Source organism: Leptospira stimsonii (genome assembly GCF_003545885.1).
Classification (GTDB): domain Bacteria; phylum Spirochaetota; class Leptospiria; order Leptospirales; family Leptospiraceae; genus Leptospira; species Leptospira stimsonii.
In genome coordinates this window covers 57672-173014 of the sequence record NZ_QHCT01000006.1, presented here as the reverse complement: position 1 = coordinate 173014, position 115343 = coordinate 57672, and the positions used below count along the sequence as shown (strand labels likewise).

111 protein-coding genes, 2 tRNA genes and 2 pseudogenes (1 of these 115 only partly in view) are annotated in these 115343 nt (G+C 42.6%); 63 read left to right on the top strand and 52 right to left on the bottom strand.

Going from position 1 to position 115343, the window contains the following annotated elements; genetic code table 11:
• The 9 genes from thiM to DLM75_RS19060 all read left to right on the top strand — a co-directional run.
• Positions 1–213: the final stretch of a hydroxyethylthiazole kinase gene (thiM, locus tag DLM75_RS19100; protein WP_118970091.1), read on the top strand. The gene continues 564 nt to the left of window position 1, outside the view; the window shows 213 of its 777 coding nt (coding positions 565–777); its start codon lies beyond the left edge, outside the window; it ends in the stop codon at positions 211–213.
• 570 nt (positions 214–783) lie between these two features.
• Positions 784–1920: a sensor histidine kinase gene (locus DLM75_RS19095; RefSeq protein WP_118970090.1), complete on the top strand. Its 1137-nt coding sequence runs from the start codon at positions 784–786 to the stop codon at positions 1918–1920.
• Between the two features lie 269 nt (positions 1921–2189).
• Positions 2190–2774, top strand: coding sequence for a TetR/AcrR family transcriptional regulator (locus DLM75_RS19090; RefSeq protein ID WP_118970089.1), 585 nt, complete (start codon positions 2190–2192; stop codon positions 2772–2774).
• Positions 2771–3727 (top strand): MBL fold metallo-hydrolase, encoded by a 957-nt coding sequence (locus tag DLM75_RS19085; RefSeq protein ID WP_118970088.1) that lies wholly within the window; start codon positions 2771–2773, stop codon positions 3725–3727. The genes DLM75_RS19090 and DLM75_RS19085 overlap by 4 nt, the downstream gene beginning before the upstream one ends.
• Positions 3728–3847: 120 nt before the next feature.
• Positions 3848–4141 carry a hypothetical protein gene (locus tag DLM75_RS19080; RefSeq protein ID WP_147456664.1) on the top strand — a complete coding sequence of 98 codons (294 nt, stop codon included), beginning with the start codon at positions 3848–3850 and terminating at the stop codon, positions 4139–4141.
• A gap of 15 nt (positions 4142–4156) precedes the next feature.
• Entirely contained in the window at positions 4157–5050 is an 894-nt protein-coding gene (locus tag DLM75_RS19075; protein WP_118970086.1) for a fatty acid desaturase, read from the top strand.
• A gap of 236 nt (positions 5051–5286) precedes the next feature.
• Complete coding sequence (locus DLM75_RS19070; protein ID WP_118970085.1) at positions 5287–5877, top strand: CDP-alcohol phosphatidyltransferase family protein; 591 nt, start codon at positions 5287–5289, stop codon at positions 5875–5877.
• Positions 5844–6731: a diacylglycerol/lipid kinase family protein gene (locus DLM75_RS19065; RefSeq protein WP_118970084.1), complete on the top strand. Its 888-nt coding sequence runs from the start codon at positions 5844–5846 to the stop codon at positions 6729–6731. Before DLM75_RS19070 ends, DLM75_RS19065 begins: the two co-directional genes overlap by 34 nt.
• A gap of 4 nt (positions 6732–6735) precedes the next feature.
• Positions 6736–7467: a phosphatidate cytidylyltransferase gene (locus DLM75_RS19060; RefSeq protein WP_158586491.1), complete on the top strand. Its 732-nt coding sequence runs from the start codon at positions 6736–6738 to the stop codon at positions 7465–7467.
• Positions 7468–7503: 36 nt separating this feature from the next.
• On the opposite strand, the gene DLM75_RS24485 is transcribed toward DLM75_RS19060, so the two are convergent.
• The 10 genes from DLM75_RS24485 to DLM75_RS19010 all read right to left on the bottom strand — a co-directional run bounded on the left by DLM75_RS24485 (position 7504) and on the right by DLM75_RS19010 (position 15116).
• On the bottom strand, positions 7504–7932 hold the full coding sequence (locus DLM75_RS24485; RefSeq protein WP_118970082.1) for a cupin domain-containing protein: 429 nt from the start codon (positions 7930–7932) through the stop codon (positions 7504–7506).
• Between the two features lie 77 nt (positions 7933–8009).
• Positions 8010–8231: a hypothetical protein gene (locus DLM75_RS24480; protein ID WP_118970081.1), complete on the bottom strand. Its 222-nt coding sequence runs from the start codon at positions 8229–8231 to the stop codon at positions 8010–8012.
• A gap of 16 nt (positions 8232–8247) precedes the next feature.
• Positions 8248–8526 carry a hypothetical protein gene (locus DLM75_RS19045; protein WP_118970080.1) on the bottom strand — a complete coding sequence of 93 codons (279 nt, stop codon included), beginning with the start codon at positions 8524–8526 and terminating at the stop codon, positions 8248–8250.
• Position 8527: 1 nt separating this feature from the next.
• Positions 8528–8761, bottom strand: a complete 234-nt coding sequence (locus DLM75_RS24475) for a hypothetical protein (protein ID WP_118970079.1) — start codon at positions 8759–8761, stop codon at positions 8528–8530.
• 168 nt (positions 8762–8929) lie between these two features.
• Positions 8930–11212 carry an NAD(P)-binding domain-containing protein gene (locus DLM75_RS19035; protein WP_118970078.1) on the bottom strand — a complete coding sequence of 761 codons (2283 nt, stop codon included), beginning with the start codon at positions 11210–11212 and terminating at the stop codon, positions 8930–8932.
• Positions 11213–11718: 506 nt separating this feature from the next.
• Positions 11719–11791: transfer RNA gene (locus DLM75_RS19030), tRNA-Ala, on the bottom strand.
• A 15-nt stretch (positions 11792–11806) separates the two neighbouring features.
• Positions 11807–11880: transfer RNA gene (locus DLM75_RS19025), tRNA-Ile, on the bottom strand.
• A gap of 74 nt (positions 11881–11954) precedes the next feature.
• Positions 11955–13310: a YncE family protein gene (locus DLM75_RS19020; protein ID WP_118970077.1), complete on the bottom strand. Its 1356-nt coding sequence runs from the start codon at positions 13308–13310 to the stop codon at positions 11955–11957.
• Positions 13294–14505 (bottom strand): acyltransferase family protein, encoded by a 1212-nt coding sequence (locus DLM75_RS19015; RefSeq protein ID WP_118970076.1) that lies wholly within the window; start codon positions 14503–14505, stop codon positions 13294–13296. The genes DLM75_RS19020 and DLM75_RS19015 overlap by 17 nt, the downstream gene beginning before the upstream one ends.
• The gene (locus DLM75_RS19010; protein WP_167731788.1) at positions 14502–15116 is read right to left on the bottom strand and encodes a Crp/Fnr family transcriptional regulator; all 615 of its coding nucleotides are present in this window, start codon (positions 15114–15116) and stop codon (positions 14502–14504) included. The genes DLM75_RS19015 and DLM75_RS19010 overlap by 4 nt, the downstream gene beginning before the upstream one ends.
• Before the next feature lie 305 nt (positions 15117–15421).
• On the opposite strand from DLM75_RS19010, the gene DLM75_RS19005 reads away from it, so the two are divergent.
• The 7 genes from DLM75_RS19005 (at position 15422) to DLM75_RS18975 (ending at position 22502) form a co-directional block, all read left to right on the top strand.
• The gene (locus DLM75_RS19005; RefSeq protein ID WP_118970145.1) at positions 15422–16495 is read left to right on the top strand and encodes an SMP-30/gluconolactonase/LRE family protein; all 1074 of its coding nucleotides are present in this window, start codon (positions 15422–15424) and stop codon (positions 16493–16495) included.
• 40 nt (positions 16496–16535) lie between these two features.
• Positions 16536–16835, top strand: coding sequence for an ArsR/SmtB family transcription factor (locus DLM75_RS19000; RefSeq protein WP_118970074.1), 300 nt, complete (start codon positions 16536–16538; stop codon positions 16833–16835).
• A 70-nt stretch (positions 16836–16905) separates the two neighbouring features.
• Complete coding sequence (locus DLM75_RS18995) at positions 16906–18081, top strand: acyl-CoA dehydrogenase family protein (protein WP_118970073.1); 1176 nt, start codon at positions 16906–16908, stop codon at positions 18079–18081.
• A gap of 22 nt (positions 18082–18103) precedes the next feature.
• Complete coding sequence (locus DLM75_RS18990) at positions 18104–19144, top strand: phosphotransferase family protein (protein ID WP_118970072.1); 1041 nt, start codon at positions 18104–18106, stop codon at positions 19142–19144.
• On the top strand, positions 19134–19529 hold the full coding sequence (locus DLM75_RS18985; RefSeq protein WP_118970071.1) for a DUF6285 domain-containing protein: 396 nt from the start codon (positions 19134–19136) through the stop codon (positions 19527–19529). Before DLM75_RS18990 ends, DLM75_RS18985 begins: the two co-directional genes overlap by 11 nt.
• A 10-nt stretch (positions 19530–19539) precedes the next feature.
• Complete coding sequence (locus DLM75_RS18980) at positions 19540–20274, top strand: histidine phosphatase family protein (protein ID WP_118970070.1); 735 nt, start codon at positions 19540–19542, stop codon at positions 20272–20274.
• Between the two features lie 116 nt (positions 20275–20390).
• Positions 20391–22502, top strand: coding sequence for a sensor histidine kinase (locus DLM75_RS18975; protein ID WP_118970069.1), 2112 nt, complete (start codon positions 20391–20393; stop codon positions 22500–22502).
• Between the two features lie 4 nt (positions 22503–22506).
• Here DLM75_RS18975 and DLM75_RS18970 read toward each other — a convergent pair whose 3' ends face one another.
• Positions 22507–23181 carry a glutathione S-transferase family protein gene (locus DLM75_RS18970; RefSeq protein WP_118970068.1) on the bottom strand — a complete coding sequence of 225 codons (675 nt, stop codon included), beginning with the start codon at positions 23179–23181 and terminating at the stop codon, positions 22507–22509.
• Between the two features lie 185 nt (positions 23182–23366).
• Between DLM75_RS18970 and DLM75_RS18965 the strand changes: the two genes are divergently transcribed.
• Positions 23367–23690 (top strand): DMT family transporter, encoded by a 324-nt coding sequence (locus tag DLM75_RS18965; RefSeq protein ID WP_118970067.1) that lies wholly within the window; start codon positions 23367–23369, stop codon positions 23688–23690.
• 229 nt (positions 23691–23919) lie between these two features.
• On the opposite strand, the gene DLM75_RS18960 is transcribed toward DLM75_RS18965, so the two are convergent.
• Complete coding sequence (locus DLM75_RS18960) at positions 23920–24510, bottom strand: PaaI family thioesterase (protein ID WP_118970066.1); 591 nt, start codon at positions 24508–24510, stop codon at positions 23920–23922.
• 249 nt (positions 24511–24759) lie between these two features.
• Between DLM75_RS18960 and DLM75_RS18955 the strand changes: the two genes are divergently transcribed.
• Complete coding sequence (locus tag DLM75_RS18955; protein ID WP_118970144.1) at positions 24760–25794, top strand: zinc-binding dehydrogenase; 1035 nt, start codon at positions 24760–24762, stop codon at positions 25792–25794.
• A 119-nt stretch (positions 25795–25913) separates the two neighbouring features.
• Here the strand turns inward: DLM75_RS18955 and DLM75_RS18950 are convergent, their stop codons facing one another.
• A complete protein-coding gene (locus tag DLM75_RS18950) occupies positions 25914–26498 on the bottom strand; it encodes a beta-class carbonic anhydrase (protein ID WP_118970065.1) in 585 nt (194 codons plus the stop codon).
• Positions 26499–26812: 314 nt separating this feature from the next.
• On the opposite strand from DLM75_RS18950, the gene DLM75_RS18945 reads away from it, so the two are divergent.
• From DLM75_RS18945 to DLM75_RS18935, 3 genes are all read left to right on the top strand, one after another.
• Positions 26813–28285, top strand: a complete 1473-nt coding sequence (locus tag DLM75_RS18945) for a hypothetical protein (RefSeq protein WP_241547986.1) — start codon at positions 26813–26815, stop codon at positions 28283–28285.
• 285 nt (positions 28286–28570) lie between these two features.
• Entirely contained in the window at positions 28571–29176 is a 606-nt protein-coding gene (locus tag DLM75_RS18940) for a putative Ig domain-containing protein (RefSeq protein ID WP_118970064.1), read from the top strand.
• A 266-nt stretch (positions 29177–29442) separates the two neighbouring features.
• Positions 29443–30036, top strand: a complete 594-nt coding sequence (locus tag DLM75_RS18935) for a hypothetical protein (protein WP_118970063.1) — start codon at positions 29443–29445, stop codon at positions 30034–30036.
• Between the two features lie 68 nt (positions 30037–30104).
• Here DLM75_RS18935 and DLM75_RS18930 read toward each other — a convergent pair whose 3' ends face one another.
• From DLM75_RS18930 to DLM75_RS24850, 3 genes are all read right to left on the bottom strand, one after another.
• On the bottom strand, positions 30105–31553 hold the full coding sequence (locus DLM75_RS18930; protein ID WP_118970142.1) for a pectin acetylesterase-family hydrolase: 1449 nt from the start codon (positions 31551–31553) through the stop codon (positions 30105–30107).
• Positions 31554–31886: 333 nt separating this feature from the next.
• Positions 31887–32399: a VOC family protein gene (locus DLM75_RS18920; protein WP_118970061.1), complete on the bottom strand. Its 513-nt coding sequence runs from the start codon at positions 32397–32399 to the stop codon at positions 31887–31889.
• A gap of 27 nt (positions 32400–32426) precedes the next feature.
• A complete protein-coding gene (locus DLM75_RS24850) occupies positions 32427–32558 on the bottom strand; it encodes a hypothetical protein (RefSeq protein ID WP_277738624.1) in 132 nt (43 codons plus the stop codon).
• A gap of 742 nt (positions 32559–33300) precedes the next feature.
• Here DLM75_RS24850 and lon point away from each other — a divergent pair.
• The 5 genes from lon (at position 33301) to DLM75_RS18890 (ending at position 40823) form a co-directional block, all read left to right on the top strand.
• Positions 33301–35802 carry an endopeptidase La gene (gene lon, locus DLM75_RS18910; RefSeq protein WP_118970059.1) on the top strand — a complete coding sequence of 834 codons (2502 nt, stop codon included), beginning with the start codon at positions 33301–33303 and terminating at the stop codon, positions 35800–35802.
• A gap of 46 nt (positions 35803–35848) precedes the next feature.
• Positions 35849–36973, top strand: a complete 1125-nt coding sequence (locus tag DLM75_RS18905) for a DegT/DnrJ/EryC1/StrS aminotransferase family protein (RefSeq protein WP_118970058.1) — start codon at positions 35849–35851, stop codon at positions 36971–36973.
• A 182-nt stretch (positions 36974–37155) separates the two neighbouring features.
• Complete coding sequence (locus tag DLM75_RS18900) at positions 37156–37629, top strand: Dps family protein (RefSeq protein ID WP_118970057.1); 474 nt, start codon at positions 37156–37158, stop codon at positions 37627–37629.
• Positions 37630–37905: 276 nt separating this feature from the next.
• Positions 37906–39999 (top strand): methyl-accepting chemotaxis protein, encoded by a 2094-nt coding sequence (locus DLM75_RS18895; RefSeq protein ID WP_118970056.1) that lies wholly within the window; start codon positions 37906–37908, stop codon positions 39997–39999.
• Positions 40000–40040: 41 nt separating this feature from the next.
• Entirely contained in the window at positions 40041–40823 is a 783-nt protein-coding gene (locus DLM75_RS18890) for a phytanoyl-CoA dioxygenase family protein (RefSeq protein WP_241547985.1), read from the top strand.
• A 593-nt stretch (positions 40824–41416) separates the two neighbouring features.
• On the opposite strand, the gene DLM75_RS18880 is transcribed toward DLM75_RS18890, so the two are convergent.
• The 4 genes from DLM75_RS18880 to DLM75_RS18865 all read right to left on the bottom strand — a co-directional run bounded on the left by DLM75_RS18880 (position 41417) and on the right by DLM75_RS18865 (position 46881).
• Positions 41417–42013, bottom strand: a complete 597-nt coding sequence (locus DLM75_RS18880; protein WP_206610865.1) for an HD domain-containing protein — start codon at positions 42011–42013, stop codon at positions 41417–41419.
• A gap of 93 nt (positions 42014–42106) precedes the next feature.
• A complete protein-coding gene (amt, locus tag DLM75_RS18875; protein ID WP_118970140.1) occupies positions 42107–44464 on the bottom strand; it encodes an ammonium transporter in 2358 nt (785 codons plus the stop codon).
• Between the two features lie 495 nt (positions 44465–44959).
• Positions 44960–46297 (bottom strand): peptidoglycan recognition protein family protein, encoded by a 1338-nt coding sequence (locus DLM75_RS18870; RefSeq protein WP_118970053.1) that lies wholly within the window; start codon positions 46295–46297, stop codon positions 44960–44962.
• Complete coding sequence (locus DLM75_RS18865) at positions 46294–46881, bottom strand: hypothetical protein (protein WP_118970052.1); 588 nt, start codon at positions 46879–46881, stop codon at positions 46294–46296. Before DLM75_RS18865 ends, DLM75_RS18870 begins: the two co-directional genes overlap by 4 nt.
• Positions 46882–46993: 112 nt before the next feature.
• Between DLM75_RS18865 and DLM75_RS24470 the strand changes: the two genes are divergently transcribed.
• Positions 46994–47155, top strand: coding sequence for a hypothetical protein (locus DLM75_RS24470; RefSeq protein ID WP_167731786.1), 162 nt, complete (start codon positions 46994–46996; stop codon positions 47153–47155).
• Here the strand turns inward: DLM75_RS24470 and DLM75_RS18860 are convergent.
• Both DLM75_RS18860 and DLM75_RS18855 read right to left on the bottom strand, forming a co-directional pair.
• Positions 47152–47700, bottom strand: a complete 549-nt coding sequence (locus DLM75_RS18860) for an LA_3696 family protein (RefSeq protein WP_118970051.1) — start codon at positions 47698–47700, stop codon at positions 47152–47154. The two genes, DLM75_RS24470 and DLM75_RS18860, sit on opposite strands and share 4 nt — an antisense overlap.
• A 332-nt stretch (positions 47701–48032) precedes the next feature.
• Positions 48033–48845, bottom strand: a complete 813-nt coding sequence (locus DLM75_RS18855) for a tetratricopeptide repeat protein (RefSeq protein ID WP_118970050.1) — start codon at positions 48843–48845, stop codon at positions 48033–48035.
• Positions 48846–48879: 34 nt separating this feature from the next.
• Here DLM75_RS18855 and ribH point away from each other — a divergent pair, with 34 nt between their 5' ends.
• From ribH to DLM75_RS18835, 4 genes are read left to right on the top strand one after another with little or no spacing between them, the layout of a single operon-like run.
• Entirely contained in the window at positions 48880–49341 is a 462-nt protein-coding gene (ribH, locus tag DLM75_RS18850) for a 6,7-dimethyl-8-ribityllumazine synthase (protein ID WP_118970049.1), read from the top strand.
• Positions 49342–49758: a transcription antitermination factor NusB gene (gene nusB, locus DLM75_RS18845; RefSeq protein WP_118970048.1), complete on the top strand. Its 417-nt coding sequence runs from the start codon at positions 49342–49344 to the stop codon at positions 49756–49758. It abuts the gene before it with no gap.
• On the top strand, positions 49751–51820 hold the full coding sequence (locus tag DLM75_RS18840) for a tetratricopeptide repeat protein (protein WP_118970047.1): 2070 nt from the start codon (positions 49751–49753) through the stop codon (positions 51818–51820). Before nusB ends, DLM75_RS18840 begins: the two co-directional genes overlap by 8 nt.
• Positions 51821–51867: 47 nt before the next feature.
• Positions 51868–53157, top strand: coding sequence for a HEAT repeat domain-containing protein (locus DLM75_RS18835; protein ID WP_429945498.1), 1290 nt, complete (start codon positions 51868–51870; stop codon positions 53155–53157).
• Positions 53158–53590: 433 nt separating this feature from the next.
• Here DLM75_RS18835 and DLM75_RS18830 read toward each other — a convergent pair whose 3' ends face one another.
• Positions 53591–54361 (bottom strand): hypothetical protein, encoded by a 771-nt coding sequence (locus tag DLM75_RS18830; RefSeq protein WP_118970045.1) that lies wholly within the window; start codon positions 54359–54361, stop codon positions 53591–53593.
• 93 nt (positions 54362–54454) lie between these two features.
• Here DLM75_RS18830 and DLM75_RS18825 point away from each other — a divergent pair, with 93 nt between their 5' ends.
• On the top strand, positions 54455–55540 hold the full coding sequence (locus tag DLM75_RS18825) for an AraC family transcriptional regulator (protein ID WP_118970044.1): 1086 nt from the start codon (positions 54455–54457) through the stop codon (positions 55538–55540).
• Positions 55541–55784: 244 nt separating this feature from the next.
• Complete coding sequence (locus DLM75_RS18820; RefSeq protein ID WP_118970043.1) at positions 55785–56240, top strand: PaaI family thioesterase; 456 nt, start codon at positions 55785–55787, stop codon at positions 56238–56240.
• Positions 56241–56338: 98 nt separating this feature from the next.
• Here the strand turns inward: DLM75_RS18820 and DLM75_RS18815 are convergent, their stop codons facing one another.
• From DLM75_RS18815 to DLM75_RS24465, 3 genes are all read right to left on the bottom strand, one after another.
• The gene (locus DLM75_RS18815) at positions 56339–57529 is read right to left on the bottom strand and encodes an Lcl C-terminal domain-containing protein (protein ID WP_118970042.1); all 1191 of its coding nucleotides are present in this window, start codon (positions 57527–57529) and stop codon (positions 56339–56341) included.
• 385 nt (positions 57530–57914) lie between these two features.
• Positions 57915–59111: a helix-turn-helix domain-containing protein gene (locus DLM75_RS18810; RefSeq protein ID WP_118970041.1), complete on the bottom strand. Its 1197-nt coding sequence runs from the start codon at positions 59109–59111 to the stop codon at positions 57915–57917.
• A gap of 993 nt (positions 59112–60104) precedes the next feature.
• Positions 60105–60308: a hypothetical protein gene (locus DLM75_RS24465; protein WP_167731783.1), complete on the bottom strand. Its 204-nt coding sequence runs from the start codon at positions 60306–60308 to the stop codon at positions 60105–60107.
• Positions 60309–60385: 77 nt separating this feature from the next.
• On the opposite strand from DLM75_RS24465, the gene DLM75_RS18795 reads away from it, so the two are divergent.
• The 3 genes from DLM75_RS18795 (at position 60386) to DLM75_RS18775 (ending at position 63956) form a co-directional block, all read left to right on the top strand.
• Positions 60386–60829, top strand: a complete 444-nt coding sequence (locus DLM75_RS18795; protein WP_118970038.1) for a host attachment protein — start codon at positions 60386–60388, stop codon at positions 60827–60829.
• A 327-nt stretch (positions 60830–61156) separates the two neighbouring features.
• A complete protein-coding gene (locus DLM75_RS18790; protein ID WP_118970037.1) occupies positions 61157–62704 on the top strand; it encodes a glycerol kinase 5 in 1548 nt (515 codons plus the stop codon).
• Positions 62705–63596: 892 nt separating this feature from the next.
• Positions 63597–63956, top strand: coding sequence for a hypothetical protein (locus DLM75_RS18775; RefSeq protein WP_118970034.1), 360 nt, complete (start codon positions 63597–63599; stop codon positions 63954–63956).
• Positions 63957–63959: 3 nt separating this feature from the next.
• On the opposite strand, the pseudogene DLM75_RS18770 reads toward DLM75_RS18775, so the two are convergent.
• A pseudogene (locus tag DLM75_RS18770) lies at positions 63960–64477 on the bottom strand (hypothetical protein).
• 12 nt (positions 64478–64489) lie between these two features.
• On the opposite strand from DLM75_RS18770, the gene DLM75_RS18765 reads away from it, so the two are divergent.
• The 5 genes from DLM75_RS18765 to DLM75_RS18740 all read left to right on the top strand — a co-directional run bounded on the left by DLM75_RS18765 (position 64490) and on the right by DLM75_RS18740 (position 71097).
• Positions 64490–65737, top strand: a complete 1248-nt coding sequence (locus tag DLM75_RS18765; RefSeq protein WP_118970032.1) for an alpha/beta hydrolase — start codon at positions 64490–64492, stop codon at positions 65735–65737.
• Between the two features lie 198 nt (positions 65738–65935).
• On the top strand, positions 65936–67801 hold the full coding sequence (locus tag DLM75_RS18760; RefSeq protein ID WP_118970139.1) for a SpoIIE family protein phosphatase: 1866 nt from the start codon (positions 65936–65938) through the stop codon (positions 67799–67801).
• Between the two features lie 39 nt (positions 67802–67840).
• The gene (locus DLM75_RS18755; protein WP_118970031.1) at positions 67841–69220 is read left to right on the top strand and encodes an ammonium transporter; all 1380 of its coding nucleotides are present in this window, start codon (positions 67841–67843) and stop codon (positions 69218–69220) included.
• A 328-nt stretch (positions 69221–69548) separates the two neighbouring features.
• Positions 69549–70220: an LIC11874 family lipoprotein gene (locus DLM75_RS18750; protein ID WP_118970030.1), complete on the top strand. Its 672-nt coding sequence runs from the start codon at positions 69549–69551 to the stop codon at positions 70218–70220.
• A 301-nt stretch (positions 70221–70521) separates the two neighbouring features.
• The gene (locus tag DLM75_RS18740; protein WP_241547984.1) at positions 70522–71097 is read left to right on the top strand and encodes a hypothetical protein; all 576 of its coding nucleotides are present in this window, start codon (positions 70522–70524) and stop codon (positions 71095–71097) included.
• Between the two features lie 209 nt (positions 71098–71306).
• Here DLM75_RS18740 and DLM75_RS18735 read toward each other — a convergent pair whose 3' ends face one another.
• From DLM75_RS18735 to DLM75_RS18725, 3 genes are all read right to left on the bottom strand, one after another.
• Positions 71307–71756, bottom strand: a complete 450-nt coding sequence (locus DLM75_RS18735; RefSeq protein ID WP_118970028.1) for an acyl-CoA thioesterase — start codon at positions 71754–71756, stop codon at positions 71307–71309.
• A 100-nt stretch (positions 71757–71856) separates the two neighbouring features.
• A complete protein-coding gene (locus tag DLM75_RS18730) occupies positions 71857–72606 on the bottom strand; it encodes a menaquinone biosynthetic enzyme MqnA/MqnD family protein (protein ID WP_118970027.1) in 750 nt (249 codons plus the stop codon).
• Entirely contained in the window at positions 72603–72854 is a 252-nt protein-coding gene (locus DLM75_RS18725; RefSeq protein ID WP_118970026.1) for a putative signal transducing protein, read from the bottom strand. Before DLM75_RS18725 ends, DLM75_RS18730 begins: the two co-directional genes overlap by 4 nt.
• A 57-nt stretch (positions 72855–72911) precedes the next feature.
• On the opposite strand from DLM75_RS18725, the gene DLM75_RS18720 reads away from it, so the two are divergent.
• Together DLM75_RS18720 and DLM75_RS18715 are read left to right on the top strand one after the other, a co-directional pair.
• Positions 72912–73199, top strand: coding sequence for an STAS domain-containing protein (locus tag DLM75_RS18720; protein WP_118970025.1), 288 nt, complete (start codon positions 72912–72914; stop codon positions 73197–73199).
• Positions 73200–73211: 12 nt separating this feature from the next.
• Positions 73212–74084, top strand: coding sequence for a CheR family methyltransferase (locus DLM75_RS18715; RefSeq protein ID WP_118970024.1), 873 nt, complete (start codon positions 73212–73214; stop codon positions 74082–74084).
• A 16-nt stretch (positions 74085–74100) separates the two neighbouring features.
• Here DLM75_RS18715 and DLM75_RS18710 read toward each other — a convergent pair whose 3' ends face one another.
• Entirely contained in the window at positions 74101–74622 is a 522-nt protein-coding gene (locus tag DLM75_RS18710; protein WP_118970023.1) for an HIT family protein, read from the bottom strand.
• 286 nt (positions 74623–74908) lie between these two features.
• Between DLM75_RS18710 and DLM75_RS18705 the strand changes: the two genes are divergently transcribed.
• The 8 genes from DLM75_RS18705 to murC are packed head-to-tail and all read left to right on the top strand — an operon-like array spanning position 74909 to position 82906.
• Positions 74909–75283 carry a rhodanese-like domain-containing protein gene (locus DLM75_RS18705; protein WP_158586490.1) on the top strand — a complete coding sequence of 125 codons (375 nt, stop codon included), beginning with the start codon at positions 74909–74911 and terminating at the stop codon, positions 75281–75283.
• Between the two features lie 44 nt (positions 75284–75327).
• The gene (rsmH, locus tag DLM75_RS18700; protein ID WP_118970021.1) at positions 75328–76293 is read left to right on the top strand and encodes a 16S rRNA (cytosine(1402)-N(4))-methyltransferase RsmH; all 966 of its coding nucleotides are present in this window, start codon (positions 75328–75330) and stop codon (positions 76291–76293) included.
• The gene (locus DLM75_RS18695) at positions 76286–76648 is read left to right on the top strand and encodes a hypothetical protein (RefSeq protein ID WP_118970020.1); all 363 of its coding nucleotides are present in this window, start codon (positions 76286–76288) and stop codon (positions 76646–76648) included. The genes rsmH and DLM75_RS18695 overlap by 8 nt, the downstream gene beginning before the upstream one ends.
• Positions 76623–78116: a UDP-N-acetylmuramoyl-L-alanyl-D-glutamate--2,6-diaminopimelate ligase gene (locus DLM75_RS18690; protein ID WP_118970019.1), complete on the top strand. Its 1494-nt coding sequence runs from the start codon at positions 76623–76625 to the stop codon at positions 78114–78116. The genes DLM75_RS18695 and DLM75_RS18690 overlap by 26 nt, the downstream gene beginning before the upstream one ends.
• Before the next feature lie 54 nt (positions 78117–78170).
• Positions 78171–79283, top strand: a complete 1113-nt coding sequence (gene mraY, locus DLM75_RS18685) for a phospho-N-acetylmuramoyl-pentapeptide-transferase (protein WP_118970018.1) — start codon at positions 78171–78173, stop codon at positions 79281–79283.
• Positions 79280–80434 (top strand): FtsW/RodA/SpoVE family cell cycle protein, encoded by a 1155-nt coding sequence (locus DLM75_RS18680; RefSeq protein WP_118970017.1) that lies wholly within the window; start codon positions 79280–79282, stop codon positions 80432–80434. Before mraY ends, DLM75_RS18680 begins: the two co-directional genes overlap by 4 nt.
• Positions 80431–81507 (top strand): UDP-N-acetylglucosamine--N-acetylmuramyl-(pentapeptide) pyrophosphoryl-undecaprenol N-acetylglucosamine transferase, encoded by a 1077-nt coding sequence (locus DLM75_RS18675; RefSeq protein ID WP_118970016.1) that lies wholly within the window; start codon positions 80431–80433, stop codon positions 81505–81507. Before DLM75_RS18680 ends, DLM75_RS18675 begins: the two co-directional genes overlap by 4 nt.
• Position 81508: 1 nt before the next feature.
• The gene (gene murC, locus DLM75_RS18670; protein WP_118970015.1) at positions 81509–82906 is read left to right on the top strand and encodes a UDP-N-acetylmuramate--L-alanine ligase; all 1398 of its coding nucleotides are present in this window, start codon (positions 81509–81511) and stop codon (positions 82904–82906) included.
• 6 nt (positions 82907–82912) lie between these two features.
• Here murC and DLM75_RS18665 read toward each other — a convergent pair.
• Positions 82913–83680 (bottom strand): annotated as a pseudogene (locus DLM75_RS18665) (thioredoxin fold domain-containing protein); the annotation flags it as partial.
• 186 nt (positions 83681–83866) lie between these two features.
• Between DLM75_RS18665 and hisE the strand changes: the two are divergent.
• On the top strand, positions 83867–84145 hold the full coding sequence (gene hisE / locus DLM75_RS18660) for a phosphoribosyl-ATP diphosphatase (RefSeq protein WP_100787140.1): 279 nt from the start codon (positions 83867–83869) through the stop codon (positions 84143–84145).
• A gap of 3 nt (positions 84146–84148) precedes the next feature.
• The gene (locus tag DLM75_RS18655; protein WP_118970013.1) at positions 84149–86011 is read left to right on the top strand and encodes a hypothetical protein; all 1863 of its coding nucleotides are present in this window, start codon (positions 84149–84151) and stop codon (positions 86009–86011) included.
• 360 nt (positions 86012–86371) lie between these two features.
• Here the strand turns inward: DLM75_RS18655 and DLM75_RS18645 are convergent, their stop codons facing one another.
• The 10 genes from DLM75_RS18645 to DLM75_RS25050 all read right to left on the bottom strand — a co-directional run bounded on the left by DLM75_RS18645 (position 86372) and on the right by DLM75_RS25050 (position 95294).
• On the bottom strand, positions 86372–86998 hold the full coding sequence (locus tag DLM75_RS18645; protein WP_174715097.1) for a hypothetical protein: 627 nt from the start codon (positions 86996–86998) through the stop codon (positions 86372–86374).
• Between the two features lie 29 nt (positions 86999–87027).
• Entirely contained in the window at positions 87028–87438 is a 411-nt protein-coding gene (locus tag DLM75_RS18640) for a zinc ribbon domain-containing protein (RefSeq protein ID WP_118970011.1), read from the bottom strand.
• The gene (locus tag DLM75_RS18635; protein ID WP_118970010.1) at positions 87438–88022 is read right to left on the bottom strand and encodes a cytochrome c-type biogenesis protein; all 585 of its coding nucleotides are present in this window, start codon (positions 88020–88022) and stop codon (positions 87438–87440) included. The genes DLM75_RS18640 and DLM75_RS18635 overlap by 1 nt, the downstream gene beginning before the upstream one ends.
• Complete coding sequence (locus DLM75_RS18630; protein WP_118970009.1) at positions 88019–90208, bottom strand: heme lyase CcmF/NrfE family subunit; 2190 nt, start codon at positions 90206–90208, stop codon at positions 88019–88021. The genes DLM75_RS18635 and DLM75_RS18630 overlap by 4 nt, the downstream gene beginning before the upstream one ends.
• 42 nt (positions 90209–90250) lie before the next feature.
• Positions 90251–90646 carry a cytochrome c maturation protein CcmE domain-containing protein gene (locus DLM75_RS18625; protein WP_118970008.1) on the bottom strand — a complete coding sequence of 132 codons (396 nt, stop codon included), beginning with the start codon at positions 90644–90646 and terminating at the stop codon, positions 90251–90253.
• Between the two features lie 102 nt (positions 90647–90748).
• Positions 90749–91519, bottom strand: a complete 771-nt coding sequence (locus DLM75_RS18620) for a YdcF family protein (protein ID WP_118970007.1) — start codon at positions 91517–91519, stop codon at positions 90749–90751.
• 129 nt (positions 91520–91648) lie between these two features.
• Entirely contained in the window at positions 91649–91828 is a 180-nt protein-coding gene (locus DLM75_RS18615; RefSeq protein WP_069606430.1) for a tautomerase family protein, read from the bottom strand.
• 311 nt (positions 91829–92139) lie between these two features.
• Positions 92140–92565 (bottom strand): hypothetical protein, encoded by a 426-nt coding sequence (locus DLM75_RS18610; protein WP_118970006.1) that lies wholly within the window; start codon positions 92563–92565, stop codon positions 92140–92142.
• Positions 92566–92576: 11 nt separating this feature from the next.
• The gene (locus DLM75_RS18605) at positions 92577–94910 is read right to left on the bottom strand and encodes a TonB-dependent receptor (RefSeq protein WP_118970005.1); all 2334 of its coding nucleotides are present in this window, start codon (positions 94908–94910) and stop codon (positions 92577–92579) included.
• Positions 94911–94958: 48 nt separating this feature from the next.
• Positions 94959–95294, bottom strand: a complete 336-nt coding sequence (locus tag DLM75_RS25050; protein WP_429945494.1) for an LIC10965 family protein — start codon at positions 95292–95294, stop codon at positions 94959–94961.
• Positions 95295–95443: 149 nt separating this feature from the next.
• Between DLM75_RS25050 and DLM75_RS18595 the strand changes: the two genes are divergently transcribed.
• Positions 95444–95662, top strand: coding sequence for a hypothetical protein (locus tag DLM75_RS18595; protein WP_118970003.1), 219 nt, complete (start codon positions 95444–95446; stop codon positions 95660–95662).
• 107 nt (positions 95663–95769) lie between these two features.
• Positions 95770–96078: a DUF1272 domain-containing protein gene (locus tag DLM75_RS18590; protein ID WP_118970002.1), complete on the top strand. Its 309-nt coding sequence runs from the start codon at positions 95770–95772 to the stop codon at positions 96076–96078.
• A gap of 357 nt (positions 96079–96435) precedes the next feature.
• On the opposite strand, the gene rsx is transcribed toward DLM75_RS18590, so the two are convergent.
• Together rsx and DLM75_RS18575 are read right to left on the bottom strand one after the other, a co-directional pair.
• Positions 96436–97491: an LIMLP_03685 family anti-sigma factor gene (rsx, locus tag DLM75_RS18580; protein WP_118970000.1), complete on the bottom strand. Its 1056-nt coding sequence runs from the start codon at positions 97489–97491 to the stop codon at positions 96436–96438.
• Complete coding sequence (locus DLM75_RS18575; protein ID WP_118969999.1) at positions 97488–98036, bottom strand: RNA polymerase sigma factor; 549 nt, start codon at positions 98034–98036, stop codon at positions 97488–97490. The genes rsx and DLM75_RS18575 overlap by 4 nt, the downstream gene beginning before the upstream one ends.
• Between DLM75_RS18575 and DLM75_RS18570 the strand changes: the two genes are divergently transcribed.
• From DLM75_RS18570 to DLM75_RS18560, 3 genes are all read left to right on the top strand, one after another.
• Entirely contained in the window at positions 98017–98928 is a 912-nt protein-coding gene (locus DLM75_RS18570) for a hypothetical protein (RefSeq protein WP_147456663.1), read from the top strand. The two genes, DLM75_RS18575 and DLM75_RS18570, sit on opposite strands and share 20 nt — an antisense overlap.
• A gap of 397 nt (positions 98929–99325) precedes the next feature.
• Positions 99326–99952: an SGNH/GDSL hydrolase family protein gene (locus DLM75_RS18565; protein WP_118969997.1), complete on the top strand. Its 627-nt coding sequence runs from the start codon at positions 99326–99328 to the stop codon at positions 99950–99952.
• Positions 99949–100746 (top strand): hypothetical protein, encoded by a 798-nt coding sequence (locus DLM75_RS18560; RefSeq protein ID WP_118969996.1) that lies wholly within the window; start codon positions 99949–99951, stop codon positions 100744–100746. The genes DLM75_RS18565 and DLM75_RS18560 overlap by 4 nt, the downstream gene beginning before the upstream one ends.
• Positions 100747–100827: 81 nt before the next feature.
• Here DLM75_RS18560 and DLM75_RS18555 read toward each other — a convergent pair whose 3' ends face one another.
• A complete protein-coding gene (locus DLM75_RS18555) occupies positions 100828–102057 on the bottom strand; it encodes an acyltransferase family protein (protein ID WP_118969995.1) in 1230 nt (409 codons plus the stop codon).
• A 951-nt stretch (positions 102058–103008) separates the two neighbouring features.
• Between DLM75_RS18555 and DLM75_RS18540 the strand changes: the two genes are divergently transcribed.
• On the top strand, positions 103009–103398 hold the full coding sequence (locus tag DLM75_RS18540; RefSeq protein WP_118969992.1) for a hypothetical protein: 390 nt from the start codon (positions 103009–103011) through the stop codon (positions 103396–103398).
• 94 nt (positions 103399–103492) lie between these two features.
• Here DLM75_RS18540 and DLM75_RS18535 read toward each other — a convergent pair whose 3' ends face one another.
• Positions 103493–104338, bottom strand: coding sequence for an alpha/beta fold hydrolase (locus DLM75_RS18535; RefSeq protein WP_118969991.1), 846 nt, complete (start codon positions 104336–104338; stop codon positions 103493–103495).
• Between the two features lie 76 nt (positions 104339–104414).
• Here DLM75_RS18535 and DLM75_RS18530 point away from each other — a divergent pair, with 76 nt between their 5' ends.
• Complete coding sequence (locus DLM75_RS18530) at positions 104415–104801, top strand: DMT family transporter (RefSeq protein ID WP_069609113.1); 387 nt, start codon at positions 104415–104417, stop codon at positions 104799–104801.
• A gap of 179 nt (positions 104802–104980) precedes the next feature.
• Here DLM75_RS18530 and DLM75_RS18525 read toward each other — a convergent pair whose 3' ends face one another.
• Complete coding sequence (locus DLM75_RS18525; RefSeq protein WP_118970136.1) at positions 104981–106057, bottom strand: NHL repeat-containing protein; 1077 nt, start codon at positions 106055–106057, stop codon at positions 104981–104983.
• Between the two features lie 239 nt (positions 106058–106296).
• Here DLM75_RS18525 and DLM75_RS18520 point away from each other — a divergent pair, with 239 nt between their 5' ends.
• Together DLM75_RS18520 and DLM75_RS18510 are read left to right on the top strand one after the other, a co-directional pair.
• Positions 106297–107469, top strand: coding sequence for a CaiB/BaiF CoA transferase family protein (locus tag DLM75_RS18520; RefSeq protein WP_118969990.1), 1173 nt, complete (start codon positions 106297–106299; stop codon positions 107467–107469).
• Between the two features lie 278 nt (positions 107470–107747).
• Positions 107748–108911, top strand: a complete 1164-nt coding sequence (locus tag DLM75_RS18510; protein WP_118969989.1) for an acyl-CoA dehydrogenase family protein — start codon at positions 107748–107750, stop codon at positions 108909–108911.
• A gap of 396 nt (positions 108912–109307) precedes the next feature.
• Here DLM75_RS18510 and DLM75_RS18505 read toward each other — a convergent pair whose 3' ends face one another.
• The 4 genes from DLM75_RS18505 to DLM75_RS18490 form a co-directional block, all read right to left on the bottom strand.
• Positions 109308–109937: a Crp/Fnr family transcriptional regulator gene (locus DLM75_RS18505; protein ID WP_118969988.1), complete on the bottom strand. Its 630-nt coding sequence runs from the start codon at positions 109935–109937 to the stop codon at positions 109308–109310.
• A 312-nt stretch (positions 109938–110249) separates the two neighbouring features.
• The gene (locus DLM75_RS18500; protein ID WP_241547983.1) at positions 110250–111176 is read right to left on the bottom strand and encodes an alpha/beta fold hydrolase; all 927 of its coding nucleotides are present in this window, start codon (positions 111174–111176) and stop codon (positions 110250–110252) included.
• An 84-nt stretch (positions 111177–111260) separates the two neighbouring features.
• Positions 111261–112259, bottom strand: coding sequence for a sigma-70 family RNA polymerase sigma factor (locus DLM75_RS18495; RefSeq protein WP_118969987.1), 999 nt, complete (start codon positions 112257–112259; stop codon positions 111261–111263).
• Positions 112235–113455: an NAD(P)/FAD-dependent oxidoreductase gene (locus DLM75_RS18490; RefSeq protein ID WP_158586489.1), complete on the bottom strand. Its 1221-nt coding sequence runs from the start codon at positions 113453–113455 to the stop codon at positions 112235–112237. Before DLM75_RS18490 ends, DLM75_RS18495 begins: the two co-directional genes overlap by 25 nt.
• Positions 113456–113658: 203 nt before the next feature.
• Between DLM75_RS18490 and DLM75_RS18485 the strand changes: the two genes are divergently transcribed.
• Positions 113659–114609 (top strand): cytochrome-c peroxidase, encoded by a 951-nt coding sequence (locus DLM75_RS18485; protein WP_118969985.1) that lies wholly within the window; start codon positions 113659–113661, stop codon positions 114607–114609.
• 282 nt (positions 114610–114891) lie between these two features.
• Here the strand turns inward: DLM75_RS18485 and DLM75_RS18480 are convergent, their stop codons facing one another.
• Positions 114892–115320, bottom strand: coding sequence for a MarR family winged helix-turn-helix transcriptional regulator (locus DLM75_RS18480; protein WP_118969984.1), 429 nt, complete (start codon positions 115318–115320; stop codon positions 114892–114894).
• Between the last annotated feature and the right edge of the window lie 23 nt (positions 115321–115343).

The window sequence follows — 115343 nt, the reverse complement described above, 5'->3', positions numbered from 1 at the left end:
GGTCATGCAATGATGACGAAAGTGACGGGAGTCGGTTGTTCTCTCGGCGCCTTAATGGCTTCCTTTTTAGGAATTCAAAAGGATCCGTTACGGGCCGCAGTTTCCGCTTCGGCCGTCTTTGCGGTAGCTGGCGCCAGGGCCGCTCGCGATTCAAAGGGAACCGGAAGTTTTGCCGTGGCTTTTCTGGATGAACTGAATCTTCTTTCTTTGTGATCGGTTCTTCCTTTTTTACTTCAAAGTAAATTAGGAAATATGAATATTTTAGTCCGAACTTTCTTGAAAGGGGCCGAAATCGCAACTTCGTTGCTTTTTAGGAAGGTTCGAAGTCGAGCCGTATTTGACGAACGGCTCGTATTGCATACTCGGTCGGAATTGACATCCTTTCTTGAGGATTGATCTCTGATAGAAAAGGAGTCTCCGTGTCGTTTCTTAGGATAACTTAAAAACATTATAAAAATATGATATTCTTCGTGAGACCATTCCCGGACAGAAAGGGATTCGGCTTAAAAAGCAGAGGCCGCTTTTCATTTTCTTCGGGAGTATACAGTGTCTTTTTGAATTCCATTTATGATTGTATCATCTTTGATTCGTCGCAATTTGCTTACTTTCAAAACAGAAGAAGCTTTCCTAACGCCGATGTCGATTTTGAAAGACGGAAAACATGCTTTGCCCTAAGGCAAAAGTAGATTCCGTTTCCGAAAAACATTTGTATTTTGTCCGACAATCGAGAATGATGTCCCACGTTTCTGGATCCGTTTTCATCCGGAAATATTGTTAAGCGTCATGTTTTTCAAAAAAATAAATCAAATATACGGAAGAAGAGATTATCTTACCCGCAAAAAAGCGTATCACCTCTTTGTTACCGATCTCGTGATCTTTATCGTTTCAATCGTCGCATGTCTTCTTTATATCCGTCAAGGAGTCCGAGTCGGTTTTTTGATTTTTGCAGTATCCGCGTTCGTTTCCATTGTTTTTCTGCTGATCAATCGTTTGGAAGTTGCCATTTATTCCATACTTTATTTGAGCCTTACCGCGTTGACTTTTGGAATCTTCTTCGGTATGCAAAACGGAAACATCTATTTTTCAATGGCGACGATTATCATATTATTCTTACATTTCTCCAATAGTAAGCTTACGATCGCCGTTTCTTGTTATACGGGAATATTAATGGCCATTCGAATGTATCAATATTGGGGAAAGGGAGAATTGAGTTCCGCCTTTATTTTCGATACGATTCTGAAATTTATCCTCTTTTGCACGCTGGCAATCATCACCGTCCGAGTTCTTACGAGTCATAAGAAGGAAAAAGAGGTTTTTATTCGGGAAATTCATCATCGTGTTAAAAACAACCTCCAAATTCTAAGCGGATTTGCGAACTTACATCAAAACAACGGAGTTAAAGGCGGAGATAAACAGTTAGAAAGTTTTAATGAAAGAATTCTAATGTTGTCCAAAATTCACGATGCGATCTACAAATCCGAAACGGATTACGAGATCGACCTCAATAAGGTTCTCATCGAAATCGTCGGTTTGGTAAGAATTCAAAACGGTCCTCCGATAGAATTGATTCAAAGTAAGAACGCGGCTCCTTTGAGTATAGAAATCTCAGTTCCTTTCGCGATGATCGTGTACGAACTTTTAAATAATGCGGTTCGTCATTCTCGACAAGAGAATCGGGAAAATAGAATCGTAGTTGAATTACATTTTGCAAATCATCGCTACTTTCTTACGGTTTTGGACAGCGGACCGGGAATTCAAATGGAATCGACTTGGACTCAACCGAAAACGACTGGCTTTACTCTGATTTCCATAATGACGCAACAGTTAAAAGGAAATTTTCGATTCGACTCGAACGAATACGGCTCCAAAGCTGTTTTAGAATTTTCGAATCAAGATTTATTCGCAAGTCTACTCCAATAAAAAAATTTAGAATTCTTTCCTATATCAAAGCTAAATTCACGCTTCAAATCTTTAGTATCTTGGATATCCAAGATTTCTCTTCTTTCGGTTTTTCCTTTTCGGCAATGGATCGAATTTTGAAATCGCTCCTTGCATCTCTTTTATTCCACTTCTTGTAGAACGTGGCATTCAGAGGTGCGGTTGGTTTACTGTATTCTTCGCAATGCAAAATTCTTTAGGTGATAAAAAATATGTTGACCGGTCTATTTATATATGATTTTATTTGAGGAATGAGCGAAAAGGGAACGGTATCCAAAGAAAGAATGGTTCGAGCGATGGCTTTATCGTTAGAGACTCGAGGTTATAACGGAACCGGGTTAAACGAAATCGTTGCATTGTCGAAATCCCCCAAAGGGTCCATTTATTTCCATTTTCCCGGAGGAAAAGAGGATTTAGCGGCGCAGGCGATCACTACTTCCGGAAGAGAGTTGGGTGCGATGTTAAGAAGTCTATTAGAGTCTTCTAAAACGACTGCGAGCGGAATCGGAGCGATCTTCAAAGCGCTGGAACGTAAGTTGATCGAAACGGATTTTAGCCAAGGATGTCCGGTCGCGACGACCGCATCGGAAACCGCGTCTCATTCTAATCCGGTAAGCGAGGCGTGTAAAACGGTCTTCGCGGAGTGGAAGGAAGAACTCGAGGAATTTTTTATAAGAACGGGTTGGGAAAGAAAAAAAGCTTCTGAACTGGCCATTTCGATTCTTTGTTTGCTTGAGGGCGCCATTTTGCTTTCTCGAACGAATCGGAGTTCGTATCCGATGAAGTCTGCGGCCAAAACCGCAAAGATATTGATTCAACAAGGAGAATCGGAATGAAACGTTATTGGTTTTATTTTGGAGTTATCGGGATTGTGCTTATGGGGATTTTGTTCGCATTAGGATATCCTAAATTAGTGATCGATGATTCTTTTTTGGTTGGACAGCGAAACCCGAATCCGGTCTCGTTTGTGAATCCGGGAGTCCGTTTTTCGTTTTTAAGAACGGCGACTGCGGATACTTCGGAGGCATTTCTGTATGAAGGTGGAAATCTTTTTAAGAAAAGAATTATCTCTCATTCCGCTTTGCTCGTGGAACATCCGAAAGGAAAATTTTTATTTGATACCGGGTTGGGGACCGATATAAAAGAACAATTCGCTTTAAAACCGATCCATCTAAGAATTCTTATGGCATATAAGGATCATATTCCCGCCGTTGAACTTCTCAAAAAAGAAGGATACGATCCGAGACAAATCGAAAAAGTTTTTCTTTCTCACATGCACTGGGACCACGCGAGCGGCGTAAAGGATTTCCCCTGGGCAAAAGTTTTGACAACTGAAGAAGAGCGTTCCGGCGCCTTTGCTTCCGATACGAGACACGGTTATATTCAGAGACAATTCGACGGAGATCAAATCCGATGGGAGAATGTAAAATTTCAAGACGTTCCTTACGAAACGTATTCTCGAAGTCTGGACCTGTTTCAAGACGGAAGCATCGTGTTTGTTCCAATGGCCGGTCATGGCGGAGGATCGATCGGACTTTTTATCAATCTTTCTCCGAAGCAAAGATATTTTTTCACCGGTGACATCAGTTGGTCTAAGGAAGGTTTTTCGTTACCGGCGCATAAGCCGAGGCTTTCGAGAAGAATCGCCGATAAGGATCCGGAAACTCTCGGGCGGGAGTTGGCACGGGTTCACGATTTGATTGTTCATAAACCGGAGATCCATGTAATTCCCGCGCATGACTCGATCGCTCAAGAGGAAATCGCCAAATTCCCGAATTGGAATCGGTGAGATAAGATTTATCCGATCGGAGTTCGCTTCGTTCGGATTGGATACGAATTCTTCTTGCATCCGAATTTCATCGAATTAAGATCGCCGCCTGTTTTCTTTTTTTCCGGGGCGGGTAGTAAGATGAAGTATGAATGTTTATCGACGGATTTGAAAAACGGAATCTTCGTTGAGACGTTGAATCGTCCTCAAAAATCCAATGCAATCAACAAGCAAATCCGGGAAGAATGGGAAAACGGATTCGATTCCAATCGTGAAAACGATCATGTAAGCGGGATCGTTCTTTCAAATTTAAATCTTCGGAAGTCCCGCAGGTCGCTTTGTATGTTATGCCCGGGTCAAGGGCACACCGGTTCGAGTAATGAAGCTCAGAAACAAAGGGTCATCGAATTCTTTAGTAAAGAGAAGGGAAACTAGGAATATTCAGTTTATATGAAGTATCAAAACGAACTTTCTTCGATCCCATTCCCGAAAGACGATTGGGAAAGAATTCTTGAAAGAAAACTCAGAAAGAGAAAAGGCTTGGTGCCACTCCTAAGTTTAATTTCCGCGTTTGGTTTGTACGGGGGAATGATCTTTTTTCATCAGTTGTTTCAAGACGGTCTCTACTTCGTTCTTCCTTTCTCCGGATTGGTTTTGCATTCCTGGATGATTCTTTTGGTCCACGAGGGTACGCATCGAAACCTTACGCGTTCCTTTGCGGATCGCTGGATTTTAAATCTCGCGAGCGCTTTTGTTTTTCTTCCTTTTTATGGAGAACCGTTTCGAAAGATTCATCTGTATCATCACGCACATACCAACCACGCGGATGATCCTCTTTGGCCGAAATGGAAAAGAAATCTTTTTCTAAAGAATCGAAGATTTTATATTTTCGTAGAGCTGATCCCCTTTTTTTCAAACGTAGCGGCGATCTTGTTTTCCAACCGCGGTCGCGGTGAGAAAAAAAAACGATCCTCGTCGCCCGCTATGCATTCTCGAATTCACTCGATCTTTTTCATCGGGTTTTCGTTTTCGATTTCCATTCTTCTGTATATAAAATTGAATCCGAATCCCTGGTTTATCCTTGGATCTTTTTTATTTGCGAACGTATGGGGTTCCTTGAGGCATTGGTGCGAACATACTGGGATTCGAACGGACTTGGAGAGTAATACGTTTTTCTTTCCAATGGGGTTCGGTATCGGAAATCATGAAACGCATCACGCGGATCCAAGTTTGTCTTGGATTTCGTTATCGTTCGGTTTAAAGAGAAGAGTAAAGACGATGATGATTCGAAATTGTATCGTTGGCATTTGGTCGAATTCGAAATATATACATTACGAATCGTAAAAAATTCACTTTTAGAATTCCATGTCCGTTCTTTCGAAAGGAATGGATATACACATTGGGTTTGTTTAAAAGAAAATTTGTGTTTCTAAAATTTCTTAGGGAATATTTAGATCGGAGGCACCATTCTCAGACTTTGAGCAGATTCCAAAAAAGCCTTGTAATTTGACTGGAATCTCTTAAGAAAGTGGAAAATTCTGAGTTCGCATAACGTTTTTTGAAAATAAGGAAATCGAAATATGTCCGATCATACCTGGATAAGAAATGTTCCTAACACAATCACTTTTTTTAGAATTCTACTTTTCCCGTTATTAGTGTATTTGATCTTTTGCGAGGAAAGGATCGTTTTTTCCTGGGTCTTTTTCTTCGCGTTGTTATCCGACATTTTCGACGGCCTTTTTGCAAGAATTCTGAAGGTTCAATCCGAATTTGGGGCAAAGGCAGATTCAATCGCGGACCTTCTAACCTTTGTGTCCGGAATTTATGGAATTCTAATATTCGAACCTTCTTTTGTATCGAATTATCTGGTTTGGATCTGTTTTGTTCTTGGTTTATATTTTTTCGAGATGATCTTTTCTTTGATAAAATTCTCCTCCATTTCGAGTTTTCATACGTATGCTAGTAGGATCGCCGCTTACTCGCTTGGGATTCTCTTTATGACGCTATTTTGGCTCGGGCCTTGGAGCCCTCTTTTGTATGTCGCCTTCTTTTTCTGTTCATTCGCCTATGTTGAGGAGATCGTAATTTTATTCTACTTAGAGGAACTAAAGCCAAACGTTCGAGGGATGTATTGGATATGGAAAGAAGACAGAAACGTTTTGCAATCTTAAACGGTAAGAGCGGTTCCAAGAATCAATCGGATAATCTAAGTTTAAGAACCTATTTGGAAGGAAACGGAATTCCTTTTGAAGAGACGGATTTTCCGGGACACGCGAAAGAGATCGCGAGAAAACAGTCCGGCGTTTCGGAAATTATCGTAATCGGCGGTGACGGGACCTTACATGAAATTCTTTCTTCTTTGCATTTTCCGTTTCCGAAAATTCGTTTAGTGCCGGCAGGGACCGGCAATTCTCTCGCAAGAGACCTTGGTCTTGGAAGTTGGAAGACATCTTTGAGTAAATTGATCTGGGGAAAAGAACTCACGATCGATCTAATGAGTTTAGAAGTTAAGACAACCGAAGAATGTTTCTCCTGCGTTTCCGCCAGTACCGTTTGTTTCGGCTTTCCCGCGAAAGTAACGGAAATGGCGAATCGATCTTTCAAACGGTTTCGTAAATTCTGTTATCCAATCGCGGCCGGTCTTGGTTCCTTTGTGAATACTCGAGAATCGTATCTGATTTCTTACGATCAGTTTTCTTCGGAGAGGAAAATTCTAACCGGAGGAATTCTTAACAATAGCAAACACGTTGCAAACTTTGTCGCCTTTCCGGACGCGGATCTATCGGACGGGAAGTTCGACGTCGCGGAGCTGGACGCAGGGAGTTTGAAACAAACCGTTCATAATCTTTCCATTTTGAGTAAGACGTATTTTTACGATCCGCCTAATCGACTCAAGGCGACCTCCGCGCAAATAGAATTCGAAATCCCGGGTCTTTTGATGGTGGATGGAGAAATTTACGGAAATGTAATGGAGTTTAGTATGCGAGTCCTTCCTAAGGCACTCAGGATTCACTCTCTTGGATAGAGAATTGAGATCGATCTTTGTTTTTATTCTTTTCGGATTTTCTATCGGCGGTCTCTGGTTTTTTATTTCCGGAAGAAAGAAGGATCGGGAAGAAAAGAGAAGAAGAGGGGCAAAATACTGGTCTTACGCAGGAATCGTTATCGGAACGACGCTTTTAGCAACGTTAGGCGGAATGTATTGGTTCGTCTTTTGCCTGCTTCTTTCCGTCGGAGCGATTGTAGAAGTCGGAAAAACGATCTTCAAGCTTTCCGGAACCGTTCGGATCCCGGTTGTTATGGCGGTTCTTTTGATTTTTCCGCTTTTTTGCGGAAGCGGGTTTTTCTTTTCAAATCGAGTTTTAGTCTTCACATATCTGAGTGTCGCTGTCTTCGACGCGTTTAGTCAACTGACCGGACAGAGTTTAGGGAGAACCAAAATGGCTCCTCAAATCAGTCCTAACAAAACTTGGGAAGGATTTGCAGGAGGTTTCTTTTTTTCTACTTTGTTTGGAATTTTCTTTTTTTGGAGCGGAGAGAAAAGTCTGTTAGAAGTTTTTTTCCTTTCTTTCGGAGTTGCAATCTTGGGTTTGAGCGGGGATTTGATCGCCAGTTGGTTGAAAAGAAAGGCAAACATCAAAGACTATTCCGATCTCCTTCCAGGACACGGAGGGATTTTAGATCGTTTCGATTCTTTGATTTTTACTCTTGCGGTCTTTTCGTTGTTTAGAATTGTCGAATTCTTCTACACTAAGTTGTAACCGTTAGAAGAAAAAATTTATAAAATTATCTTTTCATTAATCCAAATATTCGATTTCAGATTTGTTGGAGCTTTTGATCATAAGAATTTTCGAATTTGTTGTCGAGGAAGAAATTGAATGAACAACGCCAGCTGGGATAAATAGCACTTCTTCTTTCTCAATAAGTAGAGGTTCTTTTTCCATAAGTTTCAATTCTAAATTTCCGCGAATTACATAATAAGCGCAGTCATCTTGTCTAAGTACGAGATTGATTTGGCGCGGAAGTTTAGGAACGTTTAGAACGTTCACATCGATTTTTCCCTTTGCTAATTCGATGGAGAATTTTTTCGAATCAACGGAATTTAGAAAAGTTTGTAGATTGATTTTTCGTAACGGAGACGATTTAGCGGCATACGAATTATCTTTTTGACAGTTAGCAATGCTGAAAGCAAGAGTAATAAAAATTGTAAGACTGTATTTATTCATTTACTATTTTTTATGATTATAAATTCAATAAGGAGGCTTGCTTCAAATAACCGCTCCTTATTGAATTAGATTGATTATTAGAATCCTAAATTGACAGTAACATTCTTACAAGTGATTGCGTTTGTATTCTGATCAACTGAGCAAAACTCTACTTTAGAGTTGGATCTAAACTCTGAAGTTTTATAAAATCTGTAAAAGCCTTTTGGAGTTTTTACGATTTCAGAACTGGCTACTTTTATGCAATTAACTGTCGAGAGAAGTGCAATGAATGTGAAAGAAAGTTTGTATGATATTTTCATTAAAAGATCCTTGATTTTAAAGCTTTGTACTAGGGTTTTTATATTTCTCAGTTACGTCATTGCAACTTAATTCCCCTGTCTTTTCTACAACACACATGTAATCTTCTACATAGTAGGCGTATGGATTACAAACTGCATAAAAGGTCGTTGCAAAAGCGCGCATTGGACAGTAATTTTTGTAAACCGTAATTTTATCTTTATCAAAAACTTGTACTTTTGCGATATGCGTAACACATTGTGAAAAAGAGAAAAATAAACTTGTTAGAACGAGAATTTTGCAGATACTTTTTTTCATCTTATTTGATTCCTTTGATGGTAGCTGGTTTGCAATTTAGTGAATCGTCTGTTTCTATATGGCAAAGAAGAAGTTGACTTGAATAGCGGTTAACATCCATCGGATTCCCTGTGTCTTTATGAGCTACAAGATAAAGGTGGTCTCCGGCAAAGGCCCCCGATCCAACGTGATATGATACACAATTTACAAACAAAAATATGGGAAACAATACTCCCCCAAACTTTATTGAACGCATGAAATCTCCTAAAAATCGTAGTTTGAGTAACTTTTTGTCAAAGATGTTTTTGGTCAATAATTTACATTCTGACTGGATAAGTTTTTGTAGAAGAGCGACAAGATGGCCTAATCTGTGTATCAATATTCTAAATAATGGATAACCTTGTCCTAATGTCGTTTAACAATCCTACTTCAATTCCCCAAAAGACAAAACATTTGTCGGACAGTTGACTACACAAGCCGAACAACGGACGCACTGAACGTTGTCCATCGGGATTCCCTTATTGGCGTAGCTCATCACGTCGATTCCCTGATGACAGACCTTTGTACAGATATTGCAAGAGATACATTTTTTCTTTTCGGAGAAAATTCTAAATCGACTGAACCTTGCGTAGATATGCATGAGCGCGGACAGAGGACAAAAGAATCTGCACCAAACTCGACCGCTCAGAAAAAAGTATGCGCCGACACCGACAACACCAGCTAACATCAAGTCTACGACCACGTCATACACCTTCTTTCCGCTGTCTCCGATGCTTCCCAACACGTGGGTAAAAGGAAACCAAGAAGAAAGAAAAATTTCACTCAATTTCAGAATCGTTATCACGGTCGCAAAAAGAAGAATCCATTGACCCGCGTTTTCCAAACGGTTCGCAAGTTTACCGTGTGGCATCTTGGTTCTTGTCTCGTCGCCTAAGGTCTCGGCAAGACCTCCACAGGAACAAATCCATCCGCAGTAAGCGCCTTTTCCGAAACGGTATACAAGATACGGAATGATTACGAATGTTTGCGCGAGTCCGTATAATAGCCAAAAGGTGGTTATCCCCGAATTGTAAAAAATTCCCATATTCAAAGGCCACGCAAGAATCAAACCGTAAGCATTCCAATAAGCGCCGTAAGGGAAAACCTGCGTTAGTAGAAATCCGTTCGGATCGCCTAATAAACCATGTTGTCCAAGGAAGGGAAGGACGATCTCCGGTAAAAGAAAAAGTGGAAATACTTGAATCAGAATCAAGGTCCACGTTTGTTTTCGAATATACTTTGTGGGTCTTGCCTTCATTCTTCTCAAACCGAAAGTGAGAATGGTGAGCGAATACAAAAGTGTATAATGAAATCCGGGTTGTTTTCCCAAAAACAAAAAATCCAAATATTTACTTCCGATATAGACCGTAACAAAATACGTAGCGGCTGAAAGGATATAAACGTTCTTGAATGTATTCCAGGAATTCGAAAACAATTCCTTTCTTTTTTTAAAGAGGTGAATTCCAAAAGGTATTCCCAGGACAAAAAAAGCGACTAAGGATCCGAGTGCTATCGACGAATAGGTTTTGCTTCCGTAGAAGGAGGCTTTACCGAAATAGACAACGTTCGCGAAAAGAATCATTTCTATAAAGCCGATCCAATCCCAAAAGCGTTTTTGATTTTGGATCCGTAGTCCGACTTTTTTTAGAAATTCTATCGGTGCGCTCGAACCGATTTGAACTAAGACGCTCGAATTAGGAACGCTTTGAACGTTCGGACTAGCGTTGTTTGGATCCGTATTCCGAAGTTTGACTTCTCTTTCGCCTATCTCTTCGACCTGGCTCCCGCCTAGGAATTCTATCTTTCCTCTTTGAACAAGAGATTCTAATTTTTCCTTATTCTCCGGTTTAGGTCGGACTAATTCTATTCCTCGATAAGAAAGACGTGTGGAGTTCGCATAATCACTGATTGCGATGGCCGCTTCGATCGCGGAATCCCCGCCGCCGACGACAAGGACGTCCTCTTTTGAGAAATCTTTCGGATCGATCAAACGATGAAAGACTTTCGGTAATTCTTCTCCAGGGACCTGGAGATTTCTTGCGTCCCCGCTTTTCCCGATTGCAAGAATGATTTCCATAGTACGAAAGATAGTCCCGTCCTCGCATCCCACGGAAAAGCCGACTTCTTCTTTTTGAATCTGAGTCACTCTCGCTCCGATTTCTATCGGAAGATTCCATTTTTTGAGGGAAGATTGAAGATCCTCTAAAAGACTTTCCTTAGTTCCGTTTAGAATATGAATTTCGGAATTTGTTTCCAGATCTTCCGGTTCCGCAAAAATCGGTTTTCCTTTCGGATAACTTTTGATTGTATGAAATAAATCATTGGATTCTAATATAATAAAATTATAATTTAATTTTTTGAGCTCGATCCCTGCCGAAACGCCAGCGGGGCCGGCACCTACGATCAGAACGTCATAGACGGGATTATCCTTTTTTCCGGACTGTTTCGGAATTTGCCTTCTCTGTTTGATTTCCTGGACAACTTTGTATCCGCTTTCGACAGCGAATTTAAGAAGGGGAAGGCCGGTCAAATCGCCGATCACCCGAATTCCGGGAACCGAACTCTCGAAGGAATCGTTTATTTCCGGATAGACTTCGACCGGACCTTCGGGGGCGTTGTTGTGCAACCAAGAAAAATAACGGGAGAGGAGAGGAATTTGCATCTTCATTGCTTTGCCTTTCTATTTCCGGAGATCGGATTCTGTTCTGAACACAAGTAAAAGTCGACGATCGGTTCTGTATAAGATTCTATCTTACTTTCAAAAAGTTACAAGGTCTTTTTATGATCCGGCGTGTAGGAATCGAAATAAATTAGATATTTCTAATATATTGTTCCGTTTGACCAAACTTTGATTTGGGCTCAAATTCAGGAAGGAAGAAGATTCGGCTTCTTCTTTCATTGATGAACGTAGTCCATTCCTAATTTTATCCTTAGACGGGCTTTAAGTCCGTATCAAGCGGTTTTTTTCAGAAAGGACTTTGTTGGAACCTTCATCGAAGGTTTTCGGATTTCAACGGACTCGATTCTTTAGAAAGAAAAAGTGGAAACACCCTCGTTTCCCGATCTCGGGAGGACATATTCAAAAAAAAGAATATTCCTTCGTTGCCGGAATTCGGATTCTAATCTAAAAGTGAGAAGGGGGAAAATTGCCGAATTTTGAGGGAAAATTCGGTATGGAGCTTGTCGGGATCGAACCGACGACCTTCTGAATGCAAATCAGATGCTCTCCCAGCTGAGCTAAAGCCCCTTATCAAATACCGGATGGGCCTGATGTGATTTGAACACATGACCCCACGCTTATCAAGCGTGTGCTCTAACCAGCTGAGCTACAGGCCCGGTAAGAGACATGTTTTTAATTGAGTTCTCAAAAGCAACAGTTTTTTAAGAAAAAAACGTTCTCGGTTTTCAAACTAGAATCCGTCTCTCCGATAAACTCGGATCTGATGATCTAAGAAATCCGAAATTACAAGATATCGATTATCGGGTGAAACATCGAGGCCGGTCGGTTGATTTCCCGCTTCCCAAAATTCTTTTACCGTATCCGTTGCTGTATCGATGACGTAAACCCTTCCTAGAACAAGACCTTTTTTGAGATAACCTTCCGTCGGATTGTTCGGGCCTCGGCAGGAAACGTAGAGATACTTTCCATCGGGAGAAAGTGCAATCGTATTCGGTTTATCGAATACGGGAATCGTCTTCTGAACCTTCTTTTCTTTGAGATCATAGACTTCGATTTTGCTACAACACATATCGGAAACGTAGATTTTGTTTTCCACCGGACCGGGAACGATATGTCTTTTGTTTCCGGGCGGCCCGATCGTATCGATGAGCTTTTCCTTTTCCATCGAGTAGATCCCGAGTCTTCCTCCGCTCGATTCCTGATTGCTTGCGGAGAACTGCGCGATATACAATTCCTTTCCATCTTTGGAAAGAAGAAGTCCTCTCGGAAGTCCGATCTTGTCCGTCTTTCGGATTTCGGTTTTTGTCTTTCTATCGATCACGGAAATGTCTTCGCTGATCCAATTGGAACAATAGACGAGATCTCTCGTAGGGTCGTAGAGAAGAATTTTGGACCATTTCCCGGTAAGATCCACTGTCGCTTTGTACGCGAGAGTTTTTAAATCGAATACGTGAACCGCGTTCGCCTGCATCTGGCTTACCCAGAGTTCGTTGTGTTCGGGAATTGAGATCGTTTCGACAAAGCCGAGTTTCTTTTTGTATTTTTCCGGAGGAGCGAGACGAACCGTTTCTCCCGTTTTGATGTCAAGGACGTCCATTCCTTCGTCTTCTAAGAGTGGAATCGCAAGTCTCGTGTTATCGATAAAACGTACACTCTTAGGTTGCATTCCCGTTTTTAAGCGCATCGTAAAACGATGCGTTACGCCTTCTTTGTCCAAGGCGATGAGTTTTTCGCTTAAGTCCGCCGCGCTCTTCGCATAATAAGAAGAATTTTGAAAACCGGGAGAGGAAAGTTTTAACTCGATTCCCTTTTCGTCCTTGTAAACGGGAACTTCCATCTCGACAAGCGCGATATTCTTATCCGTTTCCAAAACTTTAAAAGGAAGAATTTCTTCCCCCGTTTTTACGACCGTTCCTTTGTAAGGATGGATGCTGAACTTGACGGAGGTGGTTCCGCTTTTCTCGCGATTGGACGGAGACGAAATTAAAGAGGAATTCCCGCTCTCGCAACAGACAAGAAAGAGAAAGATGGGGATGAGTAGAAACGTTTTCGATTTGAAAAGCGGCTTCTTAAACTTTGAGTTCACTGGACACTCCTGGGAACGGTTTCTTTTTTTGTGGAATTTGATTTCCGAGAATTAGATTGATCCATCGGAAAGGACGTATTAGAAAATGATAGAATGCTAATGTGATGGAAAGGACCAGAAACAAGTGAAGTAGGAATTTTCCGGCGATTCCTAAGGAACTATGAACCACGTAAAATCCCGCGAGCAAAGAAACAGGATGATGTACTAAATAAATCGGCAAACTCGCGGTTCTCATATATTCCGTATATGTGTTCTTAAAGTCGAAAAATTTTTGGAAAATTCCGATCAAAAGTCGGATGAAGAGCCAACCCGTCGCACACTTCAAAAAGATATGAAGGACTCTTCTCCAATTTCCCGTATAACCGAAGTAAGACCAAAAAGGATCGATTCTACTGATCTCATAAAAACCCCAGAAGCTTAACAAAGCGAGAGTTCCCCAGATCCAAAATTTATCGGATTGCGGTTCCAAAAGTAGATTCTCCTTGGAAATGAGAAGGCTTCCGCAAAGAAAAAAGGTATAGTTGTAAACGAAGTTCACCGGTTCGATCGCGTACCAGGAATCGTCTTTCATATAAAAAAGATTGATCAAGCAAGTTCCTACGACGCTGATCAAAGTGAAGATCGAGATCGTTTTGAATTCTTGATAGAATGTCTTTTGCTCGGGTTCTCTTTTTAGAAACGAGGAAAGAGGAAGGGTGATTTTTCGGATCAGAAGATGTAAGACCGTGAATAGGATTAAGAAGTAAAGAAACCAAAGGTGGGAAGGGCGTATATTCCCATTTAAGAAAATTCTAAAATAGAAATCCAAGTAGGAAGGTTTTTCACCAGCCTGCAAAAGGGAGACGAAGGATTGCATCGGTGCGAAGAGTAAAATTCCGATAACGGTGGGAATGAATATTCGAAAGATCCGCATCTTTAGAAATTCTTTGAGAGACTTGGATCGAAAGATGACTTCCGTGAAATATCCGGAAAGAAAGAAGAATAAGGGCATTCTAAAAACGTGCACCCATTCTCCGAATACGTCGAAGACTTCGGATCGTTCCTCGTTACGAAGCGGGTATTTGATTTCCGCCGCGTAGACGATCGCTACGTGAAATACAAGTCCGAGCAAAAGGGCAAAGGAACGGAGATTGTCTAAGTAAAAGAGTCTTTTTTTGTGTTTTTCTTTTACTTCTAAGAATGGCTTCGAGTTCAAGCATCCACCGTATATTTAAAAAGGGCTTCTCTGATGATCAAACTGGAAGGATCTTCTTTCGGTTGTTCGACCATTTTGTCTTTTACTAATAGGCTGATGGAATGTACCAAATCCTGATGCTCCAAGCCTACTCTTAATATCGCCCATTTCATAAAATGATTGAGATGAATTCTATAGGAGGTTCCGTCTTGTTCTCCGTGCGTTTGCGAAAAGTTGATCAGGGCGGAAGTGACAAGATTCTTTTTATCCGCCTTCAATAAGGATGCGATTGTTTTATTGGTTTCTCTCAATCGGGAAGAAAGTATTTTTACGACCTTCATCGAAAAACCGGGATTGGTTTGTATAAGATTAAAAAAAGCGCCTTCGTTGATCGCGATGAGCGAAACATCCGTTCTTGCGACCGCTCTCGCGCTCCGAGGAGTTTTGTCGATCAGTGCCATTTCGCCGAACATATCTCCCTCTTTTAATTCTACGAGGAGTTTATAAGCTTCCTTTACTTTTTTGTGAATGCCTACTTTTCCCTTCACGATCAGATACATTACTTCCGCATCCTGATTCTCTTCAAAGATAATGTCGGATTCTTTGTATTCAACGCCCAGTTTATGGACCATGGATTCGGATATTTTCATAGTTCTTTGCGGACCTTATTTATAATCTGATAAGAATTTTGTTTTTAGAGAAATTCATAAATTCTTTCGTGAGGTCTGCACCAGCTTGGTAGGGCGTGGAACCAGAATCAATCAAAATCTACGTTTCTATTTTCAGAGATAAAAGCGAAGATTCTTCTTTTGACTCTTCTTTGATTTTTTTGGCGAATCATAGAATGAATAGAAACTTATAATTAAGTAAAATCAAGTTGACTCTTCTTTTGTCTCCGTTATTTCTTTGGGGTCTTTCAAGCGACAAGGGAGGAAGCATGAACCGGACTCGGATTCTTGCCGTTTTTTCAATTCTTATCTTATCCGGAATCGGGTATTCGTTTTTTACACCTTCTCCAATCGACCCCGTTGCTTACGATCCTCCTATTCCTCCTTTGATGGAAGGCGCGTTTGCACCTAACCAGTTGTTAGTGAACGCGGAACTGATCGCGCCGGGAAAACTTCAAGGTCCGGAGGACATGGAAGTGGATGATCATGGAAACGTCTTTACTTCTTGTGAAAACGGAAAGATCGTACATATTTCTCCCGAAGGAAACGTCAAAGCCTACGCGGCCACCGGAGGAAGACCCTTGGGTAACAAACTTCTTTCGGACGGGCGTTTGATCGTCGCCGATGCGGACAAAGGTCTTCTGGAGATTGGAAGGAAAGGGGAGATTAAAGTTCTCACCACGGAAGCGGAAGGTGTTCCGTTTCGTTTTACGGACGATCTCGACGTCGCAAAGGATGGGACCGTTTACTTTTCGGACGCCTCCGATAAATACGGGAGTCAGGAATATCTCTACGACTTGATGGAAGCGAGACCGAACGGAAGACTCTTACGATACGATCCATCCACCGGAAGAACGGAGGTTTTGTTAAAAGAATTATACTTTGCGAATGGAGTCGCTCTTTCCCAAAACGAGGATTTCGTTCTGGTGAATGAAACGTATCGTTATCGAATTCGACGTTACTGGTTAAAAGGACCGAAAGCGGGTCAGAACGATTTTTTTATCGAAAATCTTCCGGGTTTTCCGGACAACATTTCCTCCGATGGAAACGGAACTTTTTATCTGGCGCTTTTTACGGTTCGAAATTCATTGATGGATTCCATTCTGCATCCTCGTCCGGGTTTGAAAACATTCATCGCAAAACTTCCGAAATTTCTCTGGCCCAAAGCGCAACCGTACGGATTCGTTCTTCTTTTGGATGAAAACGGTACGCCGCTTCGTAGTTTTCAAGAACCCAGTGGAAAACATTTGAAAGCGATCACTTCCGTAAAATATAAAAATGGTTTTCTCTATTTAGGGAGTCTTCACAATGATCGAATCGGAAAATACAAATTGAACCCGTAGTTGAGAGAGATTGCGGAGAAGATTCCATCAAGAAATAAGAATGAAGAAAAAAAAGAAATTTCCTTTCGAAACCGAGGCGACCCTTCAGCTGATGTCCGCGATTTCCGACCCGGTAAAACTCAAAATCGCTAAAATTCTTTCCTGTCATCGCGAGGTTAAAGCCGGAGATATCGCAAAAGAATTCGATATTTCTAGAACGACGATCTCTCATCATCTAAACAAGATGAAACTTCTAAATCTTGTTTCATCCAGGAAGGAAGGAAAAGAAATCTATTACTCCGTTGATAAGACGTTGATCGTAGATACTCTAAAAGAAGTTGTAAAATTTTTAGAAGCCTAAAAAATTTGCGATATGTCGATGAGTGTGAACATATAAATATATAAGTCGCCGATATCAAAGGGGAGGAAGGATGGATTTTACAATACCGCCGGAAGTGGAAGAGGTTAAAAAGAGAGTTCGCGATTTCGTGGAAAACTACGCGATTCCCGCCGAGGATCATTACGATTACGATCACGGAAGAATGCCGGAAAAAATCACGGAAGATCTCCGTAAAAAAGTAAAAGAACTCGGACTCTGGACTCCGCATCTTCCTAAGTCGGAAGGCGGACTCGGCTTGGACATGGTGGGAACCGCCATCATCTTCTCCGAACTCGGAAGATCTCCGATCGCACCGTATCTCTGCAACTGCGACGCACCCGACGAAGGGAACATGCATCTTCTGCATATCGCCGCGAACAAAGAACAAAAAGAGAAATATTATTATCCTTTAACTCAGGGAAAAATTCGTTCCGCATTTGCGATGACCGAACCTCCTCCCGGCGCAGGGGCCGATCCTCAAACCCTTTTTACAAACGCCGTCAAAGACGGAAACGAATACGTGATCAACGGACACAAATGGTATTGTACGGGTGCAAACGGCGCTTCGTTTTTGATCGTAATGTCCAAGGTGGCCGATTCTTTTAGAAGAACCACGATGTTCTTGGTTCCGACGGATACTCCGGGTTATACGATGGTTCGGGAAATCGGAGTGATGGGTTCTCACGGGCCCGGCGGTCATTGCGAATTAAAATTCGAAAACGTAAGAGTTCCAGAGTCTGCGATTCTCGGAAGAGTTGGCGAAGGTTTTAAATGGTCCCAAGAACGTTTGGGTCCCGCTCGTCTAACGCACTGTATGCGATGGCTCGGACTCGCGAGAAGATCCATAGAAATCGCAAGAGAATACGCGCTCAAAAGACAGGTCTTTGGGCAAAGAATCGCGGATCACCAGGGAATTCAATGGATGTTCGCTGAATCCGCGCTTGAAATAGAATCGGGATATATGCTGACTCTCAAGGCCGCCCATACTCTCAGAGCGGGAGAAGACGCAAGACTAATCATCTCGATGGCGAAATGGAGCGTGTCAGAAACCCTTTGCAAAGTGATCGATCGAGCGATTCAGATCTGCGGGTCCCACGGTTACGGACGAGATATGAAGTTGGAGCTTTTTTACCGGGACGCGAGAGCCGCAAGAATCGCCGATGGACCGAGCGAGGTTCATAAGATGGTGATCGGACGAAATCTGGTCAGCGGCAAACACGAATTTTAGAATATTAGAATTTACTAAAAATATGAACGATACAGAATTAAAAAACGTTTTGGAAGTATATCTTTCCGGACGATTGAAGGGAAAGACGGAGATTCAGGCGATGGTCTCTTTGAGCGGGGGAGCCTGCCAGGAAAATTTTTTGGCGGAACTCAAGGTCGAGGACGGACCGGAAAAGGGATCGTATGAAACCGTATTTCGAACGGACAAGGGCGCGGCTTTATTGGCTTCCCTGAGTCGTGAAGACGAATTCGGGGTTTGTGATCTCGCTTACAAAGCCGGAGTCAAAACTCCGCGACCTTTTTGGCTTGAAACCGATCGATCCGTAACCGGAAGTCCGTTTTATTTTATGCAGAAAATCTCCGGTAAGGCGACCGGAAGATATATCGTAAAGGACCCTTCGCTTAACAAAATTCGTAAACAACTCACGTTGGACCTTGCGGAAAATCTCGCGAAGATTCATTCCGTAAAACCGGAGAGCTGTAAGGACGAGAAGTTAAAAAAAGTTCTTTGGATGGGACAAGATTCGAAAGATAAGACCGTCGCTACCGGATCGATTCATTCTCTTCGTTTGGAATTGGAAAAAAAGACGGAAAGTTATCCCGCTATGGAGATGATTCTCAACTGGCTTGAGAAAAACGCCAAGCCTTCGGACAACGTCGTTCTTATCCATGGAGACTTTAGGACAGGGAATTTTATGGTCACTCCGGACGGTCTCCAAGGAATCGTAGACTGGGAATTCGCGCACTGGGGGGATCGTCACGAAGATCTCACTTGGCTTTGTATGAGGGACTGGAGATTCGGAAAATTGAATAAGGAAGCGGGAGGTTTCGCCGATCGTTCTGAATTCTACGAAGCGTATGAAAAAGCCTCGGGCGTGACTCTGGATCCTTCAATGATTACCTATTGGGAAGTGATGGGAAATCTTAGATGGGCGATCGGTTGTATCGGTCAATCGGAAAGACATCTTTCCGGAAAAGATAAAGGAATCGAATTGGCCGCAATCGGAAGAAGGGCGTGCGAAATGGAATACGAAGCGATGAGGATCATAGAAAATGCAAGATAAGCCGAGCTCGACGGATCTTCTGGAAGCGATTCAGGATTTCCTAATGAAGGAAGTTCTTCCGCAGTTTAAGGATAAGGATCTTTTATCCTATAAAACATTAGTAAGTTGGAATATGTTAGGGGTGATCTCCAGAGAAATCCGTTCCGGAGAAGAGTCGCTCGACAAAGAACTTCTCAGACTTTCCAAACTCTTAAAAAAGGCAACTTCGTTCCCTTCCACTCTCAACGAAAAAAAGAATCTCGCAAATACATGGAACTTAGAGCTTCGCGATAGAATCAGAAAGGAAAAGTTATCCATCGAGGATTCCGAATATTGGAATCACGTTAAGGAGACGGTGAGAGAAAAGGTAGAAGTGACCAATCCTAGATTCACTACGGAAAGTTAAGAAAGAATTCATGTCCGTCGTTTATCTTGTTCGTCATGGTCAGGCCAATTCTCAAGGATCGGACTACGATCTTCTCACTTCTCACGGAAAAAAACAGGCCTTCGCTCTGGGTCGTCATATGGCGACTAACGGAGAAATTCCGGATCGAATCATCACCGGAACCATGCGTAGACATTTAGAAACCGGAGAATCGTTTTTGGAAGGAGTGAAGTCGGTCGTGGGGCAACAGGAAAAATTCTCCATCGAATCCTTTTTGCATAGAGATTCAGGTTGGAACGAATTCGCACCGGAACTCTGGGGTTCTTATTCCAAATTGATCGCGTCTCGGCGAACCGACTTCGAAAAGACCCTCCTCCAGTTCGGCAAGGTTCGACTCAAGGGAGGAATTCGATCCGCGGCTTTGTTCTTTAAATTGACCGAGGAAATTCTCAAAATCTGGAAAGAAGGAAAGGACACTCCGGAAGGGATCGAGACTTTTTCCGCTTTCGAGAAAAGAGTATTCCATTCTTCTAATGTTTGGTTTTCGCCTTCCGATAAGGAACGAAGTTTTATCTTCACATCGGGGACTCCTATATCTTTAGTATTGAATCGGCTTTTGCGTCAGGATGAGGATTGTTTCGCCTGGATGCCTTGGATTTGGAATACTTCCGTCAGCACGTTTCGTTGGGTGAGAGGAAAGTATCTTCCTGTTTCGATCAACGGAGTTCCTCATCTCTTCGAAAAAAGCGATCGTACTCTCTTTTAGTTTATTTTCTTAACTTTTTGAGTTAGAATTATTTTTTTGAAAGTCCTATCTATGAGAAAATGGATCGACGGAAAGAATGATTCACATTCATACTGTTCGTCGTTTGTGAGCGACTGATGCCAATACAACAAAGTCATTCTCGGACTTCGATACCCAAAGTCGGAATTTGGATATTTTGGATGAGTTCGATCCTTGTATTCGTTTCCTTTTTAGGAAATTACCACTATGAAGAACGAAACACGGATAGGCTGATCGATAATATTCATTGGACGATTTCCTACGTTTGTGCGGCGGTTCTCGCGTGGATCGGCTACATCGCCGCGGAAGGAGGGATTCATCGTTTTCGACTTTGGTTTGCTCTTGGTCTTTCCGCAAACGCACTCGGACAACTTTCCTGGGCGATTCAAGTTTATTTAGATTACTACGTTACGCCCACTCCGAGCGATTATCTTTTTCCTCTGGTTGCTCCCTGTTTTGTGATCGGTTATTCCATTATAGTTATTGAATGTAATAAGGAGAAAATACGAGCGGTTGTACTCGACGCGCTCGGATTGACCACTGCGATTCTTACACTTTCTCTGGCATTGTATCTGCCGCAGAGGGAAGGTGTGAGTATTCCCCAACTTCTTCCGTTGATCAATCATCCCGTTTCGTTTTTGACCGCCGCCGCGTTAGGACTTCTTTTGATCCCGCTTCTTCGTCTTCAACCGGATCGTTATTGGTTTTTATTTTTATTAGGAACCTGGGGCACCGGTTTTTGTTGGTTGGTGTGGAACGCTCTATTTATATCCGAGATTCCTCCGGACGGAACTTTGCTCAACGCCTGTTTTTCGATTTCCGCACTCGTGATGGGCTACGGATCTTTGACTTGGTTTCCTAGATTCAACGAAAGTCCGGTTTGGGAAAGAAGATACGAAGCGGCTCTAAGGCTCCTTCCTTTGTTTGAAGTCGTGGCGAGTTCGATCACGATCGTACTCGCGGGAACTCTTCCAGGATTTCCGCAAGGCGTGAGAATCGTGGCTTGGACCGGAACCACGATCGTGGTTGTGATTGCGAGTGTGAGACAAAGTTTTCTCGTAAGCGAGATGACGGAGACGGAACAAAAAATCCGATCCATCAACGAAGATTTGGAAGGAATCGTCGCAAAAAGAACGGAAGAATTAAGAACCGTAAATCAATATCTCATCTCAAAAAACGACCAAGTTCTCAAAGCGATGGAAGAATTGAGAAACGCACAGGCGCAATTGATTCGTTCCGAAAAAATGGCCGTGCTCGGACAATTGGTAGCGGGCATCGCCCACGAACTCAACACCCCATTGGGTGCGATCGTTTCTTCCAATGAAGGAATTCGTTCGGTCCTGTACAATTCCTGGGAAGGATTACTTCGAGATTATTCGGGTTTTACGGAGTCCGAAAAATCGATATGGGAAATCTTGTTCGCAAAAGGAATCGCTCCCAGGGAATTTTACGATACGAAAGAGGAAAGAAGTAAAAGGAAAAAAATCTCCATTTTGTTAAGCGAACAGGGAATCGGGGAGGCGTTGCGTATCGCGGATATCCTTACGGACTTGGGTATGAGTCCCGAAGACGTAGCGGAAATTTCGAAAAATATAAACAAAGAAGACAATCTTCTTTTGATCGCACAGAATGCGCTTTCACTTTCGAGTCTTGCTAGGGCGAGTTTTACGATCGAAAAAGCCGCCGAAAAAGCTTCCCTAGTGATTCAGGCGTTGAAGGAATACGCGTATAAGGATCGTTCCGGAACTGTGATGACTTTCGTAGACATTCGAAAACAACTGGAAACGGTTCTTACTCTTTATTATTCTAAATACAAGACGGAAGTGGAAGTCGAAAGGGATATGCCAGAAATATCCATGGTATGGGGAAACGCCGAAGCTCTCACCCAGGTATGGACGAACATCATCGGTAACGCGCTTTATGCGATGAATTACAAAGGGAAACTGAAGATATCTTGTAAAGAAACTCCGAAGACTTGGGTCGTATCGATTTCGGATAGCGGAGGAGGAATCGAAGACACGATTCGTGATCGTATCTTCGAACCTTTTTTTACCACAAAACCTTCCGGCGCGGGAACAGGACTCGGTCTGGATATTTGTAGAAGAATCATAGAAGATCATAACGGGAAGATCTCCTTCGAAACTTCAAAACACGGGACCACTTTTTTTGTGGTATTGCCGATTTCGAACCAAAGGTCCGATTCTGAGTAGAATTCTATTTTCCTAATATAGCTTGGCCTTTCTTTCTGAGTTCTTCCTCGTCTTTTTTGTATTCCACTTTATTCGGAATATCTTTTCCTTTAATAAAAGCGGGACGTTTTGCCAATTCCTCATCCCAGCGTTTTAGATTCGGAAATTCATCCAGAGAAATTTCAATATAGTCGTGAACGTTCACCCAAGGCCAGGTCGCAATGTCCGCGATGGAAAGTTCGTTTCCTCCGAGGTATTTCGCCTCACCTAATCTGCGATCTAGAACGGAATAAAGACGTTTGGTTTCATTTTGATATCTCGCGATCGCAAAAGGAATTTTTTCGGGAGCGTATTTTAAGAATACTCCGGCCTGACCTTGCATCGGGCCGACGCCGCCCATTTGAAACATCAACCACTGGATCGCGACGCTTCTTTCCTTCGGATCTTTTGGTAAGAGCTTTCCCGTCTTTTCAGCCAAGTAGAGAAGAATTGCTCCGGATTCAAAAACAGGAAAGTCCCCGTTGTCTTTATCGATGATCGCCGGGATTCTTCCGTTCGGATTGATCTTTAAAAACCATTCTTCCTTCTGTTCCAATTTGCCGAAATCGATCGGGTGAACTGTATAAGGAATTCCTAATTCTTCTAACATGATGGAAGCTTTCCTTCCATTCGGGGTCGACGCCGTATATAATTCTATCAATGACTTTCTCCTTTTGTTTCCGGAAATCCGTACTGATTATTTTAGTTAGACTTTCTTAAGTCAGGTTGTATCCAAAAAAGTTACAATTTGTGAGAAGAAGAATTTTGAAATGTCCGATTTCCCTTTAGAAACCGTTCAAGTAACAATGAACTTGTAAGCGAGGCCTTCTTTTAAACATTGGATTTATGGCTTGGATCTATCTCATCGTTGCTTCCGCTTTTGAAATCGGTTTTACTACTTGTCTGAAACTTTCCGAGAATTTTTCAAAGCCGATTTGGACCGTCGGTTTCGGAATTTCGGCGGTCTTGAGTCTCGTATTCTTAAACAAAGCGATTCAAACGATTCCTATCGGAACGGGCTACGCGGTGTGGACCGGATTGGGCGCGGTAGGAACGGTAATCGTCGGGGTTGTTCTTCACGGGGAACCTTTGGACTTCTGGAGAGGTTTTTTTCTATCCACATTGATTCTTTCCGTATTCGGTCTTAAATTCCTCGTCTCGGAATCTTGATTCTAAAAACTTAGTTTTATAGAACATTCTAAAATAAGAATATTCTATAAAATGAATGGATCATTTCTCTTTGGACTCGAAAGGCGGGGCCGATCCGGGAATAAATCTTGAGAGGAACGTAGATTTCCAGGATTCAATTATAATTTTTCGATCGAAATCGAAATCGAAAAGAATCGAACCGTTTCGTTGCGGAGAAAAGGTTTGGAAACAAAGAGAGGGTTTTGTTTTTTTACGATTCTTTGAGTTCGGCGTTTGCTTTTTGACGTTTCAGACGCTTCCGGATTTCTTTCCCTCGCTTCTGGTTGACTTCCAAGACTTGGAGAAGAACGTCGATGGGGAAGACGGTTCCTTGGAACATTCTACGCATCGTTCTTTCGGACATATCGTACCAACGAGCTTTGGAAGAAACTAAAAGTTCCCCAGTTTTGGAAAGATGAATGCTCGCTTTCGTATAAAGTCTTCTTCTTCGAACCATCGTCACCCAACAACGGACTTCGACTTCTTCCTGAAGAGGAACCGCTTTGTGATAACGCATATACAGTTGATCGGTCATAACGAAATGCCCGAGATGAAAACAAAGAACACCTTGCGCTTCATCAAGAAGAGTCGCGAGCACTCCACCGTGTGCGTAACCGGGCGCGCCTTCGAACGATTTTTCTATCTTAAACGGGAATCGAACTTCTCCACTTTCTTCGTGAAAGGGAAAACTCGCGTGGATTCCTTTCGGATTATCCGGACCACAACCAAAACAGTTTTTATGATGCCAGTCTTGACCGTTCTGACTGGCTCTGATCTCCCGGTAGATTGTCTCAGGTTCCATTATTTTCCTCCGGAAGAAGTTTCGATTCTTACCTTCGTAGTCCACGAACAAAGAAAACGTTCTTCTTCCATGAAAAAATTCGAGGGTATGGATTCAAGTGAGAAAAGCGCGAAAATTTCGGAGTTCCTAAACGTTCGTTTCTATGGACTCGAATTCATTTGGATTAGAATTTTCATTCTTTTTCAATTCACCTTGACTGAGAGATTTGGGATCTTAATCTACGTTGCGTTTTATCAAGGGAGAATTTTTATGAAAGCCGCAATCTTAGAATCCGGAAAACGAAGCTTAGAGATCCGAGACATCTCGGTGCCAAGCGTGGGGCCGGGACAAGTAAAAGTAAAAATCAAAGCGTGCGGAATCTGCGGCTCCGACGTTCATCTCGTCGTGCATGGAACGCTTAAGTGCAAACACTTTCCGAGAGTTCCCGGTCATGAATCCTCCGGAGTGATCGAAGAAGTGGGTGAGAATGTAAGTCGCTTTAAAAAAGGAGACCGAGTTGTGATCGCGGCAGGAACTTCCTGCGGTGTTTGCGCTTATTGCAAAGCCGGACATGAAAATCTTTGTAAAGAATTGGGGGTATTCGGCTTTGACCGGGATGGAAGTTTCGCCGAATACAACGTAGTCGAGGAGCGTTATCTTTATGCGTTGCCGGATGCGATTCCCTTCGATCAAGGTGCGATTCTTGCGGATGCTGTCTCAACTCCCTATCACGCGATTCGATATCGGGGGAATATCGTAGACGGAGATACGGTTGCCATTTTCGGATGCGGCGGTTTGGGAATTCACGCGGTCGCTGTGGCAAGGGCTCTTACGAGTGGAAAAGTGATCGCGCTCGACGTCGACAAAGGACCGCTTGAGAACGCCGCGAAATACGGCGCGGACGAAGTGATCAATCTCAAAGAAGTGAGAAATCCGGGAAAGGCATTGAAAGAAGTGAGTCAGGGAGTGGATCTTCTCGCGGACTTTTCCGGTTATATGTCCAATGTCGAAGAATCGTTGCGGGCGATGAATCCCGGAGGAAGAATCGTACTCGTTGGAATCGGAAGACAACCGTTAAAATTTCAAATCCCGTTTATACTCATCGAAAAGATGATATCGGTTTCCGGATCCTATGGTTCGGACAGAAGAGCGATTCCGGAGTTGATCGATTTATATTTGAAAGGAAAGATCAATTTGACACATTCGATCACTTCGCATCATCCATTAGAAGATTTGAATGAATGTCTGGAGGCTTTGGATGAAAGAAAGGGGAATCCGATCCGATTTATCATCGAACCGAGTTAAGGATCGTTTCTTCGTCGCGTAATCGAGTTCGGTTTAATAAAGAAAACAATCAGTTCGACCCATTCTTAAATTTTGAGAATTCGAATTTTAAAAATGGATCGAGTTTCCGTTAATGCGCGTTAGGCGGCAACCTTTCCGATTTCGATCGCTTCCTTTACCGGAATCAGCTTTCCGGTTTTGACGTCGTAGACATATCCGTAGATCGGAATGTTCTGAGGAACCAGAGGATGATTTCGAATCCGTTTTACGTCGTCGATTACGCTTGAGAATTCGTCGGGAAACGTAAGCCAGTCTACAAATTCCGCTTCTTTGGAACCGGGACCTTTCCCCACATCTTTCCATCCTGCTTCCGTAAGTTGAGCGGTTTCCAGGCTATTGGAGAGAAGATTACGAATGAGGACGTCTGTGAAAAGCGCCATTCCACAATTCGTATGATGGATCACGAACCATTCTTTTGTTCCCAGCAGTTTGTAGGAAATCACAAGGGAACGAATTGCGTCGTCGGATGCTCTTCCGCCGGCGTTTCGAATTACGTGAGCGTCGCCCTCGGAGAGGCCGGCGTATTTTGCCGGATCCAAACGGGCATCCATACAAGTGAGAATGGCAAATCTTCTCGCCGGTGGAAGCGACAAGTTTCCTTTTTCACCAAAATCCTTGGAATACTGTGCATTTGCAGATTCCACTTCTTGTACTAATCCAGACATTGTTTTTGTCCTCCGAAGAATTTATTTCGTTATAACGGATAATAAATCTAGTATAACAAATAAAAGTCAAATAAAAAGGAGAATTTATTCTGATATTCGCAACCTTTTTTCCAGTAGGATTGGTTTGAATCGCGAGAGTCTGTTTTATCGTGAATTCTTTGCATGGAAAGTGGGAACTCCTATTTTGCCGGAACTGCGGGGAGTTCTTCATTTCTGTAGCGATCGTTATAAAAATCTTGCTTTTTAAAAATTGGGATTTAGGGTAGGGAGAATTCTTTCGTAATATATATCATTCGTTATATAAAGGTGATTTTGTGAAAACTCTGATTCGGAAACTCTTTCTTCCCGGTTCGGCTCTTATTTCCGTCCTTCTCGTATTGCCGGTCTTAGGCGCATTCTCCTTGAAGGATATTCCTCATTCGATCGGGCCGGATGGAAGAGAAATCTCAAAACAGTTTCTCGGGTTTTTAAGGGGAGTTGCTAAGAAGGTTCAGTATGACGGAAGAGCATTAGAATTTCATAATTATATCGAGGCGTCTTTGGAGAAGTTCGAGTTGAAGAAACTCTATAACTCGGAATTTCTTCAGAAGGATGAGGACGGCACTCATTGGGTGAGTTATAAGGGAAAATTTTCGCCAGAAGGTTATAAGGTAAGCCTTGAGGAAAAAAGGATGAAAATGATCTCGGTTCCTTCCTTCGGAGATTTTAGCGCCGAATTCGATTTGAGACACAATCCGAAACCGCTTTATAGCGGAACTTCCTATTCCGGTAACTTGGATCTGATGACTCACTTAGGTCCTTTTACGCATAAACACGCCTTGATGGCGATGGAATCCTCACTCAAGTTTTTGGATCCCCAGAATGTGAAACAGATCGATGCACCGGCGACTCTTATATTCAAAAAAGTGAATCATCCGGAAGCTCGAAAAGTGTTAAACGACTTGTCCAAATCCTTTCCGGATCTGGCGAAATTCTTAAACTATTATTTCGGTTTGGAATCGCTTTTGGTTTTGAGCGAAGACAAAACAAACGGAGAAGGTTCGATCACGAAGTTTTATTTTAAGGGCTTCGTCTCGAGAAATGTTTCGGACGATTATGAGGAGTTAGGCGATTATCTCGATTCCATTAAATATCTGGGCTGGGTAAACATCAAATTGGAAAATCCGAAAGGAAAAACGTTGGCAGAAATTCGTCTCAATTCGAAAACACCGGACATATCGTTTAAATTTATCACGAAACACGGAAAGATTCTTCCGTATGATTCGAAGGGAAATTTATTTCCGGACGATTCCTTTTTGATCTCATCCTTGAACCATTTTCCGTTTCAGGTCCGGGTTTCCCTGGAAGCGAATCTCTACGGACTTTTACTCGAAAATCCTGAGATTCTTCTTTCGGGTCTTTTAGTAAATCATCCCGAAAGCGCTTCCCTTTCTTTTAAGATCACAAAGATCGAAAAGTTCGAGGTTTCGGGCGGGTTTTCTTACGTGATTCCTGCCTGGGCGATCAATTTAGTCATTCCCGGAAACTTGGAATCGATCATCCACGAATTTACGGAAACCCTCGTTCACGCGAACGGAGATAAGGGAACCAAAGTAGCTCTTTCCTGGAATCGGGATTCGGGAAAAACCCTTCTAAAAACCCACGTCGAATCCGAATTTTTGGATAATTTTTTCATCCGTTTCGGACTCAAAATCTGGAATCACAAGGTTCTTCCTTCCGAGGAAGCGCGAGACGATATCCGTAAGATTTTTATCCGTTTGATGGACTTGATTATCAAAGATATCTAATTATTTTTTCGACGCGGCAGGGATCGACATAGAATCTATTTTAAGTTTCAAGATTACGTCCTTTCTTTAGATTGAACTTTTCCTGCATTCTTACAATTCTTATTTCGATCCTTCAAATGGATTCTGGACTCCTGTTCTTTTTTTGAACGTTTATCACATTGGATCCGTTAGACGATTTCCTTTATAAAAAAATAATTTCTACTTTTTTTTCATCTTTGGATGACCGTCTTTTCGGTATGAAGGAATAGCAATGGTAAATAATACGTTTTTAGATAGGATCTTACGGTGAAAAAAACTTTTCTATTGTTTTTACTTTTCTCTTTGGCTCTCGGCTCTTGTGATGATGGAAAGAAAAAAGAAGATGATGCAACTCCTTTATTAATTCAATTACTCGGATTGTATCAATCTCAAGTCGCACAACAATGTCCGGCAAACATTTCTCTTGTTTCTGCCTCGTTAAATGGGCAGGTTGGAACAGCGATTAATTCTTCGAGAATTTATTATACAGCTCCTGGATTAACTAACGATTCCACAATCACCGCTAATAAGAATTGCAAGTTTAGCAATTTCACTGCAACCTCCGCATTGCCAGCAGGTTTAACTTTTTCAGCTCGGTCTGATTCCTTTAGCGGCTCAATCGTTGGAACCCCTACTGCGCAGGGTGCGTTGACGGTTAATTATGCGGTTACGATTACACCAAATAATTCAACCCCTTATACGATCACGGGGGCAACAACAGTTAATATTTTCGCAGCAGGCTCGCTCACCTGTAGCAATGTCGGTGCTGGAGGAGGATGCGCTAATCCAAGTGCCCCATTCAGTTGTACGAATTCAACATTTTGCTACAATACACTTTCATCATGTAAAGCGGCTTCTGAGTGCGGATATTAATTCTCTTAAACTAGTATAGATTCTATTTAAGAAGACCTGCGGCAGGGATCGATGCGGAGTCAATTTATTGCAAATCATACGATTTTCCTTTTTCGGTAGATGTTCAATAAATTGACTGAAGCGGAGAGCCCGTCCGCCGCCCTAATTCATATTCCAAATCCTTAATTTAAATTTTTTTTCAAAATTCGATTTTTTTTTGGAGGTTCTGACCGAACTTCATCTGGTTCAGAATAACAAATGTTAAACATACTTTTAGGAAAATACAAATGAAGGAAATTCATCCGGTAAATCGTTCAAATTCGTTTCAAGGAGGTTCGTTCGGGATTTTTAAAATTTTTAGAAATTTATTCTTGAGTCTTTTGATCCTTATCTTCGCTGTTTCCTGTAAGCCGAAACAGACCGACGAAGAAAAGTCAGACGAACTTTTTCAGAATCTCATCTTTGCCAGCATTCTCCTCAATCCTTGTAACGGCGCAACCCGTTTTAGTTTGAGCCCGACGAACATCAACGTTCCTGCCGGTCAAAGTATTGCCATTTGTGCCGATCAAAACGGAGCTCCCACTTTGACATTCGCACAAGCAGGAAGTTATAAGCTTACTGCTTTCAACGGATCTCAAACTCACAGTTCCAGTAAGTGTAACTCGAACTACACTGATTTTTCGATCACCGTAAAAGATCCGGGAAACACTTTGATTCTTACGAGTTCCGCAACCGGCGCAACTTTGGACATCAACGCTTCGGCTAACAGTCAATATACGCTTACCGTGAACGGAATCGCTTCCTCGTCTCCCTTTTCCTGCCAAGGCTTGAAAGCTTCCATTTCCACCACCGCCGCTCGTCTGACGGTAACGCCGAACTGATTTTTCGTTTTTCGAAATTGAAAAAAGAAATCCGCGCCGATCTTTTCGATTCGCGCGGATTTTTTTATTTAGAGTCCTGTGATCGTTCCACAGGTTGTAAGGAGATCTTTTGCGTTTCCGTACGATTGATCCGAAGTCGCCACTCCGAGCCCGAGATTGATTCTACTCTTGTTGAAGTTGGAGTTCACACAATTGCCTCCGTTATTCGAACATTTCGTATTTCCGGGTTTGGTTCCTGAGGCAAGAGTCGTTAGCCAGGTTACAAAATTGGTTCCTCCCGCGCTCACTCCATACATGTCTTCCGAAGTCGTGATCGTATGAACGTCACCGGGAGCGATATAGTAGGAATAGTTGGTCGCACCTCCGGAGATCCCGTTCATCGATGTGACTGCTTGTTGGGACCAACCGCAGGTCGCTCCATCCGTCGAAGCCGGAGTTCCGTCCGGGACAGTACTTCCGTCCGTATCTCCGAATAACGCGGAATAGGTTTTGGAAGAATCATATGGATCCGTAGTCTTTGCATCCGAATAGGTCGGTGCCGCGTTGATGATGTTCATGACCTTATAGAAGAACCTCTGATTCCCGTCAAACAAGGCCGTATACTGTCCCGTCTTGTCCGTCGCATAGAACGTGGAAACTTTCGTGAAAAAATCTTGGATGGACGGACCTCCCGCCGTGAGATAATTCGCCGCGATTCCCGTTACCCAAGTCGGGATATTCGGGTCGGCTCCCCATTGTGTGCTTAGGTTTGCGAAGAATCCCGCAGGAACAATTCCATTGGATGCGTCGGCGAGCATATTCACTTTTACTGATGCGTTGAGACCTCTTACCGTTTCTCTTACGATCGGGTAATTTAGGAGCGCACCGTATCCTCCCGCGCTCTGACCTGTCACGAACACATTCTCCACTCCCGGGTATTCGGTCTGAATAAATTTTAACGTGGCAAGGACGTTATCGTATCCCCTGTGTTTGACCACCGTAGCCGTGCCGTTATTCGGATTCGTGTAAGTCATATCTTTAGAACCGAAATGCAAATCTCCCGTACAATACGGGATGAAAACGACGTCGTAATCTTTGAAGGGATTGGATGCGTTTCCGGAATTCATCACTCCTTGGAATGCAACCTTTACGAAGAGATCCGGTACCGCATTGAGAGAATTGAAGTAAGTCGTGGTATTGGTTCCGAAACAGTTGTATCCGCTCCAACACGCTCCGCCACCCATAAAGTTGATGAGGAGCTTCTTATTCGAAGTCGTAACTTTTTTTCTATATAAAGAAAACGTTGTGTTTCCTTCGGCTCCCGTGCAAGAAGGATTGAAGGTCCGATTCGTATAATTGGCGCCGGAGACCGTAATCGTTCCCGCAGTGGGTGTGATCTTTTCGTAAGGGTTGTAGAGAAAGTTTGCTACAACCAAACCTAAGATTTTCTTATCTTCATCCTTATCGTCGTTATTCTTGCATGCACCGAAAGTGAAAACAAGACAAATTGCCATGGTCCATAGAATCTTTTGATTCATCTTTTGAACTCCTATTCCTTCACTCGTTCTTATTTTTTTGACTGGCCAAGTATAAAGTAGATGGGAAGGAAAGTCAACCGATACCGAGAAAAACAAAGGCGGAGAGTCTTGGTTCTATTGTTGATTCATTCCAAAACGATTCTTTTTCATTCTGAAATCGTTTCAATGCGAGGATTTCTTAACTCAAAGATGAAGAAATCCTTCGTATATCGTTTCAAGGCACTTGATTCGTTTCTTAAGAATGAACTTCCGTCCAATTCTTCGAAGAACCTGAATTTGTTTGCAGATTCTTTATTGGAAGACGTTTGTTCAGGGCAAGAAACTGAAGTCGCATTAACGAACTGCAAGCTGGAGCGCCGCAATATCAATTTTCTGCATTTTCAACATCGCTTGCATAGCTCGTTCGGCCTTCGACGGATCTTTATGTGAAATGAGTTGAATGAGAATTTTTGGAGTCACTTGCCACCATAAGCCGTATTTGTCTTGAAGCCAACCGCACATACTTTCTTTACCTCCGTCTGCGAGAAGAGCGTTCCAATAATAATCGACTTCTTTTTGCGTCTCTAGGCTGATCATGAAGGAGACCCCCCAATTGAACTGAAATTCAGGCCCTCCATTGTAAGCGTAAAATTTTTGGCCGTTCAGGATGAATTCCGCGCGCATCGGACTCGCCTGGATGATTTTGGATTTCTTAAAGATCGAAACATAGAATTTCGCGGCTTCCTCGGTATTCGCGTTGAACATGAGAAACGGTGTGATTGTGTGAGACGGAGCACTCACAAACTCGATTTTTGTTCCGCCGGTTTTTGGTTTTTTTGAACTTGTTTTCTTCTTTGCAGTCGCCATAGTTTTCTCCTTTTTTGCGGGCTCTCTTTACGAATGGATCGTCTTGTCGTGAGAGCGATTCGAACATTTTACGGCAAAAGAATCCTGGTTTGCTTCTCTTTGTCCATCCAAAGAAATCGATCCTTTCGGTTTCCTTTCATTCTTTTCAATTTTTCTCATTTGAAAAAGAGAATCTCCGGTTCGTGAATTTCTTTTAGAAGAATCAGATCTTGATCCGAACGCCTGGAATGTGGGAACTCCTATAAGAATTTTGAAGAATCGGATCTTGCGATGAATCTTTTGAATGTGGGAACTCCTATGAGAATTTTGAAGAATAAAATCTTGTCTTGAAAACTTGGCGTGTGGGAACTCCTATGAGAATTTTGAAGAATCGAATCTTGTCTTGAAAACTTTGCGTGCGGGAACTCCTATGAGAATTTAGAAGAATCAAATCTTGCCTTGAAAAACCTGGAATGCGGGAACTCCCGCATTTTCAATCGATGAAACCTTTTTTTAAAGTGTAAAGAGGGAACAAAATACAAAACTCTGTAGGAGCGATCGCGAATATCCCTTTACGACTCAAGACAAACGCAACACTGAAAGAGAAAGAATTCCCACATTTGAAGAACAGAACACGTTTTGAAGAGACTTGAAATTCACATTCAATGTTGGTGGACTTTCTTAAAAAGTAGGAACTCCTTCTTTTCGGAGCCTTCGATTCCGATCCTTGCTTTTTCCCATTTTTGAATGCGGGAACTCCCCCGAATTTCCCAACCCTTTCTCAAAAAAGAGACACCTCTGTCTCATTCGCTCAACGATTTTAGGAGGAGAATGGCTCGGATTTTATTTGAGAATCCTTTCCTCTGTAGGAACCTGGACAAATCCGGCCTTTGTCGGAACTTTTTAGGAAATAGGAGACCTTTTGGAACCATTAGAGGATTTATCCGGAATCGAAGAGAACCTGATCGTCCCGTTGGATTCGATCTTACCGCCGGAACTATTTTTAATTCCTATCAAGTCGCGCCCCGTCTTCCCGGGAATCATCACTCCCTTGATCGTCCCCAGCGGAAAGTTTGCGAAGGCAGTGGAAGAATCTCTCAAAGGCAATTCCTTTCTCGGTCTTGTTCTTCTTAAGGACGAAGAGAACGAAAAAGAAACTTCGGAAAACATCTTTCAGTTCGGAGTGGTCGCAAAGATATTAAAAAAAGTGCATCTACCGGACGGTGCAGTCAATATCCTTATCAATACAGTACGTCGTTTTAAAATTAATTCTTATACGAGCAACGATCCTCTGATCGCAAAGGTAACGTATCCCGAGGAAGAACCGGGTGCGCCGAAGAACACGATCAAGGCGATGATGAGAACCCTTCTCGTGATGACGCGTGAACTCGCTCAGAACAACCCTCTTTTTACGGAAGAGATGAAACTTACGATGCTCAACGTAAACGAGCCCGGAAAGATGGCTGATTTTGTCTGTTCCATCCTCAATCTCGAAAAAGAGGAATATCAGTCTGTCATCGAATCCAATGTCTTAAAGGAAAGAATCGAAAAGGTTCTTCTCTTCCTAAAAAAAGAAATCGAACTTGTATCGATCCAACGCGAAATCTCGGATCAGATCCAAGACAAGATCGATAAACAACAGAGACAATTTTTTCTTAGGGAACAACTCAAAGCGATTCAGAACGAACTTGGAATCAAAGACGATAAGTTCGAAAAGAAATACGAAAAGTTCCTGGAACGCCTCAAATCAATCAACGCGGATCCGGAAGTCATCGAAGAAGTCACGAGAGAACTGGATAAATTCTCTTATGCAGATCCGAACACGGGCGATTACAACGTTATCCGAAATTACTTGGACATCTTAGAATCCCTTCCTTGGGAATCCGCTCCCACAAGGGAAATCGATCTCGACAAGGCCAAACGTACTCTGGACAGAGATCACTACAAACTCGAAGACGTAAAAGATAGAATCTTAGAATTCCTCGCGGTTAAGAAGTTGAAGGCGGACGAAAAAGGTACGATTCTTCTTCTCGTAGGCCCTCCGGGAGTCGGGAAAACTTCGATCGCAAAGTCGATCGCCGAGGCGATGGGAAGAAAATTCTTCCGTTTTTCGGTCGGCGGTATGAGGGACGAGGCGGAGATCAAAGGACACAGAAGAACATATATCGGCTCCATGCCAGGAAAGATCATTTCTGGACTTCGCATAACAAAAGAGAAAGACTGTGTGATTCTCTTGGACGAGATCGACAAACTCGCCGTGGGAATCCAAGGAGATCCCGCTTCCGCTCTTTTGGAAGTATTGGATCCGGAACAGAACAAAAATTTTAGGGACCATTATCTCGATCTTCCATTCGATATTTCGAATGTGTTTTTTATTGCGACCGCGAATACGTTAGATTCCATTTCCAGAATTCTTTTGGATAGAATGGAAGTCATCAATCTCTCCGGTTATATCACGGATGAAAAGGTCCAGATTTTTCAGAAGTATCTCTGGAAAAAAGTTCTCACAAAAAACGGAGTCGCACCGTACGGAATCGATTTTGATAAAAAGGCGATCGTCGCGTTGATCGATTCTTATTCCCGCGAATCCGGAGTTCGCGGTTTGGAAAAGGTTACGGACAAACTCGTTCGAAAAATCGCCATGAGAATCGTCAAAAAGGAATCGTTTCCGAAAGTGATTCACGAGAAGGATCTCGAAACATTTTTAGGAGTTCCTAAGTTTACGGACGAAAGAATGGTGAAGGCTCTTGTGCCGGGAACCGCGCTAGGACTCGCTTGGACTTCGGTTGGAGGAGCAACCCTTTTGATCGAAGCGCTCTTTATCAAAGGAAAAGGTGGGATTCTTCTTACCGGGATGATAGGAAAAACTATGGAAGAATCTTCGAGTATCGCTCTAAGCTATATTCAAAATTTCTTAAATAGAGACGATCTTTTTGCGAACAAAACGGTTCACTTGCACGTTCCCGACGGAGCGACTCCGAAAGACGGACCGTCCGCAGGAATTACGATGGCGACGGCCATTCTTTCTCTGGCCCTCAATACTCGAGTCAAACCCGGTTTTGGAATGACGGGAGAAATAACGCTTACGGGCGAAGTTCTCGCGATCGGAGGACTTCGTGAAAAGATCGTCGCCGCAAAACGAGTCGGCGTTCATAAGATCATCTATCCGAAAGACAACCTTCAGCATCTGGAAGAAATTCCGGAATACGTAAAGAAAGGAATGTCCTTCTTTCCGGTAAGCAGATTCGAGGAAGTGGCTAAGTTGATGTTCGACGAAAAGATTCTCCCGAAGACAAATCCTTCGCTCGAAAACGCGCCGAAGTCGAAAAAATCTCCAGTGCGCAAAACGGTGAAGAAAAAGAAGGTCGCATTAAAAAATTCTTCCCCAAAGAAGAAGTCCGTCGGCAAACAAAAGAAGAAATAGTATTTTAGAATATTCTTAAATATAAATTAAAAAAACAGGAGGCCTAATGGGCGTTCCATTTATCGATATCAAGAGGTTTGAACCGGGGTTACTGGAAGAATGGGAAGAAAAAGTAAAGGTTCTCAGTAAAAACGCGAGTTTTATCGGAGGTGAGGAAGTTTCCCTCCTTGAAAAGAATCTTGCGACATACGCTCAAACAAAGTATTCCATCGCCTGTGCGAACGGAACCGATGCGCTACAGTTGGCACTGAGAGCATTAGGAGTGGGGAAGGGTGACGCGGTTTTACTTCCGGATTCCACATTTTGGGCGACTTTTGAAGCGGTCGTGAATGTCGGGGCCGATCCTTATACGGTCGATACGAATCCGGACGATCTCCAGATGGATTTTACGGAATTTGAAAGAGCGGTCGAAAAAGTAAAACCGAAGGCGGCGATGATCGTTCACCTCTACGGTTGGGGTTCTTCCCGGATCGAAGATTTTCGTAAACTCTGTAAATCGAAAGGGATTCCTCTTTTGGAAGACGGCGCTCAGTGTTTCGGAGTGAAATACAAAGGCGAATCCATTTATAAGGACGCGGTGATCAGCACAACTTCCTTTTATCCGGCGAAGGTGTTAGGCGGTGCGGGCGATGGCGGCGCTGTTTTTACGAATGACGAAGAATTAGCGAATAAGGTAAGAATGCTTTCCAATCACGGAAGAATTTCCCATTACGCTTACGGAGACGTCGGCTGGAATTCGAGACTGGATACGCTACAAGCGGCGTTCCTAAACATCAGTCTGAAACATCTCGAAGCGAGAATCAAATCGCGTCGGAATGCTACACAAAAATATTATGAAATACTACCGAGCCTTGGAATTCAGGTAATTCATCCTCCTAAAGACTACGAAGAAAACGGCTATTGCAACGTGACTCTTTCCACTCCGGAGGAAAGGCCGAATATTCAAGAAGTTCTCAAGGAAAAGGGAATCGGCTTCGGAAATATTTATCCTGGAGCGATGAGCGATCAACCCGGAGCGAAACCTTATATCAAAGGCAAATTCGGAGAAAAACATTTAACGGGAAGAATCTGCGCTTCCGTTCTCAACTATCCTCTTTTTCCTTACATGAAAGACGAAGAGCTGGAGGAAGTTTTTGTAGCGATTCGAGAATATAATTCTCGAAAAAAATAATTTCCATATCTTGAGGGAGCGGGACTCTCCGCTCCTTTGTTCCTCTCAAAAAACGGTTGTCATTCAAATACGGAGTCTTAAGATTCCCGCATCTTAAAAGTAGGACAGAATACCAAAGATTTCCGCGGATTTTTCTTGTCCTTTCTTGTATACGGTCTAATATAAAATAGGGGGATCTGAAAATGAATATAGATATAGGAATTACGGAAAAAAATCGAGATTCGATCAATGCGGGATTGCAAAAGCTCTTAGCAGATACTTACATTCTTTACTTTAAAACTCACAGTTATCACTGGAATGTGACCGGGCCGCAATTCAACACGCTTCATCTCATGTTTCAAACACAGTACAATGAACTCTGGTTATCCATCGATCTGATTGCGGAAAGGATTCGTTCCTTGGGTTTTTTCGCTCCAAGTTCTTCGAATCAGCTCGGAAAGTTGACTTCGATCCATGAGGAAGGGGGAGTCCCGAATGCCGAAGATATGATCCGTCATCTCGTATCGGGACATGAGACCGTAATCAGAACGGCAAGAGCGCTCTTACCGATTGCAGACGAAGGTGGAGACGAAGTAACTTTGGATCTTCTTACACAACGGTTGGAAGTACACGAAAAAACCGCATGGATGCTACGGAGTATGCTGGAAGTTCGATAAACTTGATTTCGGTTTAAATTGAAATCAAAAAAGGGGATATTCGTTCCGCGGATATGCCCTTTCTTTATTTTAACATCAATCTTTCCTTTTTTAGAGAATTCTAAACTTAGAATTCGGACTTGAAGTAATAATTCGTACTTTAGCAAAGTCTCATCCTTTTACGAGTTCAGGACTAACCAGGCACGAAATTCTTCGTTTCGCATTATTTTTTAAGAAATAAATTCTTGAAAAAGAAGTAAAACTGGTTCCACTCTTCTTCCTCAAGGAATAGGAATCGTGATACAGAAAATCTACAATCTTTCCCTTCTTAAAAAGCTCACTTTGGTGATTCTCCCTACTCTTATCCCTCTTCTCTTAGCCAGTTTTTTCTTTTTAAAAGAGTTTTTGGACAAGAGCGAATTTACGAAACGAGAAGTCGGGGGAATCGATTTCTTTTTCGGAGCGATCGAACTCTATTCAAAACTTGTGGATCGGAGGAAGGATTTTTTCTATTCTATGAAAGGAAAAACTTCCATTGAAGTATTAAAAAAAAGTAATCAAGCAATGGAGGACCAGCTTACCAAATTGGAGAATCTCGAAAAAGAGATCGGCTTTATGGAGCGTTCTCCCGAGTTTCTATCGATTTTGAGAAAAGAATGGAATCAACTTCTTAAGATTCCGGAAGCCGATTTGGATATAGACGTGGTTCTTAAATCGCACGAACCGATTTTCAAATCATTGATGGAATACCAGGATTATATCGCGCAGGATTCGAATTTGATTTTGGATTCTCATCCTGAAACTTTTTACGTTCTTTCGGTTAACATCCTATATATACCGAATATCATAAGCGATATGGCGATCATTCGAGGAACGGGTTACCAACTTCTGGATCAAAAGAAACCGAACTTTAATTCCAAGGAAGCGATTCAGATTCTGAATAAAATTCATCATATCGAAAGCAATCAAAAGGAAGTCACCGCTCTTCTCAAAAGATCCGTCAATCAAAACGGAATCATCAAAAGTAAATTCGAAGAAAGAATCACAAACTTAGACAAAAGCGTAAAACTCAATCTGGATCTTTGTAAAAAAACTTTTACCGGAGAATCCGTCGAAACTCCCGATGTTTTTTTGAAACGTATGATCGCTTTCGTGGAAGAATATAAGGTGCTCGAAAGAGATCTTCTTTTAACAACTCAGGAATTGCTTGAAGAAAGGTTGAAAGCGGATCGTTTGAGAATCGTGTTCGCGCTTTCAGGATTGTTTATTCTTCTTCTAATTACGACGATCTTTTGTTATATTGTGATACGTTCCATCATTGATCCGGTTCACAAGATCACACTCGGATTAAAACAAGCGATGGGAGAAAGAGATCTTACGATTCAGATCGATGCGGTGTATCAGAATGAGATCGGTGAAATCACCGTTACGGCGAACGAATTCCTAAATTATCTCGCGTCTTTGTTTCAGAATCTTTCTAAAATGGCTCAAAATTCGAATCAAATCGTAAGTCAGCTAACAGACTCTATACGAAACTTAAATCAATCAGCTCAGTCGCAAGCGGCAGGAACTGAAGAATCTTCCGCCGCTCTGGAAGAGATCGCCGCGTCCTTGCAAAATGTTTTACAATCGGTTGAAGGTGAAGCTCGAGATGCGCAAGATCTGACCGTCCGGTCCGGCGAACTAAAGACTTCCATGGGACTCGCCGGCGAAAAGCTCGTAAGTCTGAGCGATTCTGTTCGGAGGACGGCAACCGCCGCTGTGGAAGGGAAAGACACAATTCTCCAAGCAACAAAAGCGATCGACGAAATCAGAGAGATGGCAATGCAGATCAACTCGATTACTTCGTTGATCACTGGAATTTCAGATCAAACAAATTTGTTATCTTTGAATGCCGCGATAGAGGCCGCAAGAGCAGGTGACGCGGGAAGAGGATTCGCCGTCGTCGCGGAGGAAATTTCGAAACTCGCAGAACGGTCGGTAGCGAGCGTGCGTGATATCGAACGACTCGTATCGAATACCCACGAAGCCGTAACAAAAGGATCTAACAACGTAAATACGGTCGTCACATTTCTTTTAGAACTCATAGAAAATACGAATCGTTATCAACAAGAGGTCGTTGATCTTGTTAACAACGTCAAAGAGAATACGATTCGAATCGATAAGATCGCCGATACGATCCTGGAAGTTTCTTCGGAATCCTTACAGATTGAAACGGCGACGAAGGAACAGAAACTTTCTACCGATCAAATCGCTGATACGATTCAACTGATTACGACGGAATCGCAAGCGATCGCGACAAATTCGGACGAGGTGTCTATGGTCGCGGATAAAATTCAGCACCAAGCAAACGAATTGAATTCGATTCTTTCTCAATTTAAGTTTGCGTAGGATTTTTATTTACAAAACTTGCTCGGATTTCACTTTGCAATGTGGTTTACTTGGGTGAGTTTAAAAAAAACGGTTATTATCTTTTTCGGAATTATTTTTCGAAAGAGGAACTTTCAGTCGTTTCTAAAATCGTCCTCGAAGCAAATCGTAATTGGCGCGAGAAAAACGACGTCCCGGAAAACGTAAACAGCGCGTATTTAACGAGCGATACGTTTCTGCCCGGATTTCAGAATCGAGAACGACTATTTGAATTTATTTCCGATCGCAGACTGGTCGCCATCGCTGAAACTTTGATACAATCCAAAGTTTTCTTTTTGAATACTCAGCTTTTTTACAATCCCATATCCGTTTCAAAAAAGCCGTATTGGCATCGCGACATTCAGTATATGGGCATTGAAGAGGAAAAGCAGAAGGACATCATCAAAGAAGATGCGGTATTGCATTTTAGAATTCCGTTTCAAGAAGATCCAGGGATGGATTTTATTCCGGGCTCTCATCTTCGGTGGGATACAGATTTGGAGAGAAATACGAGATTGGAATTAAACGGGAGACGAAATTTTGAGGAGCTACCGAACTCAATAAGAGTTCCGCACAAACCCGGGGATTTGCTCGTCTTCTCTGCACACCTGATTCACAAGGGTGTTTACGGACTTGATCGAAGTTCATTCGATATTCTTTATACTTCCTTTCCAAGTTCAAGTATGGAAGTAAATAGAATGGGACATTTTCCGAACTCGGATTCCGCATTTTTCGGAAACCCAATTTTTGAGACGATCGTATCTTCTATGAATTCCGAACCAACTTCGGTCGATCGAAACGTTTGATATCTACGGGAATGATTTTCGATCAATCAAACGGTTTTCCAAAAAATTGACGATCAAGGTCTGTCTCGCTGATACCTGTTTATGATCATCAAGCCCGATCGTTTCATTCGGATCGGAAAAAGGGTTTCCGAATCAAATTCTTCATTCGGTTTGAATATCCAAATTGGCCAAATAAAATAGTTCCAAATCGATTTTTCCAACCCTCCTCGATAGCGCATAACGTATGGTCTTTTATTGTCTTTGACTATCGATTTGTCTTCGAAAGCGGGCACCTGCGGAGATCGTGGAGTATAAACGTATGAAACCGAGCGAAAAGACGTTGAACATCCATCCGAGACCGTATCCTGAACTTCGGGTGGAATAATTATAGTAAATTAATTTTCCCTTCTCTAAGATAGAGGCTTCTTGAAGATGTCTATGGTAAATTCGGATCAAGATAGGTTTATAAACGATACCTTCGTCGGACTGGAAAATTTTTTCCTTGAGAGGAATTTATTGCGTATCCGAAGTCAATCAGATGCAGGAATTGAACGGTAACAAACTGGAAATTAACAAGAACCGAAGTGTGGAAATCCAAAAGATTCTTCGTGGCATCAATGTTTCTCGTTCTCAATAAAACGATCGTATTCGTCGATTTTTCTTTTCAGCCGTGTGGCCAACATTGGATCCGCTTCTTTGAGCTGGTCATAAATGAAAAGCGCTTCTCTTTGATACGCTCTTTTCTTTTCGTTATCCCAGTAAAACGGAGGAGAGAATAGATTGGTAATTCGATCCGCCATCTTTACGATCCAAATTTCGCTCGGTTGTTTTTTGATTCTTTCGATGCTGTCGAGCATTTTCGTTTCTTTATCCGGAATGGTTTCGTCTTTTGAAAGAGCCAAAACGCCGTCAGCGACGTTCTTTCCGAATTTCGTTTTTACTTCCTCGTATTTTAGCCCCGTATCTTCGATCGTATCGTGAAGGATTGCACAAAGCATCGTCAGCTCTGCGTCGATCGTATTATCGAACTGGAGCGCGTTCGAAATCTCCAGTACGACGCTCCCGATATGATTTAGATATTCCACTTTTTCGTTTGGTCGCGAGCCGCCGTATTTTTGTCCGTCGTGTAAGCGGGAAGCCAATTCCCACGCTTCCTGAATCCGATCGATCGACCACTGTTTCATCATATACAGACAACAAAGATCTTTCAAAAAATTGAATCAACTTTCCTAAGTAAGTGAACGCATCTGATTCTTTTCAATCGGAGTGTTCGAGGATGAAATGCGAAAGAAGAAAAAAAATCTTCAGCCCGCTATTAGATCGGGAACCACTTCCTTTTCGACTCTAAAGTTTCTAACAAGAGAGTTTAGAATCGCGGCAAGTTGTTTTAGAAAGTCTCCGGTGGCTGTCAATTCCTCTGATTGGGCCGAAATTTCGTGAAATGCAGTGCTCACGAATTCAATAGATTCGTAAAGTCCTCTGATTTCGGTCGAACGATCGACGATATTGCTTAAGATGATCTCGCTTTGATCCGCAACGGAGGCGTTGAGTCGATTTAGACTTTCTATGAGGTTGGAATAGTGAGCGCTCTTTTCTCGAATCGTAATTTGAGTTTGTGCGAGTGTTCTAAATTCTTCCGTTAAATTTTGAAAGAAGTCAACGGTGGTTGAAACTGTGGATCTTCCTCGATATACTGCGGATTGAATCTCTCCCAAAACTTCGGACGCTTTCTTTGTACTTTCCTGCGTACTGGATGCAAGTTTGTTTATTTCTTCGGCGACGACCCCGAAACCTTTTCCGGACTCGCCTGACCTTGCGGCTTCGATCGATGCGTTGATGGAAAGCATTCCAAGTTTGGCGGAAATGTCGTTTAACAATTTAACGAGACTTTCCACTTTCTTTGCCGAAGTTCCGATATCGTTGATGTCGGATTCGAGATGATTCAGCTCTTTCGTGCTCAGATCGATGTTCTGGACGGAACGTTCCGATCTTTCGGAACTCACTTTGAGATCCTGATCGAATTGTTGAAAACCGAAAACCAATTCGTTTAACATTCGTTTTGCTTTTGCTTCGATCGTTTTTTGTTCGGTGGCAGAGTTTGAAATTTTATGAAACGAGTCACGGAATGAATCAAAGATGGCGGTTACTTCCTCGAGACTGGCGGCTTGTTCCTGAATATTTTGGCTCATATTTCCCCAGGCGGATGAAATCTCCGAAGCGGAATTCTCGAGTTCTCCCGATTTCTCTTTGATCGTGAAAATCATTTCTCCGAGATTGGAAAGATAACGGTTCATTAAGAATGCGATCGCTCCCGCTTCGGTTCCGGAGTCCACATGAATTTTACGGGTAAGATCGCCTCCACCTTTGGAAAGGTCTTTTAGTGAATGGATCAGATCGATCCAACTGGAACCGGAACCGTGTTCGCTGATATTCAAACCTTTTTCTTCAAAGTCTCCGCTGACCCGAATCCCGATGGAAATTTTTAAGATCCAAAAAAGGAATAAACCGAGGCCGAATGCCCAGAGTGCGCAAGTTACAACTCCTATCAACTGAGGAAATATTCGAATATCTTGATTTTCTGATAGAACCGGAAGAAGCAAGGTTCCGATGATTCCGCAAACTCCGTGAACCGGAAAGGCTCCCACCACGTCGTCAAGCTTTAGGATTTTTTCCAAAAACCAAGCGGCGAGTACGACCGAAACTCCAGCGATCGCACCGAGAAGAAGAGAAGCGGAAGGGGCGAGGGCGTGACAACCGGCGGTGATGGCGACGAGACCACCGAGAACACCGTTCATACAATCCTCTACGGAAGCCACCTTATAAAAGATCCAAGAAACGGAGATGGCAAGAATTCCTCCCGCGCTTGCCGCAAGACTCGTATTTAGAATGATTAGGGGGACGTCCTCTGAAAAAGAAAGTGTACTTCCTCCGTTAAAGCCGAACCAACCAAACCAGAGGATAAATACTCCCAAGACCGAAAAAGTAAGATTGTGCCCGTGAATTTTTCTCGGAGATCCGTCGTCCTTAAATTTATCCTTTCTCGCTCCGAGTACGATCACACCTGCAAGAGAAATCCAACCGCCTAAGGAATGTACTACGGTCGACCCGGCAAAGTCGACAAATCCTAGTTTGGCGATCCAGCCCCCGCCCCAAGTCCAGTGGCCGAACGTCGGATAAATAAAGATAGATACCAAAACGGAAACGACTAAATATGCAGAAAATTTAATACGCTCCGCAACGGCGCCCGAAACGATCGTCGCCGCCGTTCCCATAAACGCGACTTGAAAAAGAAAAAAGGCGAATTCTTTCCCGGATTTAAGACCTTCCAAAAAGAAATGATTGGTTCCGATCCAACCGTCGTTCGAATAGCCGAACATAAGCCCGAAGCCAATACAAAAAAAAGCGACCGTGCCGACGATATAATCCATCAGATTTTTTACTGCGACGTTGATCGTATTCTTGAGTCTGGAAAGACCAGTTTCCAACATCAAAAAACCCGCCTGCATAAAAAAGACTAAGGCCGCACAGATAATCAGCCAGATCGGATCCGCCGATTTGGAAAGTTCTTGCGCCGGTGAATCCGCAAAGACAGGTAATTGGATTCCCATGAATAGAATGAGGAAAGGAAACTTGTTTTTCAAATGGTTTTTGGTATGTTTCATAAATTCTAACTGTTTGATCTTCGCCAATAACCTGAAGTCGCATCTAAAAAGAGAAGACTCTTGTACTGGGGAAGAACACTTTTTAATTTTTTAAATCACTCGTATCGTATAGAAAGGGAGCGAATCACATTCGATTCATAGATGAAGTGATTGGAACCTGAGTTCCGATCCGTTAGTCGCATTTTTGAAAGAGATTCTTCCAAAAAACCGGACAAAGGATTTTTTGTTAAACGAATCGAGAGGAGTTCTTTTTCCTCTCCCTAATATGGAAAAAAATGGGGAGGATCTTACGATCAATGATTAATTCGACCTACCGAAAAAATTTGTTAGGTGGTGTATTATATATCGGAATTTTTTCCAATCGACGCTGTATAACGTGTCAAGATTGTAATGAAGCGGAGCGCTTAATTATAAATTGGGAATAGCGGCCCGGAGGAGGATCTAAAAGAACGAAATTATAACTCTAAAAGTGACTTTATGATGGCAAAAAAACGCTTACGGTTGAAAGGAGCTAAAGAGAAGAATCCAATCGTTACTCATCCTTTCATGCCAAGTCTCTTCCGGAAAAAAAGATCCGCCAGCGAGCTCTAAGACGGCTTTCATGTATGGTTCGCCGGGATCAAAATCCTTACCGTCCAAATGAATCGATCCACCCCATTTTTTTTTCGCCTGCGTATGAGAATAGACTCCTCTCAAGGATTCAACTTTTTCGTTGCTGAGAGGGATTTTAAATTTTTCGGAAAGTTCTTTAACAAGACGGACTACGGCCTCCGTTTGTTCTTTGTTTGCGAGAAGCATCTCCGTATCCTTACCGACGATTTCCACCTGAAAACAATTCGCATTTGTCCCTGTAGCCGCGGCCGCGGTGTCAAAAATCGAATCCAAAAGTTGATGGATTTTGCCGTCTTTATCCGCTAAGAAAGTCGCGGATAGATTCCGTTTTTCTAATACTTCTAAAGTCTTTTGATAATCCGGAATCGCAGTATAATGTAGAACGATACAGTCGGGTCGGATCGTTCCACGATGATTGTATCGCAATCTTTTGTCCTCGAAAGATTTTCCATCCGCGGTCTTTTCAATGGAGTTCAGTTCGATCAAAGGAGCTGGAGAAATTCCTCTTCCATGAGAATATGATTGGACGATTTTTTTTCCCGTCGAATCGACGAACTTTTCTTTTCGGATGACCCAACCTTGGATAAAACGATCCTTCCATTCGGTTTCGGGATAGAATTTTCCTTGGATGCGGGAAAATACCGTGGAGAGAATTTTTTCGCCACCACAATCACTCGTATCGATAAATCTTCCGAATTTTTTTTTGCTCTGAGAATGTGTAAAGACCCCTTTTCCCGAAGCGATGTCGAAGTTATTTAGAGGAATGGAATATTCTTTGGAAAGATTTTGAATTAGTTCGGTCAGAGCTTTGAGCTGAGCTTCGTTTTTGAGGACGGATTCTCCTGAACCTTCCCAGGAAACGTGGATCGCAAAATCGTCCATACCCGGCGCGGCTCGATAAAGAATTTTGCCGGGTTCTTCAACTCCATACACTGCACCGTTTTCCAAAACGAGAAAGTGAACCATCCAACCGGAAGATTTACTCTTCTCCAAGTATTCTTCCGCCCTGAGGGAATTCGTATGATGAAGTAGAATCGATTTTACTCGAAAGGACCAACGTTTTTTTCCAATGGAATTTAAAGAATCTTGATCCAATCCTAAAGTGAGGAATGGAAGAATCGAATTTTTTCCCGGAGTAAAGGTGGGAACTTTTTCGACGGAGGCGCAGGCGGATAACACGAAAATAAGAGCAAGAAGCGACCTCGGAAAGGAAACACTCATACGTTCGAAACCTTCTCTCTGAGACGAGTCAGATCTTCTCTTAACTTTTCCAAAGATCTGGAAAGCTTTCGGTGGCGATTGATCAAATCAGAATATTCAGATATTTTAAAGTCTTTTCCGTTTTTCTTCTTTTCTTCTTCCTCCGGTCCTAACGGAATCCCGCTAAAAATTTCCGAGGAAGAATCGAATTCCATCGTGAGTTTTCGATATTCTGCCCAACAGGAAGAAAAGAATTCCGGAGATAATTTTGTCTTAGAAGATTCTAACTGTTTTTCGAGCGCTTCCTTTGCCGTTTTTAAAAAGGAAAAAAGAGATTGGTTGTCTTGGATGACTTCGTTTAACGATTCTTGGAGATGTGCTAACGTTCGTTCTTTGGAATGAAGAATTCCCTTCTTCGCTTTAAAATAAATCAGATAAATGAGGATGATAGAAACGATGAAAATCCCGGAAAAAAGAAAAAAAGTCCTCTTTTCATAGATCCATTCGAGGGTCTCCCATTGAAACAAATCCGGGTCATAGGCGGCGATAGCCAGTCCGGAAAGAAAAAGAAGGAGAACCGAGAAAAAGACCGTTCGAAATGTCATTCGGATTCATGACAGTTTTTTCGCCCGACTTTGTCAAGGAAACCTTCTGGATCAAAAGAAAAGCTCCGCCTGGGTTTAAGATCGACTCCGACTCATTCCGATACTCTTAGAGATGGAAGGATCTACTCCGAAAGCGGTTGCTCAGTCCAAAGTGGTGAACTTTGGACTTTATAAGATTAAAAAAACTCTCCGAGAAGAGGGTTTTGAAGTTGTGGAAAAACCCGACGGAAAGATCACACTCGTGATCCGCGTCGGAAAGGAAAAGCAAAGTTAGACAAGCTTTGCCAATCCAAGAAGAAAACTACCAACTCCTAACATTCCCACCAAAATCCAGCGAGTCTGAGTCGAGATCGTTTTGTGAATTTCCGTAATTTCGGTTTTTATTTCCACCCTAAGATCGTTAAAATCGGTTCGAAGCCGATTGTGTTGATGCGATACTTCCTCTCGAAATTTACTCTGAGAATCCTGAATCTCGGAACGAAATAAGTAAAATTCTCGGGTCGTATCCAGTTTCCACTGACTCATTTCATCCCGAAGAAGATGAATTTCCTCTTTGGTTTGAAGTCGCATACCACGAACATCTTCTCGAAGTTCCTTGATCTCTTCCTTAAAAAAATAAGTTTCCTTCTGAAGCCTTCTTTCAAAACGGTTGGAAGAAAAACCAAGGACTTCGTTTCGAAACTCGTTTAGAGTCGAATTTAGAAATTTACGGAATTGTAGAGAACCATCCAAACCGAGAATTTCTTCCAATTTATTCGGAATTTTATTTACCCAAATCATAGGAGTAGATTGCTCTTTGATCGAAGTCTGCTCAAGCATAATTTTTTACCTCTTAACCGGAACGGTTCTCGGGTGGCGCCGAAAGAAGACGGATTTCGAGATCATTTTGAATTTTTTTTAGAAAATGAAAAAAATGTTATATTGTTAATTTATAAAAGAAACTAAATCTTTCCAGGAAGGAAAGGAATTCGTAAGAAAAAAAGGAAATGAAAAGTTTAAATAGGGGAATTTACCGCTCGGTCAGATCTTCGTTTTATGAACGTGCTAAGTTTTCAGTTTAATAATTGGTCGCAAGCGATCTGCGGTCTATATTTGTAAATTCATGTATTCTTTATATTCTATAAATATCATATACTGAGAATCGAAGAAGGTTAAAAAGAATCCGGATCGGTTTCCGGAAGTTCAACTTCTTCTTTTTTTGGTTCGGGTTTTAAAAAGTCCGGACATTTTTCTTGAAGACGTTCGTGGACTTTCCACTTGTCACCTGCGAGAGGCATAACGCGTAAGTAGATTCTATAATTGCGAACGGAACCTTTGCAATAGCCGCCTTTGAGATAGAGATTGCCAAGAAGTTTTCTGGCTCCTGGATGAGCTGGTTCTAACTCTATGACTTGATTGGCAAGACGCACCGCTTTGTCTGGATTGTTGGCCGCGAGTTTTCTGGCTTCTTCCCAAGCGGGAACGGTTTCTTTTTCATACCTTCTATAAAGATCCACATTCCCCATCTGGAACAATCGAAAGATGATCGCATCTTCCTTTCCGTTTTGGCAGATTCCATACCAGACGTCTTCCTCTCTTTCCGTAATCCGGTTGGCGCGGATTCCCGCGAGTTTCGAACCGTCGACACAACCCGTAGCTTCAAAAAGATCTTTCATCGCTTGGGGGGAAGTCGCGAGAATTCTTCTGGCTCCGTTTTCGAACGTTGCGATCTCATCTTCCGGAAGAGAATCCTCCGGATTGGGAACGTCCAAAAGGCCGGACAAAACTCTGAGTTTGATCGAAGATTCTAAAACCCATTCCGGAAGATTTAACGATTTTAAAAAGACGTCTTCCTTTTGAAAAATTCTTCTATAGACGGAACAATCGGTCAACGTTAGAATCAGGGAAGAAAATAAGAGGAAACGTATGGAAAGGGAGAAAAACGATCTTGAGAGGACTTTTTGATTTGCCACAATAGGTAACATGTGATTTCTCAACAATAGAATCAATCAGGAATCTATGATCCAAGAACTGAAAGCAGATCTAAACGGCAAGGGACAAAAACACTGCGTGATTGTTTCCCGCTTTAATGAATTCATCACCGAAAGCCTTTTGAAAGGCGCTCTTGAATCCTTCCGGATGCACGGAGTCAAAGAAGAAGATATCACCGTAGTACGAGTTCCGGGCGCCTACGAAATGCCCGTGGTTGTCGCGAAGGCGGCCGCTTCCAAAAAATACAACTCGATCATCTGTTTGGGCGCGGTGATCCGCGGCGCGACCGCTCACTTTGATTTCGTAGCGGGAGAATCCGCAAAAATCGGTTCGATCGGAGTTCAGTATTCCATTCCGGTTGTGTTCGGAGTTTTGACAACGGACACGATTGAACAGGCGATCGAAAGAGCAGGGACCAAAGCCGGAAATAAGGGCGCGGAATCCGCGACCACGGCGATTGAAATGGTCAACCTCCTCTCCCTTCTTTAAATGTCAGCCAGACGTACTTCCCGCGAAATCGCCGTAATGGCACTTTACCAATTGGAACTTACAAAACCTCCGCTCAAGGACGTTTTGAAGTTCAAGTGGTATGATAAAAAAACAGAACAAGAAGAAAGGGATTTTGCCATTTCCATCGTAAATGGGGTTGTGAAAAATCAGGAACAGATCGATACTCTGATAAAGAAGTATTCCAAGAACTGGGACTTTTCCAGGATCAGCGTCGTGAATAAAGCGATTCTTCGTTTGTCCGTGTATGCATTATTGTACACTTGGGAAGTTCCGAAGAAAGTTACGATCGACGAAGCGGTGGAGCTTACGAAAGAATTCGAAAGTGAAGAATCCGCGCGGTTTGTAAATGGAATCTTAGACGCAATTCTCAAAAACGAAATCAAATCCGATGGATGAAAAAGAAATCCGAAAAAACAGGCTGTTCCTAGAGGGAATCGAGGAAAAAGAACTCTATTTCCCCGAAGACAGAGAGCCTGTTCGGATTCGCAGATCATACAATAAACTTCTAATATTTTGGATTCTTCTCGGAGCCGTCGTCTTAGGCGGACTCGGGTTCGCGGTTTACTACCAATTCTTCCGTTCTCCTTCTCCCGGTTCCGAATTTGCCGGCGGATTTAACAAAGATCTCGTTCAGAATAAATCCGATATCAATCGTCTTTTGGAAAGACCGTATCTTCCGGACGGAAACGCGAATCCACAACTCACAAAGTGTATCAACCTTTATAAGGAACGATTCACGAGACAAGCATTCGATTATTGTAATGAATTCTTAGATTCTACCGGAACTCAGGAAGAAAAATCCATCGCACTCACCGTTTTAGGTGTGATTCACGACGAGAGCGGGCGTTATCCGCAAGCGATCGAACGTCTTCAAAAAGCGGTTCAATTTGATCCGAAGAATTTTTACGCTTACTATAATCTCACTCTCGCCTACAAACACGCCGGAAGATTTGCCGACGCGAGAATGGCCGCACTCAAAGCGAAAGAAATCGCGCCGAACGATCCGAGAATCTCCTTGCTCGCCGGAAATCTTTTTAACGAATTAAACGATCCCGACGCGGCGATCGACGCCTATAAAGAAGGGCTTTCGCAATCTCCGGACGATATGTATCTCACTTACAATCTTGCGGTGAGTTATTTTAAAAAAGGCGAGATTCCCCAAGCCGAAGAAGAATTTAAGAAAGTCGTAATGAAGTCTCCTTCGGGGAGATTGGCCGCTCTCTCTCATTCTTATCTTGGGAACATCGCCTACAACAAACAGGATTATCCGAGCGCGGAATATCATTTCCGTCAGGCGAGCGCGCTTTCTCCGAACGAAGCCAAATATCTCTACAACCTCGCGGTCGTTCTTCAGAAGAACGGAAAAAAAGAAGAAGCACTGAAATATCTGGAACTCGCGAGAGACGCGGGTGCGAACGATCCTGAAATCTATCGTCTGATCGCCGAAGGATTTTCCAATTTGAATCAAGGGGAAATGTCGATCTCCGCGCTTCAGAAGAGTTTGAAATACAATCCGACCGATTTGGATTCTCTCTTTCAACTCGCGGAGGCTTACTATAACAAAGGCGATCTTCTTTCGGCGGAAGAAACATACAGAAGAATCGTGTCTTCCACTCCGGGTGATAGTTTTACGGAAACTGCGTTGATCAACTTAGGCGTGGTTCTGGATCAGATGGAACGTTATGGAGAAGCGATCACGGCTCTGAATCGAGTGCTCGAGCTCAATCCGAAAAATGCAAAGGCGTATCATACTCTCGGTCTTGTTTATAAACATTCTGGAAACGGAACTCTTGCGATCGAAAATTGGAGAAGGTCTACGGCACTTGAACCGGAGAACGTGCAAAGCAGAGAAGCTCTGGGGGATTATCTTCTGGAGAATAAATTCTTCCGAGAAGCGGTGGAAGAATACATTGGCGTGGTAAAGCACAAAGACGACGCGTATAAGGTTTATCTCAAGATGGCGGAAGCCTACATGGGAATGCAGGACGATTCCAATGCTGAGAAAATCCTATTAAAAGTTTTGAATACTTCGAGGGATGGAAGCGATCTGAAAAACGCCCATAAAAAACTCGCTCTTCTTTATAATAAATCCAAGGATCCGGATCTCAAAAATCGAGCGAAGGACGAAGCGTTTCGTTCCGCTCACATGGATCCGGAAGATATGGAAGGTCGTCTCGTACTTGCAAAAATTCTAATAGACTCAAATTCGATTTTGGATCGTGAAAAGGCGATTGACGAATTGACCGCGATCGTTCGTTCGGACGTAAGACCGAAGACAGCCGCGACGGCCTATAACTATCTCGGAATCTGTTATTATAAAAACGGGGAATACAAAAGGGCTGTGCGCTCGTTTCAGAGTTCGATCGACTTGGATCCTTCTCTTTCCGAAGCGTATGAAAACAAACGCGCGGCGTCCGCGGCGTTGGAAGAATCCACTCGAAGGGAGGGATTTTTCTGAGGAATCTCTTCACAAAGGTCTTTTTTGCTTTTATTCTCACCATTCCGATCTTAGCGGCGGAAACACCTAAAGACGAATTCAAAGAAAAAGTATTGAGTCCGGGTAAGGCACAAGCGAATGCGATTTCCGAAATACGCTTTCGCAATCGATTGGATCTCGTTAAAGAATTACTTCCGATCTTTCAGAACGAATCCACGGAGGAGAAAGTTCAACTCGCAATATTGAAGTTATTCGGGGAACTGGATGATCTGGACGGTCTTGCTCAAAACTGGGTCAATGTTTTAGATTCTGCCTTTCAAAAGACGACTAACGTAACTCTGAAAAAAGAAATTCTTCTTTTAGCTGAAAAGAAAAAAGAGAAAAGATTGATCTATTCGGTGATTGCGGCGTTTACCGATCCGGAAACCGAAGTGAGGCTTTTGAGTTACAAACTCATGCAACTTTTGAAAGACGATCGCGCTTTGCCGATTCTTTTGGACATGTCTCTTTCCAAGGATCCGGTTCAGAGGTTGTACTTTTTAGAATCTTCCCTGATCATAAAAGACGAAAGAATTCAGAATCAAATTCATAAACTGGTAAACGACGAAAGCGCGGGCGTGAGAAAAAAATATCTCATCGCGATCAATCGTCTCGGGATGAACGAAAAATTTTCTCAGTTTCAGAAATCTGCGACGAGTGATCCTGACGACGACGTTCGACTTGTGGCGCTTGAAATTCTCAAAAACAAAAGAAACCGTCAGAACATCTCTCTCTTTTACAAGGGTTTGAACGACGCCAATCCGGATATAAGAAGAGTTTCTTTGGAAGCGCTTCTCATCTTTCAAGACAAACAAGGGGCAAAGGCGATCTCCGAACAATTGACAAAAGAAGATACTCACTTTCTCAAAGCGCGGATGATCGATCTTTTGCTGGATCTCGGAAACAACGGAGGAGGTCAGGGAATTCTCGCCGTTTTAACAAACGGAGAAGAAACCGAACTGAGAACCAAGGCCGCTTACGCCGTGGGAAAGTTAGGCGCGAATACAAGTTCTGCGGAACTCACGAAAATTCTTTCCGAAGAAAAAGAGAACATGGTAAAATGGCAACTGATTCATTCTTTGGGGGAACTCAAAGATAAGAATGCCGTGCCTGCGTTACTCGTCCTTGCAAGAAATCAGCGAGAAAAGTTGAATCTGAGATTGGAAGCAGTCGTAACGATACGAACGATCAACGACCCGGAAAGTCTTCCTTCCTTATTTGAAGCGTATGTCTCGGAAACCGAAAAGTCTCTTCGTGTGGAATTGGAGAATGCAATGCGGGAAATCTTGAATCTTAAGTTTCCTCCGAGAATGCCTTAAGAGGTTTTATTTGTTTTCCATTATCCCTCATTTTCACTTCTCACTTTTTACACATATGCTTCAAAAAGAATTTTTTTGATTCTTGATACGAAGTTAAAAATCTGAACGTTATAAAAATGTGTGAGTGAAAAATCTTAAAAATTTCAAATGACTCCGATAATCAGCCGTCATAAAAATGCATGCAGGCCTGGTTTCGAAAATTCCTACATGCGAGTTTATTGAGTTCTGGAGTTAAAGATCGCTACACGTTAAAAAAAGTGAGCATATCTCGGTGAGTATCTCATCGTAATAAAATTCTTCTAATATACAACAACATCTCTGCAGTGACATGGAACCGGAAAATATTTGCTTGCGAAGTGGATGCGAGATTATTGGAATCGCTTTCCGTAATTCGAAAAAAAAAGTATCATCATTACAGAATATTCAAATATACTCATTCAATCCTCTTATAGTAACCCAGGGAAACATTCGCGAAAAGGCCTTGTTCGTGAGCCCTGTGAAGACCTAATAACCCGTATTGATTTTCAAAGGCGACCGGATTCGGAGAATCCGTCCAGACGTTCGGCCAAAAACGAAGAGAAGGTTCGATCATCAGACCTTCCCCGCCGCCAAACGGAAAAAAACGATAATAAAGCCCGAATCCAACGGAGCGGGTTCTATAATGATGTGTGGATCCAGGCGTGACATATTTAGCCCCATAGAGGAATTCTGATTCGATCGCCTTTTGCACAGTGAGATCCAGAAAATTATTTGTAGAAGCGTATGGGGGAACCCAATTCTGAAAACCGGTCCCTTGAATCGGAAGATCGGATCGAATTCCCAAAGCCTGAGAAAGATAGAGTTCATCCGGCTCAACATTGGAATGAACTCGATAGTAGTGTTCTTTGACCTCGAGACGGATATCAAAGTTGGGAGTGAAGAGATAACCGATCCCGAAGCCGGTCGTATAGGGAAGATTCACTCTGAGATCTTGCTTTCTCTCACTTTCATTTAAGCCCGCTCCCCCTGCGGCGTCTAAGTTGAGGTTGGAGCCATGAGAATATTCAAACACAAATCTCTTCCCATAATAAGTCCCCGCGAGATTCCAACCTCCCAGGATTGGTTGCGAAAGCCCCCCTTGAAGAGAGACACCTTCCGCGCTCAATGCGGAGAGACGGGATAAAAAGAAGATGAAAATTAGGGTTCTGATTACGATCCTTGACATAAGGTTTCCTCCGAATGGAAAATAATTTACCTTAGAATCAAGTTCCAGTCGCCCCGCCCCATGGGGTGGAACCCGTTTTTTTAGGAGAAAAAAATGAATCTGGATTTCGGATCCTTTGTGATAGGCGGGGGACTGCTCCAATCCATTCTTCTCTCCTTATTCTTTTTTAGCTTAAAACAGAAGGGAAGCGAGAGCCGATATCTTGGATGGGCTTTTCTTCATTTGTCCTTGTTGTTTATGATCGGTTTGGGATTTCATAACGGTTGGGCTCTCGAGTTTCCTCATCTTTCAAGAATCGGATTTCCCCTTGGAGCGCTTGCGGCGCCGATCTTCGCAGTTGCACTGCAGAAGTATTTCGGATATCCCAAAGATAAAATCTGGACTCGCCTTTCTTTTTTAATACCTCTGATTCTCTTTTTGTATTCGATACCTCATTATCTTCTAAGCCCCGAAGAGAAATTAAAATATATCTTAGAAGATAGAATCTCTCCTCATACCGAATGTATTCGAATGAGTTTAGTGACTCTTTCTTCCAACATTGTAATTTTCGGAAGAATATATCTTCGCCTTGGACAACTCGGGAAGGAATTCCCAGCTTCGGTTTTTAGGGAAATATTTGTTTTTCGAAAGTTTGTGATGCTTTGTGTGTTTCTACTTTGTATTTCCTTTATATTATTCTTCATTGATTCTCGTTTTAGAGCTGAAACCGTATCGAATGCCGCTCTTTCTTTTTGGGTGATAGGGTTTGCTTGGTTTCGAGTCTATGCGGAGAATTTTGAAACTGAAAAAACGGATTCGAGCGGAAAGGAAGAATCCAAATACAAGAAATCATTGTTAAGCGAAGAGGCGGTTCGGGAAATCGGTCAGAAAGTTTTTCAGAATCTCAATTCCAAAGAATCCTATCTCGATCCGGAATTCGATCTCGGAAGATTAGCCAAAGATCTCGGAATTTCCACTCATACGGTCTCGCAGGTAATCGGTCGATATTTCCAAAAAAGTTTTTTGGAACTCTGCAGAGAATACAGAATTCGAAAGGCGCAGAAGCTTCTCAAAGAAACGGATCATCCCGTTTTGAGAGTCGGTTTGGACGCGGGTTTTAACTCGAAAACGAGTTTTTTACGAGCCTTCAAAGAAGAAGAAGGAATCACACCGAGCGAATACAGAGAGAAGTTTCGGTAAGTTTTCCGTCATTTCGAATCATACTTTCTTTCAAAATGAATGAGAATCAAAGTTGAGTCCGGCTTGTGGAATCAAAACAAACAAATCCGTATTCTCTAATTCGATTCTCATTTCCTTTTAATAGTTTCAATACAAAACTAATGAGAAGAAAGAAGGATCGAATCGTTCCGGATTTCAAATTCGACACTCATCTCCACTAAAAAAGAGTTCACTTCTCAGAGTGTTTTCTGCTTCTCTGGAGGCTATGACAGAAGCAACAAACCAAACCTCGACGGAACACTATCGCAAACTGGAGAACATGTACAACGGCGCTCCGGTGAACTCTTATTTTAAACCTCTTTTGACGATCGGAAAAGGAACCGCGGAACTCAAAATAGAAATCCGAGAGGACTTTTTTCACGCGGCAGGATCCACGCACGGAGTCGTCTATTTCAAGGCGGCGGATGACGCGGCATTTTTCGCCGCGAATTCCCTGGTAAAAGGAAACTTCGTTCTAACTTCCACTTTCCACCTAACATTACTTAGGCCAATTCAGTCCGGAGTCTTGACCGCGAAAGGATCCGTGATTCAAAATGCGACCCATCAGATCATAGCGGAATCGATTCTTATGGATGAAAAGGGAAGAGAGATCGGAAGAGGAATCGGAAACTTCGCGAAGAGCACGATTCCTTTGACACCGGAGATCGGATATAAATTGTAGTGCTGTTTTAACGGCAAGGTTCCATTTTCAAAAGAAGAAATGAATCTTGGTTTTTTAAAACCGTTCAACGATCTAAAAACTTTCCCTTCGGCTTGTTCTCAATTTGCAACACAACGGATGTTAATACTACTTTGTTTGTCTTGAGTCGTCATTGTGCCATCGAGAAAGGAAACTACGATTCCGCTGGATAAAAGATTCGAGTAGCTAGTCGAGCTCCAATACAGCCCATTTACCGTATTGGGAAAGGAAGCAGAAATACTAGGGGAAGTCGTAGAATAATCGACAATACTTAAAAGCTCGTTGACGTTCGGCAATCTCCAGTCGTTTCTTCCAGCAAAATTCGCTCCGTTCAAAGCGCCGCAGGCTCCGATCGCGCCATTCATATCGTTGGTAACCGCTAAGAATCCACATGTCGTGGGAGCTTGTCCGTTTGAACATTTCTGCCAAATGAGTCCGGTGTTCTGATCGGTTATCGAACCGTTTCCATTATCCACAAAGGCGAGGGAAGGTGTTGCGTTTCCTGCCACACAACGAATATTCAATGCGGTCGCTTTTGAAGAGGAGGTAACATTCATTCCAATGACGTTGCTAAAGTTGACGGTCCAAATATTGGCGGCGTTTCCGGAATCCGCAGAATTCGTCATATAATTGAAGCCTACAGAAGTATTTGGAAAGGACGCTACATCGACTTGAGGAGCGTTCGAATAATGGAGAAGGGAAGCCAATTCTTTGACAGTTGGCAGTCTCCAGTCGGTTCTACCCGCATAACCATTTCCTCCGTTCAATGCATTTAAGGCCCCACAGCTTCCGGAAGGAAAAGGAGCTGTAGTTGCCGTTGTCCATGTAAGCTGGGTCGAAGCGCCCGTCCCACAAGTTGCCCCCGATCGACCTTCCGGACAACTTTTCCAAGTCAGCCCGTGAAATTGATCCAGTGTTGTATAATCGTTTGAATAGACGCAGTGTTGTGTGGGGGCAGAGAAAGATCTTGCATTGGGAATATTATTAAAGGCGCCGTCCAATCCGGTTCCTAAACAGGCAATTCCAATTCCGGTAGTATTCCAGCAACCTGTTTGTCCCGTATCGATAATACCTCCCGGATTGAATACGAAAGCCGGTCCAGGACAAACGTTAGGACTTGAATTCGAGTTTCCTGAGTCGTTCGTAGTATTCGAAGAATTTAATTTTGTTAAGTATTGGAGCATTGCGTACGGAGGATCCGGTTTTTCCGGAGGCCGCACACATGCAAGTTGTATGGAAAGAATCAGACCTAAAATCAAAACTTGAAACATAAGAAACCCTCAAACGGAAAGGAACAATTTGAATTCTTAAAAACTCGCGAAAGGTTTGCGTAGAATTTTAGAATTATCTCTTTTGCTTATGAATTACAATCTTGAGAAGTCATATTTTCAGAATAAAGATTTCAGGTTATATTATGAATTCATTGTAAATGGGAGTGGAAGATTGCCTTCTAGGGAAGGACTTCTAAGGAAATAATTTCTTAGGAACGGAAGATATTTTTGATATCGAAATGTTTGAACAAAGAATAAATTTCGTGATTTCTGGGAAATTCGAATTCGATCTGAATTCAAAGAACGCAGATCGATTCGGAATAGAATTTGTTTTAGAATCACTTTTGAAGTGGATTCTTTCTGTTCGAAACGGAAAAAAACGAGCTCAAAGTTGAGCTTGCAATTCTAAAGTTTGTATTGGTCTTCTTTCTTGAAGTAATTTAAATCTCAGTTCTTTAGGAGAATTCTCTTCAAATTTTAAGCAGGCTCGGCGAAAAGAAGAAGGAGAATTGAATCCACAAGCCAAAGCGATTTCCAAAAGATTCATCTCTTGATTCATCAAAATCATTTCCTTTGCGGCTTGCAATCGATGATAGTTCAGAAAATCGGAAAAGCTTAACTTCTTATAGTTGTTCAAATAGTAGGAAGCTTGATGAACGGACAATCCGACATAGGCGGAAAAATCCGGTAATCGAATTTCTTCGTCCAAGAATTCTCGGTTCAATACAAATCTTTCGATTTTCGATTCTATAATTCCGATATCCATTCCTTCGATTAAATTTCTGGAACTGATTTGAGTGAGGCTTTGGGTTTCTTGTCTAAGAATTTCGGAATCCAGGTCCGATTCTTCTTTTGGGATCAGATCGACTGGCAAATTCCTTCGCCAAAATTCCGGAAAATTGTATTCGAGTATGAAAAAATAAACCACGAAGAATCCAGGAACGGAAACGGAAACGAGAACCAATGTTTTAGATCCGATCCAAAGACCGATGGTATGTGCAACGATGGCTAGCGCCACGCCGAAATATTGCATCGGGTAATTGTAATAGATCGCCTTCATTCGATTTTTTCGTATGTAAGAAGCGATTGAAATTCCGAAAGACACCTGTAAAAGGGTGATGAGAATTTTTCCGATGTAAATGAGAGAATGCAAATTTTCTACAAAAGAAGAAAGAATCAAAATCGTTGGGAAACCGAGAAAGGCGAATAGGCTATACCGAAGGGGGTCTTTTAGATATCCTAAGATATGTAAAACATAGAATGCGGAGGAAAAGCTCGCACAAATCGCAAAGCCAAAAAAATACGAATAAAATATTCTGTGTTCGTTGTTGAGTAGGGTTCCGATCGGTTGGGTAACATAGGAAAAAGCCCTTCCTTGACCTACGATACAGAAGAAAACACTCAATAAAAAGATTCCTCGAACTAAATTCAAACGATCCGATTTCGCTTTATAAATGCCGGAAATTCCAGTTAAAAAGCTAATTGCGATGCTCGCCGAATAAAAATATTCTAAATACCGATTGATCCCATTGTTTAAGGAACCTAGGTAATTTAATAAATCCAAATCTGGAAAAAAACCCATCGTAACACTCCTGTTCTTGTCTTTCGCTTTCCTCTGCTCCTGAGTTTTGAGACGCAGAGAAAGCTTCCTCTTCATCGCTTTTTAAAAAGAATAAGTTTACTTTATAAAAAACAAAACCTTCGTTCCTTAAAATTCATTCTACTTATCTTTGTTTGAGAATGAATGGAAAGAACTTAGATTTCTTTGATAAACTTACAAGTATTCAGAGCAAAAATCCTTTCAGTATATAAATTGAAGAAGGATTCTGAATTACGTTATTCTTCTCTATCCATAAATGTTTTTCGTATATGATAATTTAGAGTCACAAATTGTTAAGCGAAGTGAAGTTCGTAGCAAAGAAGTCCAGAAATGGATAGGATTATGGCAAAGATAAGAAGAAGTTGAATTCAATTCTTATACGTTTTACAATAAGCATTGAACTGCCGCTTTTCCATTTTCTTTGGATTTCTAAGCAAATATTCCTTTTTTATACGTCTTTTTTTGAGGCTTTCCGGTAAAATAATTTTTTCCTTTTTTGCCGGAGTCTTTCTCTAAATTCTCGTTCGAATCCATCTTAAAAGCCCTGTCTGAATGACATATTTTTTAAGATGGCGCACGCTGAGCTTTGCATACTGCGTCGATTTTTTTCTATAACTTGTTCTACGAAATATATTTCAATCTTAGCGGTTCGAAAGGAATTCTATATTATAAAGTCAGCATGTGTGTTCTGCCGAAGAACTCTACTCAACTCGAAAGCGTTTTTTTTGCCCTCTTTTTTAAACCGAAATCAAGTTTTGGATTTGTTCTTCCAGTAATAGCCGATCCTTCTCTTAAACTTGAACGTTTGTTATACAACGTCCAACTTCGTTTTTGGAAAAAGAAAAAGAGATTGAACTTTCCGAACATCTCGTATAGAACAAATCCACTTTCGTGGTTCTGGGTTTCTTATATACATTTCGATTCTTATGAGATTCACTTTCACTGCTTTTCGTTGGCTTGGCTTTATTTAGTTTGCTATGATGTTTGAGTGATTTGAGGAAGTTCTTCGAGATAGATTTGCTGTGAAGCAGTTTGTTGTCGCTCATCTTTGCTTCGCAAAAAGCCAACGCTTTGCTTCGCGGCTTTTGGCTTGGCTTTATTTTGTTTGCTATGATGTTTGAGTGATTTGAGGAAGTTCTTCGAGATAGATTTGCTGTGAAGCGGTTTGCTGTCGCTCATCTTTGCTTCGCAAAGAGCCAACGCCTCGCGGCTTTTGGCTATCTCGCTCCCTATGGGTCGCTCGATAGGAGTTGTGTATGAAATACAAATGGGTTGTAGTCGCAAATCGATCCGAAGCAAAAATTTATGAATACAAAGGTTCGCGAAACGGTCTTGAACTTTTGGAAAGCATTGAAAATCCGAAAGGAAGAATGAAAAATCGGGAGCTCATTCTCCAAGCTTCCGGTCCCGGAAAAAGTGCAAAGGCGCAAAGAGTTGCTTTCGATTCCGAATCCGTTCAAGAACCGAAACGTAGGGTTGCAGAAACCTTCGCGAGTCAGATCTCGGAAAGAATTTCCCAAGGTAGAAAGTCCAATCGTTTTCTCAGCCTTGTCCTTGTTTCCGAACCTCGTTTTCTCGGGATGCTTATGGATAAGTTGGATCGTCAATCTCAGTCCATGATCTTTCATAAGATGGCGAAGGATCTCGCGACATCCGATAATCGTGGTATTCTCTCTCACCTGAAAGGAATCTTAGTTTAGAAAGTTTTTCTTTCCTTTTTTTGAATCCGATTTCGATCTTAAGAATGGAGGATTCGATTCTTAAGATCGGTCGAGTTTGCGTTTACGCGATTTATAAGTTTTAGATCGGTTTTTTGGAACCGTCTTCTTCTTGTTTGTCTGACGCTTCTTTTTTGTGAGTTCGAAATCCTAGTTCTTTGTCCTTTTATTTTCGCAAAAAACATAGACAGAATCATCTCGTTTCGATTATCTATTTTTTTGATTTCGTTTTATCTCCTCGATTTCTTCTTTTTTTTGAGAGATACGGATTCTTCTTTTTTATCCAATAAGAATATTTCGGAGAATTGAATGATTAATTCAAAAGGAAAATACGTTCTTTCCATCGACAGCGGGGGAAGCGGGATTCGAGCCTTTTTACTCGATCGCAAGGGAAAAATCGTCGAAAGACAGTATGAAAAAACTCCTCCCAATATTCCGGCCCCCGGGGCCCTCGAACACGATCCGGAAGTCCTCTGGAAAGCGCTTCTTTCACTTCTGAAGAAAATTCAAAAAAAGAAAGAACTCGCAAAGGAAATTGCAGTATTAGGAATTTGTAATCAACGAGGTTCATTTCTTCTCTGGGAAAAATCTTCCGGAAAACCGCTCACACCACTGATCAGTTGGGCCGATGTCCGTTCTTATAAAACCGCAGATGAGATGAATCAGAATTTTATCTGGCGTTTGATTCGTCTTGTTTCTACTGTGATCGGGAATCTTACCAATCATCCGATGATGATTGCGACCTCGATGCTTAAGTTTACGACCGATCACGCGACCTGTCGTCTGAAATGGGTTTTAGATGAGAATCCGGAACTCAAAGCACGTTGTAAAAAGGGAGAGGTTCTTTTCGGAACCTTGGACACTTGGTTTATTTATAAACTCACCGGCGGTAAGAATCACCTTACCGATTCGTCTAACGCCGTCGCTACGGGAATGTTCAATCCGTTTCAGTTGATCTGGAACAAGCCGATCTTTTCCATTTTCGGAATTCCCGCGAATCTCTTTCCGGAAGTAAAGGATAGTAACGGAGATTTTGGTCATTGTCTTCCCGAGTTTCTCGGCGGAAACTCCGTTCCGATCCGCGCTTCGATCGGGGATCAGATGGCCGCCCTTTTTGGTCAGTGTTGTTTCGAACCGGGAGAAGTAAAAATCTCCCAGGGCTCCGGTGCCTTTGTCGATATCAACATCGGACCCAAGGCGAAACTTTCCAAGAGGGGACTCTTCCCGATGATCGCTTGGAGACTCAATGGTCAAACGACATATATGTTAGAAGGTTTTGTCGCAACCGCGGGAACTCTGATCGATTGGCTTGGAAAGGGAATCGGACTTTCCGATACGCCGAAGGTCTTGAACGAACTCGCCGCACAAGCGGACGATACGGAAGGTGTCGTCTTTATTCCGTATCCAACGGGCGCTCGTTTTCCGTATTTTAATCCGAAGGCGAAGGCTTCTATCAGTGGCCTTTCTCTCGCGACTCACAGAAGACATATTGCAAGAGCCGTCCTGGAAGGAATCGCTCTGAGTCTCTTTGAAGTTTTAGAAGGAATTCAAAAAGATACAAAAGTGAAGATCAAAGAAATCAAAGTCGACGGCGGTGTTTCTCAATCCGATATCCTTCTTCAATGTCTTGCAGACTTTTCTAATATGAGAGTCAATCGTGCTCCTGAGCCGGATATGACCGCGACCGGTGCGGCGTATCTTGCCGGTCTCGCGGTCGGATTCTGGAAGGACACAGAAGAACTCAAATCCTTACAAAAAGGATACAAGACCTTCGAACCGAAGATGGATCCGGAAAGACGAACTCAAAAATTGCAACGTTGGAAAAAGGCGGTCTCTGCGACGCTTTCGATCGAGTAGGATTTTTCGATCCGATTGCTTTGCGTACGGCGCATCGTTTATCCGAAGGGAAATTTTTCGGAGGGAGTTCGATTTGGAAGACCCGATATTCGACAAGATAAGGTTTTCAAACTTTCGAAATAAAATGAAGAATTTTGTCTTCTCGAGAGGGAGTTACTTCCTTGCCTCTTCGGAAAGGTTTTCTCCCCTTCGGTGTGATCTTCGTTCTTTATTTTTAATCGTAAATCACGACCTCACCTCCGAAATTTCTTCTTGGGAGAAGAAAGAAAAAAGATTCCGAGTTTATAACCTAACGGGAAAATTGTGAGGAACTGCAACGAGAATCGTGAGTAAGAAAGGATTTTGTAGGAGTTCCTACACGGGATTTTTTTCTTGCAAAATTAGGATTCTGTGATATAGGAAAGTCGCCCGATTTTCCCGCCACCTCACCCCACCACCCGAAATTTGGGAGGGGCGCGCGGCTTTCACGGTGGAGCGTCGGAGTTCCGACAGCTTTTCGTCTGAATCGGATAACTGGTGAGTAAGGTTCTGCTCTTTCGAGGACTCGGCTTTCGTCCATCGGTGACACAAGCCACCAGATTGCGAAATGTGTATCACAAATCTTCGCGACCAAAGGTAATCCTAAGAGTGAGGACTTGGATACAGATCTATTCTTAGACGCGGACTTATCGATTCTTGCGTAAGAATGGGGTTTCTATTTCGGTAATTGTAAGAATATTAGAAAAGAATAATCTATTTACTCCGATTCCGATTCCAATTACTGAATCGGACGCGGGAACACTTTGGGAAACTTTACAGACATGGATCGGATCTAGAAAACGAATGATTCTTTTTCAAAGATATACAAAGCGCTCGAAAGAAAATCTGACAAAGGAACGGAAGAATCTCTGAAATGTGTTGGTTGAATTGTCTCTTCAAAAAATCAAATCCACCTAAAAATCCTGAAGACGAATTTATTGTGACGCTCAACGAAGAATCCGTAAGAGTGGAGCATCCGAGGAGAAAAACGGAACAGATCGCTTGGAAAGAGATCGAAGAGATTCGATTGATCAATACGGACGCGGGGCCGTTTGCACCGGATATTTGGCTGGCATTGATCGGTAAAAATAGCGGTTGTTTGATTCCGAGCGCCTGCGAAGGTTATAATCGAGTCTATGAAATCGTTTCAAAATACGAAGGCTTTCATTTTGAGAACGTCATTCAATCGATGAGTACAACCGAGAACGCGGAATTTCTTCTCTGGAAAAAGTGATTTCTATTGAGAGAAACGAATCGAACTGATAACGGTAGTGAGCTCTTTTACGAGATATTCAGCCGGCACCTCATCGCTGTTATACGTGAGTAGAATCATTCTTTTTTTATTGGCGATCATATAAACCATCCAAAATCTGTCCTCTTTTACGAACTCGCAAGCCATGATCTTGCTTCCTTCTTCGTTTTCAAAGTCTGCGACTTTGTCTTCTTCGAAGTCGATTTCGTGAGTTTTTAGATATCGTTCCAATTCTTCCTTGAGAATATAACTTCCCACTTTGTTTTCGAATGCGTAGACTTGAAGGGCGCCGCTTCCGTTTTCTTCGAAAAACGCAGGAATTCCTTCTATTACCATTTGTACCCAGTGGGCGGGAACCACCATGGAATACCAGCCGTTCGGCGATTTGTAGAGTTTGTATTCTGGAACTTGAGACATGAAGAGCTCGGATGGATTCTACCAAGATCTTTTCTTGGAATTTTCGGGCAAGCAGCTTCTAATTCTTGACAATTCGGAATTTCGATTATTTTTAACCTGTGCTCGCGATCTTAAAGAATCGTAGAAGTCCATTCTACTTAGCCACCACTTTTCTTATTCTTCTATTATTCGCACTTCTCGCTTCCACGCTCGCATTTATCTTTACCGGGGTTTTGATCTTAATTCTTCTTATCCATCCTCTGCTTTTGAACTGGATCGGCAAGTTGTACGGACAAGAGGATATTGCGGACGAGGTTCACTTTGCAAAGACGAAAGACGGTTGGAATTTGGCGCTTCACAGACACATTCCTCCTCAACCGAATCGTCAGCTTGCGCCGGTTCTTGTAGTTCACGGAATTGCGACGAACAAGTATGTTGTCGATCTGGACAGAAGACATTCTCTTCCTTATTATCTAAAGCTCAGAGGTTACGAAGTATTCGCTGTTTCTCTTCGAGGTTGTGGAAGATCGTATTACGAAAGTCCGACCCGTTACGAAGACTTTACCTTCGACGATATCGTCAAATACGATGTTCCCGCGATGATCGATAAGGTGAAGAAGATCACGGGAGCGGAGCGCATTTCCTACGTGGGTCATTCCATGGGAGCGATGATTCTTTATTCTCATTTTTGTATTTCCGAGCCGAAGGACACAAAAGACATCGGTGCCTTTGTTTCCTTGGGAGGACCGGGAAATCTGAATCATATCGGAATTACTCTGATCGGTCTTCTTTCCAGGTTTCCTAGAGCGAGAAAGATGTTGGATCTAAAATTCGGCGCATCGATTCTCGCACCTTTAGCCGGAGAACTTTATACTCCGATCGATGAAATTCTTTATAATCCGAAAGTGACTTCTTCACGAACGGTAAAGAAGATCATGAAGAATGCGATCGAGAACATCAGCGACGGCGTGACCGAACAATTTATGCGTTGGATCGAAACCAAAGAAATGCATTCTCTCAACGGCTTTTACGATTACGTTCGTCTCCAAAAGAAAATCAATGTTCCTTCTCTCTTTATTGCGGGAGAAAAAGACGTGATCGCGACCCCGGAATCGGTTCGTTCCGTATTCGAAAACGCAGGGACAAAGAAAAAAGAATTCAGAGTGATCTCGAAGGCGAACGGATCTTCGGAAGATTACGGACACGCTTGTCTTGTGATGGGCGATCGCGCGGACGACGACGTCTTTCAATACGTAGAATCCTTTCTTCACAAATACGGAACCCGGTCTCAACCAGGTTTCGCAAATAAAATCAAAGAGGGTTTTCTTTCGATCTTTTCCAGGTTTCGCAAATCTTCCTCCCTTTAATTCTGCTGTACTTTTACGTAATCTGGATTATGTCATGCCTATTTAATGGGCATATTTTTCCAGATGGCCTTTTTAGTATTCGTTATTTATAAAAAGAAGGCAAAAAATCCCTAATTTCCCCCTGGTACGTTTCTTGCAAAAGAAATGCAAAGAGAAGCGAATTCAAGGAGTGAATCCTTTCCTTGGAGTGTGCGGGATATGATAGAACTAAAACTTGGTCAACGTAAGGTAGTCAGTTTCCGGGGAAACCACAAGGTCGTAGGTGGTTTGACCGAAAAAAATAAAATCGATATTCTCCTTTATATTAGTAAGGAGTTTGCATCGGTTGATAAACACGACGAACTCTATAATTCGGTAACAAACATTTGTAAGGATATCTTCGAATGTGACAACACTACTTTAAGAATCTGGAAGGACGGTATGTTGGTGCCCGTTCGTTATCTTCGAGAGACGACTCCTCCACGCAGAAGCGTCACCGTAAACGAAGGTTATTCCGGTCATACGTTTAAAACGAAAACGTCTCTTCTTGTGCAGAATCTTTCGTATCATCCGGAGTATATCGACGAAGGAGAAGCCACTCTTTCCGTTATGTGCGTTCCGATTCTTTATAAGGACGAGGTCCTCGGAACGATCGCCGTCGAATCGGAGCACAGCTTTTTTTACATCGAAGACGATATCGAAATTCTAGAAGCATTGGCTTCTCAACTGGCACTTGCTCTTACCTCCGTTCGTTTGATCGAAGGTCTTGTGGAAGCCAATCAGAGAGAAGCGGGAATTCTCAAACAACTCGAGTTTGATATGAAGATGGGCCGCAACGTCCAGAGTCAGATCATCAACACGAACATCGCTCCTTGGAACGGAATTCATTTCGGGACGTATTACGAACCGATGACCGAAGTTTCAGGAGATTACTTCGACGTTGTGCGACACGGGAATGCTGTAACGGTGATCATCGCGGACGTTTCGGGACACGGAATTCCCGCGGCTCTTGTTACGATGTCGATTCACTATCAATTCAGAAGATGTACTTCTCTCGGTCTCGGACTTACCGAAATTCTTACGGAATTGGGAGAATCGATCCGTCCTCAGCTTCCGGAAGGAACATACTTCACCGCGTTTATTTTAAGAATCTACGGAGACTATTCTTATTCTTACGTGAACGGCGCGCATCAAAAGCTGATTCATTTTAGAAACGATACAGGAGTGATCGACGAACTCGATTCGAACGGGGTTCCTATGGGAATTTTCGAAGTGAATCGGAACAACTTTGAAGAGAAGCAAGGCCGTATCAATCCTGGAGACATCCTGATTCTTACGTCAGACGGAATCGTGGAACAAAAAAATCCGGAACGTCAAGAGCTTGGTAACGCAAGGTTTTTGGATTGGGTGAGACAGGAAAAACAAACCCTAGAAGAACAAAGAGATCGTATCTACGTGGGAGATTTGGTCGATTCTTTGATTTCTAGATTCAAAAGATACAAAGGAGAAGCAAGAAACGGAGATGATATCTCCATCATGGCTCTTCAGTGTAATCCGCTTTTGAATAAAGCGAAGTCCATGATGAACGTCGCGAAAACCGCGGCTCGCGAGAAAAACGATTCTCTTGCTTACGATAAGGCTTTGGATGTTTATTCTCTGGACGATTCGATCAAGGACAGCCTTCTTCTTCTCGGAAGAATGTATTATAGAGACCGCAACTTTCCGAAGGCGATTCAGTTCTTGGATAAGTTCGTAAAAACTTCCGGTGAAGATTCAGCTTACATTCATTATCTGATCGGAAGAGCGTATTACGAAACGGAAAACGTTCACGAGGCCAAACGGTCCCTCAAACGTTCTCTCGCGATCGATCATACGTATTCGAAAGCGAGTCTGCGCTTGGCAAGATGTTATCTGAAGGACAATCAAAGTCCGAAGGCGATCAAGGTTCTTCAACAAGGAATCAAGAGCGCTCCTACTAACGAGTATCTAAAAATTTCTCTCAAAAAGTTGGAAGACTTGATGCGTAAAAAGGAAGATCCGTCTCTTCTCGGTGAAGATGACGACGAGACAAAACTGGCTGTTTGACTGGAATGATTTAAATAAAAAAAGGAGATAAGTTATACTATGCGTTGGTATTTTGTATTAATCCTCGCTCTGCTGTCTACAGGAGTTTTTGCCCAAGACGCTCCTATAGCGGAAGCCGCGGCCGCCGTCCCTGATCCTGCGATCAAAGCAGTGAGTGACGAGCTGGCCACCTTGAGGTCCGAGACCAATTGGCTCTGGACTTGTATCGCCGCGTTTTTGGTTTTTTTCATGCAAGCGGGTTTTGCTTACGTGGAAGCGGGGTTTACTCGAGCTAAGAACGTAGTGAACATCTTGATGAAGAACTTCATCGATTTCTGTTTCGGTTCGATCTTTTTCTGGCTGATCGGATTCTCCATTATGTTCGGACCTCAGATTTTCCCCGGTTTTGGAATCGGAATTCCCGGCCTTGCGGATTCTCTGATCGTAAAAGAAGGAAGTCCTGACAAATGGGGATTCGCATTCTTAATCTTCCAGATGGTTTTTGCCGCGACCGCGGCGACGATCGTATCCGGTGCGATGGCGGAAAGAACGAAATTCGTTTCGTATATTATCTTTTCTGCATTGATTACCGCGTTTATCTATCCAATGTTCGGAAGTCTTGCTTGGGCCGGACTTTGGGGACTCGGTAAGGGATACTTAGAACAAATGGGCTTTATCGATTTTGCCGGTTCTACCGTGGTTCACTCGGTCGGAGGTTGGGCGGGTCTTGCGGGAGCTCTGATCCTCGGACCTCGGATCGGTAAGTATCAGGACGGAAAGTTGTTCCCGATCTTAGGACACAACATGTCTATGGCGGCCTTGGGAGTTTTTATCCTTTGGTTCGGTTGGTTCGGATTCAACCCCGGTTCTACGACTTCCGTAAGCGGTGGAAACTTCGCGGTGATTGCAGTGACGACGAATATGTCGGCGGCCGCGGGCGCCTTGTCCGCGATGATCGTGACTTGGATTATGTTCAAGAAGCCGGACATCGGATTATCTCTGAATGGAGCTCTCGCAGGTCTCGTAGCGATTACTTCTCCTTGTGCGAATGTGAGCATTTCTTCCGCGGTGATCATCGGTCTGGTAGCGGGAATTCTTGTGGTTCTGAGCGTTCTATTCTTCGATCGAATCCATATCGACGACCCTGTGGGAGCGGTTTCGGTTCACGGGGTTTGTGGAGCCTGGGGAACTCTGGCCGCGGGTCTTTTCGCTCAAGAAGCGTATGGCGGGGTCAACGGTCTATTCTTCGGAGGAGAACTGTCGGTGGTTTTGGTTCAGCTTACCGGAATTGGGATCGCGTTCGTTTGGTCTTTTGGAGCGAGTTCGATCATTTTTCTCGCCTTGAAATATACCGTCGGATTGCGTGTCTCCGAAGACGAAGAGATCACCGGTTTGGATATTCTGGAACACGGGAACGAAGCCTACCCGATTTCCAAATAAGAATAAGAAGGACCTTCTTCTTAGAAAACGCCGGGAGAATTCTTTCTTTCGGCGTTTTTTTGTTTCTAGTTTTGAATTTTGCCCAGGATCAGAAATCCAAGGAGAATGGCTTTCTTCGAGAGAAGGTGGACGGAACTCCGGAACGCAGGTGTTTCGGAAGAATTCAAGAAGAATTCTTCCTACAAAGAAGTGATTCTTTTTATTTGTGAGAGTTCCCACATTTTCCCGAAATGCCCCGGACGAGAAAACGGGAGGGAAGTTCCGTCGATCGGTTTTCCCTAAAATCTCTTTTCATTGACGGAATCCTTTTCCGTCTCAAATTTGATGCATGAGCCATTTTTACGGCCGATTGTCCAAGTTTTTATTCTTCTCCTTTATCCTTTTATTTTTTATCAATTGTTTTGATTACGAGGAAACGGTCACGATCAATCACGATTTTACGGGGACATTAGAAGTTTCTTATGTTGTTCCGACCCGGAGAAACTCCGACGAATCCTTGATCAAATTTCTTCCGACTCGAAAGGATGAGATTTCCAATCGCCTCAACAAAGGTTTTTTTTCTAAGAATATCGTTCTCAAGGATTATTCTTTTCAAAAGATCGTGACTCCAGAAACGGATCCGAGTCTGTTTCGTGAAAAAGCCAAGGTCTATTACAAGGTAGAATTTCAGGATCTTTCTCAGATCGAGGATGCGATGCTGGGGAAGGTTCAGGTTCGAAAAAAGGGGAATACGATCTATGTTAAGAGAGAAATTCCGACCATAAGCAGAGGCCCCGAAACTCTCAAAAAAGACGGGGAAAAGAAAATTTATTCGGAAACGTTACGGCTTCTTCGGACGAGTTCGATTCTTTTCAAGGTGAATTTTCCGATCGCTTCGGTTTGTCGTTCCAATCGGGGAGATGTGAATCTCGGAAAATTGAGCTATCGTCTTCCGTTAGCCGAAACGATTGAAAAGACCGGAAACAATTCTTGGGATTATAGAATCACCGTAATCTATTAAAAGTGTGAGTTCCTACTTTTCCTAAGGTTTCTCTGCCAGATCCGGAAGAACGTAAAAATTGGACCGACAAATCACCCCGAAAAAAAAATTCTGGAAAACGAACTTCAAATCTGATCTTGCAAACAAGTTCCATACATTTTTCTCCTATTTTATTTTAGAAAATGGAGGAAGCATTTCCGAAATCCTCAAAAATCATTTGAGTTCTTCTTCAAAACCCGGAAGAAGAAAATCGAAGAATCGTTTCTTAGAAATATTTTTTTGATTGATTTTGGATTGGAGCTTCCAAATGGAATTTTAGTAAATGAGAATATTCAAAAATACATATCTTTCTCTTTTCTTTCTTCTTTGTATCCCATTCCTACTTCCCAATCTTCAGGCAGGACTTCAAAAAAGACCGGAACATTGTTTGGTTCGGGTCAGCGGATATTTCGCTTCTCTTAAGAATTGGTATGACGATTCTTATCCCGATTTCTTTTCGCTCTTCCGCGCCGATCTTCGCGAGTATTTAAGGACTTCGAACGTCTCCGATTGGAAACGATGTATTCTCCAATCCATAGGAAAGATGGAAAGGAGGGATTATTTTATCAGTTCTTATATGCTCGCCGACCCCGACTTGAAAGAAATCGAACCGGATCCTTCTCTTGCGGTCGAAACCGGAAAAATTCTTCTCAAACAATGCCGGGCGAGAATGTCCGAAGAATGCAGACGTTTTCTGCAAAACCTTCTGGCCGGTCTTGCGATCAATTCCTATCGAATTGGAAATCATTCGGAAGCGAAGAAATATAAGGCCCAAGCCTATGAATGGATTCGCGGGGAAAAAGAAGAATTTGGAGCGCGTACGGAAGAAGAATGGAATCTTTTCGAAAAGATCGAATAGAAAAGAATATTAGGAAAATAGGAAGTATTTTTTCAAGAATTCATGAAACTCCAGAAAAGAGGTGATTCCTTTCTCGGAAATCCGTCCCGAAAAATCACGTCCACAAAAAAGATACTTCGAAACGGACTTCAAGTCCGGCACGACCTTTTTTTGGAAAAATCCGCTCTTCGGAATTCCTACCTAGTCAAAGACAAAAAGTAAACCGGAGATCACGTTTCCCGTGAGGAAGAAACTTTCGGAGACCACTTTAGAAAAGTTGCAAGTTTCGAATCGACTTTTTTTAGGCTTCCCGATTTGGAATCTACACAAGCGTAAACGAGTTTTCCGGAACAGAGTAGTTCACTTTCCCGAAAAATAGCGAGGTCCCAAAAAACTTTTACACCCGATACGCTTCCCTTCAAGTAGATTTGAATTTCTTCGTCAAAACGGGCCGGACTCTTGTAGTCGATTTCACAGTGGATTACGTGAAAGTCCGCTTGAAATTTAGAATTCAATTCTCCGTAAGGAAGTCCGCACCATCGAAAGTATTCTGTGATCGCAACGTCGAAGTAGGTCAGATAATTCGCGTTGAAGACGATCCCTTGCAGATCGGATTCCGCGTAACGCACTCTCAAGGCATGGTAAAAATCAAATTCTTCTTTTCTAATATTTTTTCCCATTGATCTCTGTTCCGATGGAACTTTTTTTCGGTCCTAAGTTTCTCTCGGGAGTTTTATCCAAAGGAAACGGTCGCTTTTAAATCGAACTTCACTTTCTTTTCTACAAAAGATCGAGTTCCTTGCACTTTTCCCCAAAAAGAAGAAAACCTTTTCGATCTTCTTCCGTTACCCTGTAATGAAGTTCCCTTGTCAGATATTCTCTCACGACCGTTTCCGGAAGTCGGGATTCTTGCGAAATGATTTCTTCGATATGAGTGATTCCGTATTCCAAAGATTGGATCAAAAGTGATTCCTCTACTTGGAGCGGTTTTTTGCTCGCCCAGAGCGCGAAGATGAAACCGAGATCCGTGATCTGATTCCACCACTGGGCCAGGTCGCGGACTTCGTAAAATTCTGCATTCCATTTTGCTAATAGAGCGTTGTCTCCAAAAAGCATATGCGAGCCGATTCCGTTTTCGATTTGTTCTTGAATGATTTTAGAATCGGTCGGGATCACATCCGGGATTTTTCCGGATTCCTCGTGAACCAAAACTCGGACCAAAGCCATGCTCGTTTTGGAACCGTTATCGGTAAGAATGACCTTGGGAGGGTATTCCTCCTTTAAATTCTTAAAGAAAAGAATGGATCGAACCTTTTCTCTGGCGCAAACTCCGGTGGTTTGATACGCGTTGAGGATTTCCCGATTTCGAATACATTCTATCGAAGAAATTAAACCTAAGTCGATCTCGCCTTTCAATAAATAGTCTTTGAGTAGTGCCGGGTTATCGGGAACGATTCGGTTCTTTGAATCCTTTTCGAAACCCCATGTTAAGGGTCTTGCATTTAGATGTTTAACGATTCCTATTTTCAATGATTCTCTCTTTCTAAAAACTCTTTCAAGATCGGGTAGTCCTGATTCATCAGATAAACGATCGCGCAGTGGGACGCCGCGGGAACCGCCGCTCCTTCGAGGAAAAATAATTCCTCACCGGTGACAAAGTAGTGGATCCCGTTCGCGTCCAAAAACGATTTCACGATCGAAAGTAAAATCGGATCGGAGGTCTCAAATCTGGCTGAAAATCCGTCCGAATCGTCTTGTTCTCTTTCAAAGGGTTCCATATTTCTCTCAAAAATATTAGGGTTGAATTCTATTTTTTATATCGTCTAATTTGATCAATGGTTTTCAATGAGAAAGTTTACATATCTTTAAAATTGAACGACCTAACTTTGGAACACGAGGAACTAAGAAATTATCTCAATTCCTTTCTGAAAGAGAATCCAACTTGCATCGTTCTCGACTTCTCCAATATAGAGGTCATTTCTTCCGTGGCCTTGGGAGTGTTGCTGAGCTTTGTAAATCGGGTTCGTAGTTTGGGAATCGACGTGGAAACGGTACATGTTTCTCATCGTCTAAAGCAAATTTTGAAACTTGTATCTCTTGACAGAGTTTTCGGTGCTCTATAAAACATCTTTACCATGACAGATATTCAGTCCGGCCTGAACGCGATTTCCGATGAAGATTTTCAATTCGTAAAATCTCTTATGTACAAAGAGACAGGAATTTTTTTGGCTGACCATAAGAAGATTATGGTCCAGTCCCGCCTCAACGGACGAGCGAGGCATTTCGGCTTAAAAACGGTTTCCGATTATATCGGTAGACTTCGCGCCGATCATGCCTTTTTTAGCAGTGAACTCACGGAACTCATCAACAGAATCACAACGAACAAGACCGACTTTTATCGGGAAAATCATCACTTCGAATTTTTGAGAGATACCTTTTTTCCGTCTGTCGAAGAGAAGGCCGCGAAGAACGGGAAAAAAATCCTTAGAATTTGGTCTAGCGCGTGTTCGACGGGAGAAGAACCGTATACGATCGCGATGACTTGTCTCGAATACTTCGCCTTCAAACCGGGATGGGATATCAAGATCTACGCGTCGGATATCGATACCAACGTGATCAATACGGCGAAAGAAGGAATCTATAGAGAGGAACGCCTTCTCCCCGTGGACGAAAAGTTAAAGAACAAATATTTTATCAAGGTCAGGGATTCCGAACGAGACGAGATTACCTATCATGCGAAACCGGAACTCAAAACTCTGATCGATTTTAGAAAGGTGAATCTTTTGGAAACTCCGTATCCGATTCCGGATAAGCTGGACTGCGTTTTTTGTAGAAACGTAATCATCTACTTCGACAAGCCGACTCAGAAGAAAATATTCGAAAACTTCGAAAAGGTTCTGAAAGACAGAGGACTTTTGATCATAGGACATTCGGAAACGTTATTCGGCATTTCGGAAAGTTACAAGTTCTTAGGACACACGATCTATCAGAAAAAGCCGGTCGTCTAACGGAAAGAATCGATTCTTACGAAAATTCTTTCCAGATCCGAATCCATTCCTTCTGCATTTCGTAGGGTTCGTAGATTACAATTCTTGAATTTGCTAATACGTCCAAAAAGCCGGCCTCGTTCGGAAACCTCGGGACGATATGCTGGTGGATATGCGGAATCGAACCGCCCGCGTTTTTCCCGATATTGTAACCCAGATTGAATCCTTGTACGTTCCAAAGTTTTTTAAGAATCCGAATCGCCTTGGAAGCGCCTTCGTGAATTTCCAGAGCTTCCTGCGCGGTCATCTCTTCGTATGCGAGGATATGTCTTTTGGGAAAGATCATCAGATGTCCAGGATTGTAAGGATATAAATTTACGGAAACGATCGTGAGATCGGTTTCGGAGACGGTAAGATTGGGAACATCCGGATCTTTTCTACAGATTCCGCAAAGAATACAATCTACTTCGGGTCTTTTTCCTCTTGCGTAATCCAGTTTGTGAATGGAAAAAAGATTTTTCCTGGGTTCGTCCCATTGAGTAGAATTGGATTCTTCCATGAACCCTAAATTATTCGGGTCATCGGAGCTGTCAAAAAATTAGCGCGCCGGAAGGAAAGGAAAAGTGATCGTATCCTTGTCCGGAATTCCATTTGGAGAATCCGAGTTGATTCCTTGGTGGATAGAATTCTTCAAAAAATAGATTTGGGAATCGGAAAGAGCGGTTTTCATCGATTTTTAGATAAGACATTTTGCGTGGTCCGGGAAAACTAGATTCTAATAAAACAATGAAAAACCCGAATCGACATGGCGTGATTGCGAAAGGAAGGAAGTGATGAACCATCAAATGAAAAATCGAACAGGATTCTTGTTAAAACGGAAGTCGATTCTTTCCTTTCTGATCATCGGATTGATCATTCAGATTTTCTGTGCAAAGACAAAAGAAGCTTCGGATAAAAATAAGGTCGAAGAATGGATTTCCGGGAATGCACTCGTTGTGGATGTTCGTACTCCGCAGGAATTCGAAAGCGGTCATTATACGAATGCAGTGAACATTCCTCTGGATCAGATTTCTTCTCGCCTTGAAGAATTCGGTCCACTCGATCGTAAGATCGTTTTGTACTGTCGTTCAGGTCGCCGCAGTCAGGAAGCCCTCAAGGTGCTTCAATCCAAAGGTTTTTCGAATGCGATCAACGCAGGCGGCTTGACGGATCTACCTTAGAATCTCCTTGCAGGACCGGATCTTCGAAAAAGGATGGAAAGACATTGGAACCGGTTCATTATTCAGTTCAAGGAAAAGAGATTCTCCGAATCTTTCAGGAGAATTTTTCAAAAGAAGAATCTATTCTTTTCTTAGATGGAACCGCTGGAGAAGGCGGACATAGCCTTCTCTTCTTACAAGAATTTCCCAATTCTAAAGTCATTCTCTGCGATCGGGATCCAGTCATGTTATCTCGTGCGAGCGAGCGTCTTTCCGAATTCAAAGAAAGAGTGATTCCGATCGAAACCAATTTTTCGGATATCAACTCCGAACTTTTGAAAGCGCACGGTGTGGAAGAGGGCCCCCAGGGAATTCTTCTGGATCTTGGAATTTCTACGTTCCATCTTTTTCATTCCGGAAGAGGTTTTAGTTTTCGAGAATCAGAACCCCTCGATATGAGACTTTCTCCGGATAAGGGCTTGAGCGCAGAAGACGTTCTCAACACGTATCCGAAGGACAAACTCTTACATATTTTTTATACATACGGCGAAGAACGTTGGTCCAAAAAGATCGCCGAAGTGATCATCGATCGAAGAAAACACAATCCGATCACAACTTCCGGAGAACTGGCGGAACTCATTTCCAAAATCATTCCTCGAAAGTTTTGGCCACCGGGAAGACATCCGGCGACTCGGATCTTTCAAGCGCTTCGTATCGAAGTCAACCAAGAACTCTCTCATATCGAAACCGGTCTGAAGTCTCTTCTCGATCTTTTACGAAAAGACGGAGTGATTCAAGTGATCTCGTTTCATTCTCTCGAAGATCGAATCGTAAAAAACGCGCTCCGAGATTATGCGAAGGAAAACGGTTTTACTCTTCTTACAAAAAAACCGATTCTTCCTTCCGAAGACGAAACGAGGGAGAATCCGGCTTCCCGTTCCGCAAAATTGAGAGTGCTCAAAAAAACGAAATCGGTCGATAAGAAATATAGAAAGGAAGATTTCGAGGAAGAGGAAGAATCAGATGTCTAAGATCGATGCCTTGTTGGAAAACCCGGTATGGAAGGACCTCGGAATTCTTTTTTTGAATCTGGGAAAGGTCATCCTTTTCCTAAGTCTTTTTTTTCTCTACGTCTGGCAAAACGTCCAAGTCGCAAGGCTCAATCGAGAAATCAGCATTGCAACCGGCGAAAAGATCAAACAGATCAAAAAGAACGACGACTTAAAAATCGGAGTCGCCACGTACACTTCCGCAAGAAGAATCGAAACGTTATACAGAAAAACCTACAACTATCTTCCCATCACGGTGGGAGATCGAATCATAACTCTAAACCTACCTCCTGAAAAAAATGAAGACGAGAATGAAGTTAACCCAGCTTCTCCATGAATTTCCTGAACTCAAACTAAGATCCGTTCCAAACGGCAAGTCGTCCGATGGAATCGAAATCGGTTATATCCAATCCGATTCTCGAAAGACAAACTTAGAAGATATCTTCTGCGTCTCCGATTCCCTCGGTTCTAAAAAAGAAGAATATATTTCCAACACAAAGGCTTCCTTGATTTTGATTCGGACCGGTTCTTCGATCGTCCTTCCGGATTCTAAGATCGTTTTAGAAACCGAAATCGATCCCGAACAACTCCAAGGAAGAATCGCCTCCTTTCTTCTCGGTCATCCTTCGAAAGAGTTGGAGATCGTCGCGGTGACGGGAACCAACGGAAAAACTTCTCTTACGAATATTCTTTTCGCATTAGCAAAAGAGCAAGGACGCAACTGCGGTTTGATCGGAACGATCGGAGTGAAATTCGGAGATCAGCTGATCGATACGGGTTATACTACGCCGGACGCTTCCTCTCTCAATCTCATTCTCAAGGAGATGAAGGATCAGGGAGTGGACACCGTTTTTATGGAAGCGAGTTCTCACGGTCTCAAACTCGGAAGGATGAACGGAATTTCTCTGAAGGCGGGCGTCTTTACCAATCTCACTCAGGATCATCTCGACTTTCATCCGGATATGGAAGATTATTTTGAAAGCAAGTTCCGTCTTTTTGAAATTTTGGATTCGTTCCCTTCTTCGTTTGCCGTTCTCGATTATATTTCACCGGGTGGAAAAGAGCTTTTGGAAAAAATCCAATCACGCCTTCCGAGTTTGCAAGTGAGTGCGTTAGACGGTCCTCTCAGAGAATGGAAAGTCGAAGGTCCGTCCTTGAATCTCCAAGGCACTTCCTATTCTTTGACGGAGGGAGGCAATTCTCATCCGATCCATACCAATCTTCTGGGTTCGTTTAACGTTCGCAATACGGCCCTTGCTTGGATTACCGGAATCAGGCTCGGCTTGGACCCTGAAAAGATGTCTTCTTCTTTAGAAAGAATTCCGCAGATCCCTGGACGTTTCCAAATCGTCTACAGCAAGGACCGTTCTCGAATGGCGGTTGTCGATTACGCTCATACCCCGGACGCTCTGGAAAATATTATCCGAAGTGTCCGAGATTCGAAACCGAAACAACTGATCACTCTCTTCGGTTGTGGGGGAGATCGGGATCGGACCAAACGTCCGAAGATGGCGCGGATCGCGGAAGAACTTTCGGATCAGGTCATTCTTACCTCTGATAATCCGAGGACGGAGGAACCGGAGTCGATCTTGGATGAAATTCAAACCGGCTTTTCCAATGGTTTTGTTCCGCTTCTCAGGGAAGTGGACCGGGCCAAGGCGATCGCAGAAGGTGTGGCGGTTTTGCCGGAAGGCGGTTGTCTTCTCGTCGCGGGAAAGGGTCACGAAGAATATCAAATCATCGGCAAAGAAAAACGTCACTTCAGCGATGTGGAGCAGGTTCAAAAAGCCTTCGGTCTTTTTTAAAATTCTCCGATACAAATAAAGAACACTCCTTTTTTTTGAAACTAGGACGGGTACATGTTTTATTATCTCTACGATCTTTACTTCAACCATCTGGATTCCCTTCGTATTTTTAGTTACGTTACGTTTCGCGCTTTGATGGCGGGATTGACTTCGATGTTGGTCACGTTCTGGTTCGGTCATCGTGTGATCGACTTTTTATACGGACTCAAGTTCAGAGAGTCTGTTCGGGACGACGGCCCGAAATCCCACGAGGCAAAAAAGGGAACTCCTACGATGGGAGGTCTTCTGATCATCGGTTCTCTTCTTCTTTCCGTTCTCCTTTGGGGGAATCTTAAAAATCCGAACATCTTGTTGCTCGCCGTTTTTTCTCTCTTTTTCTCCGGCCTCGGTTTCGCGGACGATTATATGAAATCGGTAAAAAAAATCAAAGGTGGAATGCGCGCGCGAACCAAGTTTCTTCTTTCCATTTTGATTTCTCTCGGGTTTTGTATATTATTCTTTTATTATACAGGTCATACTCCTCCCGGACATTCCGGTAAAATTCCCTTTCAACTGACGGATTTGTTTTTTCCTTTTGTGAAAGGACCTGTTCTTGCGCTCGGACTTCTTGCGATTCCGTTTTCGATCATCGTGATCATCGGTTCTTCTCACGCCGTGAATTTGACGGACGGACTCGACGGACTCGCGACCGGAACCGTTGCGATCGCCGTTGTTACGTTAGGAATCATCGCTTATTTTTCGGGAACCCCGATCGTCGCAAATTATCTCAACATTCCTTATCTTCCGGGCGCTCACGAATATTCGGTCTTTTTATCCGCGCTTGCCGGTGCCCTTCTCGGATTTCTCTGGTTCAACGCGCATCCCGCGCAGGTTTTTATGGGAGACACGGGTTCTCTTTTTTTAGGCGCGACTTTGGGTATGGTCGTGATCCTTTTGAAGAAGGAAATTCTTCTTTTGATTCTGGGAGCGATCTTTGTCAGCGAAGCTCTTTCCGTGATTCTTCAAGTGGGTTCCTTTAAACTTACGGGAAAAAGAATCTTCAAGATGGCTCCTCTGCATCATCACTTTGAATTGGGAGGATTGAAAGAAACCAAGATCGTAATTCGATTTTGGATCATCGCGGTCATCCTCGCGATCATCTCCTTATCGACTCTCAAAATCCAATGATCGATTCTATCGGAAGGAAGTGGAGGGAACTCTGGGTTCCGGGAAAAACTTCCTTGGACGTTCTTCTCCTTGTAACGATCTTTATTCTTCTTTTTTTAGGGCTCTGCGTTATGTATTCTTCTTCGAGCATCACCGCTTGGAGAGAATTTAAGGATTCTGAATACTTTCTCAAAAAACAGGCGATCTGGATCTGTGTGAGCCTTGTGTTTTTCTTTTTTTTCTCGGTCTTTCCGTATCAGAAACTCGAGAAACTCGCAGTCTTAGGAATGTTAGTCGCGATTGGACTTTTGATTCTGGTATTCATTCCTGGGGTGGGAAAATCGGTTTCCACGTATTACGGAAGAAACTTTCACAGATGGATCGCCCTTGGCCCGTATCAACTCCAACCCTCGGAAGTCGCGAAGGTCGCCGTTTTGATCTATTTGGCTTCGCTTTTTAAAAAATTAAAATTAGAATCCGCCCCCGATTACAAAAAACTTTTGGTCCCTTCGGTTTTACTTCTCACCGTGATCGTTTTGATTCTTGTGGAGCCAGCATTCGGAACCACATTAGAAATTCTTTTTGTGATTCTCGGTTTTATTTTCTTATTCGGATTTCCTTTTCGAAATTTGCTCGTCGTAGGTATTGTATCCCTTCCTCTGATTTATATTTTGATCGATCGGGTCGGTTATCGGAAGAAGAGGGTGGAAGTTTGGCTGGATCCGTATCGCTACCGATTTGACGAAGGTCACCAGCTCGTGACTTCGTTTCGTGCTTTTTTGGACGGAGGCTGGTTCGGTAATAAACTCGCTTCGGGTTATGCGCATCGTTATTTGACCTACAGTCATACCGACTTCGTATTAGCAACGTTTGTCGAAGATTTCGGTTTTGTGGGATTTATGATTTTTATCTTTCTGATTCTTTTACTTCTGTTTCGTGCGTTCTATCTTGTGCAGAAGGTGAAGGATCCCTTCGGTTTTTATTTAGGCGCTGGAATTTTGATTATCTTGGGAACACAATTTATCATTAACATGTTCGTTGTTACCGGAATTTTTCCGATTACCGGTATCAGCTTACCCTTTGTCAGTTACGGAGGATCGTCGATTCTCATCGTATTGATTTCTCTTGGAATTCTTGTCAATATAACGAGAAAGGAAAACCTAGGTCTATGAGATCGATTGTAATCGCGGCCGGCGGAACCGGAGGACATATATCACCGGGAGTGGCTCTTGCGGAAGTTCTTACGGACTTAAAAGAGCAGATCGGATATGAGAATTTATATCTTTTTTCTTTAGAGAGGAATCGAAACAATCCGGATCTGGAACAAGCGCCTTGTAAGGTTCTCTGGCACAATCTTCCTCCTCTTTCCAGTAACATTCTTCTTTTTCCCTTTCGTTATACGTATCAGATTCTAAAAACGTTTTTGCTTTTCCGTAAACTCAACGTGGACGTAGTCATCGGAATGGGCGGTTACTCGACCGTGGCTTCGATTTTATACGGAGTTCTTTTTCGAAAAAAAGTCTATCTCTGCGAACAGAATTGTATTCCCGGAAACGTGAACCGATTGTTTTTTCGTTTCGCCAATAAGGCCGCGTTTAGTTTTCCTCCAGTCGATCATTCCGTGCCTTGCGATTGGTCGATCATAGGAAATCCTCTGAGAAAAAAAACGCTTCCAAAGATGTCTTTGAAGTTTTCGGAAAAATACGACACGAAAAAGAAGAAGCAGTTTAACGTGCTCGTGATGGGCGGAAGTCAGGGCGCGAGACAGATCAACAATATCGTAGTTCGTCTGATGGACCACGACGAAATCAACACTCAATTTCGATTTCGCTTATTAACGGGCTCGGCATTATACGAAGAAGTTTCACAAAAAACGAAGAAGGACGCGGAACTTATCTCCTATACGGACAACATGAAAGAACAATACGAGTGGGCGAACTTTGTGATCGCTCGCTCCGGTTCGGGTGTGTTGTCCGAATGCGCGGCCTTTGCTCTTCCCATGATTTTGATCCCTTATCCATATGCAAAGGATGATCATCAGATGGCGAATGCGAAGTATTTCGAACTGAACGGTGCGGCCGTGGTGTTGGATCAGAAGGACGAAGATGAATCCCATCTTTTTAGAATTTTGGACAAATTGGCGAACGACGTATCTTTGTTAAACGACATGTCGATCAAATCTCTTCAGTGCTCTCACGTCGACGCGGCGAGAGACACCGCGAAATACTTTTTCTCTCTGGACTAAGATGCAAACCGATTGGAAATCGTTTCAAAGACCGTTCTTCCTTGGGATCGGAGGATCGGGAATGTCATCTCTTGCCTTTCTCCTTTTGGAAAAAGGAATGAAAGTCGGCGGTTACGACGGCAAACACTCCGACGTTGTTGAAAAATTGATTCAGAGCGGAGCCACAGTGCTCGGAAAGTCCGATACGCTAACGGTGGAGAATTACGATCTTGCGATTTATTCTTCTGCGATCCGATTGGATTCTCACCCTTTGGTTAAAAAATTTAAAGAGAAAGGAATCGCAATCGTTCATCGGTCCGAACTTCTTCATCAAGTGATGTCCGAAAAAAAGCAGATCTCCGTTGCGGGTTCTCACGGAAAAACCACGACTACTGCGATGACCGCGTTTCTTCTAGAACGTTGTGGATTCTCCCCGTCCGTGATGGTCGGCGGAGAAGTTGCATTTTTAAACGGAAGAGGCGGTTCTTGGGGAAAGGGAGAATGGGCCATTTTCGAATCCGACGAATCCGACGGTACCTTCAACAATCACCAAGCGGAAGTTCGGATTCTCACGAACGTGGACGAGGATCATTTGGATTATTATCAGACAAGAGAGAATCTCCTCAAAGCATTCGCGCGTTATATGGAAAAAGCTTCGAGAAGATTGATCCTGAACTTGGACGATATCGGAATCAGGGATTCGCTTTCTTTGTTTAAAGACCATTCTAAGATCCTTGGATTCGCAAAGACGAAAGCCGATCGGAAAGAGGACGTTTTTCAAGACGAAAGAATTCGAGATTCTAAAACGGCGCTCTATCGAATCGAAGGCGGAGTTTTGACGTTTTACTTTCAAAATAAAGAATATTCTTTTTCTCTAAAGTATCCGGGTGAACACTATCTTAAAAACGCTCTTGCGGCGGTTCTGGCTTGTTTCGAGGCGGGGGCGAAGCTGGAGGAACTCGTCGAGACGATTCCGGATTATTCCGGCGTCAGCAGAAGACTCGAGTATCTCGGAAGCAAAAACGGAATCGAAGTCTATGACGACTACGGACATCATCCGACCGAAATCAGGGCCGTGATTCAATCCATGGAGGGTCTCAAAAAAGACGGAAGAGCGGTGATTTTGTTTCAACCGCATCGATACACGAGAACTCAAAACTTATATCAGGAATTTGCGGAAAGTTTGGATACCGGGGAGACCGTTTTTCTTTTGCCGATTTATACGGCCGGAGAGGACCCGATCGAAGGAGTGGAAACGAAACTCATCGCGGATGCGATGTCACGTCCGACCAAAATTCTATCCAAAGATCTCGAAGAGGGAGTTGCAGAACTCGGCCGGTTTTTGAAACCCGGCGATAAGTTTGTCACTCTGGGCGCCGGAAATGTTCGGGATTGGGGAATTCGATTTTTAAAGAATTAGAATATTCTAATTTAGAGAATCGATTCTGAGTTGAAGATCCTTTTTTTCCTCAGCGTCGCTCGTGAGTTCCAAAGCTTTTTTGTAATCCGATTTTGCCTCTTCTTTTCGGTTTAATTCTTCGAAAGCGTTTGCCCGATAGAAATAGGCGGACGCAGAGTCTCCGTTCGGATACTTTGCGAGATAGGATGTGAATGTCTCCACCGAAGCCTTGAAGTTTCCTACTTCAAGATATGAGATGCCGAGATTGTAAAGAGAATCGTGTTTTTTATCAGTGTTCTTTGTATCTCCGGATTCGATCGCCTTCTTAAAGTATTGAATCGCTTTTGAATATTCTCTCGCTTCGAAATAATAAACTCCCGCTTGAAAGTTCGTTTTGATTCCGTCCGGATCTTTTGATAACTTTTCAAGGTATTCCTTTTCGAGATTCCTTCTTGCGTACGCATTCTTCAGATATTTGAGAATCATTTTAGAATCGGGCATTCCCGTGATCTTATCGATCAGACTTCCATTCTGATCCAAGAAAAGCATGGAAGGATAGCCTTCGATTCCGTATTTTCTCTTCAGATTCGGGAAGGTGTCGCCGTCCAGGGAAAGTGTTACAAACTTAGAGAGTTCGTTTTGAACTTCCTTTTTAGGATAGATTTCTTTTTTGAGAGTTTTGCAATACGTGCACCAATCCGCATAAACGTCGATAAAGATCGGTTTCCCGTTTGCCTTTGCTTTTTCAAAGGCGGTCTTTACGGATTTCTCCCATTGGATTTCGGCTCCAAGAGGAGAATGGAAAAGAACAGTCAGAAGGATGCAGATCGATAAAAATAAATTCTTCATTCTCTAACATCGGACTGTTTTGCAAATGCTTTAGCCAGCGTTTTCTTTCCGGAAGGGCGCAAAAATACGGTTGTCGGAGAATCGGAGGCTCGAAAAACTAGGGGCAGATTTCGCAAAGGAAGCCTTGGATTCATGGAATTTTTATTACAGTTGGAAAATATTCTTAAAAAAAGAAAACAGGAACTTCCTGATAAATCTTATACCGCAGATCTATTTCGTGGAGGAGTGGATCGGATTCTTAAAAAAGTAGGCGAAGAAGCCGGCGAGGTGATTATCGCCGCGAAGAATGCGGATAAAAAAGAACTCACTCACGAAGCCGCGGACTTACTTTTTCATCTTCAGGTTTTGTTAGTCGAACAAGGTCTTTCCTTGCAAGACATCGTGGAAGAACTTCGTAAACGCCATTCTTAAAAAATGATTTTTCCGGGAGTTGCTTTTGAAAAAAGGATTTCCGGAAGATATTTTCTCCTCTTTCTTTTTTTTCCTCTTTATACGATCTTATTTTATGAAAGCGCCTGGCTTTCGGACGATTCCTTTATTACGTTTCGAGTCGTGGACAATTTCCTGAACGGATTCGGGCTTCGATGGAATCCCTTGGAAAGAGTTCAGGTTTACACACATCCACTCTGGTTGTTTTTGCTGGTTCCGATTCAGGCTTTGATCGGGGAGATTTCCATTTCCGCTTATTTGCTTTCTTATGTTTGCGGAATTTTGTTTCTCTTTACATTCGTTTTTTCTTTTTATCGGAACGGAGTGATTCCGGGAATGATTCCGGCTTCACTTTTGCTTTTATTTTGTTCGAGAATATTCGTAGATTATAATACTTCCGGATTGGAAAATCCTCTTTCCTTTCTTTTGGTTCTTTTGTTTTTTGATCGATTTTATTCCGTATATTCCGTTACGGACGGAAGAATTTCGAAAAAAGAAGGGTTGTGGTTGGGTCTTCTTACCGCATCTCTTCTTTTGACCCGCCTTGACTTAGTCCTTCTATTGATCGCTCCTCTTTCGATTCTGTTTTTTAGAATGGAAAGAACGATGAGAATGGTATTTTCGTTTTACTTTGTTCTCGGGCTACTGCCTTGGTTCGGATTTCTTTTTTTCTCGCTGATCTATTATGGTTCTATTTTTCCGAATACGTTTTACGCGAAGACGAACGTGATTTCTCCTATTTCGGAAAGGATAAACGCCGGATGGAATTATATAAGAATCAGTTTGCAATGGGATCCGATTGCGTGTTTTGTTTTTCTTTTTCATTTTTTTCTGATCGTTTCCGAAAGAATATTCAGGAAATTTAAGAAAGTAGAATGGGTTTTTTCCAAAGAGGAAAGGGCGATTCTTTGGCTCGGGATGGGAGCTATCGTGCCCGTTTTTCTTTATCTCCTTTTGATCGGCGGAGATTTTATGAGCGGGAGATTTTTCGGGACTTGCCTGATTGTTTCTATTTATTCTCAAATGATCTTCTTGCTAAAACGTTTCGGAAATGATTCGAAGCGCATTAGAAAAGGATTCTATTCTTTCTGTGTCGTAGTAGCGTGCTACTTTTTAGCTCATCCGGCCTCACCGTTTCGTTATTTTTTTCAGAGACAAGAGGTGAGAGTTGAAAAGGGGGTCGTTGACGAAAGAGCTTCTTATCAAGATAATGTTTCTTTAAAGAGTTGGCTAAAGGGAGTTTTTCCGGAGTCGCATCCGTGGGCAGTGTATGCGATAAAGTTACGTTTCGAACACCCAAGGAATGAGACAAAGGAATCTCTGAAAGAACGTTTCCAGAAAATCCAGATTGAAAACGAAAGCGATAAGCGATCTATCGTAGCGCGCAATGTGGAGATTACGACTAACGTAGGTTTGGCCGGATATTACGGGGGACCAGAGATTCATTGGATCGACCTTTTGGGAATCACGGATCCTTTTTTAGCGAGACTGCCTGGAAGAGGATTTCCTGGACATTATATAAGGCTTTTGCCCGAAGGATATAAGGAATACATCCAAGAGACGGTTTCGGCTCTGGAAAGTCCGGAACTCGATCGGTTTTATTACGAAATCCGAATGTTAAGCGATGAAGAGATCTGGACGAGAGAACGATGGAAAATCATATTCGACTTTTCTCTTTTTGGAAGAGGAAATTTTAAGAAGCGGTTCCCCGAAGGTTTTCGTTATCCTTTTGTTCTAGAAGCGTATCGAAGAACTCTCTATGGAATTCCCTTTGCCAATTGGAAGGTAGAGGATGTGGAAGTGGAGCTGAATCGGAAATATTTCGGAGGAAAGAATTCTACTCCTTGATGGAAGGGAACTGGATCGTCGTAAGTCCCACAATTTCTCCGTGAAAATTTCGCGCCCCCACCCTGATTCGGGTGGTGGAGGCGGGTCCGCGGGAAGTTTTGTGCAAATCCACCTTTACCAGAGAAACCAAAAAAGCACAAGAAAAGAATTGGTCATTTGTCGTAGTTCCGACAGGATATTATCCTTTTTTATCACTTTACAAAAAGAAGAAAATCGCTCCCAAAGTGCTCCCAAAGTGCGATCAAAATTCTTGCCTACTTTTAGCAAATCTAAGTTCTCTGATCGTTCTTTCGAAAAAAAAACGTTTCATTTTTAAACACAATGTGTCCAAAAGATCTGATGAAAAAAAATCAAAGAAATTTAATATTCGAATTTTAGAATGGATTTTGCGGGAGTCGTGACCTGAAAATAATTCTTACTCGTTGTGTTGGAAGTGAAAGCCGTTTTCGGAAAACGAACAAGGAAACGATATATATGTTCCGTATCAGTCGTGACGTCGGAGTCATAGACAAGAGCGCCCGAAGGATAAACTCCTGGCGGAACCGTATAATAAGGATAAGATACGGCGCCGTAAGCGGGAAGCGCAGAAAAACGGGTGTTTCGAACTTTCGCGGTGAGAGTCTGCAAATAGTATGACCAGGTTTTATCAGGAGGTTGGTCGTTTAATAAAAACTGAAAATTCAAAAACTCCGGTAATACCCTCGTCTCCGGGACGATTTGAAAGAGAATATAAATCCCCTCAGTGCCGCTGAGTTCTGAGATTTCTTTCCATCTTTCCAATCGATCCTTCGGAATTCGGAAGGCGAGTTCGTTTTTTAGGTCTTTTCTTAATTCTTCCAAATCTTCTTTATCTACTCTGGAAGCGGATACATAGAATCCTGAGCCGTAAAAGGGAAGTTCATTCAGTCGAACTAGATCCCCTTGTAGTTTGAGATCCTTGCTTTTACATTCCGAAACAGCGAAAGCGCATAAGAATATTAGAATAATCGCAAATACTCTTGCGGCGGGAATTCCAGTTAGACGATCAGCTTGGTTCCGCAGGAAGGACAAAATTTCGCTCCGTAGATTTCGATCTTAAAACCGCACTCGTGGCAATATTTGGTTAGAACAGCATTGGAACCGGAAGTCGTTTGCACTTGTTGTGGGATGTTTTGCGCGATCGTTCTGATCTTTTCGTCGAATTCCTCCAAATCCTTTACGATCCCATTGGAGATGGATTGAAATTCTCCGTCCGTTAGTTTTCCCGTATCGAATTCGATCTTGATGTCCCTGAGATTTTCTAAAATGACTTCTCGTCGATTGATGAGTTCCAATTTTTCGGACTCAGATTCAGTAGATCTTAGATTGAGTGAAAAACGGACATAAAGAAATGGCAGGACAATTATTCCAACCAAAACGATATAAAACGGAATGAGTAGAAGATCCATTATTTCTGTTTTTCCTCTATTTCTGAAAGATAACGGTTGAAAGCATCGTTCTCCTTATTCGGAGAAACGGAAGTTGTGGTTTTGGACGGCGTTGGATTTTTGCGCTTCATATAAAGGAAAATAAAAAGAATTCCGAGTGCTCCCGCAAGACCTAAGCTCAAATTGATCCAAGTAGAATCCGGCGTCGCAAGAATGTTTTCTCCGAAACCGAAGACGACCGAGTTCGCCATCCCCGTATTTCCGGCTTCCACAAATTTCTGAATGACCGGATCCTGTAGCGCTTCCTCTCCAAATCCATGAACCATTTTGTTAACGATCACGTCCGCACTTTCACCTTTTGCGATCCGATTCTCTATGAAAATTTTTAACTTCGCGGATACGGTGCAATTGTTAAACGAACAACTCTTGATTGTAATCGAAGGGATGCAGATACAACGAATTCTCGACGTCACTTCATGGAACGTTCGGATCTGTTCCGGCTCGCTCAAATTGGTGAAAGTAGAATCCCCGAAGATCGGATTGTACGGAGAAATCGAAACAAGGATCGATAAGAAAATTAGAATTTTATAAAGTGTCGTTTTCAATTTCTGGATTCTCCTATGGGAAGAAGAATCAAAAGTCCCGAGAAGAAAAAGAGTAAGGAGCCCGCCCAGATAAATTTTACGAGTGGATTGACCCAGACTTCCAGGTTGGCGACGATCTGTCTTGGGAAACGATTGAAATTCTCCAATTTGCGAACCGGTTGATTTTCGTTCGTAAAAAGATAATTCATAAACAAAAGGGGAAGATCCGGATTTTCATCCGAAAGATCCGCGTGTTCGATCGCGCCCAGTTGGATATAAAGATCCTCTTTCGGAGTCGATGCGATCGCCGGCTCGCTCGTAGGAATGTGAGTTTCAAAGTCTCCGCTTAAGTGAGAGATCTGCGGATAAAATCTTCTTTCCGTCACCAGCGTTGAAAATTCTTTTAGGTGACGTTTTACTTGAAAGGTCGCTTCGTGAGAGACGATCACATTCTGAATGTTTAAACCGTTCTTCGCATCTCCGTTTACGAGAGGTTTGATCTTAAGCGTACTCGCTGAGATCTGATAATTTCCGAGAACTCCCGTGTCTTGACTGGAATAAACGATTTCGTTTTTTTCTGGAGCGTTTAAGAAATAAAAAAATTTAATCGAAGTGTTTTGTTTGAATGCGTTTCCTGCGAACCCGATAAAAAGAATCACCATCGCCAAGTGAACGAGATAACCTCCGTATCTTCTCTTGTTTTTTAAGAGCATTCGAAAGCCGGAGAAAAAATAATTCTCCGATGGATACGTCGCTTTTCTTGCTACGATTCCTCTGTGATATTCTTGTGCGATTCCCGCGATCGTAAAGATTCCGAGACCGACCGCGACCACGGAATAAATTTCTCCAAGCACATCTCCTAAACTGTAATCGCTGATCGTAAAATTCTGAGTATAAAAAAGGATGTAAGCTCCGGCGCCAAGGATCCCAACTAACAACGGTTTGAAGAGTGTGGAAAAGAAAATCTTATCCGCGCCCTTTCTCCAAGCAAGGAGCGGCGCCGATCCCATGAGGAGGATGAGAAGAATTCCGGAAGGAACCCCCCATGAGTTGAACCAGGGAGCCTTGAATTCTCTTCCGTAAAGAAGCGGAGAAAACACTCCAAGAAGAATCGCGAGAGTCGCGATCACGAGAAGAAAGTTGTTAAATAGAAAACTTCCTTCTTTGGAAGTCATCGCTTCGAGATTTCTTTCCGGTTTCAGCGCGTCTCTTCGGTAGATTAAAAACCCTATGAAGAATGCAAAACTGATTCCGATATAAATGATAAACGGTGTTCCGATCGTGGATTTGGAAAAACTATGTGGACCTTCCAATACCCCGCTTCGTGTGATCCAGGTTCCCAATAAACAAAAATGGAATGCGAGGATGATCAAAAGCATGTTCCAAAACTTTAACATTCCTCTTCGTTCTTGAATGATCATAGAATGAAGAAATGCCGTTGAAAGTAACCAAGGCATCAAAGACGCGTTTTCGACCGGATCCCATGCCCAATAGCCGCCCCATCCCAATTCTTCATAAGCCCATTTCGAACCGAGTAGAATACCCGTTCCTAAAAAGAACCAGGAAAAGATCGTCCATCTTCTTACGAATCGAAACCAGTTCTCTGAAAGATGTCCGGTGATCAAAGCCGATGTCGCGATACAAAACGGAATCGCAAAACTCACATAACCGATATACAAAATCGGCGGGTGGATCACCATCGCCCAGTGTTGTAAAAGAGGGTTGAGCCCTCTCCCCGCGACAGCGGCCGGCTGAAATTCACGAAAGGGTTGAGCGTCCGAATAAAAAACCGCGAGATAGGAAAAGAAGGCCGAGATAACGGTTAACGTTAGGTTCATCACAGGGATTCTGTCGTTTATCAATTCTCTCGTTTGCCAAAGGACGATAAACGTGAAAATGGAAAGCAAAAGATTCCAAAAGAGAAGAGAACCGGACGAACCCGACCAAATTCCTGTAAGTCTATAAAATAACGGAAGATGTTCGTTGGAATGCATCACAACGTAGTAGTTGGAAAGGTCGGTTCTAAAAAGTTGAACCAAAAGCACAATAAACGCTAAAAGAATTATGGCCGAGTTCGCCATCAGAGTGTATCTTCCGAGTTCGATCGCTTGGCGATCCTGCTTCCAAATTCCATAAGAAGTTTGTAATATGGAAAAAAGAAGAATTGCGAAAGAGGCGATTATGCAGAGCGCGCCGAAATCATTCATATCAAAGAGTCCATTGTCCTTTCGTTTTTAGGCGACAGAGATTTATTTATTTTCTTCCGAATAATCGGCTTCGTATTTGGATGCGCACTTCGCTTCTACGTGATCGGAAACAAGAACTCCGTCCTTCATATAACCGTCGACCCTCGCTCTTGTTCCCTCTTTAAATGCGTCCGGAAGAAGAGTTTCTCCGGTAAAAAAAACAGGGATTTGTTTCTCGTTGAATTCTAAGATAAACTTTGCGGTTTTACCTTCACGAACGACCGTTCCTAACTTCACAAAACCTCTAACTCGTAAGAGGTCGTCTTGGTAACGAGCGGGAGAAGCCGCTAATTCGGAAGCGTCCAGAAGAGTGTAAGATGTTTCTTTGGATGAGAAGTAAGCGATGGAGCCGAGGGAAAGAAGAATGATCCCTGCGAGGACCGTAAATTTGATATTCATCGTTAAAAGTTCCGATCTAGTTTCTGTTTTAGACCATGAAAACAAAGACAACGGAAGGAGAAAAGTGGAAATATCAACATTTTACTCCATTCCAAACGTCTTTCAAGTGTTTCGAATCTTTTGAATGAGAATTCCGATCCATTCTTTGATCGAGATCGTCGAGTTTTCGAGACAAAATGTGGACGGAAAGAAGTTGTCCAAGGTGAGGACCGATTTTTGCGCTCGGAAATCCGTGGGGAAGGGAATGATCGTAATTCCCTTGTTTTGAAAGTTCTCCACCGATCGTTTCATGTGGAAGGAGGACGTTACAAGAATGATCGATTTCCAACCGCGTTCTTTGAGTAACTCGGTCGTAAAGGCGACGTTCTCAGCGGTATTTCTGCTTTTGGATTCTAAGATGAGAGAAGACTCCGGTATTCCGAGTTGTCTTAGGAATCTCCCAGCCGGTTCCGATTCGGGAACTTCTTGATAAAAAAGATTTCCGGAACCGCCCGAAAAAAGAATTCGAGGCGCCTTCTTTGCTTGATAGAGTCGAATCGTTTCCGTAAGTCTTTCCGCGGTGTTGTTCAATTCCACCGGCTCGTCGTGCCGGCTCAGAGTGGAGACCATTCCGCCTAACACGAGTATAACGTCCGCCTTTGGAACCTCGGTGATTGAAACCGGAGGATAATAAATTTCCAGAGATTGAATGAGTTTTTGAGAGACGGTGCTCGTGGAAAGGATCCAAAGAAAAAGGACCGGAATCAGGATGGAAAGTTTTTCTTTCCATCGTTTGAGTTTGAACCCGGCGAACAAAAGAACTAAGAGAACTAAAGGAAGAGGAAAAAGAATCAAAGTCGCAAGTTTTGAAATGGAGAATAAGATTGTTGACATAGATTTTCGCGCGGATCGGAAATCCCCGCTCTCCTGATTTTACAAAAAAGGTCGAGTTCTTTCAAAAGAACTCAAAAATTAAATTCTGAAAAATATACTTTTCAGCGCTAAAAAGAATTCAGTGGAACCTTATTCAAGGAGTTTTCCGCCCTTTGCCCAGTTTTCTCTGGAAACTTCGTCGATCACGATGTACGTCACTTCGGGCGGTTTTCCCGCGACTCTTTCCAGGGTCTCGGTGAATTCTTTTACGATTTCCTCTTTTTGTTTTCGGGTAAGAGGTCCCGCGACTTGCAAGTTTACATAAGGCATAACGTTTTAATCACTCCGTTTCAAATACGGTTTTCATTTCGTCAATCAGCTTGGGTTTGTAAACAGGTTTTCCGATTTTATAGAAGAACTCGATTTTTAATTCCAATGGAGAAGAACGTAATGATCGAACGTTCGCATTCGTATTGGATCAACATTTTGCAAAAATTACGTTGGAAGATTCGGTTTGAACCGTGCTTTTTGTGAAAACTAAACGATGACCGAGTCGAAGATTCGCTAAAATTGCGAGTTTCACCCGATCCAAGAAATCGGTTTCCACTAGGAACTTCGGTGAAGTTCCAGTGGAAACTTCTCTAAAGTGCGTCCGGAGTAAAGGCCGCCCGGTACGCCTCTGGCGGGCAGGTTAAGTAAGAACAGGATTTTGCTGGCGTCGGTTTTGCCGTTTCAGAACTCTCCTCCTCTTCCCCTTCTTCTTCTCCTTCAGAGCTTTCGTTGTCGGTCCAAATCCCCTTTGATGTCAGATCTTCGCAGGATATTTTGACCGAATTCGATTTTTGACGTCCACTCGAATAACTCTGACAACTCCAAACCGGGATTTGCGTAAAACAAGTGCAACTTCCCTGAAAGGCCTGCGTATCGGTGCAATAAACACAGTCCGCTTTTGTTTCGTTGAAAGCGCTTGCGAGAAGGCGTATCGTTTGGTCTTTGTTATGTTCTTCCTTGTCTTTTTGACAAAAGAGGATCGGAATAATTAAGAATATTAGAATATACTTTTTCATCGTTTTTTCTCCTATTGAACGATCGTGAAAGGAAAGGAAACTTTTAGAATCGCGTTGACTCCGGGGTTCAGAGCATATTCTTTGTAGCGGCTTAAATGATCTACGTAAGCAACATTGAATACGTTTTGGACGCTGAAATCAACGGTCGGTTTGGAAGTTCCGTCTCCGAAATAGGGCAATTCGAAACCCAATCCAATGTCCGTAAGATTATAACCCTTTGTCGGGGTTTCCTTCGGATCCACCCGGTATTGAGAATCGTAAAATCTTCCGTTGATCGAAAAATAAAAATTCTTCATTCCAAGTAAGGAATCCTCGGTCCATCGAAGCCCCGCTCTTGCCCGATTCGGAGTCGTTTTAGGAAGCGGGTTCGTGTCGTTCTGATTTCTTGCGTGAACGATATCAATTCCGCCAGAAAGCACCAACTTTTTCGTCAATTCGGCTTGAATGGAGAATTCGCCTCCTTTTAAAACGGCGTCTCCTTGCTTGTAATTGTATTTAGGGAGTCCGGACTCAGAGTCGATCTCGGCGATGCTCGCGGCATATATGAAATTTTGAATGTGATTTTGGAAAACGCTGATTTCCGTCTGGATCCGCGAAGAGGCGTATCTTAAGGAAAAATCCACATTGTTTGAATATTCAGGTTTGAGCGAGTCCTTCCCGATTTCGAATCTTCCTGTTCCTTCGTGAACCCCGTTTGAAAAGAGTTCGAAAGGAGTCGGTGCTCTAAATCCCCTTCCGTAGTTGAGAATGGACGAAAAGGATTTATTGATTCTCCATACGAGTCCGGTCGAGCCAGTTGTCGCATAATAATTTTTTGTCTGTTCGTTAACGCCTAACGTCGCATTGTTTCTAATATCTGTGGCTCTCTTGTCGCCTCTCACGCCTGCGCTGAGCGTGACTGACCCCAGCTTCAATTCTTCCAAAAAGAAACCCGCTAAGTTAACGATTCCGTAAGATGGGATCAAAGGTTCTGCTCCGATGGTTTTGTTCGTTTGTTGTAGCCCGGAAACTCCAACGGTTCCTTTGAGGATTCCGAAGACAGGTTTGTGGTGAAATTTAGCGTCTGCCGTCGCGGTGTCCAAGTAGAGATTTAAACCTTGGTTTTTTTCCCTCGCCGTTACTTGATAGTAGTGAAACGCCTTATCGAAGTTGTCTACCGTTTCATCCAATAGGGTGTCTTTGATCGGTAGTAGTTTATTCTTCGATTCTATTTCTCTTCGATTGTTTCTTTGATAGGAAACGTCGAGTTCCAAATTCCCTGCAGGCAAAATGAAGAAAGAATGGAAATGCGATTTTTCGTGTTTTAGTTTTTGAAAGACCGTGGAACCCGGATTTTCATTCGGATTGTCGAATAAGTCCTGGGTCTGTTCTCTCTGAAATGAATCCACATAGAAATTTCCCCACTTCCCGTCCAGGCCGATGGAGGCACTTTTGTTTCTTTCCATCATTCCGGTGTTTGGGATCGTTCCGTTCGGAGTTGTGATCCTACCCGCCTTACGCGTGTTAGCGCTCGCACGATAGCCGAAACCGTCGATATTGCCGAAAACGGCAAAGTTACCCGAATCCTGTTTGTTGTTTGAAAAGCTGTTTGAATTAAAAATTCCCGCCATTCTTGGAACACCATTACCGGAAAGAGGGGCTTTGTCCCTGATTACGTTGACAACTCCGCCGAGCGCATCGGAGCCGTACAATAAACTACCCGGTCCTCGGATAATTTCAATTTTTTGAATATTAAAAGCATCTAATTCGACAGTGTGATCGTCTCCGAATTGTTGTTCTTCCTGCCGGATACCGTCGGTCATGACCAACACGCGTTGACCGGTCAAACCTCGAATGATCGGTTTGGAAGTGCCCGCTCCCGTTGTTAGGTTGGAAACTCCGGGCGTGTTGTTGATTGCGGACATGGCCGTTTCTCCCCTTTGTTTATCCAGCTGCCTTCCCGTTAATACCGTAATCGGTTGGGGGGAAGTTAAGAAATCGGAGATCGTGGATTTAGCGGTGACGTTGATGGAAGAATCGTCCAAGGAACTCCGGTTCAGGATAAACTGAATTTTTTCGTCCTTCTCCCCGACCGTGACCGAGGTTGTTTCGGATTGAAATCCAAACGAACTTGCAAAAAAAGTATATTTCCCCGGTGCGACGTGGTCCAAAACGAATTCTCCTTTTTCGTCTGTCATCGTGCTTTTTCTTGATTCTTGAATCAAGATCCTTGCGTTGGGGATCGGATTTCCTTCCTTATCCTTTACGCTTCCCGATAAAACTACGTCCAATGCATGGACCGAAAATGGAAAAACAAAAAAAACGAATAAGAATATTCTAAAATAATAATATAATGGCTTTTTCAAGCGATGGCTCCCGGACGGTTGTCCTTAATCAATCAAAAATAATTGGAATCAGATTGAGAGATAAAAAGGAGGAGCGCGACCGAAGTGGATCGGAGAAATTTTGAGAGAACGAAAGAGGACGTTTGACGTAAAGAAGTCCTCTTTACCGAAAAGTAAGGAAGACTTCTTTCCTAAAAAATTCGGATTCCACAAAGAAGATATGTTTCTCTGAAGCTGACAGATTGGACAGGAAGGAGAATGCTTTGCGTCCACTTGGGCCGTGTAGTGGGAATCAGAAAACCCGTCTATCCGAAAGTCTTTCTCTGAGTGGGTGTGGATTTCCCTACCCATCCAGCTGAAGAGCAAAATAAGAAGAATTCCGACTTTTAAACGTTGAATCAACACGGTAGAAAATAAATGCTAATGATAAACCAATATTAATAATGCCCTTCCGACTGAAAACTAAAAATTAAAAAAAACATTTCATTTCTTAACTTTGAGAAGACTTTCCGCTGCGATCTTTATGAATCACTCAAAAAGCTAGGAAAGAATTTATGTACGAAGAAAATATCGACCTCATTCATAACCTGATTCAAAATAAAAAAGACCCTTATGCGCTTCTTTCCTTTATCGGCGACACGATAGACGCGATGAGGACGGACATTGAGGACGTGAACGTTACGCAAGAATTCTACAATGCGTTAGGAAGAATTGCGGATTCCTTGGCGATCATTAATCAAGAAATTTTAGCCGGTTCGGATGAAAGCAAATGACCGCTTTCGAAATCGTTTCATCAACGGGATTTGCCGTTATTTTTGTATTTGATTCCCATGGAGGAAAAAAACTTTCACTTTCTTTTTCATAGATTCAACGTGATCTCATGTTAGAATTGAGACCGATTTGCGAAAACTGCGAAAAGCCGCTTCCGCCCGAATCGACTGAAGCGGTCATTTGTTCTTTCGAATGTACTTTTTGTGTTTCTTGTTATGAGAAATTTCTTTCCGGTATTTGCCCGAATTGCGGTGGAAATTTCGTTCCTCGACCAATCCGGCCAAAGAACAATTGGAAAGGGGATAACTATCTGGGAAAGTATCCGGCTAGTACAAAACTGAAATTTAGGCCGATCAATCCGGAGGAGCACTCCGAGTTTGCCAAAAAAATGTCTCAAATACCACCGACTGAAAGGTAAAGTTGTGATCCTCTTCGGTTTGAGGAGTTCTTTTAACATTGATTCTTTTGCTTAGACGAATATTTGGAAAAGTCGTTTCCATTTTTGAATTAGAGAGGGGAACGATATTGATTGCATCGTTGCGGAAACGGAGGAACGGATCTTTCACGTTTATCTTATGGATGTATTTCTGGATTGAAATCCGAAAGGTCCTCCGGGTTCTAACCTTTGATCCATCTCAAAATTATGGATACATCGAAGGAGATTATGGATCAAGAGTGCTTTCGAAACATTCACCCGCCGCGCTGGGAAAAGAGATAGGATCGATTTCCTTGGAATTCGTCGAATTCGTTAGGGAAAAAGAAATCGTAAAGAGAGTTACTTTCTGAGCGTAGAAATTTCAGAGATCGATGTTTTCGGCATTCGAATCAATCCGGAATCAACGGTTTGAATCGAATAGAAGTCTCCGATTTCGATCAAATAACCTTCTTGCACGAGTCCGTTGGAGGATTTGATTTGAACGTAAGGGCGATTGGACCATTTCTCGCTTTCATGTACGATTTCGATCGATTTGAGGTCTCCCGCTTGATAATCCGTAAAACCTTGATTCTCCCGGATTCTTCTCATAGAATCAAATTGAGTAAGCAGAATCGATTCTTCTTTGGGGGAGATTGGATTGACTTGAATCTGAATTTCTTCGGGTTTCGAGGTTTCGATCCAGTTCGTTGTCTCTGCGAGAGTGCCGCTTTTTATCAAAGTAGATTTTGAATCATCGGTGACGCCTAACGCACCAACTTGAATCGAACCTTCGATTAAGAAAATTCTTTCCTTCTCCTGGCTTGCAGAGACGAACAAAGACGTTCCTAAAAGGATCGATCGAATATGGGGACTGTTCGCTTCGACAGTAATTCCTTCTTTTTTATAAACGGAAGAAAATAGAATCGAACCTTCTAAGACACTGACCTTTAAATTTTCCGGACTCGTTTCTACAATCATTCGAGTATTCGGAAAAATTCGAATCGAAAACGTTCCCATTCCTTCCAAAAGCAAGTCGCAATACGAATTTTCTTTGGTTTGATAGCCTATCCGATGATCGGAAGATGGACTTTGCTCGCAGTTTCCGTGAGAAGCTTTTAAGTTACCGATAACCTTGTAAGATTCCTCTCGCTTTTGATAGAATAGGAATAGGGAAAAAACGATAAGAAAAGATGCCGCGGCCAATAAAAACGCCCCGGCTCGTTTCCAAGGGATCACGGTTTTTTTTTGGGAGATTGGAAAGTTTTTCGGATCTAAGGAACCCAGCAAGGTTTTGATACGGATCAATTCAAAGTATTCTCTTTGCATCTTGGGATCTTTTAATAACTCCGCCAAATCTTCTTTTGAAATGTTTGGATCTAGGAAGTGGGGTAATTTCTGCATTGAATCTTCTTTCATTCCCGCACTCCTTCTAACCAACTTTTATCAATTCCTATCGATCTTAACTCTTCCTTAAGAAGTGTTAAAGCCGAAACCAATCTCCTACTTACCGTTCGCTGTGCAATTCCTGTTTGAAACGATGTTTCAGCGATCGATTTACCATGTATACAGTGAAGAATAACAATCGATTTTTCCGGTTCTTTCAACGAGTGAATCGATTGGGTCAATTTCTCCAATAAAATTCTTTGTTCTTCCTGTATGTATGCTGAGGATTCGTACGAAGAAATTAATGTTTCCCATGACGAAAACTCCACCGAATTCTTATCCTTACTATTTTTTCGAAAGTAATCGGTTAATTCGTTTCTTGCGATCGCATACACCCATGTATTTTCGGAACCCTTAGCAGGATCAAACTTTTCTCTATGATTATAAACCTTTATAAAAGTTTCTTGGCAAAGTTCTTCCGCCGTCTCTGTTGTTATACCAGACTTAAGAAAGAAAAACTTGAGTTTATTATAATAACTCTTATAAAGGTATTCTACGTTGTCTAAACTTACACTCATTCGAGGGGAAACGCTTCTAATCTTTACTACGCACGAGGAATGGATGCTCGCCAAAATAGTTTCATTTTTTAAAAAAATTCAATTTTATCTGACTCTTCTCTTCTGTTTATTCTTAACGAACGCGTTTTTTATTACTGAAATTTATGCGGATGTTCTGATTCTAAAAAATGGCCAGACTATTCGGGCAGACAAAGTGAAGATGAAGAATGGTAATTTGGTTGAATTTAGGGTTGGAAATGAAACAAAAGTCATTGAATTTTCAAAGGTTGATTCCATTCTTCCTGAAAATACGGTCTCGAAAAAGCCTAAAGTTAAACCCGGACCAGCTTTGGTTTTAGAAGAATCCCCGAAGGTTGTCGCAAAACCGCAAATCGAGGACTGGAACGGTGAGAAGGCTGTAAAGGAAGATATTCCTTTTTCCAAATCCAGAACGTCTCGAACACTACAAGCATTGGTGCCGGGTTGGTCTCCTTTGCTACTTGCGGACGACCGAAGGACTCAGCTCTCCGGTGGACTCATTGCACTCTCTGAGCTGTTTGTCTTATATCGCGGCTATGAATTCTTTCATTCGTCAAAGCCCTATTTCCGATCGTCACTTAACCCTTCTCCGGAGAGTGTGATTCCTTGGCTCGCAAGTTCTCTAAATACCGGGGCGCTCTTGTATTTTCAGATTGAAGCCCACGGTAAAGTAATTACAACAGAGGGGCATATCATGGAGAAATCCGAATATCAGTCTCAACAAAAATTCTATGGAATCGCATTGTTTGCTCTGATCTCTTTGGATATCTATCTGAGTAACACAATTCTCTACCGAGGAAATTTAAAAAGTGTGAGTCTTTCTCCCCTTGATGGCGGTCATGGCTCCTCGATTTCGATCACTTGGGTTTTTTAAAAAAAATGGCGTAGCTCGTTTCACATTTCGTATCCATTGACAGGATCGTTGGATATGAAACGCTCCCTTCTATATCCTCTCCGAACTTACATTGTGGTCGTATTGATGTCGTTTGCGGGAATCTACTTTTTCCGTTGATGAATATCCATTTATTTTTGGCAGACATTTTCTCTTTTAACCGTAACCTTTCTAAATCATAGTATATTCTATTAATGTAATGCGTTTAGTATGGCGCGAAAGCTCATGAAATCGGAGAATTTATAGAAAGTTCTATATTCTTTTATCATTTGAAGTTCGTGTGTTCTTGAATCGAAAGCGAAAAATGGCGAGGATTCTTTTGGGTTTCGTAGTAGAGATCGTCACCTCATAAAAAATTGAGGAGGGGTGACCTTCAACTATGAATAGAACCCAGCTTAAGATTTATATTTTTATTTTTCAATTCACGTTTCTTGGATGTGACGGTGGGGGCAACAAGACGACTGACGCAAGTTTTTATTTGAGTTTAGTGATCGATCGACCTTCCCTGATGCTCGTTGGAGACAGTATCTCCGCGTTCTGGCCTACGGAACTTTTGGAGCCGTTCGTTGCGTCAAAGACCGCTTTTCCAAATCGAAATACGTTGGAAATCCTTCGAGCAACGGAGAACATGCAAGGTCACTTTCGTGCGTGCACTTACAACGGCGGTGCAAACGACTATTTAGGAATTTTGAGTCCAGTTAGCGATTCTTCAATCGAAAAGACGGTAAGCAGACAAAAACAGGCGATCGAAATTTTAAAGTCCAAATGCGATTCTCTCGTTGTCCTTGGAATTTGGAATGTCGAGGCCCCTTGGCCAATCGTTGCCGTTCGCCAAATGAATGATAAGATGAAGCGTGAAATTCAGGATGAATTCGTTCTGGACCCGAGTTCTGAAATTACATCCGATATGCTCGTAGATGGAGGACACCTAACGTATCGAGGCTATCAAAAACTTTCGGATTTGGTGAAAGAAGCATTTCGTTTGAAAGGAGTTCTGATCCAATGAATGCGAAACGGAATTTTCTTCTTATTCTTTTTTTATTTTCTCAAAATATCTTTGGCGAAAATCTTTTCTTCAATTCTCCGGAGCCCAAAAATCGGTTAGCTGTCGCGCTTCAAGGTCAGGAACAGGAATCGCTGGAAGCAAAAAAGGACGTTGTAACCGGAATTCTTCAGGCGGAAAAGACGATCGGTACGTCTGTTTCTTTATTTGCCGCACTTCCATATACGAGACTCAATGAATCCGGAGAAAAAAAAAGAGAGCATCTGAATCAACAGCAGATCGGTTTGAAATTATTTTTTTCCTTATATGATTTCGGAATTATCGGCGGTTCTAACTATTCCTTTGCCACCGGCAAAGAACGACTGGAAATCGGTTCCGAAAAATTCGGTAATATTGAATTTTATGGAGGACTCTTTTATAAGAGTAGGGCGTGGGCGATTTTTTCCGTCGCTCGCTGGAATTCTCAACTGACTCCTCACCTTCGGGAAAGAGACGGCGAGCAGTTTGAAAAAACTTGGTATTTCGATTTTTGGCTTTCGTATACCTATCATTCTCTCGAATCCATTTTGGAAGTAACACGCAAGGTCCAATATGATCCTCAATTGGAGAATCTATATTCGACGATCGTCGCTCCCGGCTTTTTAGTCCATCTTGAAATGATGACGTTCGGGATTTCAGCTCCGATCACCGTTTCTCGAAGTTACGTTCCGGACGGAACCTTGGCTCATCCGGAGACTACTTTCCAAAGAAACGACTTTGATCGTAGCATTCTGCTCAAAGCCTTTAAGTACTTCTAATATACTTCTCGATTTGAAGGGACCGACGGAACGGCATTCGAAATTAAGAATTCAATTTACGAAGCCGTTTGAAAGAGTCGTTTAGTTGGTTTTGATCGTTGCCTGCCTCTCCACAACTTTTCCAAAGAACTTTTCCTTTAGTAGCATGAACGGTCTTTCCGTGAGGAGATGAAATATATAACCGAGAAATAAAAGAACAATTCCGATCGGAATCGTGTTGATCAGCAAGTCGCTGTATTTGGCTCCTTTGGGATTGATAAAGGCAGGGGACAAAATTCCCTGAAAGAAAAAATGGATCAAATACGTGCAGTACGTTAGTTTTGCTACGGGCGAAAAAATTCTTAAAGAGAAGATTCGATTACTCCATGCGCCGGTTCTCATGGACAACAATGCAATGACGGCCCAAGCGGTTGAATTTACGGTGAACCGAAAAACCATCGAAATCGGATGTTTGTCAAATTCGCATATGAAAAGAGAATACACAAGTAAGGAGGACCAAGCCAGGACGGACGCTACGAGAACTTTTCTCGAATCGTTTAAGAATTCTTGAATCTTTTCCGGGTATCGGTTATAGATATACGCAAAAAGAATTCCAACAAAAAGACAATCCAGCCTTCCTTGGAGTGGGTAATAGATATGGGTTAGGTATAGTTTTCGAGTAAGTTCCGGTGCCGAGGGTTCAATCAATGTATAGAATATGATCGCTCGATAAAGGATTGGAGTTAGGATTAAGGAGAATAAAACGTAGATTCTATATTTTTGTGCAATCTTTCTAAAGACTAAAAGAAGAAATACAGGGAAAAGTAAATAAAATTGCTCCTCCAAAGACAAGGACCAGCCGTGCGGCATCGTGCCCGTGATATAATTCGAGATATATAAAAAATCATAAATTACCTTGGATTGGAGATCCATAATATAATCCTTATAATCCGGTCGAATTTTGATAAAAAGCGGCGCGATGATAAACGTTTGGAATAAAAGGAAAGCGAAATAAGGCGGAAAAATTCGCAATGTCCGTTTAACGAAAAACTTTTTAAATTGAATCGTATTTTTTTTCTCGATTTCCCTAAATAAAGGTCCTGAGATTAGGAAGCCGCTCAGCATAAAGAAAATATCCATACACTGACTCGAAGAATAGAAAAGGTTTTTCATCAGAAAATTCCGATCTTCTATGAACATCTCATAACCGATGTAAAGATGCCCCATGATCAAAAGGAAAAAACCGAGACTTCGGATTCCGTTAAGAGAGGAAATTTCCCTTGGATCCGATTGAAAAATACCGAAAAAATAATGTTTTAATATCTTGAGCATGTAGTTACCGGTTTTTGCGATTCAATTTGTATTTTATTCGGAGGAACGGCTTATAACCGTCTCACGAACACGTCTTTGGAAGTTGAGGGGAGATCGTTTGCGTTCTAGAAAATCAATCCACGGTCCTTTAACGAATCTTGGATTTTTTAGAAGAGAAAAGGCGGCTGTTTTAGAGAACGAAGTAAAATCTTTCCCGTTCAAAATTCGTATCAGAATGTATTCTGATTTTCTGATCCTATCATCCATGGAAGAAACGTTTTTCCCTTCATTGCTACGGATTCCCGGACGGCGCTTGCCAATTTTTTTGCTTTTATTACACTGGATTTTACGTGAACCGATTTGTTCGAGCTATTGCCGCTGTTAGAAAAAAGTTATATTTCTTCCTGAAGAATTCTGGAATCGGTCCTCCAATTTTTCGTTTTGGAAAAGATGTTTCAGGTAACGTGCGAAAACTGGAAATTCGATAGCGTTCGCTTCGTATACCTTGACTTGTTTTATAATTATCTACGTCGTAATGGTCTTTAATCAGATTCTTATAATTCACGAAGAATGAAGAGGGGGTTATAGAAAATGGGTCATGTATAAATGCTTGATGGAAAATAAAATGGTAGGCTCCGATTTTTTGTCTGTATTCGTTCTCGAAGAAAAAAGGGAGAATATACAAGAACGAGCTTAGAGCGGTGTTGGTCAGCATGTCCATTTTAGGAATCAATCGTTTCTTGTGCACAAAGGAATAAGAACGACAATCAGGATTTTGCAGTATGATTGAAGACAGGGGCAGAACAAAAGACACAAGATCAGGTAAGAAAATTGTTTCCGGTATTGTACCCACTTCCTGCCGATGCGTCCTCTTCTGTAAGAAGTTTGGATGGAGTGGACCCCGACTACATTCGTTTTCTGCAATAACGACTCATCCTGTCCATTGGGAGGCACCAAACGATCGATGGTACGATGACAAACTCGAAACACGGTGATCATGTGGATTCGGACGATTTGAATTGGACTTACGACAATTGTAAGGAAAACACAGCCGGTTCGGTCGTTGATGCGAATGGCGTCGCTGTTTTAGTTCCGTTGACTTACAGCGGAACTGTTATTAGAACTTTACACTGGAAAAGAGCCAAAACGGTTTCCGGCAATTTCGAAAAATCCATTCTTTCCGGAACGGATCGGATTCGATCTTCAAATTATACGATAAATAAGGAAACGTTACCGACGTTCGATCTTACATTTACGCGAAACGATTCCATCTACAGTCAAACGGAATATTCTCCGGGAAAAATCAGAGCCGTGCTTGAGATACGTGTGACCGTAGTTGGATCATCGATGGGGAAGCTGTGAATAGGATGCTCAATCATACGATCCATTTTTCAAGTGGTCAGTAATAAATCCAAAGAGAGAAAACACATCCGAAAGAATTTCATTCTGTGAATTCTTAATTTTTCTTAATCAACCCTGCAATTCGTTGCAGGGTTTTTTCTTTTTCTTCAAATGGAAAAAAATGAGTGCTTCCGGGCCAGATTTCCAAAGTGGAATTCCGATTCCCTTGGACGATTCTTCTTGCGCCTTTCGGAGAACAGACTTCATGAGGGTCCGGAATCGTAAGGTGAGTTTCCGTGTTGATTCTTCCATACTGGAATAGACTGAGAAAGCTAATTGAATCAAATATTTTCGATTCGAGTTCCGGAACACAACGAAGCAGGGCTTCTCCTTCAGGACCAATTCGAAAACAACTTTGAAGATAATCCTCGTAGATTTCCTCGTCCCAACGCGAAAAAGAGGGCGTTCTTCTATAAATCTTCCGAACCGTGTCGAGGTTTCTAAATTCTCTTCTTCTTTTGATCGCCACTTTCGCGAGAGGATTGTGGAAGATCCAAGCGTAGGTTACTTTAAAAAAATCTAATACAACCGGATCGTTTGCGATGATTTTCTTAAATTTCTCCGGTTTTTTGTAAGAAGCCAAGATCAAACTCGCACCACCCAGAGAATGACCGACTCCGATTAGATTGGAAAGATTTTCCAATTCGATAAGAGCCAATATTTGATCTCTAAAAAAATTCCAGTTTTTAAATTGTAATGTGGATTGAGATTCTCCGTGACCGGCGAAATCGAGGGCGAGGACTCGGTGCGTTTTGGAAAGAGCATCGATGTAAAATTTATATGTGAGCGCGCTGTATCCGTTCGCGTGACAAAGAAGAATCGTTTCTTTTGTTTTAGAATTCGGATCGGTATCGATATAGGAAAGTTTGAGTCCACGAAAGGGGAGTGTTTTTCTAAGCATGTAGGAGAGATTTGACCTTGATCTTTCCAACTCCTGCGGTGAAGTGGTTTTCGTAAAGCCAAAACCGGAGCCTTCTATGCAGATTCAAGTTCTTCTCGTCTTTATCATTGCTCTTGCGTTCAACGCGCTGGCAAATATTCTGATTAAAGCAAGTTCCTTGGGCGACGAGGCTTCGAAACCGGAAGGGATCCAAGGAATTCTGCAAGTCATCTTCAATCCGATCTTTATCGGAGGTTTAGCATCTTTCGGCTTGGCTCTTCTCGGTTATCGATTTGTTTTGGGAAAAGGTCTTAAACTTTCTCTTGCCTATCCCGTTTTTACGAGCGCCGGTTTTATCATCGTCTTAATCGTTTCTTCTTTTGCATTCAAAGAACGACTGACTTGGACACAGTGGGCCGGTATCGTTCTCATTCTCGCGGGAGTTTGGCTCTGCGCGGCGAACATGTTCGAAGCAAAGTCTTGATCTGGATTCGGTCGTTCCTAGATACTTTTTGTAAATGAATCTATAAAATTTGAATAGGAAGAAGTGTTTTTCCTTTTTCGGTCTTTTGTTAAGCGATTTCTCGAATTGAGATCGTAAAGGAACGCCTTCGTTATATGTGAATTCCGATCTCGATGAGTTCTCAAGTTCGCTTAACAAGCCTATTGAAACTTTACCTGAAAGATTTGATTTGCGGTACTATCGACCACAAGAAGTCTTTGATTGAGACAATCCACTTTAACCGTGCCGATCGCAGAGAAAGTATGCGGAACCGTGGTTACCTTAAAATTTGGATCCACGATGCGGATGACATTGGAGCCGGAATCGGAAATAAACATATAACCACCGTTGTCTAAGCTTATAAACGCTGGGCCATTGAAAGAGGCGCCTAAGCCCACACCATCGACGCTTGCCCCAACACCCGTTCCCATCAGAGTAGAAACCTTTTGGTTTTTTAGGTCCACTTGTCTAATCCGATGATCTTGAATATCCGCTACTAAAAGAACGTTATCGTTTCGAGCATAGGCGATTCCGATCGGTGATCTGAATTGAGCGATGGACGCGTCTCCGTCCAGATAACCCAAGGTTCCTCCCGAAAGTGTGCTTACGTTTCCGAAATTCAAATTAATTTTCCGAATATCATGATTGGTTAATTCTCCGATATATAAATTTCTTTCCCGATCGAAATCCATAAAGAAGGGAGCGTTGAATAAAGCGATCGATCGATCTCCGTTTTGAATCCCGGAAATTCCGGTTGGACTTCCTGCGTAAAAAGAAAATTGATCGTTGAAATCGATCTTATAAATCTGCCCGTTGTTTTTACAGCTTACATATTTGTCTCCGGTGAACGGATCAAATTTAATTCCGGATGGATTGCTCAATGTAAATCCCCCGCTATTCAAAGTGCTTACATTTCCGAAGGAATCGATTTTGCGGATCAGGTTCGAAGTTTGATCGGCGATATAGATATTACCGCTCGAGTCGACTTCGATTCCAACCGGAGCAAGAAAAGAAGCGTTTGTGATCGTTCCATCCACGCTCGCACCCACTCCGGTTCCCGCAAAAAGACTTACGACCGGATTGTTCGTCATCTTGAGTTTGCATTGAAGGCAGTCCTTAAGGGCGCAATCTAAGAATGTGGATTCATACCATGCCTGGCTCATAAGAACACTCGGATTATATATCGATTCCGAAGAGCAGAATAAGAAGAACGGGAGAAAGATAAGAATTTTGTACATCTTCATAACCAAGATGATTGCAAATATATCCGAGTTCATTCCTGATTCCAGCAATTTATTTCCAAATTGGAGATGGATTTTGGGTGTTCTTCTTTTATAAATTAGTTTGTTCTTAAAAAATCGAAATTCGTATTTTAAGATTTCCAAGTAAAAGGAAAAACGGAACGAAAAAAAGGGTTTCTCTCTAAGAACTTTTTTCTTAGATGGAATAGAGTTTTTGTTTAAAAGGAAGGATTAAAATGAACAAAGGTCCACTTTCCGGAGTTAAGGTAATCGACTTGAGTCTTTTGCTTCCAGGTCCTCTTTGCTCCATGTATTTGGGAGATATGGGAGCAGACGTAATCAAAATCGAAAACCCCAGAGCGATGGATGCCACTCGTGTGATGTTTAAAAAAGCCAACGGCGCCCCTTCTTTGTTTTTGATGCTCAATCGAAATAAAAAAGCAATCACTCTCAACCTGAAGAAGGAAAAATCGAAAGAGATATTATTTAAATTATTAGAAAATGCTGATATACTCCTGGAAGGGTTTCGTCCCGACGGACTTTCTAAAATGGGTCTCGGTTACGAGGATCTAAAGGAACGTTTCCCGAGATTGATTTATTGCGGAATCTACGGTTACGGAACGGAAGGGAAATACAGGGACTTTGCAGGACACGACGTGAATTATCTTTCTCTTTCCGGGGTTTTATCACAAACGGGAAAAACCCCTCAGATTCCAGGATATCAACTCGCCGATATCGGTGGTGGTACGATGACGGCTCTTTCTTCCATTCTGGCGGCGCTTTATGCACGAGAGAAGACGGGGAAGGGGCAAAAGATTGCGATTTCCATGATGGATTCTTCACTTCCTTTTCTTTCTCTCTATGGTGGAATTTTTGCCGCGACCGGAAAAAATCCAGAAGGAGGAAATGAACTTCTTTCCGGTAAATTACCGAATTATAATGTTTATGAGACGAAGGAAGGTCGGTGGGTTGCGCTCGGAGCTTTAGAAGATATGTTTTTTAAAACATTTTTACGCCAATCCGGTTTGGATCAACACCTGGAAGAATTCCCTGCGGAAGAAAAAAACTTTTCCAAGTGGAAGGAAATTCTTACCGCCTTCTTTAAATCCAAAACGTTAGCCGACCTTGATCCTCTTTTTGAAAATCAAGACTCTTGTTTGACTCCGGTGAAAACGATGGAAGAGGTGAGTAAGGATCCGGTGTTAAAAGAACGAGGAATGATCCTGGATAAAAAACATCCGCAGTTCGGAGAATACTTCCAATTCGGAGCGCCGTTCCCATTCTCTGCGACGCCGGTGACGTATCGTTTGGATCCTCCTTCTCATGGGGAACATAATTCCGAAATTTATAATTCTCTCGGTTATTCTCAAGACGAAATCGAGACCATGAAAAAGGAAAAAGTGATCTGAAGTCGCTTTGCAACAATGAGGACATCGAAATATTTTTCCTAAGGCCATGTGAGATGTTTTAGGAACAGAACGTTCGTTCTTGGTATAATCCGCGTATGAGCCGATCCTCTTTTTTATTTGAATGAGGGAATTCTTATGTAGAATATCTGCACTTTAGAATTGGGAAAAATCGGTAAAACGAGTCCTGACTCGGTTTTTTAGCCCATATTTTGGTTTGATCTAATCGTGGTGAAAAAAAAAGTAGGATCAGAACACTCTCGTAAGAAGGGAAAAAACCGATGTACCAGGAATATACCGAACAACAGCTTGAAATCAGAGACCAGATCCGCAATTTTGTGAAGAAAGAAATCACTCACGAAGTGGCAATTCACTGGGACGAAGAAAATAAACATCCCGAAGAACTCATCAATCGTATGCGAAGAGAATTGGGAGTCAACGGTCTCACGATCCCTGAAGAATACGGCGGTTGGGGACTCGGTTCCGTAGAGCAGTGCCTCGTTACGGAAGAACTTTCCAGAGGATGCTTAGGTATCTCTCTTTGTTTCGGATATACCGGTCTTGGTATCCTTCCTATTCTGAAAGGCGCTTCTCACGAACAAAAGAAAAAATGGCTTCAACCTGTAGTGGACGGAGAATTCGGTGTTTCCTTCTGTCTTTCCGAGCCCGGTGCGGGTTCCGATGTTCCAGGTATGAGCACGACCGCAGTTAAAAAAGGCGATAAGTGGGTTATCAACGGAACCAAACAGTGGATCACCGGTGGTGGTAGCGCTGGAGCTTATACGGTATTTGCATATACCGATAAAGGAAGAGGAACCAGAGGCGTTAGCTGTTTTTATGTAAAGAGAGACACTCCCGGTCTGACCGTTGGTAAAAAAGAAGACAAACTCGGAATCCGTGCTTCCGATACTCGTCAGATCATCTTCGAAGATTGTGCCGTTGAAGAAGCGAACATGATCGGAAAAGAAAACTTAGGCTTTATTTACGCTCTTCAAACATTGAATGCTTCTCGCCCTTACGTTGCGGCGATGGGTGTCGGTGTCGCTCAAGCGGCTCTTGACTACGCTTCAAAATACGCGAGACAAAGAGAGCAGTTCGGATCTAAGATCTCCAGCTTTCAAGCCGTTCAGCACATGTTAGCTGATATGTCGATCGGTCTCGAAACTTCCCGTCAAGTTACGTATCTTGCCGCGAGAATGTCCGATGCAGAAGATCCAAGACTTCCAAAGTATTCTGCGATCGCGAAAGCTCACGCTTCCGAAACCGCAATGAAATGCGCTCTGGATGCGGTTCAGATCTTCGGTGGATACGGTTACACAAAGGAATATCCTGTTGAAAAACTGATGAGAGATGCAAAAATTCTTTGTATCTTTGAAGGAACGACTCAGATTCAGAAAAACGAGATCGCGGCTTACGTGATCCGTGAAGCGGCATCTGCGAAGTAATCCTTCGTTTGGAATCAAGTTTTCCCTGATTTGAAGTAGAACTTGATTCCAGAGAAGACAAGGCGCCGGTCCTAAAGATCGAGCGCCTTTTTTATTCTATCCGCAAGTATAAGATCGTTCTCGATTCTTATTCGCTCTGATCCCATCGTATCCTTCTATTTCGATCGAACATGTCGTCTTTGTAAACCGACCTGTTCCGAAATGCGCGGGCATTGTTTGTTTGACTTTCACAAAGGAACACCATCTTCCTTTGTTCTGAGAAAACTTTCTCACTTTTCAATGGTCTTCGATTCTCTCGTTCTATTTATTTCTTCCACAGTTTTCGTGAAGATCGGCGGCGCTCCGGACGAACGTAAGATCATCTGATCGTAATGGATTCTTAAGTAGAAGATCCTATCAGTCGATTTTTTCTTTTTTCAACTTATTTGTTTTGGAACGAATTCTACTCAGTGAAACAGGAGTGATTCCGAGATAGGAAGCGATATGATATTGAGGAACCAAATCTTCGATGTTCGGATACGTTTTTTTTAAGATGTTGTATCTTGCCTCTGCGTCCAAGGCGAGTAGTTCGTATTCTCTTCTTGCTTTTTTTATAAAAAGACTTTCCGCGACCTTTCTTCCGAGACGTTCCCATGCGATATGAGTTTCAAAAAGAGAGCTTAAATTTTCGAAATCGGCTACAGCGAGTTTACAATCCGTGATGGCTCGGATGTTGCAAGTGGACGGTTGTCTCGAAAGAAGATCGAAATAGGAACCGGTAAATTCTCCGGGAAAATTGAAACTTTTGATATATTCATCTCCGTCCGGAGTGAGATAATATTCTCTCAATACGCCTGAAAAAACAAACGCGTATTCTGTGGGAATTTTTCCCTGTTTAACGAGAAAGTCCCCATAAGAAAGTTCGCGAAGCGAATATACGATTTTGGATTGAGTCCAGACTTCTTTCGAAATCGGCGAGATTGTATTGACCCTTTCATTGATACTCCACCATTCCGGACTGTTTTCGATGATTTGAAAATCGCTCACTTTTTTAGTGAAGCTTTCCAGGAGTTTTTGGCAAATCTTATTGTGCCGAGGATTTTAAATTTAAACCTGTCTTTTCTCTCTATAGAATGAACCGAAATTTTATTTAAGGTTTTTCCGATTCGATTTTTTCCTTCAAAGCCGGAAGTAGGAATTTCCCAGGATTTTAGTTGAAACGGACTTACAGTCCGTTTTCAAGCCGTTTTCAAAAAGACTTTCTTTGTTGGAACAAACAAACATCAACGAGGATTCCGCAATACGTTTGAACCAAGGAGAATCCAAATCGATTCTTCCTATTTCGTTTTCACGTTCGAATCAGCGAATCGATTTCAGAAAAGGAATGGTGGCATCTAAAAATCCTTTCGGATCTTCCGCAAAAGGAACGTGTCCCGTTTTCAAAAATACGAGTTGAGAACCTTTGATTTTACTGTGGAGTCGTTCCCCGAGTTCCGGAACGATCACCGGATCCATTTCTCCCCAGACGATGAGTGTTGGCGCCGTAATCTTTGCTACCTTTTCTCTGAGATCGTGTCTTTCATCGGAAAAACTTTTCCAGATGGCGGCCCTTATATTCTTCGAGCCTTCGACCTCTTTCCTTTCCTCGATTCTATTAAGAATCGACTTCGTAAAAGAATTTTCGATCTTGATGTAGTAATTCGGAAAGGTGTTCCAAGTCGCGCCCGTAAACCAGAGACTACTCATGAGTCTAACGAACGTCCTTGTCTTAAAATCTGGATCGTTCATTCCACCGGTATCCACGAGAATTAAACCTTTTACTAAATTAGGTTTATCTAATGCAATTCTCATGGACGCATAACCACCGAGAGAATTTCCGATTAGAATCGCACCTTTCGGAGAGAGTTGTTCCACAAGATCCGGAAGAATATCCGCGTAAGAGACCGCGGAAGCCGAATCGATCGGGTTCGGAAAATCCGATATGCCGTGTCCGGGCCAGTCCACGCTGATGACACGAAAGGTTTCGGATAACTTGGGAACGATCGCGTCGAAGTCCCTATGATCGTGTCCTGGACCGGCTGAATGAAGAAGAATCAACGTTTCCCCTTTTCCATAAATCCAATACGCGATGGAACCCAGTTTACTCCGAAAAAGGCCGGAGGGTTTTTCTTCTTGATAGTTTAAAGATTTTTCCATTGTCGCGGTTTGCATTTTCTGTCCTCCCGAACAAACGATCGCTATGAATCCGATCCAAATGGTGTTTAGAATTCGAGTATGAAGTTTCATACTCAAGAATCTTGATTCAGGAAATAAAAAATGTCAAGATTGGAAAAGTTCGCATAAGGAAGAAACCGATTATCCTATGTTAACTTACTTTTTTCGAGTAATCGCCCAGTGAACCAATTTCAAAAGAGGTTTGGTCCAAACCGGAGGTTGTCGATTCGCGGAAGCAGATTTCGGAAAAAGAAGAAAGAATTCGAGAGGAACCAAAATTCCTTTTTCGATTAAGTCGTCTTTGTTTTTGTAAGCCGAAAATTTATCTTCATTCATCATCGTATAAATATAGGAAATTCCGTTCTCATCCATCAGATAACTTCGGAGATAAACAGGTTTGTTTTGATGATAGACGATGACGCTACCCGAACCGTTTGTCTCAGTGAAGAATAATTCCGTTTTCGAAAAGATAGGATTCTTTCCTGTGCGTATAAGAAACGAAGCGATTCGATCTCGACCGAAGAGCGGAACCCTTGCGGCGTGAACTTTTCCGCCACCGTCCGACCAGAGTTCGATTTCTTCCTTCAAAAAAGGAAGTAAAAGTTCCGGTTCCCCTTTCGAAGACGCGAGTAAAAAACTATGAAGTAGTTTTCTCTTGGTTTCCTTATCAGGGGAGAATTTTTTCCTTCCGGATTTAAGCGAATCTTTTGCCCGTTTGAGAGTTTGTCTGCAGTTATCCTGGGTTTTTCCCACGGCCTTAGCGATCACTTTGTAATCCATGTCGAAGGATTCTCTGAGAATAAAAACAGCTCTTTCAATCGGATTCAACTTTTCTAATAGATGAAGAAAGGCAAGATCCAAGGTTTCCGGATCGGGTTCTTCCGTTTCAGGATTTGTAGGAATCGGCTCGGGAAGCCAAGGGCCGATATAAGTCTCCCTTTTATTTTTTACCTTTCTCAGAGTGTCCAGAGAAAGTCTCGTCGCGATCGTGGAAAGAAACGCTTTCGGAGATCGAATGTTCTCGTTTCCGGATCGTTCCCAACGGAGAAAGGATTCCTGAACGATGTCTTCGGCGTCGCTTACGCTTCCTGTCATTCTGTAAGCGATCCCGAAAACGAGAGTTTTGTGTTCTAAGAATTGTCCGAGCTTATCCAAGATGATTTCTCCGAATGGGTCGCTAAAACTTTCGCATTGAATTCTTCTTTTCTATCGGGAAACGGTTTCCAAAAATAAAAGTCGAATTTTTTCTCCAAACGAAAGGACAACACGGTGAATTTACAAATCAATTCTTTGATCCATACGGCGCTTCTGGAAGTCCAAATTTTCGAGGTCGGCGTATCGTCCGGTTCGGATTCTTGAATGAGGCCGTCTTTTCTTCCGAGACTTACGTTTCTTCCCAAATACCCGAGCGAAAATGGATCCTTTCCTTTTTTCGACTTGAGCCCTAAGCGGTAGGACAACCTCTCAGCGGCGTAAATTCCCATCGGAATTGCGGTCGCACAAGCCATTTTGAGATGGCGGTAACCCGAAGATACGATTTGAACGGCGTCGCCCGCTCCGAAGATTTCAGGATGATCTTCGACTTCCAAAAAGGAGTTCACATAGACTTGACCGATCGGGTTGGTTCTGAATCCGGAAACTTCTCCGATCGGAGAAGCGGAAAAACCGTTCGCTAATATGCAAACGTCGTGAGGAATTTTTCTTCCGTCGGCGGTGACAAGCCGGTCCTTTTCGTATTTGAGAATTTTTGAATTTTCTAATATACGGACTCCATTTTTCAAAAAGAATTCGCGAAGTTTTACGATCGCTTCCGCCGAAAATCCTTTTCCCATACGTTCCGCATCAACGAGAGTAATTTTGATGTTTTGCAATTGTGTCGCGAGTTCGGATGCGGCTTCGATTCCGCCAAGCCCCGCTCCTAAAATCGTAACGTTCGCCGTTTCTTTCTTCTTAAGAATCTCGAACATTCTCGCACAATCGTCTCGCTCCGTTAGTTGAACGTATTGATCGTTCAATTTTGAAGGATTCGAACCCCGAATCCCGAGAGAATAGATTAGATAATCGTAAGGATGTATTATTCCATCTTTTAAAAGAATTTGTTTGTTCCGAATTTCGATCTTCTTTATTTCGGCGACGACCAAATTGACTTTCCGATGAAGCAAAGAACGTACGGAATACGTTTTCTCGAGAGTACCGGCGAGTATTTGATGATTTCGGATTCTTTCCTGGAAATCCTCCTTCGCGGTAATCAAAGTGATTTCCAAAGGAATTTTTTTTCTCGCGAGACGATTGGCGGCGATGATTCCAGCGTATCCTCCGCCTGCGATCAGAATCTTTTGGATTTGCGGCATGTTTTCCTCCTTTTCGGAAGGAAGACGTGTCCTCAATTTCATTCGTGACAGGAATTCGAAACAATTTTTTAAAACGTGAACTTCAAGTTCCTTCTTTGCGAAATCTTCTGAACCTTTCTTTTCCGAATATGTAATTAGAATTGTTCTAAATTCGAATTGACAAAGGAGCTTTGGATTCAAACCATTGAACCAGGATGGTCCATATGTTTCGGATTTTGTCCATATTTTTCGGTATCTATCTTTTGCTCGTTCTCTCGGCTTGCAAAGAACCCGTTCAGAAGACGGAACTGGAAGGTTTTGTCGTTAAGAACGTAATACATCCCAGTAACAATCCTTATAATAAAGACAAGGTAGAATTGGGAAAACTGCTCTATTTTGATAAACGACTTTCTCTAAAAGGGGATACGAACTGCGCGATCTGTCATTCGGTCGAAATACAGAATTCGGAAACGAGTTCCGCTCCTCGAAACCAAATTCACAAATCGATCGCTCCTCCGTTGACGAACGTAGCTTTGTATAAGGACGTATTTATCGATCCACAAGCGAACGATTTGGAGGAGATCGTAAAAGAGAGGGTCCATACTGCGTTGATGCTCAAAGACGAGAAGACGATCGTAGCGAGACTCAATCAAGTCGCGGAATATAGAGAACTTTTTGAGAAGTCTTTCGGTTCTCCGGGGATCAGTATGGATCGAATCGTAAAAGCGATTTCCGCTTTTGAAAGAACGATCGTCTCGAAAAATTCTAAGTTTGATCGTTACGTGATGGGAGAAGAATCCGCTCTGACTCCTTCTCAAAAACGCGGAATGAACGTCTTCATGAATAAGGCGAAGTGCAATCAGTGTCACAACGGACCGAATTTTTCCGATTCGACACAACACACAACGGGACTCAAAGGAATTACGCAAAAGATTCGTACGCCGAGTTTGAGAGATGTCAGCAAGAAGAATGAGTTTATGCACAACGGTGAATTCAAGAAGTTAGAAGACGTCGTAAATCATTTCGTAAACGGCGGTTCGAAAGGTTCCATAGAGGACCCGCTTTTGAAACCAGCGCCGATCACAGAGGAAGATAAAAAGGATCTGATTGAATTTTTGAAATCCTTGGAAGGGGAGTCACATCCTCTCGAAATGCCGAAGATCCCGAGAGCTTAGATTTTTTCGATTTCGCTTTTCAGATTTACTTGGGTGTGTGTCAGTCAAAACCCAAAATGTGGGAACTCATTCTCCGTCGAAATGAGGGAAGAAAATTCGAAATCTCCTAAATCGAACCCTCGTTGTTGGCCGAAAAAAACAAAAGACTCTACAAAGAAAAAGGGATTTCTTTCGGCGCTTCCCGGTTTTTAAGTCCCGTTTCAGAAAGGAATCAAAACGATTTCGTTTTGCGATCTGTTTTTTAACTTGGAAATTTATTTCAGAAGAGTTTACAAAAAAATGTCAACTTCCGGAATCGATTTTTTCTAGAAGGGAGATCAGGATTCTTCTTTCTTCAAACGTTGTATGTTTGTAAATTCTTGTGAACATCTTTCGAGAGGAACGTATGACCGCGGCCCTCGCCGCTTTTCCCTTTTCCGTTAGGACGATTTCGGAAATTCGAGAATCTTCTACGTTTTTAAATCTTTCCACATAACCGTTCGCAACCAATCGTTTTACAATCTGAGTCACAGTCGATCGATCCCTGAAAATTTTCTTCGAGATCGAAGTCATCGATTCCGGCATCTTATTGCGCAGTGCGCAGAGGACGGCTCCTTGTGTGGGGCTTATGTCTTTGTAACCTTCTTTTTTGTAACTCAGTGAAAGACTAAAAAAAATCCTTTCCGAAATCCCCGAGAGCAAGTGTACGATTTTTTCAGGTTCCACGCTCATACAACACCCATCCTAAAAATGCT

Bases quoted from the DNA above. Each gene is read 5' to 3' on its own strand.
- DLM75_RS19095 (WP_118970090.1), top strand. From the start codon at position 784: ATGTTTTTCAAAAAAATAAATCAAATATACGGAAGAAGAGATTATCTT.
- DLM75_RS19090 (WP_118970089.1), top strand. From the start codon at position 2,190: ATGAGCGAAAAGGGAACGGTATCCAAAGAAAGAATGGTTCGAGCGATG.
- DLM75_RS19085 (WP_118970088.1), top strand. From the start codon at position 2,771: ATGAAACGTTATTGGTTTTATTTTGGAGTTATCGGGATTGTGCTTATG.
- DLM75_RS19080 (WP_147456664.1), top strand. From the start codon at position 3,848: ATGAAGTATGAATGTTTATCGACGGATTTGAAAAACGGAATCTTCGTT.
- DLM75_RS19075 (WP_118970086.1), top strand. From the start codon at position 4,157: ATGAAGTATCAAAACGAACTTTCTTCGATCCCATTCCCGAAAGACGAT.
- DLM75_RS19070 (WP_118970085.1), top strand. From the start codon at position 5,287: ATGTCCGATCATACCTGGATAAGAAATGTTCCTAACACAATCACTTTT.
- DLM75_RS19065 (WP_118970084.1), top strand. From the start codon at position 5,844: ATGGAAAGAAGACAGAAACGTTTTGCAATCTTAAACGGTAAGAGCGGT.
- DLM75_RS24485 (WP_118970082.1), bottom strand. From the start codon at position 7,932: ATGAATAAATACAGTCTTACAATTTTTATTACTCTTGCTTTCAGCATT.
- DLM75_RS24480 (WP_118970081.1), bottom strand. From the start codon at position 8,231: ATGAAAATATCATACAAACTTTCTTTCACATTCATTGCACTTCTCTCG.
- DLM75_RS19045 (WP_118970080.1), bottom strand. From the start codon at position 8,526: ATGAAAAAAAGTATCTGCAAAATTCTCGTTCTAACAAGTTTATTTTTC.
- DLM75_RS24475 (WP_118970079.1), bottom strand. From the start codon at position 8,761: ATGCGTTCAATAAAGTTTGGGGGAGTATTGTTTCCCATATTTTTGTTT.
- DLM75_RS19035 (WP_118970078.1), bottom strand. From the start codon at position 11,212: ATGAAGATGCAAATTCCTCTCCTCTCCCGTTATTTTTCTTGGTTGCAC.
- DLM75_RS19010 (WP_167731788.1), bottom strand. From the start codon at position 15,116: ATGGTCCATAAACTGGGCGTTGAATACAAAGAATCCGACATTATCTTT.
- DLM75_RS19005 (WP_118970145.1), top strand. From the start codon at position 15,422: ATGAACCGGACTCGGATTCTTGCCGTTTTTTCAATTCTTATCTTATCC.
- DLM75_RS19000 (WP_118970074.1), top strand. From the start codon at position 16,536: ATGAAGAAAAAAAAGAAATTTCCTTTCGAAACCGAGGCGACCCTTCAG.
- DLM75_RS18995 (WP_118970073.1), top strand. From the start codon at position 16,906: ATGGATTTTACAATACCGCCGGAAGTGGAAGAGGTTAAAAAGAGAGTT.
- DLM75_RS18990 (WP_118970072.1), top strand. From the start codon at position 18,104: ATGAACGATACAGAATTAAAAAACGTTTTGGAAGTATATCTTTCCGGA.
- DLM75_RS18985 (WP_118970071.1), top strand. From the start codon at position 19,134: ATGCAAGATAAGCCGAGCTCGACGGATCTTCTGGAAGCGATTCAGGAT.
- DLM75_RS18980 (WP_118970070.1), top strand. From the start codon at position 19,540: ATGTCCGTCGTTTATCTTGTTCGTCATGGTCAGGCCAATTCTCAAGGA.
- DLM75_RS18975 (WP_118970069.1), top strand. From the start codon at position 20,391: ATGCCAATACAACAAAGTCATTCTCGGACTTCGATACCCAAAGTCGGA.
- DLM75_RS18965 (WP_118970067.1), top strand. From the start codon at position 23,367: ATGGCTTGGATCTATCTCATCGTTGCTTCCGCTTTTGAAATCGGTTTT.
- DLM75_RS18960 (WP_118970066.1), bottom strand. From the start codon at position 24,510: ATGGAACCTGAGACAATCTACCGGGAGATCAGAGCCAGTCAGAACGGT.
- DLM75_RS18955 (WP_118970144.1), top strand. From the start codon at position 24,760: ATGAAAGCCGCAATCTTAGAATCCGGAAAACGAAGCTTAGAGATCCGA.
- DLM75_RS18950 (WP_118970065.1), bottom strand. From the start codon at position 26,498: ATGTCTGGATTAGTACAAGAAGTGGAATCTGCAAATGCACAGTATTCC.
- DLM75_RS18935 (WP_118970063.1), top strand. From the start codon at position 29,443: ATGAAGGAAATTCATCCGGTAAATCGTTCAAATTCGTTTCAAGGAGGT.
- DLM75_RS18930 (WP_118970142.1), bottom strand. From the start codon at position 31,553: ATGAATCAAAAGATTCTATGGACCATGGCAATTTGTCTTGTTTTCACT.
- DLM75_RS18920 (WP_118970061.1), bottom strand. From the start codon at position 32,399: ATGGCGACTGCAAAGAAGAAAACAAGTTCAAAAAAACCAAAAACCGGC.
- DLM75_RS24850 (WP_277738624.1), bottom strand. From the start codon at position 32,558: ATGAGAAAAATTGAAAAGAATGAAAGGAAACCGAAAGGATCGATTTCT.
- DLM75_RS18905 (WP_118970058.1), top strand. From the start codon at position 35,849: ATGGGCGTTCCATTTATCGATATCAAGAGGTTTGAACCGGGGTTACTG.
- DLM75_RS18900 (WP_118970057.1), top strand. From the start codon at position 37,156: ATGAATATAGATATAGGAATTACGGAAAAAAATCGAGATTCGATCAAT.
- amt (WP_118970140.1), bottom strand. From the start codon at position 44,464: ATGAAACATACCAAAAACCATTTGAAAAACAAGTTTCCTTTCCTCATT.
- DLM75_RS18870 (WP_118970053.1), bottom strand. From the start codon at position 46,297: ATGAGTGTTTCCTTTCCGAGGTCGCTTCTTGCTCTTATTTTCGTGTTA.
- DLM75_RS18865 (WP_118970052.1), bottom strand. From the start codon at position 46,881: ATGACATTTCGAACGGTCTTTTTCTCGGTTCTCCTTCTTTTTCTTTCC.
- DLM75_RS24470 (WP_167731786.1), top strand. From the start codon at position 46,994: ATGGAAGGATCTACTCCGAAAGCGGTTGCTCAGTCCAAAGTGGTGAAC.
- DLM75_RS18860 (WP_118970051.1), bottom strand. From the start codon at position 47,700: ATGCTTGAGCAGACTTCGATCAAAGAGCAATCTACTCCTATGATTTGG.
- DLM75_RS18855 (WP_118970050.1), bottom strand. From the start codon at position 48,845: ATGTTACCTATTGTGGCAAATCAAAAAGTCCTCTCAAGATCGTTTTTC.
- ribH (WP_118970049.1), top strand. From the start codon at position 48,880: ATGATCCAAGAACTGAAAGCAGATCTAAACGGCAAGGGACAAAAACAC.
- nusB (WP_118970048.1), top strand. From the start codon at position 49,342: ATGTCAGCCAGACGTACTTCCCGCGAAATCGCCGTAATGGCACTTTAC.
- DLM75_RS18840 (WP_118970047.1), top strand. From the start codon at position 49,751: ATGGATGAAAAAGAAATCCGAAAAAACAGGCTGTTCCTAGAGGGAATC.
- DLM75_RS18830 (WP_118970045.1), bottom strand. From the start codon at position 54,361: ATGTCAAGGATCGTAATCAGAACCCTAATTTTCATCTTCTTTTTATCC.
- DLM75_RS18825 (WP_118970044.1), top strand. From the start codon at position 54,455: ATGAATCTGGATTTCGGATCCTTTGTGATAGGCGGGGGACTGCTCCAA.
- DLM75_RS18820 (WP_118970043.1), top strand. From the start codon at position 55,785: ATGACAGAAGCAACAAACCAAACCTCGACGGAACACTATCGCAAACTG.
- DLM75_RS18815 (WP_118970042.1), bottom strand. From the start codon at position 57,529: ATGTTTCAAGTTTTGATTTTAGGTCTGATTCTTTCCATACAACTTGCA.
- DLM75_RS18810 (WP_118970041.1), bottom strand. From the start codon at position 59,111: ATGGGTTTTTTTCCAGATTTGGATTTATTAAATTACCTAGGTTCCTTA.
- DLM75_RS24465 (WP_167731783.1), bottom strand. From the start codon at position 60,308: ATGAGCGACAGCAAACCGCTTCACAGCAAATCTATCTCGAAGAACTTC.
- DLM75_RS18795 (WP_118970038.1), top strand. From the start codon at position 60,386: ATGAAATACAAATGGGTTGTAGTCGCAAATCGATCCGAAGCAAAAATT.
- DLM75_RS18790 (WP_118970037.1), top strand. From the start codon at position 61,157: ATGATTAATTCAAAAGGAAAATACGTTCTTTCCATCGACAGCGGGGGA.
- DLM75_RS18775 (WP_118970034.1), top strand. From the start codon at position 63,597: ATGTGTTGGTTGAATTGTCTCTTCAAAAAATCAAATCCACCTAAAAAT.
- DLM75_RS18760 (WP_118970139.1), top strand. From the start codon at position 65,936: ATGATAGAACTAAAACTTGGTCAACGTAAGGTAGTCAGTTTCCGGGGA.
- DLM75_RS18755 (WP_118970031.1), top strand. From the start codon at position 67,841: ATGCGTTGGTATTTTGTATTAATCCTCGCTCTGCTGTCTACAGGAGTT.
- DLM75_RS18750 (WP_118970030.1), top strand. From the start codon at position 69,549: ATGAGCCATTTTTACGGCCGATTGTCCAAGTTTTTATTCTTCTCCTTT.
- DLM75_RS18740 (WP_241547984.1), top strand. From the start codon at position 70,522: ATGAGAATATTCAAAAATACATATCTTTCTCTTTTCTTTCTTCTTTGT.
- DLM75_RS18735 (WP_118970028.1), bottom strand. From the start codon at position 71,756: ATGGGAAAAAATATTAGAAAAGAAGAATTTGATTTTTACCATGCCTTG.
- DLM75_RS18725 (WP_118970026.1), bottom strand. From the start codon at position 72,854: ATGGAACCCTTTGAAAGAGAACAAGACGATTCGGACGGATTTTCAGCC.
- DLM75_RS18720 (WP_118970025.1), top strand. From the start codon at position 72,912: ATGGTTTTCAATGAGAAAGTTTACATATCTTTAAAATTGAACGACCTA.
- DLM75_RS18715 (WP_118970024.1), top strand. From the start codon at position 73,212: ATGACAGATATTCAGTCCGGCCTGAACGCGATTTCCGATGAAGATTTT.
- DLM75_RS18710 (WP_118970023.1), bottom strand. From the start codon at position 74,622: ATGGAAGAATCCAATTCTACTCAATGGGACGAACCCAGGAAAAATCTT.
- DLM75_RS18705 (WP_158586490.1), top strand. From the start codon at position 74,909: ATGAAAAATCGAACAGGATTCTTGTTAAAACGGAAGTCGATTCTTTCC.
- DLM75_RS18695 (WP_118970020.1), top strand. From the start codon at position 76,286: ATGTCTAAGATCGATGCCTTGTTGGAAAACCCGGTATGGAAGGACCTC.
- DLM75_RS18690 (WP_118970019.1), top strand. From the start codon at position 76,623: ATGAAGTTAACCCAGCTTCTCCATGAATTTCCTGAACTCAAACTAAGA.
- mraY (WP_118970018.1), top strand. From the start codon at position 78,171: ATGTTTTATTATCTCTACGATCTTTACTTCAACCATCTGGATTCCCTT.
- DLM75_RS18680 (WP_118970017.1), top strand. From the start codon at position 79,280: ATGATCGATTCTATCGGAAGGAAGTGGAGGGAACTCTGGGTTCCGGGA.
- DLM75_RS18675 (WP_118970016.1), top strand. From the start codon at position 80,431: ATGAGATCGATTGTAATCGCGGCCGGCGGAACCGGAGGACATATATCA.
- murC (WP_118970015.1), top strand. From the start codon at position 81,509: ATGCAAACCGATTGGAAATCGTTTCAAAGACCGTTCTTCCTTGGGATC.
- hisE (WP_100787140.1), top strand. From the start codon at position 83,867: ATGGAATTTTTATTACAGTTGGAAAATATTCTTAAAAAAAGAAAACAG.
- DLM75_RS18655 (WP_118970013.1), top strand. From the start codon at position 84,149: ATGATTTTTCCGGGAGTTGCTTTTGAAAAAAGGATTTCCGGAAGATAT.
- DLM75_RS18640 (WP_118970011.1), bottom strand. From the start codon at position 87,438: ATGGATCTTCTACTCATTCCGTTTTATATCGTTTTGGTTGGAATAATT.
- DLM75_RS18630 (WP_118970009.1), bottom strand. From the start codon at position 90,208: ATGAATGATTTCGGCGCGCTCTGCATAATCGCCTCTTTCGCAATTCTT.
- DLM75_RS18625 (WP_118970008.1), bottom strand. From the start codon at position 90,646: ATGAATATCAAATTTACGGTCCTCGCAGGGATCATTCTTCTTTCCCTC.
- DLM75_RS18620 (WP_118970007.1), bottom strand. From the start codon at position 91,519: ATGTCAACAATCTTATTCTCCATTTCAAAACTTGCGACTTTGATTCTT.
- DLM75_RS18615 (WP_069606430.1), bottom strand. From the start codon at position 91,828: ATGCCTTATGTAAACTTGCAAGTCGCGGGACCTCTTACCCGAAAACAA.
- DLM75_RS18610 (WP_118970006.1), bottom strand. From the start codon at position 92,565: ATGAAAAAGTATATTCTAATATTCTTAATTATTCCGATCCTCTTTTGT.
- DLM75_RS18595 (WP_118970003.1), top strand. From the start codon at position 95,444: ATGTACGAAGAAAATATCGACCTCATTCATAACCTGATTCAAAATAAA.
- DLM75_RS18590 (WP_118970002.1), top strand. From the start codon at position 95,770: ATGTTAGAATTGAGACCGATTTGCGAAAACTGCGAAAAGCCGCTTCCG.
- rsx (WP_118970000.1), bottom strand. From the start codon at position 97,491: ATGAAAGAAGATTCAATGCAGAAATTACCCCACTTCCTAGATCCAAAC.
- DLM75_RS18575 (WP_118969999.1), bottom strand. From the start codon at position 98,036: ATGAGTGTAAGTTTAGACAACGTAGAATACCTTTATAAGAGTTATTAT.
- DLM75_RS18565 (WP_118969997.1), top strand. From the start codon at position 99,326: ATGAATAGAACCCAGCTTAAGATTTATATTTTTATTTTTCAATTCACG.
- DLM75_RS18560 (WP_118969996.1), top strand. From the start codon at position 99,949: ATGAATGCGAAACGGAATTTTCTTCTTATTCTTTTTTTATTTTCTCAA.
- DLM75_RS18555 (WP_118969995.1), bottom strand. From the start codon at position 102,057: ATGCTCAAGATATTAAAACATTATTTTTTCGGTATTTTTCAATCGGAT.
- DLM75_RS18540 (WP_118969992.1), top strand. From the start codon at position 103,009: ATGACAAACTCGAAACACGGTGATCATGTGGATTCGGACGATTTGAAT.
- DLM75_RS18535 (WP_118969991.1), bottom strand. From the start codon at position 104,338: ATGCTTAGAAAAACACTCCCCTTTCGTGGACTCAAACTTTCCTATATC.
- DLM75_RS18530 (WP_069609113.1), top strand. From the start codon at position 104,415: ATGCAGATTCAAGTTCTTCTCGTCTTTATCATTGCTCTTGCGTTCAAC.
- DLM75_RS18525 (WP_118970136.1), bottom strand. From the start codon at position 106,057: ATGTACAAAATTCTTATCTTTCTCCCGTTCTTCTTATTCTGCTCTTCG.
- DLM75_RS18520 (WP_118969990.1), top strand. From the start codon at position 106,297: ATGAACAAAGGTCCACTTTCCGGAGTTAAGGTAATCGACTTGAGTCTT.
- DLM75_RS18510 (WP_118969989.1), top strand. From the start codon at position 107,748: ATGTACCAGGAATATACCGAACAACAGCTTGAAATCAGAGACCAGATC.
- DLM75_RS18500 (WP_241547983.1), bottom strand. From the start codon at position 111,176: ATGAAACTTCATACTCGAATTCTAAACACCATTTGGATCGGATTCATA.
- DLM75_RS18490 (WP_158586489.1), bottom strand. From the start codon at position 113,455: ATGCCGCAAATCCAAAAGATTCTGATCGCAGGCGGAGGATACGCTGGA.
- DLM75_RS18485 (WP_118969985.1), top strand. From the start codon at position 113,659: ATGTTTCGGATTTTGTCCATATTTTTCGGTATCTATCTTTTGCTCGTT.
- DLM75_RS18480 (WP_118969984.1), bottom strand. From the start codon at position 115,320: ATGAGCGTGGAACCTGAAAAAATCGTACACTTGCTCTCGGGGATTTCG.